The organism is Clostridium sp. 7_2_43FAA (assembly GCF_000158375.2).
In the GTDB taxonomy this organism is placed as follows: domain Bacteria; phylum Bacillota; class Clostridia; order Clostridiales; family Clostridiaceae; genus Clostridium; species Clostridium tertium.
Window position 1 is genome coordinate 1 of record NZ_JH815221.1, and the last position, 91,987, is coordinate 91,987.

Sequence of the window (91,987 nt, forward strand, 5' to 3'; positions counted from 1 at the left end):
AGCATAAGCTAGTAAGACCCCTTGAAGAACACAAGGTTGATAGGTCAGAGGTGTAAGTGTGGTAACATATTTAGCTGACTGATACTAATAGGTCGAGGGCTTGACCAATAAAAATAGGCTTGAAACTAATTCATGTGCAATTTTCAGAGAACACTCTGAAATCTGGTGATGATGGCGTAGAGGAAACACTCCTTTCCATTCCGAACAGGAAAGTTAAGCTCTACAGCGTCGATGGTACTGCATGGGCGACTGTGTGGGAGAGTAGAACGTTGCCAGGTTAATATGGCTCGATAGCTCAGTCGGTAGAGCAGAGGACTGAAAATCCTCGTGTCCCTGGTTCGATTCCTGGTCGAGCCACCAGATAAAAAGCACTAACATTTGTTAGTGCTTTTTTTATACCCTATAATTTTTTTACTTAAGTTCTTCTAAGACAGCATCAATATGTCCTTTAACTTTAACTTTTCTAAAATCTTTTATTAAATAACCTTCTTCATTAATGATAAATGTACTTCGTTCTATTCCTAAAACTTTTTTGCCATACATATTTTTTTCTTTGATAACATCATATAATTCACAAACAATCTTATCTTCATCACTTAATAAAATAAAAGGTAAATTAAATTTCTCAATAAATTTATTATGTGAATTTAAGTTATCTTTACTTATTCCAAGCACTATAGCATTTTGATTTGTGATTTTATCTATATTATCTCTAAAATCACATGCTTCTGTAGTACATCCTGGTGTATTATCTTTAGGATAAAAGTATAATATTACCTTATTTCCTATATAATCACTTAGTTTATGTTCTTTTCCATCAGACCCCATAAGAGTAAAATCTGGTGCTAAATTTCCTATTTCCATTATAACATCCTCCTTTTAGATCTTATATAATTATAATACTATTAATAATTATTATCAACAAATAATATAAATACTAATCGTAAAATTAGATTAATTAGATAAATATTATATATTTTATTATAAACTCTGTTATAATTAATAAGGATTAAAATTTAAAATAAAGGAGATATTTCAATGGAAGATAAAATTTTAGTTACCATAGCAGGCAAAGAAATTAAAGAATCAGATTTACAAAATATGATAATGAAGTACCCAGCTGATAAAAGAGCATATTTTGAAACAGTAGAGGCAAAGAAGCAATTATTAGAACAAATGGTTTCATTTGAGTTAATCAACATGTTAGGTAAAGAGTTAAATATACAAGACACAGAAGAGTATAAGGAAAATGTAAGACAGGCGGAAAATGATATATTAACTCAGCTAACATTAAATAAATTATTATTAGAAGTTACTGTTACAGATGAAGATGCATTAAATTATTATAACAATAATAAAGGGGAATTTACTCAACAACCTACAGTTTCTGCAAAGCATATATTAGTAGATTCAAAAGAACTTTGTGATAAAATTAAGAGTGAAATAGATTCAAAGGAATTAACTTTTGAAGAAGCAGCTATGAAATATTCAACTTGTCCTTCTAAAGAAGAAGGTGGAAATCTTGGTGCATTTGGAAGAGGAATGATGGTTCCAGAATTTGAAGATGAAGCTTTCAAATTAGATATAAATGTTGTGAGTGAACCAGTTAAAACACAATTTGGATATCATTTAATAAAAGTTGAAGATAAAAATGAAGGAAGAGAAATGCCATTTGAAGAAATAAAGGCACAAATAGTTAATAAGCTATTACAAGAAATGCAACAAAGAAAATATTTAGATGTTGTAAAAGAATTAGAAAAGAAGTACGGAGTTACTAGAGCTTAAGAGATATTAAAAAAGGAATTGATTCATCAATTCCTTTTTTGTTTTATAATAATTCATTAAAGCTAAATATGTATCTATCTGATAATTCTATCAAAGTATCTTTCTGGTTTTCTGATGCCTTATCATATACTGAGTAGACATGCATGCCTGCAAGTTTAGCTCCTTTAACGGCTTGTACAATATCTTCGAACACTAAGCAATTTTCAGGTGCTATACATAGTTTTTTTGCAGATAATAAATATATATCTGGATTATCCTTTGATTTCTTTACGTCTTCAGTTGTAGTTATTGCATCAAAATATTGATATATATTATTATTTTTTAATGTAGCCTCCAATAATTCAACTGAATTACTAGTTGCTAATGCTATTTTAATTCCTTCCTTCTTTAATGAATCCAAATATGGAATTACGCCTTCTTTTAATTTAATAGTATTAGAATAGTGATAAAAGGCCATATTATGCCATGTAGAAATTATTTTATCTATATCATCATTTATATTAAATTTGTTTTTAAAGTATATTGCTGTTTCTGTTAAAGTAAGATGAGTGATTTCCTCTTGAAGATTTTCAGGAACAGCATAACCAAAGTTACCTAGATACTCTTTATCTATTTGAGCCCATATTCCCATTGAATCTATTAATGTTCCATCTAGATCAAATATGACTGCTTTAATATTATTCATATATGTAAACCTCCTATTAGTTATTATTCAACATAATATTATAATAAGTTAAATATTTAGCTTAGTTATATAATTATTTTATTTATATAAAAAAATTTAAAAAAATTATAGCAATAGTGAAACCTTTTTCATATACTTATTTTAAGTAGAATTTTGAAAAGGGGATAAGATTTATGTGGATATTAATATTGTGTGTCTATATATCTATAATACCAATAGTATTAATTTCTTGTAAATCTATTGGATTTGATGATGAGCTTAAGGAAGTAAATGATTATATAGATTGTAACTAGCTATATAAATAAATCTGTGAATACTAAAATAAATCCAATTTTATTTTATAAATTATAAAAAATAAAAAATCCTCTCGAAAAGAGAGGATTTTTTGGTCGGGGTGACAGGGATTGAACCTGCGACCTCATGGTCCCAAACCACGCGCGCTCCCATCTGCGCCACACCCCGAAGTACATTATAATTATAGTAAGTATAATCTATTATGTCAACACTTTTAAAATAAAATATTAAAATTATTTCTATGGCAATTAATAAGTATAAGTTCATAATATTAGCATTAAATTATGTATAAAACAATATAGATTTTATGCATTTAAATAGAAATATAGTTATACTGATATTATCTTTACTTATAGCTATTAAATATGATATCTTTTAAGTAAATTATAAATTTTACTTATAGTATATTTATCTTTAAGTTGTTTAAGATATTCAAAAGTAAATATTAATAAATTTAATAAAGCAATACTAAATCTATATTTCTAATTTTAAATTTATATAATATATAATTTGCTTGGAGGTCAAAGTTATGAGAGGAAGTACTGTAGTTATTATTTTAGGAAGTATAGGATTTTTATTAATGGGACTTTTATCATTAAAAAGTAAAAAGATGAGGAATTTCTTGAAGGATAGTGGAGTCTATAATGATATTGAGAAGTTTATGAAGCTTAACGGAATATTTAATATATCTATAGGTCTTTTAGGGATTATTTTAGGTGTATTAGATTACACATTCATAGAAAAATCAAAATATATAGTAATAACATTTATAATTGTTATTGCTATAGCATCTTTTATACAAAGTAAGATGCTGAAAAAATACAGGAATATATAAAGTTATATATTCCTGTATTTTTATTTGAATAAGTCTTTTTTTTCTTACAGTACTATCAATTACAGCATCGATAAATTTATGTAGAAATTATTTGTAAAACTATTATATAAATGATAATATATAACATATAATTATAAAGAGATTTAGATTAATTTAGTTATGTTTACATAACTAGTAATTATCCAGATATGTACAGTATACATTTACATTGTCTAAACATCTCATTTTAAAAAAATTACCATTGTCCAAGCTTTCCATAAGTGTTATAATGGTAATATATCACGTAGGGAGAGGGGGATGGTCTAAGGACCAAACATTTATGAAAAAGAAGATTTTATCTATTGTTATGGCTGGTGCTTTAACAATAACTTCGGTAACGCCGGTTTTTGCTACTCCTAATCAGGAAGTAATAGAGAATCAACAGAAATATGATGACATAAGTAAGAAGATTGAGGATATTCAAGGGAAGATATATAGTTTAAATGAACAAATAGCACCATTAGCAGAAAAGGTTGACAATAATAAAAAGCAAATGGATTCTATTAAGGATGAAGTAGAAAATACTAAGAAAGAAATAGAAACTTCAAAGGTTGATATTTCAGAAAAAGAAGAAGTATTAGGAAAGAGATTAAGAGAGCTGTACAAATCAGGTGGACAAGGTAGTTACTTAACACTTTTATTTAGTGCGGATAGTTTTAGCGATCTTATATCTAAATTAGATTCTGCTACTAGACTTGTAAATATTGATAAGAAAATAGTAAAAGATTTAGTAGATAAGAAAGAAAAATTAGATGAAAAAGTTACTTCACTGGAAGAAAAAAGAAATGAAATAGCTAAGATAAATGAGGAAGTTAAGAAAGATTTAGATGAGTTTACTGGAAAGAAACAGGAGCAAGAAGCTCTTATTGCAGAAATAGAAGCAGAAAGGGCTAAATTTGATAAAGAGTTCTTATCTGTTGCAGAAAGAAGTTTAGTTGAACCACAACTAGCGATACTAGAATCATCTAGTTCTATCACTGATCTTCAAAGTGCTATAAGCCAATTAAGAAGTATCAGAGATAACCAATTAAAAAGCCCTACTGTAGTAGAAGAGATTAATAATTCAATAGAAGCTGCTAAGGTTAAATTAGAAGAGTTACAAGCTCAAGAAGAAGCAGCTAATAAACCAAGTATACCAAATAGAGGACCTGGATCATCAGCTTCAGGTAATGCAATAGTAGATTTTGCATATGGATATATTGGTGCACCTTACGTTTATGGGGCTACAGGTCCAAGTAGTTTTGACTGTTCAGGATTTACTAGCTTCGTATTTAGAAATGCAGCAGGAATAGATATAACAAGAACTACCTATACACAAATTGGGGTTGGAACTCCAGTTTCATATGGAGAATTACAACCAGGAGATTTAGTATTTACTTATGGTTTAGATCATGTAGGAATATATGTAGGTGGTGGTCAATATATACATGCTCCTCAGCCAGGAGATAGTGTTAAGGTTTCACCAGTTACATCATTCTACGCTGCTAGAAGAGTACTTTAATTAGAATTTAATTAATATTTATTATAAACTCCGTCAAAATTTGGCGGAGTTTATTTTCTTTAATATTATATTAGCAAATCTTTTGTTAATTGAAAGTTTATTAAATAGTTATAAAGCAAATGGTTTATATGATATAATTTAGAATGGATATAATATTAATAGCGTGTAAATAAGTGATAAAAATTTTATAATCAATAGTATTGGTTTATTATAATAGTTGATAATAAAAATATAGTTTTAGAAATAATTTGAGGTATTTAAAATGAATAGAGAAATTAGTTTATTAGAAGATGAATCTATTGATGATTTACAATTAGATAACTTGTATTTGATCCAAAAGAAGTCTGGATTTAGATTTGGTGTAGATGCAGTTTTATTATCAAACTTTGCAAATGTAAAGAAAAGACATAGAGCCATAGATTTATGTACAGGTACTGGAATAGTTCCTTTTTTATTATATGGAAAATATAAACCAGTAGAAGTTATAGGAATAGAAATTCAAAACGAAATGGTTGAAATGGCTAAAAGAAGTAGTAAGTATAATGAATTAGAAGATATTATTAAATTTGAAAATGCTGATTTAAAGGATATGAAATTTTTGAATCAATTAGGCAAGTTTGATGTTTTAACAGTCAATCCTCCATATAAGTTAAATAACTCAGGTATATTGAATCCTAATGATAAGTTAGCAATAGCTAGGCATGAAGTTTTATGCACATTAGAAGATGTAATAATAGCAGCTAGAAAGCTCTTAAAGGATAATGGAAGAATGTATATGGTACATAGACCTGAAAGGCTAATAGATATATTTGAGCTTATGAGAAAACATAAGATTGAACCTAAAAGAGTTCAAATGATTCAGCCTAATAGCAAAAAGGCTCCTAATATAGTATTAGTTGAAGGTCAACGAGATGGTGGAGCTTATTTGAAGTGGGAAGCACCACTATATGTATATAATGAAGATGGTAGTTATTCAGATGAATTAAATAAAATATATGGTAGGGAGGTCTAGATTTATGGAAAAAGGTAAGTTATATTTAGTACCAACTCCAATAGGAAACTTAAAAGATATAACATTGAGAGCTTTAGAAGTTTTAGAAAATGCAGATATAATAGCTGCAGAGGATACTAGGCAAAGTTTAAAGTTATTAAATCATTTTAACATAAAGAAAAGCTTATTTAGCTATCATAAACATAATGAGCAAGGTAAGAGTGAAGATATAATAAATAAACTAAAGGGTGGCATGAACATAGCACTAATTACTGATGCAGGTACTCCAGGAATATCTGATCCGGGAAGTGTTATAGTTGAGAAGTGCATAGAGCAAGAAATTGAATTTGAAGTATTACCAGGTGCAACAGCAATAACGACTGCTTTAGTTTACTCAGGGTTAGATACGACGAAGTTTATATTTAGAGGATTTTTACCAAGAGAAAATAAGGAAAGAAATCCTATAGTTGAAGAAATTAAAAATGTTAGAGATACTATAATCTTATATGAAGCTCCACATAGATTGTTAGATACCTTAGAATATTTATTAAATAATATAGGGGATAGAAAAATTGCAATATGTAGAGAGCTTACGAAGCTTCATGAAGAAATCTATAGGGGAAAAATATCGTCGACATTAAAATATTTTATAGAAAATAGACCGAGAGGTGAGTTCGTCTTAGTAATTGAAGGTAAATCTGAGGATGAAATAAAAGCTGAGAAAGAGGCTTTATGGAGAGATTTAACAATAAAAGAACATTTATTAAAGTTGATAGAAAGTGGAATAGAAAAAAAGGATGCTATAAAATTAGTTGCAAAAGAAAGAAATTTACCTAAAAAAGAAGTTTATAAATACTCAACAGAACTATAATTAAATCCCCTATGACTTCATATAGTCATAGGGGATTTAATTATAAATAATCTTTTAAGTATTAAAAATTATTTTTTTAATTCTGTTAAACAATTTTTACAGATGTTTTTACCTTTGTAATTTACAACATCTCTAGCATCTCCACAGAAGATACAAGCAGGTTCATATTTCTTTAAGATTATTTGTTCACCATCTACATAGATTTCTAAAGCATCTTTTTCAGCTATATCTAATGTTCTTCTTAATTCAATAGGAATAACTATTCTTCCTAGTTCATCTACTCTTCTTACTACACCAGTTGATTTCATTATATTTCCTCCTTAAAACAAGTTTCGACATCTTGCAAGTTAATATTACTAAAAATGTAATTAAAAGTCAACATAAAAGAGAAAAATTTTCAAAAATACATATTTAATTTGCCTTTCAAAGTCATAAATACAATATACTACCATAAATTAGAAAAGTCAATACTATTTAATCAAATTTCCAGATAAATAGTAAAAGAATGTAGAATGGCTTGTCCACTAGCTTATGAAGGGGAAAAAAGTATTTCAGCAAAATAAAATTAAAAAAAAGCTAATAAAAAAAGAAAAAATTGTAAAAAATAATAAGGATTATAAATTTTATTATAAGAATTAAATATTTTGAAAAAATTAAGAAACGATAGTTATTTTTGTTGAATTTTAAAGAAATAATAGAATAAAATTAAACAGGCAGAAGTAACTTGTAATAAGTTTATATATACTATATAATTAAAATAAGAATAAATATTTAGAGGTGAATATAATGGTAAAGAAAATAGATACTAATTATATAACAGAAATTGCAGAAGAAATGTCTAATAGCACTATGGTTGGTTATGAGGATTTACCTAAATATGATCTATTTTTATCTCAAGTTATAGATTTTTTAAATGATAAGTTTATAGAAGATAAATATACAAATAATATAGTGCAAAATTATATAAAGAGTGAAGTTATTAGCAAACCAGAGGATGGAAAAAAGAGGGGCTATACTAAAATACATCTTATACAATTAGTATTATTAAGCTATATGAGACCAGTATTAACAACGGAAGAAATTAAAAAGGTTTTCAGATTGGCATTTAATGAAATAAATGATAGATCAGATGATATAATATCTTGGGAAAAAGCATATAAGATATTTTCAGAAACTCAAAGTGAAAGCTTTAAGGATTTCCTAAGTAAGCCAGCTGTAGATGAAGAAAAGTTAGATAACATAATATCAGAATTAAAATTAAATGAAAAAGATGAAAATAGTATAAGAACATTTGTTATTGTAATGTCACTTATTGCACAAGCAAGTGCTATAAAAAAATTAGTTCAAAAGATAGTGAATGAATATCATTCAGAATAAATATTATAAAAATTATATTAATTTAATAAATAAAATTAAAAATCATCATCTAAGTGCATATGTAAATAGTGGGGTGATTTTATGGAAGAGATAGTTAACTTAGTAGCTAATCTAGGCTTTCCTATAGCAATTTCCTTATATTTATTAATAAGAATAGAAGGGAAGCTAGAAAGTCTTACTAATAGCATAAATAATCTATCACAAACTATAAATTCAATTAAATAAAAGCTTTCAAAATAAGGTATTGTTAATAATAAGTAGCAATACCTTATTGATTTTAGAGCCTATTAAATATTAGCTTTTAGGATTATAATATATATATGTTTTGCTTAATACAGTATTTATTAAGACTAGCAATATATTAAATAGTTAATATGCTTATTTAAATAAAATAGTAAAAATAGAAGCATATATTATTTAAAATATATAGATAGGAAAGAACTTTAATGAAGAATAAAATAATTATTAAGGAATCTGTTAGAGGAATAATAGAATATGTTTTAAAAACTGGTAGTTTAGATGATAGGTATATGGGAAAAAGTAGAGCTCTAGAAGGGACTTTAGCGCATCAAAAACTACAAAGCAGTAATGAGTCAATATATAGTCAGTATCAAAAAGAAGTAAGAATGGAGCATGTCTTTGAAATTGGAGATGTGACATTATTAGTGGAAGGAAGAGCTGATGGTATTATTATAGAGGATAATAATATTTGCATAGAAGAAATAAAATCTACAATGAAATCGCTTATATATATAGATGAGGATTATAATGAATTACATTGGGCTCAAGGAAAGTTTTATGCATATATATATTCTATTCAAAATAAATTAGAAGAAATAAATATAAGGTTGAGTTATTTTAATATAGAAACTGAAGAAGTAAAAAGCTTTGATAAAAGATTTAGGTTTAATGAATTAGAAGAGTATATTGATTTTATAATAAATGAATATAAAAAATGGATATTATTAAAGTCTAAGTTAAATATTATAAGAAACGAATCTATAAAAGCATTAAAATTTCCTTTTGATAATTATAGAAAAGGACAAAAGGAGTTAGCTGTTACTTGTTTTAATACAATAAAGGAAAAAGCAGTATTGTTTGCTCAAGCACCTACAGGAATAGGTAAAACAATATCAACTATATTTCCTGCTGTAAAATCTTTAGGAGAAGATAGAGGAGAAAGAATTGTATATTTAACAGCTAAAACAATAACTAGAACTGTAGCAGAAGAAGCAGTAAATAAGTTAAAGGATAATGGGCTTAAGTGTAGAAATATTACATTAACATCCAAGGAGAAAATTTGTTTTAAGGATAAAACTAATTGTAATCCAGAGCACTGTGAATATGCAGTAGATTATTATGATAAGGTAAATGATGTTATATTTGATATGCTTGGAAAAGAAGACAACTTTACAAGACAGAAGATTGAAGGATGTGCGAGAGATAATAAAGTATGTCCTTTTGAGCTATCATTAGATTTGAGTTTATGGTGTGACATAATAATATGTGATTATAATTATGCTTTTGATCCTAGGGCAAAATTGAAGCGCTTTTTTGAAGAAGATGTTGATAAAAATATATTACTTGTGGATGAAGGTCACAATCTTGTGGATAGAGCTAGGAATATGTTTAGTGCAGAAATCTATAAGAGTAAGGTAATGCAAGCGAGTAAACTTATAAAGGGGAAAGTGCCAAATCTATATAAGGCATTAAATTCTATTAATAAGGAATTAATAGAAATACGAAGAGAAGTTCAAGAAGCTGAAAGTATTAGTATCTATAAAAAGGATCAGTATAAGGACTTATATAAATTACTAAGAATATTTTTAAAGGAATGCGATGAGTATCTTATAAAGTCTGTAAACACAGAAGGTTATGATGAAATAAGGGATTTATATTTTGAAATAAGAAGCTTTATATCAATTTCAGAGCTTTATAGTGATGAATATGTAACTTTAGTAGAAGTTAATAAGAATGATGTTAAGGTTAAGTTGTTTTGTGTTAATCCATCTAAGAACTTATCTAAAGTAGTACAAGAAAGTTATTCTACTACAATATTTTCTGCAACACTAACCCCAATAAATTATTATATAGATTTACTTGGAGGGGATGATAAAAGCTATAGAATAAAATTGCCATCGCCATTTAAAAAGGAAAATCTAAGAATTTATGGACATCCGCTTAACATGAGATTTAAGCAAAGAGAAAATAATGTTGATAATCTATGTGAATTGATTTATAGATTTGCAAATGAGCAAATAGGCAACTATATGGTATTTTTACCATCCTATCAATATCTAAAGCAGATATATCAAAGATATATAGAGTTATATGGTGAGGAGAATACTATTTGTCAGAATGAAATTTTAACAGAATCTCAAAAGGAGAATTTTATAAATAAATTTCAAGATGGCGCTAATATACTAGCCTTTTGTGTTATAGGAGGAATATTTTCTGAGGGGATAGACCTACCAGGGAATAGGCTTATAGGAAGCATAATAGTAGGAGTAGGGTTTCCTAAAATATCTAATGAGGGAGACATAATAAAGGATTATTATGATGAAAAAGGGTTTGATTATGCATATATATATCCAGGAATAAATAAAGTAATGCAAGCAGCTGGAAGAGTCATAAGAACAGAAACAGATAAGGGGAGAATATTACTTATAGATGATAGATATTTTACTTTAAAGTATAAAAGCTTGCTTCCAAAAGAGTGGGATATAGTTAAATAAAATAATAAAGGGGGAGTATAAATGAGAGTGATTGACTTAAGTCATACTATAAATAAAAATATGACTACATATACAAAAGATGAGAAAATTGAAATATATAATATAGCTACAATTGAAAAGGATGGATTTAATGAGAAGCTATTAAGACTATGTACACATACAGGAACTCATATAGATGCGCCAAGTCATATGATTAACAAAGGAAAAACTATTGAAGAATTTAATATAAGTGAATTTATAGGAATAGCATTTATGATTGATATTTCTAATATTAAGGAAGTAACAATTAGTGATTTAACTCAATATGAAGAAGAGTTAAGGAACTGTGATTTCTTAATATTAAAAACAGGATGGGAAAGGCATTGGGGAACTAAAAGCTATTTTAATGATTTTCCAAGTCTAACTGAAGAGGCAGCAAAATGGATTTGTGATTTTAGTTTAAGAGGTATAGGCATAGATGCTATATCAATTGATAAGTTTGATAGTATAGATTTTGAAATACACAATATTGTATTATCTAGAGGCAAGCTTATAATCGAGAATTTAACAAATTTGAATGATATAAATAGTGACAAATTTACTTTAGTAGCTACTCCATTAAAGATAGAGGATGGAGATGCTTCACCTGTTAGAGCAATTGCACTAACGAATTAATGTTTAAAGTGTACAAATATAATTATGTTTTAATTATTAGGCAGGAATATAAGAAATATCGATATCATGTATAAACTTAATACTTAATATCGATATTTTGTGTTTAAAATAAGTTAATGTAATTTTAGTATTATAAATTAAAATATAGTGTATAAATTAAAATAGCTAAAATTAATCTATATATAAGTCGTAGCTGGCTTTAAATGATTCTCCAACGCTAAGTTTTTGAATTCCTTCTTTATCTTTAAATTCTCCATTAAAATTATAAAAATCTGCATGTCCATACCAAGGCTCGATACAAACAAAAGGTGCGCCTGTTGGTTTAGTCCATATAGCTAAATAAGGGAATCCTGAAAAATCCATGGATAAGCTCTTATTATGATTTTTAGATTTTAGGCTTATTATATTTGATTCTAAATCACCAAAAACTATAGCATCATCTTTAAATAAGTCTAAAGATAAGTTTATAATATTTTCATTATTGAAAAATGGCTTCTTAGTACCTGTAAAGTATCCTAAATTACTATTAAGTTCCATTAAATCAGAAGTTTCTTTTTTATTTAACTCAAAGTAATAATCTTCAAATTTTTCTCCATCCATTAATGGACACATAAATGCAGGATGGCCACCAATTGAGAAGTAGATATCTTTGTCATCAAGATTTGTTACATTATAACCAACTTTAACTCCATTATCTAAAAGTTCATATGAAAGTTTTAAAGAAAATTTATATGGATATACTTTTAATATATCTTCAGACCATAGAAGTTCAAAGACGATATGATTATCATCTTTTTCAATCATATTAAACTCTCTAGTTCTTGCTAGACCGTGTTGTGGTAATTCATATTCTTTATTATCAACAATATACTTTCCATCTTTAACTTTTCCAACTATAGGGAATAAGATTGGAGAATGATATTTCCAGTACGCTTCATTTCCATTCCATAAATACTCAATTGAGTTTTTTTTACTGAACAAGTTATTAAGTTCTCCACCAAAGGTATCAGTAGAGATTTTTATGTTTTCGTTTTCTAAAAAATACTTCATCATAAACACCCTTTCTGTTTTATATAGCTTACATAGAAATTATACTATATTGGAAGTTTTTTAGAAAGAAATAGATAGCTTTGCTTATATATTTTAAAGTATTGTAGTATTATATATAAAGTAACAGTAAAATAAGATAGAATATTATAAATTAATATATTTAATATAATTTATATGTTTGATATATAATATAAAAGATTAAATAATAAATAATGTGGTGATTTAATGAGTAAGGATAAGAAGGAGAATAAGAGATCTGTAATAGATAGTATAATATATTTTATTGTAAAAATTAATAATGATGATATATTTGCTTTAGGAGCTCAGCTTGCATATTATTTAATATTAGCCTTTTTCCCATTTTTAATATTTTTATTAACTTTAATAGGATTTAGTAGACTAAATTCAGCAGATATTTTAGATGGATTAAGGACTATATTACCAAATAATGTTTTTACTTTAGTAGATACTACAGTAGTTGAAATAGTAGATACTCAAAATGCAGGTTTATTAGGAGCATCTATTGTTCTTTCAATGTGGTCTGCATCTTCAGGATTCAGAGCTGTAATAAAGGGGGTTAACAAGGCTTATGATATTAGAGAACATAGATCTTTTATAAAAAGAGCATTTATAGCAATATTTTTTACATTAGCTTTAGCGTTAATAATAATGTTAACTTTAGCTATGTTAGTATTTGGAGAGATAATAGGTAAATATTTAATATCAGTATTTCCATTTCAGAATATATTAAGGAATATATGGAATATAAGCAGGTATATAGTAGTTATACTTGCGATGATTTGGATATTTGCATGTATATATAGATATACTCCAGCTAGAAAAATTCCTTGGAAAGAGGTCTTTCCAGGTGCCATTGTAAGTACTTTAGGATGGATAGTAGTTTCACTAGCATTTTCATATTATATAAATAATATAGCTAATTATTCTAGGTTATATGGAAGTGTGGGAGCTGTATTTATATTAATGACTTGGCTTTATATTACATCAATGATATTAATTTTAGGGGCTGAGATAAATTCAGTTTTATCAATAAGAAAATCAATGTAGATTCAAAGATTAAGAAGTTAAATAGTTTCTTAATCTTTGAGCATATAACAAAATGTTTATTAGAAATATATAATATTTTGTTTATTTTTGTATAGAAAAATACTAAGTGGATATACTCAAAGAAGAAATATTCAGGAGGTGCAAAAATGAATAAAATAGTATTATTAGGAAAATTAATAAGGGACCCTGAACTTAGAGCACTAGAGGGAAGTGATAAAGTATTCACTAGATTTATAATTGCAGTAGATAGAAATTTTAAAGCACAAGATGGAACAAGAAAAGCAGATTTAATCCCAGTTACAGTTTGGGGAAGAAAAGCTGAGGTAGTCTGCCAATATATGAGGAAAGGAAGTTATATAAGTTTAAGCGGAAGATTAAGAACTGGAAGCTATGAAGATAAGGACGGAAATAAAAAGTATATAGCAGAAGTTGTAGCAGAAGATTTTAAATTTGTAGGAAATAGAAGGACTGATAAAGAATTAGAACAAGCAGAGAATTTAGATGATTTTGCAAATTAAAGCTTAAAATATAAATTAAAATAAATAGTGTAAAAGGGTAAGCAATAACTTAGAGCTTACCCTTTTACATTTAATATAACATTTGAAATTAAGACTTAAATTGTACCTTTACTTAATACAGTTGCCTTATCTTCTTCATTTTGAATTCCATTAATTATCTTAACTGAAGAAGATATATCACCAATTAATATTCCACCTACAAGTTTATTGTTAGCAAAGAATAGTTTTGAATATTTATTATTTGTATTATCAACATAACCTATTTTTTCTAGATTAGGATCATCGAAGTTTATAGTTCCAGCAGAGAATATTTGAGTATTCATTGCTGCAAAGACTGTTGATGAAACAAATTTTTCGAATTTAATATTATCACCAGTAGAATTAGCACCAGCAACTTTTCCCATTTCTATTGCAGCTGGCCAGTTTCCATAATAAACTCCATCTAGTTCAGCTACATCACCACAAGCATAAATATCTTCTACATTTGTTTGCATATATTGGTTAACAACAATACCTCTATTACATTCAATTCCTAAAGGCTGAGCTAAGAAGATATTAGATCTAACTCCAACTGAGTATATAATAGTATCTACATCAATTAACTTTCCACTCTTCAATTGAATTGATTTAACTCCAGACTCATCTGCATTTATAAAATCAACAGCTTCTCCTAATAAGATATTTACAGGAGTTTTATTTACTAAGCTTTCAAATAATTTAGATCCTTCTGAGTCTAATTGACGAGGAAGCATTCTTTCTGCTAATTCAACTACTGTAACATTAATATTACGTTTTTGAATTTCCCAAGCAGCTTCTAATCCTAATAATCCACCACCAATAACAACAACATTTTTTGAGTTTGGTAATTCATTTTTAAGAGCCTCTACATCAGAAAGCTTTTTGATTGTATGAATGCCCTTAACAGTATTATAAGTCCAAGAATTTATTTCTACTTCTGAATCATTAAATTTAACTTTAGTTGGAGGAACAAAATTGTAGCTACCATTTGCTAAAACTAGTTTATCATAACGAATTCCTTGCTTATTATCTAACTTTATTGTTTTTGTTTCTTTATCTATGCTATTTACGTTAGCTCCAAGAATTTCAATTATATTATTTTCTTTATACCAATTTGTTTTTGCAAGGTAGAAAGTATCATAAATTTCTTCAGTTATTAAATCTGAAAGTTGAGTTCTAACATATGAATGTTCTGGCTCATTTGATATAAGCTTAATAATAGCACTTTCATTTCTTTCTTTTATAGCTTTTGCAGCATAGAATCCTGCAGCACCATTACCTATGATTACATAGGTTTCTTCCTTATCGATTGAGTAATTTGTATCTTCTCTCTTAATTTCAATAAATTGATCACTTCCAGCTCCACATACAGGACAAACTTCAGGAACAGTTTCAGATTCAAAAATTTCTCCACAAATTACGCATTTCCATAATTTTAAACCACCATTTGTAGGTATTTCTTCTATTGTTGTTTTAGCTTTTGTCATAGGTGTAAAAGCCTTTTTACCTACGATAATTTCTCCAAATCCTAAACCAAATTCATAAGCTTCTTTTAATTCATCATCAGATGGCTTGAAGTTTATTTTTAGGCTCGGGCCATAAAGTTTCATATTTAATTCTTTAAATCTTGCTTCCATTCTAGGAATAGCTTCACCACTCCAACCGTATGATCCAAATGCAGCTGCCAATTTTCCACCGTGAACAACTGGGTTTAACTTTGAAAGTATGTCACGAATTGGTTCAAGTAATTCACCAACTATAGTAGGTGAACCACATAATAATCCATCAGATTCTCCTATACTGTTAACTATATCACCTATCTCATGATGTATAACGTTAAATAATCTAACTTCAATGTTACCAGCAGCCTCTATGCCTTTGGCTATTTCTTTAGCTAGTGTTTCAGTGTATCCGTATGCTGAAACATAAGGAATTGTAACAATCTTCTTTCCATCTTTGGCTGGACTTTCAGGAGTACTCCACTTTCTATAAGTTTCAACTATTTTCATTGGTTCTTCCACTAGAACTGGACCATGTCCTGGTAAAATCATATCAATTTCTAAATTTTCAATCTTCTTAATGGCTTTTAATACATATGGCTTATATGGTCCAAAAATACAATCAAAGTAGTATTTTAGTGCTTCCATGTAATGATCTTTATTTTCAACTTTACTATTTATTATTGCTTCAGATGAATAGTGAGATCCAAATGAATCACAAGTTATTAAAACTTCATCTTCAGGGACATAAGTGTATATTGAATCTGGCCAATGTAAGAAAGGAGCTGAAATAAATTGTAATGTTTTATTTCCTAAGCTTAATGTATCTCCATCACCAACAGTTATAGATTCAAAATCTCTATTTGCAATTTTTTTCATAAATTTAATTGCGGGAGCTGAACCGACTACTTTAGCATTTGGTGAAATTTCTAACAACTTAGCAACTGATCCAGCGTGGTCAGGCTCCGTATGGTCAACAACGATATAGTCAATATTAGTAATATCTATATCTAAATCTTTTAATCTTTCTATATATTCATCAAAAAATTCAACCTTAACAGTTTCAAATACAGCGGTCTTTTCGCTACCTTTAACTACATATGAGTTATAGCTTGTTCCATAAGGTGTGTACATAATAATATCAAAAATTCTTAAATTTGGGTCAAGAGCTCCAACCCAATGTATATTTTTTTTTAACTCTAAAGATTTCATAAATCGACACCTGCCTTAAATTAATATTATATAATAATAATTATTATAAAAGTTACTATAAAAAATATTATATGTCTAATTATTAACAATATCAATAACTATTTAAAATATTTATTATAAATTTGCATTTTATATTCTTAATTCAAATAAAATATTTTTTTATATCAAAAAATTATAATTAAATGTAGTTTAACAATAATAAGCTAATATTATTACTAAATCAGCAATATAACTATAAATTAGATAAACCTAATAATAGGAAAATACTTAAATCGACAAATGAACTATAGGTTTTTTGAGTGAAAATTTAATTGAAATTAATTGATGTTATATATCTGAAATCTACAAAGAAAATATTGTAAAAATATAAAGGAATATTTTATATATGAAACAAACAATGTTTGACATTGTTTTAATATTATCTATGTTATGTTTTTAATGTAGTGGTTAATAAATTAATTAATAGCTGATAAAGGGGGGGAATAAAATGTATATTGTTGATAGCTTGTACAATGTTACAAAAAATGAAGAAAAAGAAAGCAGATATGCTTATAGGATTATAAGTGAGGACTTCTATGGTGGACAAGCATTTGGTATAGAGGCAGAGAGGCAAGATTTAATAGAAGGAAATGTAATAAATATAGAGAGGGATGAAATCAGAAAGATTTCAAATATAGAAGAAAAAGTTAAAGAACTTCTTAGTTTGATACATGATAATCAAGTATCTCCAATACACCTTGTTGACATATTAGGAGAGTATGTTGATGAATATGTATCAGATTTTAATTTGTAATTTTAAAGTATGGGTAAAAATCATATAAAATCTAATATTTATAGTAAAATATATTTAGAGGTGATTTTTATGATAATTGGAATAGGAACGGACATAATTGAAATAAATAGAATAAGAAAAGCTGTAGATAAAACAAATGGGTTTGTGGAAAAGGTATTTACAAATAAAGAAATAGAAATGTTTAAAGAGAAAAATATGAGATATGAAGTAATTGCAGGAAATTTCGCAGCTAAAGAAGCAATAAGCAAATCATTTGGTACTGGTATAAGGGGATTTTCATTAAGAGAAATAGAGGTTTTAAGAGATGAGTTAGGAAAGCCAATAGTATTTTTAAGTGATAATATAGATAGATTAATAGGAAAATCATATAAATTGAATTTGTCAATATCACATAATAATACATCAGCAATAGCCTTTGCTATTTTGGAGGAATCATAATGTATATAATGTCAACAAATAAATGTAAAAAGGTAGATAGATACACTATAGATGAGATTGGGATACCAAGCATAGTCCTCGTGGAAAATGCAGCAAATGAGATAGTAAATAAAGTAGTCAACTTAGGAGAAAAATTTATTGTTTTTTGTGGAAACGGAAATAATGGTGGGGACGGATTAGCTATTGCAAGAAAATTAATTTTAAAAAATAAAGATGTTTATGTAGTTATTATAAACAGAGCTGGTAAATGTTCTAGCGATTTTTCTATTAATCTAAATATATTAGAAAAGATTACAACTAATATTGCTTATATAAAAACTGATGAAGATATTAAAAGTTTAATACCTACATTTAACAATTATAATATTGCGATAGATTGTATTTTTGGAGTAGGATTAAATAGAAGTTTAGATTCTTTTTATATAAAATTAATTAATATCATAAATGAATGCGCTGGTATAAAAGTGAGTATTGATGTTCCATCAGGCCTAAATGCAGATAATGGGGAGATAATGGGGGCATCTATAGAAGCTGATATAACTTATACGTTTGAAGTTATAAAAAGGGGATTTATTGAGTATAAAGCATTAAGTTATTTAGGGGAACTTAATGTTTTGAATATAGGGATTCCAGAGGATGCTAAGAAAGTTAATTCGGAAAATATATTTATTTTAGATAGGGATCAATATGCACAAATATTAAAAAAGAGAAGTTTATATGGTCATAAAGGAAAGTACGGAAAAGTTGCAATTTTAGCAGGTAGCAAAGGATATACGGGAGCAGCATATATAGCTACTGAAGCATGTGTTAAATCAGGGGCCGGTTTAACGACTTTAGTGTCTTCGAAATATGTACAAGATAAATTAAGTTGTAAGTTAATTGAAGCAATGACTTTAGATATAGAGGAGAGTGATAAGGTAAAAAAACTATTGAATGATTCAGATGTAATTGCAATAGGACCTGGCATGACTGAAGAAAAAGTATATAAAGATATATTGAGTGATATAGGGAATCATGGAGATAAGTTTTTCGTAGTCGATGCAGGTGCACTTCAATTAATAGCAAGAGATAAGAGCATGATGAATGCTTTAAAAGGAAAAGCGATATTCACTCCACACCCAGGAGAAATGGCAAGGCTTATAGGTAAATCTATATCATTTGTTGAAGATAATAGACTAGAGGTAGCTAAGAGATATGCAAAGGAAAATGAGATTATAGTTGTATTGAAGGGATATAATACTGTAATCACAGATGGGAATAATGTTTACATAAATAATTCAGGTAATAGCAAAATGGCTTCAGGAGGCATGGGGGACTGCCTAACTGGAATTATTTCAGCGTTAATAGGACAGAGGCATTCACTTATAAATTCAGCCTTGCTTGGCACATATATACATGGAGTAGCAGGAGAATTTGCATCCAATGAAAAATATTGTACAGTAGCATCTGAAGTTATAGAAAATATATCTAAAGTTATGAATTATATAGTTGGTTAAAGATTAAAGTATGAATAAAATCTGATTAAGGCTAATATTAGTAATTATAAATAGTAAAGCTTTAGGAGGGTTTATGAAAAAGAAATTATTATTAATACTTATGGTGTGTATACCTTTTATATCAATTATTTTAGTAATATTATTTAGAGCTACAGCAGAGCCAACTAATGAGGAAATAATAAAATCTTTAAAAGAGATAAAGTGTTATAGTACAAGAGTAGAATATATAATAAAAAATACGAGAGGAGAAGAACGGGAAGAAACTACACAATATTATTCAAAGGATATTGGTGGTAGAATTGATTTTGGAGAAGATAGATCAAAAATATATAAAGATAATAAAGTGATAGTAAAGGATGGTATTTCGAATAAAGAATATACTATGGAAAATGATATGGATGAGATACATTCGTTAGCCTTTTTAAATAAATTATTATCATATCCTATAGACGAAAATGGAATTAAAGAAGGACAAGAAGAGTGGGGAGATACAGCTTATATAGAGTTTACATGTGAAGTGTTTTTAAAAAATGATCATCTAGATAAAGTCAAAATTTTTATTGATAAACAAGAAAAAACTCCAATAGGAGCTATTATTTATGATAAGGATGGAAAAGACAGAATAAGAATTGTATATAGGGATTTTGAAAAATTAAAGCAATTAGATAGCGAATTGCTAGAATAAGTAAAATAAAAATAACCAGTTCAATATTTAAGTTTGATATTAGTACACGTTAAGAAATTAGAGAAAATGGAGTACATAAGTATAAACAATAGTTTTAACATTAAGAAAAAAATAAAAAGCCAGGTAGATAAGAATCAAATAAATATGGAAAGTCAAAAATAATAATAAATATCATAAAGTGATGCTATTTTTATTCTAATAAGTTATAAAAAATACAAAAAAATATAAAAATAGTAAATTAATCAAGAAAAGTGAAACATAAGTTTTGACAAAGTGACATAATTTGCAATATAATTTATTCATACATAGATTTTTACTACCTGGAGGCAAATTATGTCTAAAAATGTTAAAAAACTAAATTTTATAAAAAATGCGGTTAAAATTAAAAAAAATAGTCAATTTATTGAGTGTGATTTAATAGAATATAATGAAAATCAATTTAATACGGAATTTTTTAAATTAATGAAAGCTGGCTATGAAGAGATGGCAAAAATTAATTTGGAGCTTTCACAACTTCCTTTCGAATGCGAATGTGCAGATATTAATGAATATGAGAACTGGCTTTGCGGAGTGTGATATTTCTAATGACGACTATGGTAGTAAAAAGAGGGGATATTTTTTATGCAGATTTAAGTCCTGTTATTGGTTCAGAGCAAGGTGGAATTAGACCAGTTATAATAATTCAAAATGATATAGGTAATAAATATAGTCCAACAGTTATAGTAGCAGCTATAACATCTCAGATTAATAAGGCAAAGTTACCTACTCATGTTGAAATTTCTTCAGAAGAATATGGATTAAATAGAGATTCTGTTGTTTTATTAGAACAGGTAAGGACTTTGGATAAAAAAAGACTAAAAGAAAAAATTGGGCATATGACAGATGCCGATATGAAAAAAGTTAATAAAGCTTTATTAATTAGTTTAAATCTTGCATAAAGTTTTATTTATATAAAAGAGTATATTAAATACTTAAGAAACCCATATTGGGTTTCTTTTATTTATATAGATTATATAGAAAATGACAAGACACAGAGAAAAGTGCTACACTATAAATAAATAGAGTAGCACTTTTGCCAAAAAATATTATGTTTTATGAAAAAAATAAACGATTAGTATATACAGAATAAAAATATTATGCTAAAATAATTTTAGAAAATTTAGCACAATATAGTTACAGGTAAATTAAAATCTTAGGAGGATAAAAAATGATTAAAAATATTGAAGAATTAAGGTCATTAGCTAAAACTGTACGTGGAGATATAGTTTCAATGTTGACAGAATCATGTTCAGGACATCCAGGTGGTTCATTATCAGCGGCAGATATATTAACTACATTATTTTTTGGAGAGATGAACATAGATCCGAAAAATCCTAAGGATGCAGATAGAGATAGATTTGTTTTATCTAAAGGTCATGCAGCTCCTGTTTTATATAGTGTATTGGCGAGAAGAGGATATTTCCCTGTTGAGGAGTTAAGTACTTTAAGAAAGATTGGATCAAGATTACAAGGACACCCAAGCATGAAATGCTTACCTGGAATAGACATGTCGACTGGATCATTAGGCCAAGGTATTTCAGTAGCGGTAGGAATGTCTTTAGCTGGTAAGATAGATAATAAAGATTATAGAGTTTATGCACTTTTAGGAGATGGAGAACTTGAAGAAGGTCAAGTTTGGGAAGCAGCTATGTCAGCAGCTCATTATAAATTAGATAATTTAACTGCATTTATTGATTTTAATGGTTTACAAATAGATGGAGATATAACAAAAGTTATGAATCCTTCACCAATAGATAAAAAGTTTGAAGCTTTTGGTTGGAACGTTTTGGTAATAGATGGCCATGATATAGATGAAATACTTAATGCAATAGAAAAAGCTAAAAATTGTAAAGGAAAACCAACAGTTGTTATATGTAATACAATAAAGGGTAAAGGTGTTTCATTCATGGAAAATCAAGCATCATGGCATGGAACAGCACCAAATAAAGAACAATGTAAGCAAGCATTAGCAGAAATTGGAGGTAACAATTAATGAGTAAGAAGATTGCCACAAGAGAAGCTTATGGAAAAGCATTAGCTTCATTAGCAAATGTAAATGAAAATATAGTAGTTTTAGATGCAGATCTTTCAAAATCTACCAAAACTGCAGATTTTAAAGCTGTTTGTGAAGAAAGATTTTTTAATATGGGAATAGCAGAAGGAAATATGATGGGTGTTGCAGCAGGTTTGTCTACTTGTGGTAAAGTACCATATGTAAGTACTTTTGCTATGTTTGCAGCAGGGAGAGCATTTGAGCAAATTAGAAACTCTATTTGTTATCCAAAGTTAAATGTTAAAATATGCGCAACTCATGCTGGTCTAACAGTAGGAGAAGATGGAGCATCTCATCAAGCTATAGAGGATTTAGCTTTAATGAGGAGTATCCCTAACATGACTGTAATATGTCCAGCAGATGCTGTGGAAACTGAAGCAGCTATAAAGGCTATTGCAGAATATGATGGTCCTTGTTATGTAAGACTTGGAAGAGCGGCAGTAAATGTTATAAATGATGAAAATACTTATGAATTTAAAATAGGAAAAGGTGTAACATTAACTGAAGGAAATGATGTAACAATAGTTGCTACAGGAATAATGGTAGATGTTGCATTAGAAGCAAAAGAAGAGTTGGGAAAGCAAGGAATTAATGCAAGAGTATTAAATATTCATACATTAAAGCCTATAGATAAGGAAATATTAGTTAAAGCTGCAAAAGAAACAGGAGCTATAGTTACTGTTGAAGAACATAATGTAATTGGTGGACTTGGTTCAGCTGTATCAGAAGTAATAACAGAAGAAATTCCAGTACCAGTATTAAAGGTTGGAGTAAATGATGTGTTTGGAGAAAGTGGATTGCCAAATCAACTATTAGAAAAGTATGGATTAACATCAGCTAATGTTGTAGAAAAGGCTAAAAAAGCAATTTCTCTAAAGAAATAACAAGCTTACTATAATAATTTAAAATAAATCACTAAAAATAGCTATATTTACCACTAAAGCTGTAGAAATTATCTACAGCTTTTTATTTTTAAATTTTAAATTACAATTAACAAAAATAGTAATATAATAGTAAATGAAGTTTATTTAATTATTATAAGAAAATATTAGTATAAGATTTGGATAAGAAACAATAAAATGAGGAAAAATAATAAAAATTCTCGAAGAAAGGGGGATATATATGAATAATAAAATAAAAGAATATCTATTAATATTGCTAGGGGTGTTTTTGGTTGCACTATCTTTAGAATATTTCTTTATACCTAATAATATTGCTGCAGGGGGGTTAACAGGACTTGCAATAGTAATAAATTATTATATACCGGCTATATCAACTGGACCTTTAGTATTTATTATGGACTTGGTGTTGTTTGTTGTTGGATTTATTTTTCTTGGGAAAAATTTTGGGGTTAAGACTATAGTTTCAAGTTTTAGCTTAGCTGGAATGATGACTATAATTGAAAATTTCTTTAATCCTCAGGCTATAACAAATGATTTAATGTTAGCTTCAATATTTGGAACCTTTATTACAGCTGTAGGTATGGCAATAGTATTTAATGCAAATGCATCGACTGGAGGTACAGATACAATAGCAAAAATACTAAATAAATTTTTTCATATTGATATAGGTAAGTCTTTATTAGCTGTAGATTTTATAGTAACCTTATTAGGGGCTATTACTTTTGGTATAAACATAGGGCTGTATGGACTGCTTTCAGTAATAATTAACGGAATTGCTATAGATAAGGTAATAGAAGGATTCCATGCATGTAAGGAAGTAACAATTATAAGTAGTAAACATGACGAAATAGCAAAATTTATAATGAATGACTTAGAAAGAGGATGCACATATTTAAAAGGTATTGGTGGTTTTACAGGAAAAGATACTTGTGTTTTATATGCAGTCTTAGGAAGAAGTGAATTTATAAAGTTAAAGCAATATATAGGAAAAGTAGATGAAAAAGCATTTATAACAGTTGGTGAAGTTCATGAGGTTATGGGAGAAGGTTTTAAAAATATACAATAATAGTTAAGGATGGGACTATTTATTAGAAGGAGAATAAAAGGACATATGAAAAAGTTAAAAGAATATATTTTATCTACAATAGGAGTAGCAATAGTTGCCTTCGGATTAGAGTATTTTTTCTTTCCACTTGATATAGCAGCAGGAGGAGTTTCAGGATTAGCTCTAGCTATAAATCAGTTAATAGATATTAATCCAAGTGTATTAGTTTTTATATTTAATTTTATCTTGTTTGCTCTTGCATTTTTTTTAATCGGTGGGTCTTTTGGAGCAAAGAGTATATATGCTACTATAATGATGTCAGTAATAATGTGGATTTTTGAATCGTTTTTTGAACCAAAGGCAATTACAGATAATTTATTTTTAGCATGTGTATTTGGTTCAGCGGTATTAGCTTTAGGTACAGCTATCACGTTTTATCAAGATGCTTCAACAGGTGGAACTAGTATAATTGCTAAAATTATTAATAAATATTTTCATTTGCCAATAGGTCAAGGATTACTATTAGCTGATTGTACAGTAACTTTATTAGCTATTTACTCATTTGGGATAGAAAAAGGGTTATTTGGACTTTTAAGTGCGACTTTAATAGGAATTTTAGTTGATAAATTTATTGCAGGATTAAATCCAGTTAAGCAAGTATTTATAATTACAAATAAGGAAAAATTAGTTGTAGACTTTATAAATAATGATATTGATAGAGGATGTACAATATTAACTGGAAAAGGTGGATATACAAAAGAAGATATGACAATAGTGTATACTGTATTAACATCAAAACAATTTATAACTCTAAAGCAATTTATAAAAAATAAAAATCCAGAAGCGTTCTTAACAGTAAGTGAATCGACAGAGGCTTTAGGTAAAGGCTTTGCAGATTATTAAGAAATAATGAAATTTTTGCAGAAAACTGAATAAATATAGATTTTCTTAGTTGTAAAAGCATAAAAAAAGTTTTTCCTTAGACTTTGTTATGCTATAATAACGCTATGGGTTTAACAACTTTAAAAAAAATACGCTTATGCGAGGTGTTGTGAAATGATAGAATTTAAGAATGTATCTAAGCTGTATGATAATAATGTTAAGGCTTTAGCAGATGTAAATATAAATATAGAGTCAGGTGAATTTGTATTTTTAGTTGGACCTTCAGGAGCTGGGAAATCAACTTTTATTAAGATGTTAATTAAAGAAACTGATCCAACAGTTGGGGATATAACAGTTGCAGGAAAAAAACTTTCAGCAATAACAAGAAGACAAATACCTTATTATAGAAGAAAAATAGGTATGGTTTTTCAGGACTTTAGACTAATACCTACATTAAATGTATATGAAAATGTTGCTTTTGCGATGAGAGTTGTAGAAGCTTCTCAGAAGGAAATTAGAAAAAGAGTTCCTATGGTATTATCTTTGGTTGGACTTTCTCATAAGTACAAGATGTTCCCAAATGAATTATCAGGAGGAGAGCAACAAAGAGTTGCATTAGCAAGGGCAATAGTTAATAATCCATCAGTTTTAATATGTGATGAACCAACGGGGAATTTAGATCCAGAAACAGCTAAGGAAATAATGGATTTATTAGAGGATATAAACAGAGCAGGTACAACTATATTAATGGCGACTCATGCTAAGGACATAGTTGATAATATGAAGAAGAGAGTTATTGCTATAGAGAAAGGATGTATAGCAAGAGATACTAAGAGGGGGATGTACGGAAATGAAGATTAATACATTAAAGTACTTTTTTATAGACGCCTTAAAAAGTCTTAAAAGAAATAGAACATTAAGTATAGCAGCAATGATTACTGTACTAATAACATTCTTTATATTTGGTACATTTACTTTATTGGGGTTAAACTTTAATAAGGCAATAGAAGATGTTGCGTCAAAAGTAGAGATTAAAGTTTTCTTAAAAGATGATATAAAGTTATTAGATCAAAGAGAAATAGAGATGAAATTAAATGAACAAGAAGGAGCTAAAGAAGTAATATACGAATCAAGGGAAGAAGCCTTTGTAAACTTCAAAGAAAGTTTAAAGGATAATCCAGGATTATTACAAGGATATGATTTACAAAACAATCCGCTTCCAAGTTCATTTATAGTAAAATTAGAAGATCCGGAATATGCAAATGCTATTAGTAATGCTGTTAAAGATATGAGCGGTGTAGAAAATATATCAAATCAGCAAGATATGATAAATACTATAAGTAAGTTTGTCGGTGGTGTTAGAATAGCTGGCTTAATATTATTTGCTGTATTTACAGGGGTATCTATATTCTTAATAACTAATACAACTAAAATAACAGTATATACAAGAAGAAAAGAAGTTGGAATAATGAAGTTTGTAGGAGCTACTGACTGGTTTATAAGATGGCCATTTATAATTGAAGGGATGATAATCGGTACAGTAGGTTCATTACTTGCAAGCTTATTACTATTTGGATTATATAAATGGGCTTATGGCTACATAGTATCAAATATGTTCCTAGTTACATTAGTTGTTCCAGGATTTGTACTTGGAACATTAACTTGGATATTCCTTTTGGGTGGAATAATAGTTGGAGCTATAGGAAGTATAGTTGCACTAAGAAAATTCTTAGATGTATAAAATATTAAATAAAAAGAGAGAATAATTGATATGTTTTAAGTGGAGTTTATCTCCACTTAAAACATATTTAAAGAAATCTAGTAGTATAGATAATGTATATATAATCTAGGAGAGTTTTATGAAAGGAAGTATTAAGATATGGAGGATAACAATAGTAAAAGTAGAAGAAGAAATAATAAGTTTAAAAAACCATTAATTATAGTGGGGATAGTTATAGTGTTTTTATTTTCAAATATAATGTTTTTCTACATGGGAAATATATTTGCATTTAATGGATTAAGTTTAAAGAATGTAAGCGAGGATGTTGCAAAAGATTTAAATGATATCAAAGATGTGAAGAAATACGATTTGTTATTTCAAGTAAGGGATGCATTGCTTGCAAAATATGATGGAGAAATAGATGATAATATCCTTTTAGAATCTGCAATTAAAGGAATGACGCAGTCACTAAAAGATCCATATACTGTATTTATGAATGCGAGTGAATACAAGTCATTTGTAGAGCAAAGTGAAGGGCATTTTGTAGGAATAGGGGCTCAGCTTGGAATTAAAGATGATAAAGTAACAGTTGTAGCGCCTATAGAGGGTTCACCAGCAGAAGAAGCAGGGTTAAAAAGCGGAGACGTTATATTAAAAGTTGATGGTACAGATATAACAGAGCCAAATGTAGAAAAAACAGTATCTATGATAAAAGGTGAGCAAGGAAAACCAGTAACATTAACTATTGCTAGAGCAAACTCAAAAGAAATTGATATAACAATAGTTAGAGACGTGATTAAGGTAGTTTCAGTTAGAGGCGAAATAATAGATGGAAATATAGGATATATACAAATATCTTCTTTTGATGAAGATGTAGCAAAGAACTTTAAAGAAAAGATAGTTGAATTAAAAAATAAAGGTATGAAGGGAATGATTCTGGATTTAAGAGGAAATCCAGGTGGTTTCTTAGGCGAAGCAGTTAATGTAGCTTCACAATTTATACCAAAAGGAGAGGTAGTAACTTATACTGTAGATAAATATGGCAATAAACAAGAATCAAAATCTATAGGTGGAGAAGCAGAAGGGATGCCTTTAGTAATATTAATAGATGGAGGAAGTGCATCAGCATCAGAAGTAGTTACTGGAGCACTAAGAGATTATGGTGCGGGAACTATAATTGGAACAACAAGTTTTGGTAAGGGTGTAGTTCAACAATTAATAGAATTTAAAGATGGAAATGGTGGATTAAAAGTAACAACTTCAAAGTATTATACGCCTAATGGAGAAAATATACACAAAATTGGAATAAAGCCTGATGTTGAAGTGACGATTCCTGAAGAAATTTTATCAAAAGAATATGATAGAAGTATAGATCCACAATTTAATAAAGCAGTAGAGGCGATGAAAGATAAGTTAAAATAGGAGGCTCACAGATGGAGTTAATACTATATACATTGAGAACAGTAGCATATGCCATAATTGAGCCAATGCACATATTGATGCTAGTAGTTTTAGGAATAATGTTCTACTTAAAGAATAAAAGAATAACAATAATGCAGAAGATGACTATTGGGGAGAGTATTAACTCCCCTTTAGAACTTACTTTATCACAGATTTCTTTAGGAATAATAGGTGGGGTTATAGTAAGTTTAATGATGAGTAGTTTAGGAATCATATTTAATGAGAATTCTGGAATAGAAATAATGTTTATGATATCAATTTTATTACTATTTATAAAAAAGAGATTTATATGTTTTTCTTATTCTGGGGCAGTTTTGGGAATGATAAGTATTTTGTCAGGTATTTTATCTAATATAACTAATACTGAATCATATATTAATGTAAACATATTATCACTTATGACGTTCGTTGGAATTATGCATGTAGTTGAAGGAGTTCTAGTGATTTTTGATGGTGGTAGAGGAGCTATACCCGTATTTTCTAATAGGAACGATAAAATAGTAGGTGGATTTGCATATAATAGATATTGGGCTTTACCAGTAGCTATATTTATAGCTTTTTCAGGAAGTATTTCAAGCGTTACGACATCAGTTGTTGATACCCCTAATTGGTGGCCAATAATAAATAGAGCAGAAACATTATTGATATTAAGTACTGCTATAATAGGTGCAATACCATTATATGGAGTTATAGGGTATAACTCTGTATCATTTACTAAAGATAAGATTAAAAAGCCTATTTATTCAGGAGTTGGAATATTAATTTATGGAGTTTTACTAACATTGATAGCACAAGTTTCACAGTTTGGTGTAGTTGGACAAATTGTTGTTATAGCTTTTGCACCATTAGGACATGAAATAATGATTAGAATTCAAAATAAAATTGAGGAAGATGGAAAATATATTTATGTAACTGATAATGATGGAGTTTCTGTATTAGAAGTTTCACCAACATCACCTGCATATGAAGCGGGGATAAGACGAGGAGATAAAATAATAGAAGTTAACAATGTAAAAACTGTTTCAGAAGTAGAAATATTTAAAATAGTTAGGGATAGTATTGAAGAAATTTCGGTTAAAATTAGAAGGATTTCCGGGGAAATGCTCGATTTAACTATAATACCAAAGAATAAAAGGTTAGGATTACTTCTTGTACCAAAAATGGTTAAAGTGGATGATGCATTAAGTGTAGATAATGATGACTTTAAAAAAGTATTAGAGCAAATGAAGAGAAAGCGATAAGCTTTCTTTTTATTTCTATAATTATTTTTAAATTAATGGAATATAGAATTTAAAATTTAAAAATGTAATTATTTAAGATGTTGAAATTCTAAGTTTTAGTGATAAATAAAGAGTTTAGGAACATCTATTTTTATTGTTAATACTTTATTTAATAAAAAGATTATTATTAATTGTATAAGGCAAGTATAAAGGATAAAATATAAACATAATAAATAAAATTTATGGGGGTGAAAAAATGCCACAATTTAAGATTGAATCAAAATTTAAGCCAACTGGAGATCAGCCACAAGCTATTGAGAGCTTAGTAAATTCAATAGAAAGAGGAGATAAAGGTCAAACTTTATTAGGAGTAACTGGATCTGGTAAAACATATACGATGGCTAATATAATAGAGAGAGTTCAAAAACCAACAATTATTTTAGCTCACAATAAAACATTAGCAGCTCAATTATGTTCTGAGTTTAAAGAGTTTTTTCCTAATAATATTGTAGAATACTTTGTTTCATACTACGATTACTATCAGCCTGAAGCGTATGTACCACAAACGGATACATTTATAGAAAAAGATGCATCTATAAATGATGAAATTGATAAACTTAGGCATTCTGCTACATCAGCTTTATTGGAAAGAAGAGATGTAATAATAGTTGCATCTGTATCTTGTATATACGGTTTAGGTAATCCGGAAGAATACAAAAAGTTAACTATTTCTTTAAGAACAGGAATGGAAAAAGAGAGAGATGAGATAATTAGAAAGCTTATAGAGATACAATATGAAAGAAATGACATAGATTTTGCAAGAGGAAGCTTTAGAGTTAGGGGAGATTCTTTAGATATAATTCCTGCATCTTCATCAAATAAAGGAATTAGAGTGGAGTTCTTTGGAGATGAAATTGAAAGAATTAGAGAGTTTGATGTTTTAACCGGAAATATACTAGGAGAAAGAAATCATGTATCTATTTCTCCAGCATCTCACTTTGCTACTTCTCCAGAAGTTTTAGAAAAAGCTATAAAAAGTATTGAAGATGAATTAGAAGATAGATTAAGAGAACTTAATAGTCAGGAGAAGTTATTAGAGGCTCAAAGATTGAGACAAAGAACTAATTATGATATAGAGATGATTAGAGAAATGGGATATTGTAGTGGAATAGAAAACTATTCTAGAATATTAGATGGTAGAGATCCAGGAACTCCACCTCAAACATTACTTGATTATTTTCCAGATGACTATTTAATGTTTATAGATGAAAGTCATGTTACTTTACCACAATGTAGAGCAATGTATGCAGGTGATAGATCAAGGAAAGATACGTTGGTGGAATATGGATTTAGATTACCGTGTGCATATGATAATAGACCATTAAAGTTTCCAGAATTTGAAGAAAAAATGAATCAAGTAGTTTTTGTAAGTGCGACTCCAAGTCAATATGAAATAGATCATTCAACAAATATAGCTGAACAAGTTATAAGACCAACAGGATTGATTGATCCGGTTATAGAAATAAGACCAGTGCAAGGTCAAATAGATGATTTATATGCAGAAATTAAGAAAACTACAGAGAAAGGCTTTAGGACTCTTATAACAACGCTAACTAAAAGAATGGCAGAAGATTTAACTAAATACTTGAAAGACCTAGGTATTAAAACTACATATATGCATTCAGATATAGAAACAATAGAAAGAATGAAAATTATAAGAGATTTGAGACTTGGAGAATTTGATGTATTAGTTGGAATTAACCTTTTAAGAGAGGGATTAGATATCCCAGAAGTTGCATTAGTAGCAATATTAGATGCTGATAAAGAAGGTTTCTTACGTTCAGAGACTTCATTAATTCAAACTATAGGAAGAGCAGCAAGAAACTCTGAAAGTAAAGTAATAATGTATGCGGATAATATTACTAAGTCAATGAATAAAGCTATAAAGGAAACTGAACGAAGAAGAGAAATTCAAATTAAGTATAATGAGGAGCATGGAATTACTCCTCAAACTATAATTAAAGAAGTAAGAGAAGTTATTGAAGCTACAAAAGTATCAGAAGAAAAAGTTGAATATAAGGTTGAAGGTGCTAAGAAAGTTTCGGAAAAGGATAAGAAGAAATTAATCAAGAAATATACTGAAGAGATGATGGAAGCAGCTAAAAACTTACAATTTGAAAGAGCTGCAGAATTACGTGACATAATTAATGATTTGAAAAGTAAGTAATTAGGTGATAATGTGATGAATTTATTAGAAAACTGTAAGTTATGTCCTAGAAATTGCGGTGTAAATAGGATAAACGGCAAAAGAGGGTTTTGTGGAGCTGGAGATAAAATAAGGGTAGCAAGAGCTGCCCTTCATTATTGGGAAGAACCATGTATATCTGGAGATATTGGTTCTGGAACAGTATTTTTCTCTCATTGCACATTAAAGTGTGTATTTTGTCAAAATTACAATATAAGCCAATGTGAATGGGGAAAAGAAATAACTGTAGAACGGTTAGCAGAAATATTTATAGAGTTGCAAAATAAAGGAGCCTTGAATATAAATTTAGTTACTCCAACTCATTATGTTCCTCAAATAATCGAAGCTATTGTTATATCTAGAAAAAACGGACTAAAACTCCCTATAATTTATAATAGTAGTGGATATGAAAAAGTAGAAACTATAAAGTTGTTAAAAGGATATATAGATGTATACTTACCAGATATGAAATACTTTGATACAAAATATTCAAGTAAATACTCTAAGGCTAAGGATTACTTTAATTATGCTAAGGATGCGATTAATGAAATGGTAAGTCAAGTTGGTGAAGTTGAGTTTGATGAAAAAGGAATAATACAAAAAGGAGTAATAATAAGACATCTTATGTTACCAGGATTATTATTCGATTCCAAAAAGATAATAGAGCACATTCATAATATATATGGAAATAAAGTTTATATTAGTATTATGAATCAGTATACACCACTTGAAAATGTAAAAACTTATCCAGAATTAAATAAACCATTAAATCAAAAGCACTATGATACAATGATAGATTATGCATTGAGTATTGGGGTGGAAAATGGATTTATACAAGAAGAAGGAACCGATAAGGAAAGTTTTATCCCATTATTTAATTTTGAAGGAGTTTAGAAAAGGGCATTAAGCCCTTTTTGATTTTATATTTTAAATTTTAATATTAAATTTTAATGAAAGAATGAAAAAGTTAACGATGTTTTGCTAAGAGAAACTTAAAATTAAATTGGTAAGGATATAAAAGTAGGCTATTTACAGTAATAAGTAAAGTTAGTCAAAGTATTTACAAATATTTATTATATAATTGACAATAATTATAATAAAATTTAGAATATAATAAAGAACGTTTGTTCGAGATTAATTTTAGAAAAGAAATGAAACACTAATGTTATAAAATAAGAAGGGGCAAATTAGTATGAAAGATAAAATTATTATAAGAGGTGCAAAAGTACATAATTTAAAAAATGTATCATTGGAAATTCCAAGAGATAAATTAGTTGTATTTACTGGTTTATCTGGATCAGGAAAGTCTTCTTTAGCATTTGATACTTTATATGCAGAGGGACAAAGAAGATATGTAGAATCATTATCATCATATGCAAGACAGTTTTTAGGACAGATGGATAAGCCTGATGTAGAGTATATAGAAGGTTTATCTCCTGCGATATCTATAGATCAAAAAACTACAAGCAAAAATCCACGATCAACGGTTGGAACTATAACTGAAATATATGATTATTTAAGATTATTATATTCAAGGATAGGAAAACCATATTGTCCAAAATGTAAAATTCCAATAGAACAGCAATCTGTTGATCAAATTGTGGATAGTGTAATGTCTATTGGGGATAAAACTAAAGTTCAAGTTTTAGCTCCTATGATAAGAGGAAAAAAGGGACTTCATGAAAAGGTGCTAGATAACATTAAGAGAAGTGGATTTGTTAGAGCAAGAATTGATGGGTCTATATATGAATTAGCCGAAGAAGAAGTTACATTAGATAAGAATAAAAAACATAATATAGAAGCAGTTGTTGATAGAGTTATTATTAAAGATGGTATAGAAGGAAGATTAACAGATTCCATCGAGACAGCATTAAAATTAGCAGATGGTTTAGTAATTATAAATGTAATAGATGGAGAGGATATATTATTTAGCGAAAATTTTGCATGTCCAGAATGCGGAATGAGTATAGATGAATTAGCACCTAGATTGTTTTCATTCAACTCACCTTTTGGAAAATGTGATTACTGTGATGGATTAGGAACTTTAATAGAATTAGATGAAGATTTAATAATTCCTAATAAGGACTTAAGTATATTAGAAGGTGCTATTGCTACATGGGGAGAAGGTAGATTGAAAGAAGATTCTTGGACTTATGCAATATTAAAAGCATTAAGTGAAGAGTATGATTTAGACTTAAGTAGACCGGTAAAGGAACTTAGTAGAAAAGAATTGGATTTATTACTCTACGGAACTAATGGGAAGAAAATGAAAGTCATTTATACTAAGGATGGTGTTAAGTCACAATATTCATATGCATATGATGGTGAAATAAATTCTTTAAAAAGGAGATATAGAGATACTAACTCTGATATTATAAAGACTGAAATTGAACAATATATGAGTAATAATAAATGCCCTAAGTGCAAAGGGGCAAGGTTAAAAAATGAAGCACTAGCAGTTAGAGTTGGTGATAAAAATATTTATGAATTCACAACATTATCGATAAAAGAAGAGTTTGAATATATTAATTCTTTGATTTTATCTGAAAAAGATCAAATAATAAGTGATCAAATAATTAAAGAAATTAAAAACAGACTTAAATTTTTAATTGATGTAGGGTTAGATTATTTAGACTTAGCAAGAAATTCTGGCACATTATCTGGTGGAGAAGCTCAAAGAATAAGACTTGCAACACAAATAGGTTCGGCTCTTATGGGAGTACTGTATATTTTAGATGAACCAAGTATAGGACTACATCAAAGAGATAATGATAGATTGATAAGTACACTGAAAAACTTAAGAGATATAGGTAATACTGTAATAGTAGTTGAACATGATGAAGATACTATAAGAGAAGCAGATTTTGTAGTAGACATAGGACCAAGGGCAGGAGAACATGGAGGAGAAATAATTGCAGTGGGTACTGTTGAAGATATAAAAAAGTGTAAAAATTCACTAACAGGTCAATACTTAATAGGGGAAAAGAAAATTGAAATTCCAAGAGAGAGAAGAGTAGGAAATGGAAATTTCATAACTATTAAGGGGGCTAAAGAAAATAATTTAAAAAATGTAAATGTAAAAATTCCTTTAGGAACATTAACTATGGTAACTGGAGTATCAGGTTCTGGAAAAAGTACATTAGTTAATGAAATATTATATAAGGGATTAAATAGATTAGTTAATAGAAGTAAAACTCCTGTAGGAAATCATAGAGAAATAATTGGATATGAAAATATTGATAAAATAATAGATATAGATCAAAGCCCAATAGGAAGAACTCCAAGGTCAAACCCTGCTACTTATACAGGTGTTTTCGATATAATAAGAGAACTATTTTCTACTACTCCAGAAGCTAAAATGAGAGGATATAAACCAGGAAGATTTAGCTTTAATGTAAAAGGTGGTAGATGTGAAGCGTGTGCAGGAGATGGAATAATAAGAATAGAAATGCAATTTTTATCTGATGTATATGTTCCTTGTGAAGTATGTAAGGGTAAAAGATATAATAGAGAAACTTTAGAGGTTAAGTATAAGGGAAAATCAATAGATGATGTACTTAATATGACTGTTGAGGAAGCTTTAAAATTCTTTGAAAATCTTCCAAGAATAAAGAATAAGTTAGAAACATTAAATGATGTTGGACTTGGATATATAAGACTAGGGCAGCCTTCAACTCAATTATCAGGAGGAGAAGCTCAAAGAATAAAGTTAGCATTTGAACTTTCAAAGAGAAGTACAGGTAAAACATTATATATTTTAGATGAACCAACAACAGGACTTCATATAGATGATGTAAGTAAACTTGTTGAAATACTTCAAAGGCTTGTTGAAGCAGGAAATACAGTAGTAGTTATAGAACATAATTTGGATTTAATAAAGTGCGCAGATCATATAATAGATTTAGGTCCAGAAGGCGGAGATAAAGGTGGAAGTATAGTTGCAACAGGAACTCCAGAACAAATAAGTGAAGTAAATAATTCATATACTGGGAAATATCTTAAAAACATGTTAAGATAAGTTAAGTATACTTGTTATTTTTAACTAGAAGTTTTAATATATAATGGTAATAAAATACTAATTTTGAGGTGAAGAGATGGGTTTTTCAAAGCTAATGACATTAGTTTTCGGTGTGGCATTTATGATAATACTTTATTTTATAATATATTATGCACTAAAAATAATGTACAAGGATGTAAAGGGAAGTGGAAGAAGAAAACAATCTTCTGCTAAAAAGAATTATGGAATAGAAGTGCTAAGTACAGGTGAGAACTCAAACTTAGAAGAGGGATCTATTTTATTGTTAAGAGGAACTATAACTATAGGCAGAAAAGAAGGAAATACAATAAAATTAGATGATCAATATGCTTCAGGAAATCATGCGAAAATTATAGTTAAAAATAATGAGATAGTAATAGAAGATTTAAATAGTACTAATGGTGTTTTTATAAATGATGAAAGAGTTAACGGATATTCAAAGATAAGAGCTAATGATCTTATAAGAATAGGCAGTGCTATATTTAAGGTTATAAGAGCAGATAAGAACTAGGGGTGAGTTTATGAATAGTACATTAAAGTTAGAAAAAAGAGTTCTGAAATTAATTTATCTACTATGTTTACTTCTGTTTACTAATTTAGCACTACTAAAAAAACCTTTTGATACTAAAGCGTTAATAATAGGTATAATTCTATGTATAATCATAGGATTTTCCCACTATCTAATAAGACGTTTTTATCCTGATGGGGATAAGTTTATGCTTATATTTTCAAGTATACTAGCTGTAGTTGGAATTGCGGTATTATATAGATTAGATCCTAATTTTGCTATAAAGCAATTAATATGGGCTGTACTTGGAATAATAGCATATATAGCTATAGTTGTAGCATTGCCAGATCTAAAAGGCTTTGCTAAGTATAAAAAAATATATATGATTATTACTTTAATATTTATGCCTATGGCATTAATATATGGTCTTATATTTAATGTGGAAACAAATGGGGCGATGAACTGGGTTTATATAGGACCTTTTGGGTTCCAGCCATCAGAATTCGGAAAGATAGCATTAGTTTTATACTTAGCTTCTTCCCTTATGACATATGAAAGTAAAAATGTAATTAAAGAGGACTTTAAGCAATTAATAGAGCCAGCTGTTATTGTTATGTTCTCATTAGTATGTATGGTTCTGCAAACAGATTTAGGATCAACTTTAATATTTTTTGGAATATCTGTAACTATGCTATATATTGCGACTTCAAAGAAAAAATATGTATTTACATGTTTAGGGCTTTCGGCAATAGGAGCAGTAGGGGCTTATGGCGTTTTTGGACACGTACAAAGAAGAGTGAAAATTTGGCTTGATCCATGGAAATATGCTAGTAATGAAGGGTACCAAATAGTTCAGGGCTTATATGCTATATCATCAGGTGGATTATTTGGTGTAGGTTTAGGTAATGGATATCCTGATTTAATTTTTGCAAGTGAAAGTGATTTTATTTTTGCTGTTATTTGCGAAGAATTTGGTATTATATTTGCAGTAGGATTAATTATAATATACTTCTTATTGTTTTACAGAGGAATAAGAATAGCATTTTTAACAAATGATAAGTTTAGTCAATTAGCTGCTGTTGGGTTTAGTACAATGATAGCTTGTCAGACTTTAGTTATTATAGGTGGAATATTTACTGTTATACCACTTACAGGTATAACTTTGCCACTGATAAGTTATGGCGGTAGTTCTATGTTAACAATGTTTTTTGCTCTTGGTATATTGCAAAAGATATCAGAAGAGTATTAAAATAAAAAAATATATAAAATTGGAATAAAATGTAGTATAATATAAGAAAAGGTAATGGTGAGAATCATTACTTTTTTTATTTTTATATAGTTTGGTTAATTTAATTTTTAGAGAGAAATATTTATAGCTTCGGGGGAGGTAGCATTTTGTCTAAAAAAAGCAAAAGGATAAAATTTGAAGAGAAAGTTAATAAAGATATCGAATTCAGAGACAGTAGAAAGTTGAAGTCTAGTAATAAAAGAAGATTAACTATAACTCAAAAAATATTAATATTTCTTATTACAATTACTTTAATATCAAGTTTATCGTTAGCTGCATATTCATCTTTAATATCGTATAGGAATGAGAAAGCTAGGGTAAATGAAGTTTTAGAGCAAACAAAGGGGTTTGGGAAAAGCTTAATCAGTAATATGATTGTTGATTTAGAAGATTTAATATATTCAGTAGAAAAGGGAATAAAAGATAAGGATAGAGCTAATAGTTTTATAGATTCATTTATGAAAAATAATTTAGATGTAACTTCGATAGCTGTTAAGAACGAGAAGAATGAATTTATAGCATATTCAGGGGGACTAAGTAGATCATATGTAGATGGACTAACTTTTGTTCAAGGGGGATCAATGGGAGTATCTTGGTCAAATGCTATAATATCAGGGGATAAGGGATTTATTGTTATAAAAGTTAACATAGATAATAAAGATTATTTTCTTCAGGTTTCAACATCTATGTTCCAAGAGCAAATTGATGCAATAAATATGGATGGAATAGAAGTTAATTTAACAGATAGTTTTGGAACAATAATGGCAAGTAATAATAAAGAAAAGATAAATACAAAGCTTAATGATGAATTAAGTAAAATAATTGAACAGAATAAAGAGGAAAATGAGGTGAAGATAGGTAATAATAGTAAAATATTTACTTATCATAAATTTACAAATGATTTTAAGATTACAAGTATTTATGATAAAAGTAGTTTAAATAAAAGTATTATTACAAGTATAGTATATACATTAATAATTACTATAATATTTTCTGTAGTAATAATATTAGTTGCTTCTATCATAATAAAAAAGTATTTAAATGCTATAATTGATATAAATAATATGAGTAAATCCATGGGAGAAAAAGACTTTACTAAAAGATCAAAAATAGATTTGGATGACGAAATTGGTGATGTTATAAGGGAGTTAAATAATTCTTTTGGTATTCTTACAACAGTAATGAAGGATAATCTTTCTTTATCAGAAGTTTTAAATGAGAATACTACAAAGATAGATGAGTCATCTAATGAGATGTATGAAGCTTCTAAGCAAGTGGCTACTTCTATTGAAAATATCTCAGTAGTAACACAACAGCAGGCTGATAGCATGGTCAATATATCTAATAATGTTAATGTTTTGGGGGATTCTATAAAGGAAGTTTCTAAAACCATTAATGTGCTAAATAATTTATATTCGGTATTAAGTACGAATGCGAAAAGTAATAATGAAGGAATGCAAGAACTATTAGTAGATAATTCAGATCTTCAAAAATCTATAAAAGATTTATCTAATGATATATTAGATATCTCAGCAAGTACAAATAAAATAAATGATTTTGTAAATATAATAGATGATATAGCAAATAGTATAAATTTAATATCTATCAATGCATCTATAGAAGCTGTACATGCAGGGGAGTTTGGAAAAGGTTTTGCTGTGGTTGCAAAGGAAATTAACAAGCTTGCAGAAAATTCTAAAGAGGCTACTGAGATAATAAAAATTACAACATCAGATATTCATAAAAAGATCAATAGAACAGTTGATATATTGGAGCAAACAAGAAATGTTTCTATAAAAGAAAGCAATAGTGTGAAAAATACTGCTGAGTCATTAAAAGTTATAAGTGATGAGATCATGGTTATGAGGAGTGCTATAGAATCTATAATAAACTCTAATAATGTTGTAACATCTAAGAAAGAAGAGATATTATATATAGTTGAAAGTAGTGCAGCTTCGATGGAAGAAATTGCTGCAGCAACTGAAGAAATTACAGCTATAACAGAAGAGCAATTTAGTTCTACAGAAGAAATAATGAATATGGCTGCAAATTTAAGAGAATTAGCAAAAAAGATGGAAGAGAGTATTGGTGAATTTAAGGTATAATTAAAGATTTTGATGTATAATATAAAAGGAGTATTGCAAAAAGTACAATACTCCTTTACCTATTACTTAATATGATGTGTATTTTTAATTTTACAGTTTAAATATATAGCTTTATAGTTATAATGATATTAATAGATTTTACAAAATAAGGAGGACTTTATGAACGATTTAGCAAAAAGTATAAGAAACGTTATGGTGATATTTCTTTTTTGCTTTATAGCATTAATATCATATATAGCCTATTTTCAAGTGTTTAAGGGCCCTGATATAGCAAATGATTCAGGAAATAAAAGACTTTGGGCTAGAAGAAATGAAATTTTAAGAGGAACTATATATGATAAAGATGGAAATCCACTAACCAATAGTATTAGAGTAGATAAGTTCAATCAAAGTAGAGAATATGTATATGGAGATTTATATGTTCATGCATTAGGATATATAGATGAGAGGTTTGGAATTACTGGCCTAGAGGAAGAATATGATAACGAGTTATCAAAGTACAGTAGTTTTTCTAATGGGATTAGAAGTTTATTAAAAAACTTTGATTTAAAGAAAGCATTTGAAAATAGAGATGAAGAAAAAATAGGAAATGGAATAGTAACTACGTTAGATTATAATCTTCAAAAAGTAGCTTATGATGCAATGGGAGATTTAAAAGGAGCTGTAGTTGCATTAAATCCAAAAACTGGTGAAGTATTAGCTATGGTTTCAAAACCTACATATGATCCAACTAATTTGGAGCAAACTATAGAAGATGCAAATACTGGTGTGGATACTGAAAGCAAACTGTTAAACAGAACAATAAATGGGCTATATCCTCCGGGGTCTGTATTTAAAACAATAACATTAGCAGCAGCTTTAGAAAATGATCCAAGTATAACAGGAAGAACATTTAATGATACTGGGAAAATAACTTTTGATGATGGGACAGAGCTTAATAATTATATGAAGCAAGCTCATGGAAATTTGGATCTTCAGATGGCATATAGAGTTTCAAGTAATGTAGTTTTTGGAACATTATCAATGGAAATGGGAAATGAAAAGTTGAAGGAAGTATCAGAAAGATTTGGATTTAACTCTAGGGTTCCAGGTATAGGAATGTCCATATCTGAAAGTAGATTTCCTTCTTTAAAAGATTATGAATTAGGAAACATAGCACAAAGTGGTATAGGTCAGGCAAGTGTATTATCAAGTCCAATGCAAATGGCAATAGTAGCTGCAACTGTAGCTAATGATGGAGTGCTTATGGAGCCTAAGCTAGTAAACAAGATAGTAGATAAAGACGGAAATACAATTAAGGAAATACAAAATAAAACTTTACAAAGTAATGTTATTTCGAAGGAAATAGCAAACACAATAAAAGATTACATGGGTTATTTAGTTTCTAATAATATATACAGATGGCCAGCTTTTGAAGGAACTAACGCTGGAGGTAAAACAGGTACAGCAGATTATATGCTAGATGATGGCTCAGAGGGAGTGCCACATGGATGGTTCATATCAGCAGCTCCTTTAGATGATCCTAAAATTGCAGTTGCAGTAATAGTAGAGCAAGGTGAAAATGGTGCAGGTTCAGCAGCTGATATAGCTTCAAAAGTTGTAAGGGCGGCTGTACTTGGAGAATAATAGAGTAAAAGGTCGAGAATTTATTTCTCGACCTATTTTTCTACAAAGTTTTAGTTTTTACTATTAGTTTTTCACTATTTATCTTTTACCTCATATATTAAAATAGAGACTTAATTCTTAGGCTTTCTTGTAGAAAGCTAAATAACTTCAGAGGTTAAAAGGAGATATTAGACTATGTTTAGAGTAAAACAATTAGATGTTGAAGGATGTTATTTAATAACACCAACTGTTTCAATGGAAAGCACTTGTGATTTAATTAAAATTTTTAATGATACTCAATTTAATATATATGGATTAAGCACGGAATTTAAGGAAGAATATTATGCAATAGCAAAGCCAGGAGTTGTAAGAGGAATGCATTTTCAGTTACCTCCAGAGGAACATGATAAACTTATAACATGCATAATAGGAGAAATACAAGATGTAGTAGTTGATTTAAGAAAGGAATCTAAAACTTATGGAAAATATACTATGGTTGAATTAAATGAAAGCAATAAGAACCTGATATATGTTCCAAGGGGGTGTGCACATGGATATTATATAAAAGGTAAAAAAGATGCCTTAATTTATTATAAAGTAACAAAACCATTCATTAGAGAGTTACGTGGGGGAATACATTGGGATTCTTTGAATATTCCTTGGGATTTTAGCAATGAAGTTGAGGTTGAAAGTGAAGATAAAGTTTGGCCTAAATTTGAGGGATTTAATTCACCTTTTTAATAATGAGCAGTTAAGAATAGATAATGAATAATTAAGAGAATAATTTAGAGAGGTTAAATTATGAAATCTAACTTTTTAAACATCTCTAGAAGTTTAATACTTAATTGTTCATTATCAACTATTAAGTATTAATTGTAAAGAAATTCCCTTTGTTTACTTTCTTATATAGTGATAAAATTTATATTACAAGAAATACAATTGAAGGGAGGATTTTGATGTTTGATTTTGATTATCATCTTAAGAACTTGCCAGAAAAACCAGGTGTCTATATAATGAAAAACTCTCTTGGTGAAATTATTTATGTTGGGAAGGCAAAAATTTTAAAAAATAGAGTAAGAAGTTATTTTCAACATTCAAAAAACCACTCAGAAAAAGTTAAAGTTATGGTTAAAAATATTTCTGAGTTTGAATACATAGTGACTGATTCTGAAATGGAAGCTTTAATTTTAGAATGTAATTTAATTAAAAAACATAGTCCGAGATATAATATAGCGTTAAAAGATGATAAATTTTATCCCTTCATCAAAATAACTACAAATGATGATTATCCAAGGGTATTTGTAACGCGAAAGTATGCTAAAGATGGAGCAAAATACTTTGGACCATATACAAATGGAACTGCAGTCTATGAGACAATAACTTTGATTAATAAGATTTTTCCTATAAGAACTTGTAAATTGTTAATAAATGAAGGTGGAGAAAAAGTTAGACCTTGCTTAAATTACCATATAAAAAAATGTATTGCGCCTTGTGCTGGATATGTAACTAAGGAACAATATAGTGAAATGATTAATGATATCATGGATATACTTAATGGTAAGGATAAAACAATAATAAAGACCTTAAAAAAAGATATGGAAGATGCATCAATGAATCTTGAGTTTGAAAAAGCTGCTAAGTATAGAGATAAAATACTTGCCATCGAAGCAATAGTAGAAAAACAAAAGATATTTAAAACTATGGAAGGCGATGAAGATTTTATAAACATATATCAAGATGAAAAGGACAGCTGTATACAAATATTCTTTTCGAGAGAAGGAAAAATTACTGGGCGTGAACATTTTATCTTTGAAAATACAGCAGATGATAAAATTGGGGAAGTATTAGAAGATTTCATAACATCTTTTTATGGTGGAACAGCTAAGATACCTAGAACTATATATGTGCCAGATATAGAAGATTCAGAGCTTATAGAAGATTTCTTAACAATAAAAAGAGGGGCTAAGGCTTGGATTAAGATACCTCAAAAAGGCCAAAAGAAAGATATGCTAGAGATGGTAAGGAATAATGCAAAAATAACTTTAGAGCAATTTAAGGATAAGTTCCTTAAAGAAAAGGAAGTAAATAGAATATCTTTAGAAGAATTGCAATATTTATTAGATTTAGATGAATCTCCTTTTAGAATAGAAGCATATGACATTTCTAATATACAAGGTGTAGATTCAGTTGGTACAATGGTTGTTTTTGAAGAAGGAAAGTCTAAGAATAGCGATTATAGAAGATTTAAAATTAAATCAGTAAAGGGTGCTAATGACTATGATAGTATGAGAGAAATATTAGAAAGAAGATTTTCTCATGGACTTGAAGAAATAAAGAAGATTCAAGAGAGAAATTTAAATTTCTCAAGTGGTAAATTTTCTAGTTTCCCAGATCTTATAATGATGGATGGGGGAAAGGGTCAAGTAAACGTGGCTTTAGAAGTTTTAGAAAAGTTAAATATAAGTATTCCGGTTTGTGGTTTGGTAAAAGACGATAAACATCAAACAAGAGGAATTATATATAATAATAAAGAACTTATAATAAATAGAAGCTCAAACTTAATGCAAATGATTAGAAGAATACAAGATGAAGTGCATAGGTTTGCTATCACTTATCATAGAACATTAAGAGATAAAAGAACATTACACTCTATTCTTGAAGATATTCCTAATGTAGGAGAAAAAAGAAGGAGAAATCTATTAATGAAGTTTGGAAGCGTTGAAAACATTAAGAATGCAACTTTAGAGGAATTGCTAGAAACGCCAAGTATAGATAAAAAAGCAGCTCAAAGCATAGTGGATTATTTTACCACTAAGGAAAAATAGTAACAAAAGGGTTACAATTTAAGTATTATATATAAATATGCATTTAATGGGTTGTTTATTCATGAGTTTTAATTTATACTATGAAAAGATATTACTACGTGTATTTTATAAGGAGTTAGGTATGAATAAATATAAAGTATTTGAAAACTTATTTAAAGAATTTTACAAAAGCGAAAATATTATTCTTGATGCAGAAATGAAAAATTATGTTCACTTTAGAGTAGGTGGACCAGCGGATATACTTTTGATTCCAGAAAATAAGGAACAAATTATAAGAACAATAGAAATTTGTAATGAAAAGAACATACCTTTCTACGTAGTTGGAAATGGATCTAACTTATTAGTAAAAGACGGTGGAATAGAGGGCGTTGTTATAAAGTTAAATGATGTAAAGAACATAAATGTTTACGGAGATATTGTTGAAGCTGAGTGTGGAGCTATGTTAAAAGATGTTTCTAATGCAGCTTTAAAAAGTTCTTTAACAGGATTTGAATTTGCTTGTGGAATTCCTGGAACTGTAGGCGGTGCTGTATTCATGAATGCAGGTGCCTATAATGGTGAAATAGCTAATGTGATAGATAGTGCAGAAGTTATTGACAATGAAGGCAAAATATTATCTTTATCAAAAGATGAGCTTGAATTAGGATATAGATCTTCTATAGTAATGAAGAAAAATTATATTGTTTTATCAGCAAAATTTAAATTGCAAAATGGTGATGAGAAGGAAATTAAAGAGGTAGTTGATGATTTGACTTGTAAAAGAGAATCAAAGCAACCGTTAGAATATCCTTCAGCCGGAAGTACATTTAAAAGACCTGAGGGATATTTTGCAGGAAAGTTAATACAGGATGCAGGACTAAAGGGATATAGTATAGGTGGAGCAGCTGTTTCTGAGAAGCATTCAGGGTTTGTTATAAATAAAAATGGTGCTACAGCTAAAGATATATTAGATTTAATAGCATATATACAAAGTGAAGTAAAAAGGCAATTTGATGTAGAATTACATCCAGAAGTTAGAATAATAGGCGAAGATAAAAGATAAATATAGAGTAATAAAAAGGTTCAAGAGGATTCTTGAACCTTTTTATTTTAGTAAATATAAATAGATAAATGCTAATTTATAAATATATAAAAAGTGATTAATAAAATATTGACAATAATAATATGGTATAATATACTATATTTAAAGTTAAATAGAATTATATTATAATTTAAGGAGTGCAAGATTTATGAGAAGGTTTTATATTAAAGAAAGGTTATTTTCAATAGGAGCTAAATTTGAAATCTTGGATGAAAGTGACAATATAGCATTTATTGCAGAGGCAGATAAGTTTGATATAGGGAAAAATATTAGTATATATGATGCTAATAAAAGAAAAGTTCTTTATATGAGACAACAAATAAGGTTGGGGGCACATAAATATATAGCTTATGATGAAAATATGAGAGAAATAGCAACTATAAAAAAAGAATTTATGGTACCAGAGTATAATATTACTGGAATTGTAGGAGTAATTAGTATGGAATCAAATAGCATGTTAGGAAGGCATTACATAATAAAAAAAGATGGAGTAAATATCGGAAAAATTGATAAGGAGCTAACATTCGGAAGAGATAGATATTCTTTAGAAGTATTAGATGAAAGATATAATATATTTTTTATAGGGTTGTTAGTAATGATAGATATGGTAAGATTCCATGATGATAATTAACCGTAAATAGTATCAATATGATTATAATAAAATAGTATGATTAATAAAATATTATAAAATTTAATAAAAAAGGGGAAGTAATAATGGCTCATGAAGTAGATTATGAAATTTTAGGCAATGAAATGCAGTATGTAGAAATAGAACTAGATCCAAGGGAAAGTGTAGTTGCAGAAGCTGGAGCAATGATGATGATGGATAATAGTATTACTATGGAAACGATTTTGGGTGATGGAAGTCAAAAGTCTCAGGGCGGCTTTTTAGGAAAACTTGGAGGTGCGGCAAAAAGAGTAATAACAGGTGAAAGCTTATTTATGACGGAATTTACAAACTCCGGAGTTTTGAAACAAAAAGTAGCATTTGCTGCTCCTTATCCAGGCAAAATAATTGCAATGGATTTAAGAAAACTTGGTGGTAGATTAATTTGTCAAAAAGATTCATTTCTATGTTGTGCAAAAGGAATTAGTGTAGGAATAGCATTTACAAAGAAGCTAGGAACAGGATTCTTTGGTGGAGAAGGATTTATATTGCAAAAACTAGAAGGTGATGGTTTAGCATTTATACATGCTGGTGGAACTATTGTAAAAAAGACATTAATGCCAGGAGATACTATAAAAATAGATACAGGTTGCTTAGTTGCTATGACTCAAAATGTAAATTATGATATACAATTTGTAGGTGGATTTAAAAATGCTGTATTTGGCGGAGAAGGATTATTTTTTGCAACATTAACTGGCCCAGGGGATGTATGGATTCAAAGTTTACCATTTAGTAAATTAGCATCAAGAGTATATTCAGCTGCACCGCAAAACATGGGGAAACAGGTTGATCAAGGAAGTGTTCTTGGTTCATTAGGTAATCTTTTTGAAAATTAATACTGGAATATTTATTATAACGTATGTATAATTATTTTAAGTTGTTAAATAAATTGAAATTATAGCAATAAATAACAAAGGGGGATAGTCCAGGAATTGGACAGAAAAATGAAATATAGGATTAGAGATGAAGTTAAAAGATTAGGTAAGTATGTAGCAGGAAAGCCAATAGATGAAGTGAAAAGGGAATTTGGAATAGATAAAGTTGTTAAGCTTGCATCTAATGAAAATCCTTTAGGAACTTCCAATAAAGTTAAAAGATTAATGGCTGAATTAGTAAATGAGATGAATATGTATCCGGATTCATCTTCATATGATTTTAAGCAAACTTTAAGTAGCAAGCTTGGGATAAGTAAAGATATGATATTCTGTGGGGCGGGATCAGATTCTTTAATAAATGTAATATGTGAAGTATTTCTGGATAAAGATGATGAAAGTATAATGGCGGAAATTACTTTTCCAAGATACGAGAGTAACACAATTCTTATGGGAGCAAAGCCAATAAAGGTTCCATTAAAAAATAATGGATTAGATTTAGAAGCTATGATAGATGCAATAACGGATAAAACAAAGTTATTGTGGCTATGCAATCCTAACAATCCTACCGGAGGTATTTTTACAAAAGAGGATTTAGATAAAGTATTATGCAAGATACCAGAGGATGTAATTATAATAATGGATGAAGCTTACAGTGAATACGTTGATTCAGAAGATTATCCTAATTCATTGGAATTATTAAAGTCATATCCTAATATGATAGTATTAAGGACTCTATCTAAGGCTTATGGATTAGCTTCATTAAGATTTGGATATGGAATTGCTAATGAAGAGATAGTAGATTATATTAATAGAGTTATAAATGCATTTGATGTAAATTTATTTGCTCAGAAAGCAGCAGTTGTAGCTATAGAAGATGAAGAATTTATAAATACTGTTAAAATCTTTAATAAAGAACAAAGAAGTTATTTAACAAAGAAGTTTAACGAAATGGGACTAGAATGTATAGAATCACAGGCTAATTTTATAATGGTTAATGTAAATGGTGATGATAGGCCAATACATGAATATCTATTAAGACATGGATATATAATAAGACCAGGATACTTATTAGATATGCCTGAATGGATAAGAGTAAGTATAGGAACTAAGGAGCAAAATGTAGAGTTTTGTGAGTTGTTATATAATGCTATAAAAGAAAGAGATAAAGAATAGTTTTGGTAGAGAAGAGTGATAACTTTTCTCTATTTTTATTTTAAAACAAAATTATTTTAAGTATCCATATAGATATTTATTCTGTATATAATATATGCATATTCAACTGTAAGTATAATATTTATTATAACTTATATAAATAAGCTTGATATGTTATAATTTAACTATACAATCTTCGAATTAAAAAGGAGGCATTATCATGAGATTTATAATAGTTACAGGACTATCAGGAGCAGGTAAAACAGAAGCAACAAGAAGCCTTGAAGATATGGGATACTTTTGTGTAGATAATCTTCCTCCAAAGTTAATACCAAAGTTTGCGGAAGCCTGTGTTCAAAGCCAAGGAAAAATAAATAAAGTTGCATTAGTAATAGATATAAGAGGCGGAATTTTCTTTGATGATTTATTTGAAAGTTTAAATTATTTAAAAAGACAAGATTTTAAATATGAGATACTATTCTTAGATGCAGCAGATGAAGTATTAGTAAAAAGATTTAAAGAATCAAGAAGAAGCCATCCATTAGCACCTGGAAGTAGAGTTATTACAGGAATTAATGAGGAAAGAAATAGATTAAGGGAAGTAAAGGATAGAGCAGATATAATTATAGATACATCAAAGTATGCAATTAGGGACTTAAGAGAAGAAATGAATAAGAATTATGGAGATGTAAAGCAGCCAGAACAGCAACTTTCCGTGACTATCTTAAGCTTTGGGTTTAAATATGGAATACCAGTTGATTCAGATTTAGTATTTGATGTTAGATTTATACCAAATCCATTTTATATTCCTGATCTTAAGCCATATTCAGGTAATGATGAGCCAGTAAAAAAATATGTTCTTGATCAAGAGGAAACTAAAGGTTTTATAAAAAGAGCAGATGATATGTTGGACTTTTTGATACCTAATTATAAGAAGGAAGGAAAGAGACAACTTATAATATCAGTTGGTTGCACAGGAGGAAGACATAGGTCTGTAGCTATAGCGAATGCTTTATATAAGAAGTTGCTAGAAAGAAATTACAATGCTTCTGTTGAACACAGAGATATAAGAGAAGATGTACATCAAGGAGCTAAAAAGCTATGAGTATAAAAGATTGGTTGAAACCAGGGGTTAGAATTAAAAGATGGCTTTTCTTTGGAATATTTGGAATTCTTTTAATAGCATTTGGATTTACAGAATTAGCAGTGCGAAGAGTTTATGATTTTTATTACAAAATATTTTATATATTTTTAAACATAACAGGAGTATTCGTTATATATATATCTGTTATAGAAAGTATGAAGTCAATAATAGCACTTACAAATAAGGGATACATTCAGTTATCATTAGATAGTAGGAAAATGGAAAATCTTATATATGAAAAAAGGTTATTAGTAAAGGGGCCTAAGATTGTAGTTGTTGGTGGTGGTACAGGATTGTCAACTATGCTAAGAGGCTTAAAATACTATACATCAAATATAACTGCAATAGTAACAGTTGCTGATGATGGAGGGGGCTCAGGTGCTCTAAGAGAGGACTTAGGGATGCTACCACCTGGAGATATAAGAAACTGTATATTAGCACTTGCAGATACAGAGCCACTAATGGAGGAGTTACTTCAATATAGATTCCCAGATGGAAGATTAAAAAATCAAAGCTTTGGTAACTTATTTTTAGCAGCTATGGATGGAGTAAGTGATAATTTTGAAGATGCTGTTCAAAAAATGAGTTCTGTATTAGCTGTAACAGGAAAGGTATTGCCAGTTACATTAGAGGATATGAAATTAATTGCAGAACTTGAAAATGGTAATAAAGTAGAGGGAGAGTCTCAAATCCCAGATGAAGTATTAAATCAAAATTCAAGAATAAAAAAACTTATGATAGAGCCTAATGATGCAAAGCCTCTGGAAGATGCTATAAAAGCAATAGAGGAAGCTGATGCAATAGTATTAGGACCAGGGAGTCTATATACAAGTATAATACCAAATTTATTAGTAAAAGATATTTCGGAAAGTATAAGAAAAAGTGATGCAATAAAGATATATATATCGAATATAATGACCCAACCAGGAGAAACACATGGGTTTAAAGCCTCTGATCATATAAAGATATTAAAAAAATATGGCGGAAGAGGAATTGTAGATTATGTAATTGCTAATAGAGGAGATATTCCTAGTGATATAAAGAAGAGATATTCATTAGATAACTCACAATTAGTAGAGTTAGACACAAAAGAAATAAAAGGCTTAGGGGTAGAGGTAGTTGAAGCTTCTTTAGCAAAAATAGAAAAAGGTTATGTTAAGCATGATTCAGAATATTTAGCAGAAGTTTTAGTAGATACAATAATGGAGAAGAAATTGTTATATGATAGAAAGAAAATAATAGAATATATGTATGTATCACAAAGAATTAAAGAGAGAGATAAAAAGAATAAGATTGATAAAGAAAATAACTAAGAGGAGTAAAACCCTCTTAGTTATTTTTTTGCTTTAAAGCAATATATTGTAATATTAATGTATAATATGGAAAAATATATAATAATTTGTTAGAATATAGTATATAGCTGGGAAAAACATACGAGGAGGTTAAAGTTAAAATTCAATTTACTCCAAGCAAATTTATTGGTATAGAGGATGTATTTTATGGACGTATTGATGATATTTATAGAAATGATGTTAGTGGTTTTATTGTATAATGCATTATTTAATAAAAATAAGAAAGAGAACTTATTAAAGTATGCTATTATAATAGCAATTTGTAGTGTATTATTTTATAATTTTAAAAATATAAATGTTTTGTTAGTGTATGTCATATTGTTATTATCAGAAATTATTGCAATAGCAATAGTTGATAAAAAAGACAAAAATTTAGTATTAACGGAAATAGTAATATGCGTTGTTATAACTTTTGCATTACAAAGTACATTAGTAACGGTATTGTATTTATTTACTAAAAAAACAAAGGAATTAGCTTTTGTTCAGCTACTATTTTTTGCTATTAGTATATTATTAATTATTATATCTTATAGAAGATATACAAAAAAGAAAAGTTTGGATTTTGAAGAATATATTGAAGATAATCTTTTAATATCAAATATATTTTTAAATATATTTATGTTTTTTATGATATATAAAATTATTTATGATAGCGGAGAATTTTCAAATTTAATTGTTATAGAAATAAACTTACTTATTCTTATAAATATATTTTTAAATGTAAATTTTTATAGGTCATTACATAAAACTGTACTAAAGAATAAAAGTATAGAAGTAAAAAATGCTTACAATCCATTATTAGATGACATAATAGAGAATATAAGAGCAAATGAGCATGAATATAAGAATCATATAAATATACTATATTCAATGATACAGGTATCAAAAGATATTCCGGAGTTAAAGAACAGAGCGAAAAAGTATATAGGTGAATTAGATAACACAAATATATTAATTTCTGTAATAGACATCGAGAGCACGATGATTAAAGCTATTTTATATAGTAAACTAGTTGAATGTGAACAGCATGGAATAAAGTTAAATTATTTTATTGATAGTAATATAGAAGAAAGTTGCTTAGATGAATCAGAGATAACAATAATACTAAGTAATTTATTAAATAATGCTATTGAAGCTACTAAGAATTCGCTAAAAAAAGAGATTACTATAAGAATTAATAAAAGTGAAAAAAACAAAATAGAAGTTATAAATAGTATTTGCGGATTAGATATATCAAATGAAGAAATAGATGGCTTTTTTAAAAAGGGATTTTCAAGTAAAGGAAAGGGCAGAGGGTACGGCTTATATAATGTAAAGAAAATAGTTAAAAAATATAAAGGTGATATAAAGGGAAGAATAATCGAAGAAAACTTAGTTATAGAAATATTAATCTAAATTAATAATTAAAGCTATAATTTACATATAAATTTTTATTATGATTTGTGATATAATTACATGATAACAATAGATAATAAGGAGAAATAGGCCATATGTCATTTTCATCAAAGGTAAAAGGAGAAATTTGCAGACATTCTGAATTAACAAAAGAAGAAGCATTAGCTGAGATTTCAGCAATAATGAAAGTAAGTGGAACAATATCCTTTAGTGGCTTAGGGTTAGCGTTTAGGATTACCACTGAAAACCCAGCATCTGCAAGACATATATTTAGTTTACTAAAAGAACATTTTAATATACATTCAAAACTTATGGTTAAGAAAAGTAATTCATTAAAGAAAAATAATATATATATGGTACTTATAGAGGAATCTATGGGAGTTAGAGATCTTTTAAGAGATACTGGAATACTAACAGAGGTAGAAGGAGTATTAACTTTAGACTACAGAATAGATGAAAATATGGTTAGGACAGAAGAATTAAAAAGAGCATATGTAAGAGGAGCTTTTATAGGTGGTGGAAGTATAAGTAACCCAGAAAAAACTTATCACCTAGAATTCGTTACTCATAGTGAAGATTATGCTAAGGATTTATCAGTTTTAATAAATACTTTTGGATTAAATTCAAAAGTAATACAAAGAAAAAATAGCCATATTATTTATCTAAAAGAGGGAGAGCAAATTTCAAATCTTTTAGGAATAATAGGTGCACATACATCATTATTAGAATTAGAAAATATAAGAATAATGAAAGAAATGAGAAATAACGTTAATAGGCTTGTAAACTGTGAAACAGCAAATTTAAGTAAAACAGTAAATGCTGCAGTAAGACAAGTTGAAAGCATAAAGCTTATTCAAAGAGAAATAGGGCTTCAAAGATTACCAAAAAACTTAAGAGAAATAGCAGAACTTAGATTAAGCTATCCAGATGAGTCACTTAAGGAACTTGGAGAAATGTTGGATCCTCCTGTAGGAAAATCAGGAGTTAATCATAGACTGAGAAAAATAGAAAAGATAGCTGAAGAAGTTAGGTCGGGAACATATTAAAAGAAAGGCGGTGTTTTTGTTGAGTAAAAAATTTACCCATCTACATCTCCATACTGAATATAGTTTGCTTGATGGTTCAGGAAAAATTAAAAAAATAATAAGTAGAGCTAAGGAATTAGGGATGGACAGTATAGCAATTACTGATCATGGTGTTATGTATGGTTGCGTATCTTTCTATAAAGAAGCTATAGAACAAGGAATAAAACCTATACTTGGATGTGAAATATATGTAGCTGCAAAGTCTATGGATATTAAAATAAATGATAAGGAAAATAGCACCCATCACTTAGTATTATTAGTTAAAAATGAAGAGGGATATAAAAATCTTATGGAAATTGTATCTCAAGCATCTATAAGAGGATTTTATTATAAGCCAAGAGTTGATCATGATTTTTTAAGAAGCCACAGTGATGGACTTATTGCTTTAAGTGCTTGCTTAGGGGGAGAGGTTCAGTCATGGCATCTTAAGGATAATTATGAAAAAGCTAAAGAAGTGGCTCTTTTGTATAAAGATATTTTTAAAGATGGATTTTACCTAGAGATACAAAATCATGGTATGGATGAACAAAGAAAAGTTATAGAAGGAAATATTAAGTTATCAAAAGAAACAGGAATTCCTCTAATAGCAACAAATGATGTACATTACATAAATCAAAGAGATTCAGAGTCACATGATGTACTTATGTGTATTCAAACAGGAAAGACGATTGATGATCCGAATAGAAGGAGGTATCCTTCAGATCAATTTTACTTAAAATCCCCAGAGCAAATGTGGGATATGTTTTCACATATTCCAGAGGCTTTAGAAAATACAATAAAAATTGCGGAAGAATGTAACTTTGATTATGAGTTCCATGTATCAAAACTTCCTAAATTTCCAGTTCCAGAAGGTATAGAACCGTATGAGTACTTAAAAAACGTATGTTATTCTGGATTGATAGAAAGATATGAGGTATTTAAGGAGTTCTTAAATAGACCACTAAATGTGGAAGAACTTGTGGATTATTATAAAACAAATGAAGAAGCCTGTGGATATATTGAAAGATTAGAATATGAATTATCAGTAATCAAACAAATGGGATATGTAGATTACTTTTTAATAACTTGGGATTTTATTAGATTTTCTAATGAAAATGGAATTCCAACTGGACCAGGGCGTGGATCGGCAGCAGGTTCAATAGTTGCTTATACTTTAGGTATAACAAAGATAGATCCAATAAAATATAGTTTGCTTTTTGAAAGATTTTTAAATCCAGAAAGAGTAAGCATGCCCGATATAGATTCGGATTTTTGCTATGAAAGAAGACAGGAAGTTATTGATTATGTTGTTGAGAAGTATGGAATAAATAATGTTTCACAAATAATAACCTTTGGAACAATGGCACCTAGAGCATGTATAAGAGATGTAGGAAGAGCTATGAATTATTCTTATGCAGAGGTAGATAGAATAGCTAAAATGATACCAACTATGCTAGGTATTACTATTGATAAGGCTTTAGAAATAAATCCAGAACTTAAAGCAGCATATAATAATGAAGAAAGAGTAAAAGCTTTAATAGATGTAAGTAAGGACTTAGAAGGATTGCCTAGGCATTCATCAACTCATGCTGCAGGAGTAGTTATAGCATCTAAGCCATTAGTTGAATATGTACCACTTCAAAGAAATGAAGATTCTATAGTAGCTCAATTTGATATGACTACATTAGAAGAGCTTGGACTACTTAAAATGGATTTCCTTGGATTAAGGACATTAACAGTTATGAATGATGCTGTTAAAATGATAAAAGAAAACCAAGGAATTGATATAAATCTAGATAAGATTAATTTTGAAGATAAAGATGTATATAATATGATTGGAGAAGGAAAAACAGCAGGTGTATTCCAATTAGAATCTCCAGGAATGACTTCGTTTATGAAGGAATTAAAGCCAGATTGCTTAGAAGATATAATTGCAGGAATATCATTATATAGACCAGGTCCTATGGGTGAAATTCCAAGATATGTTGAATGTAAGCAGAATCCAGATAAAGTTGAATATGAAGTTCCAGAGCTTGAAGATATTTTAAATGTTACTTATGGAGTAATGGTTTATCAAGAGCAAGTAATGGAGATAGTTAGAAAGTTAGCTGGATATTCTATGGGCAGAAGTGACCTTGTAAGAAGAGCCATGTCTAAAAAGAAGCATAAGGTCATGGAGGAAGAAAGAAAAAACTTTATATATGGAGTTGTAGATGATAATGGAAATATAGAAGTTCCAGGATGTAAAAGAAACGGTATATCAGAAGAAGCCGCAAACAAAATTTTTGATCAAATGATGGATTTTGCTTCCTATGCATTTAATAAATCCCATGCAGCTGCATATGCAGTTATAGGATATCAAACTGCATATTTGATGAAATACTATCCTGTTGAAACTATAGCAGCAATGCTTAATTCAGTTATGGGAACAAGTGAAAAAGTAGCCCATTACATAAATTTTGCAGAAAGTCTTGGTATACAAGTATTACCGCCAGATATAAATGAGAGTTATTCCAAGTTTACAGTTAAAGGCGATAAGATTATATTTGGTTTAGCTGCAATAAAAAATGTAGGATATAATGTTGTAGAAACTATTGTAGAGTCTAGAAATAATAAAGGAGAATTTGAGTCCTTGATGGATTTCATAAACAAAATAGATTTATCATCTGTAAATAAAAGAGCAATAGAAAGTCTTATAAAGGCTGGAGCACTTGATTGTTTTGATGTATTTAGATCAAAGCTTTTGGCAGTGTATGAAAAGCTGATGGATAGTGTATCCAGTGAAAGAAAAAGAAATATAGATGGACAAATAAGTTTATTTGGTATGGAAGAAGAAATTGAGCTACCTGAAATTAATTATCCCAATATAAAAGAGTTTGCAAAAAAAAATATTTTAGCAATGGAAAAGGAAATGACAGGATTATATTTATCAGGGCATCCTTTAGATGAATATGCTGATAGCTTAAAAGTTCAAACTACTACCAATATAGATAAGGTATATAAATCATATGAGATAATAAGTGATACATTCAATCAAACTGACTTGCCTGAGGACATAATACATGATGAAGAAAGAGTTATACTTGGAGGTATAATTGCTGAGTCAAATCAAAAAATAACAAGAAGTAATACAATGATGGCATTTTTAAAGCTTGAAGATTTAACAGGTATTATAGAGGTAATAGTATTTCCTAAGACATTAGATAAGGTTAGAGAATCGATTAAGGAAGATAGTTTAGTGGTTATTAAAGGTAGAGTAAGTATAAAGGAAGATGAATTACCAAAACTTATATGTGAAACAGTTGAACCTTTAGAAAAAATAAATACTTCTAAGGTATATATTAGAGCAAATAATTTAGACGAGGGAAGAAACTTAATGAAGGAATTAAGAGTAATGCCTTCAGAATATAAAGGAGATACTACTGTTTATATCTTTACTGCTAATGATAGAAAAAATTATAGAATGCCAAAAGATATATGGATAGATTTGGAATCTGAAGCTGTTAGTTATTTTAAAGAAATAGCTGGAGAAGAAAATGTTAAAATTATAGAATAATAATAAAGGAAGGATTAAAATCTTTCCTTTTTACTTAATTGTATTTTTTAATTAAATATAAAATAATATTATTATGAAAAGTTAAAAAAAATTTACAATATGAATTAAGAAAAAATTATTATTTAAGCTATAAATAATAATTAATTAGGTTATAATATAAGTAAGAAAGTATAAAAAAGTCGATAAAAATCATAATATTGTATTTATTTTAGTTGCATAAACTTTAAGTAGCAAGTAAAATAAATAAGGTGATAAAAATTAGTAAAAAACTTAAATTAATATAGTGCAATAAATAAAATTATTATAGTAAATAAAAAATGGATAATTCCACAGAAAGTGGGACAACCTTTGTCCCGGTGGTGTTAAGGAGGAAACAGCATGAAAAAAATAGCTATTTTAACTAGTGGTGGAGATGCTCCAGGAATGAACGCAGCGATAAGAGCCGTTGTAAGAACTGCTTTACATCATGGCATAGAAGTAATGGGCGTTCAAAGAGGATATAGTGGTTTAATTAATGGAGAATTATTTACTATGGATAGATCATCAGTATCAGATATTATCCATAGAGGAGGAACTATCCTAAGAACTGCTAGATGCGTTGAATTTAAAAAAGAAGAAGTAAGAGTTAAAGCTACTAAGATATTGAAAGCATATGGAGTAGATGCATTAGTAGTAATTGGTGGTGATGGATCATTTACAGGAGCTAAACTTTTATCAAAGTTAGGTGTAAAAACTGTAGGATTACCAGGAACAATAGATAATGATTTAACTTATACTGATTTTACAATAGGATTTGATACTGCATTAAATACAGTAATTGATGCAATAGATAAAATTAGAGATACATCAACTTCTCATGAAAGAGTTTCAATAGTAGAAGTAATGGGAAGAGATTGTGGTGATTTAGCTTTATATGCTGGTATAGCAGGTGGAGCAGAATATATAATAACTCCAGAAAAAGGATTCTCAAAAGAAGAACTTTGCAAAGTAATATTAGAAGGTAAACAAAAAGGTAAAATTCACAACTTAGTTTTACTAGCAGAAGGAGTAGGTGGGGCACAAGAGTTAGCTAAATATGTTGAAAGTGTGACAGGTATTGAAACAAGAGCAACAGTTTTAGGTCATATTCAAAGAGGTGGAAGCCCAACAGCAACTGATAGAGTTTTAGCATCTAGAATGGGTTCTAAAGCAGTAGAAGTTCTATTAGAAGGAAAAACATCAAGAGTTATAGGAATAAAAAATAATGAGATAATCGATCAAGATATAGATGAAGCCTTATCATTAGATAGAAAATTTGACGAAAAGTTATTTGAAATAGCAAATGAAATTTCATCTTAGAATTAAATCTTTGATTTATTACTCAACTATATAAATATATTAATAATATTTTACTAAGCTAAAATAAAATATATACTTAAATTAAAGGAGTGTTATTATATGAGAAAAACTAAGATGATTTGTACTATTGGTCCAGCTAGTGAAAATCCAGAAATATTATCAAAAATAATTGAAGCAGGAATGAATGCATCAAGACACAATTTCTCACATGGAGATCATGCAGAACATGCAGAAAGAATAAATTTAGTTAAGGATTTAGCTAAAAAATACAATAAAGAAATAGCAATAATGCTAGATACTAAAGGACCAGAAATAAGAACTGGAAAATTTGAGCCAAAAAAAGTAGAATTAAAATCAGGTGATGATTTTGTAATATATGCAGGCGGAGATGTAATTGGAGATACAACTCAATGTACAGTTACATACGAAGGATTAGCAAATGACGTTAAACCAGGTAATGTTATATTAATAGATGATGGTTTAGTTGGTTTAGAAGTTCAATCTATTGAAGGAAATAAGATTAGCTGTAAAGTTATGAATACAGGTTTTGTAGGAACTCATAAAGGAGTTAATGTTCCAGGAGTTTCAATAAAATTACCAGCATTAACTGAAAAAGATATAGCTGATTTAAAATTCGGTTGTGAAATTGGAGTTAATTTAGTTGCTGCATCATTTATAAGAAAAGCATCAGATGTAGAAGCTATAAGAAAAGTATTAGTTGAAAATGGTGGAGAACACATTCAAATATTCTCAAAGATAGAAAATCAAGAGGGTGTAGATAATATAGATGCTATATTAGAAGCTTCTGATGGAATAATGGTTGCTAGAGGAGATCTAGGAGTAGAAATTCCTATGGAAAATTTACCAGCAGTTCAAAAAATGATAATAGAAAAATGTAACAATGCAGGTAAACCAGTTATAACTGCTACACAAATGCTAGATTCTATGATAAGAAATCCAAGACCAACAAGAGCAGAAGTATCTGATGTTGCTAATGCTATATATGATGGAACAGATGCTATAATGTTATCAGGAGAATCAGCAAATGGAGATTGGCCAGTAGAAGCTGTTCAAACTATGGCTAAGATAGCAATAGAAGCAGAAAAACAATTAGATTATGAAATAGCTACTTCAAGAGCTAAGAAACATATACCTGCTATAGCAGGAGTTATTTCAAGAGCTGCTGCAAATGCTGCTTATGAATTAAAGGCCTCAGCTATAATAACATCTACTCAAAGTGGAGCAACTGCAGGAAGATTATCTCAATGCAGACCAGATTGCCCAATAGTTGCTGTAACTCCAGATGAAAAAGTGGCTAAGAAATTAGCGTTATGCTTTGGCGTTTATCCAGTTGTTTCAGGACAAATGCAATCAACTGATCATATGATGGAAGAATCAGTTAAAGTTGCGGAAGCTAATGGATTTGTTAAAACAGGTGATACAGTTGTAATCGCTGCTGGAGTCCCTGTAGATAAGATAGGAGCTACTAACTTATTAAAGATAAGCGTAGTAGAATAATAAAAAAAGAAGCCTCTTGGCTTCTTTTTTAGTTTTTAAACAAAAATTAAATTAAACGATAATCAATATCAATTATTTTAACTAAAGTTATATATTGGTTAATATTTAGTATTAAAATGGTATAAATATAGTTAAAAAATAGATAATTAACAAAATGTTAATAATTATATTGATAATATTTAAGTTATAATGTATATTATTATATAAATATTGTAATAATATTAAATGGAATTAAATGGCAACTAATTCTGACTTAGGCATCTTGTGATGCCATTTTTTTTTGCCATAAAATAAATATATGATTTATCAAATATTATGCATATAATTTATTTAAAAGTCTAGGTGTATATTAGCTTAAAGAATATATTAGAAATATGCACCTTTTGTATTTTACATATTTTTATGCTATTATAAGGTGAAACTTTAGAGAATAGTTAAAATTTTATATATAAGATTTTAAGAGGTGATTATTTTGATTGAAAAAAATAATGAATATATATTAGATATAATAGGTGTAGGATATGAAGGAGAAGGAATAGCTAAAATAGATGGATATCCTATATTTATAGAAGGAGCTATACTTGGAGAAAAGGTAAGAGTTCTAATAGTTAAAGCAAAAAAAAGTTTTGCATATGGTAAACTTTTAGAAGTTATAGAACCTTCTAAAGAGAGAGTAGAGCCAAAATGTAAAAATTATAAAAGATGTGGCGGATGTTCTATTCAGCATATGAATTATAAAAAGCAATTAGATTATAAATATGAAAGAGTTAAAGATTGCATATATAAAATAGGTGGATTATCACAAGATATTGTTAATTACCCTATAGGTATGGATACACCAGAAAGATATAGAAATAAAGTTCAATTACCTGTCGGAATGGTTAAGGGAAAGCTTTCAATTGGTTTTTATGCACCAAGAAGTCATGATATAATAGATTTAGATACATGCTTAATTCAAGATAATATAGCTGATGAAGTGACTAGAATAGCTAGAGAATGGATGGAAAAGTATAATATATCTCCTGCGAGTATAGATGGAAAATTTAATCCTCAAGGATTAGTAAGACATATAATGATACGTAGGGGGTTTAAAACAAATGAAGTTATGGTTGTATTAGTAACAACGAAAAATAATGTAAGACACATAAATGATTTTGTAGAACTTATAAAAGAAAATGTTAATGGTATAAAAAGCATTATACAAAATGTTAATGAAGCAGATACAAATGTAATTTTGGGAGAAAAGTGCATAACCTTATGGGGAGAAGATACAATAACAGATTATATAGATGAATTTAAATTTAATATATCACCTCTTTCATTTTTTCAAGTTAATCCAAAGCAAACAGAAGTATTATACTCAAAAGCATTAGAGTATGCAGGCTTAACAGGAGAGGAAGTTGTTTTTGATGCATATTGTGGTACAGGAACAATAACGTTATTTCTTTCTCAAAAAGCAAAAAAAGTTTATGGAGTAGAAATAATAAAAGCAGCTATAGATAATGCTAATGAAAATGCAAAGATTAATAATGTTAAAAATGCAGAATTTTTTGTGGGAAAATCAGAAGAGATAATCCCAGATTTAATTGATAAAGGAATTATACCAGAAGTTATAGTTGTTGACCCACCACGAAAAGGATGCGATATAAAATTATTAGAAGCGATAGGTGATGCTAAACCTAATAGAGTTGTCTATGTTTCCTGTGATCCTAGTACCTTGGCTAGGGATTTGAAAATATTAGAGGAAAAAGGATATAAAACAGCAAAAGTGCAGCCTGTTGATATGTTTCCACATACGTCACATGTTGAATGTGTAGCTTTGTTGAAAAATAAATAATTAATTTTTAATAAATAAGGTCGTCAATTTATAAGATATATTCTTAAATTGATGACCTTTTAAAATTTATATAATAGGTATTAAGGATATACTTAAAGTTATATTTAGTTAATATGAGGGGAAAACTTAGTACGTTGTTTAAAAGTGGGGATTTTTAGGAAAATCTGATTATTATTGAAAGTATGGTAGTTATGGAATATAGTAATGATAAGATTAAAAGTAGAATTTGACATATATTTATTAACCAAGATTTTATCATTGCTATTGTTCAGGAAAGGAATAGAAAAGGAAAAAAGCAGAAAAAAATAGAGGGGCAGGCAAAGACTTTATATTGAAGGTAATATTTATAAGATAGGCTCAATAGTTTGTTTTATTGCTACACCAGAATATAGAGGGAAAGGGATAGCCACAAAATGCTATAAATGATTTTAAAGAAAATTATTATAATATAATTAAGGCTTATCCTAAGTCAATAGGTAAAGCTAACGCTGAAAATAATCATGATCCATTAAAAATGTATTTAGATAATGATTTTGTATAAGTCGGTGGTAATGGAATTTTTGCTATTGTAAAAGAGGAAATATAGTAAAAGGACTTGCTTAGACTTTTGTATTGTGAAGAATATTAGAGAATTAGTTATAGCCATCAATTTAGGGGACTACTCCTAGACTGGTGGCTTTATAAATATTAACTAAAAACAGGGAGCGAAAAAACAATTTGCTACGTCTAATAGGTGTAAGTGCGCCATAAGAGAGGAGGTAACTTATGGATTTCCTTTTGGTACAAGATGAGAAGAAATCGGTTAAAGAACAGAATATAGAAAAAGAAATGAAAAGATTAATGGATACTTATGGCAATGATGTGCTAAGGACGTCATATATGTATCTGAGAAATCTACAGAATGCTGAGGACGCTTTCCAAGAAGTGTTTATTAAGGTTTTTAATAAGCTTGAAAGTTTTAAAGGGGAAAGCAGTGAAAAAACATGGATTATTAGAATAACAATTAATGTATGTAAAGATATGCTGCGCGGTTCATGGTTTAAGAGAGTGTTGCTTACGGATAAGTTAAAAGATAAAAAAATAATTATAGGAATTGAAAATAGAATTATTAAAATAGAAGAGAATAAAATTTTATTTGAAGAGGTAATATCCTTATCACAGCGGTTTAAAGAGGTTATTATACTTTATTACTATCAGGATTGTAATACAACAGAAATAAGTAAAATTTTGAATGTTGCTGAAGGAACTGTAAGAAGTAGACTACACAGAGCGAGAGAGATACTTAAAACCAGGTTAGGAGGGAGGATTGACTTAAGTGAATAAGATGAAAGACTTTAAAAATATAGCAGATGATATTATGAGAGATATAAAAGTTAATGAAGAACTTAAGCAAAAGACTTTGATAAAATATGCAAATAAAAAGAATATTTCAATCAGTAAATTACTAATACCAGCTGCGTGCTTTATCTTAATTCTTGGAATCATAGATATATATCATATTCTAAAGTTAGAAAATAAAGAAAATCAAGATGAAGGTTTAACGAATAATATTATGATGAACGGTGAGCATAGTGAGTCAATTCCGGAGAGTTTTGGTAATAATATACTAAGTACTAAGGAGGAGAAAAAGTGGGCTATAGGTACACTTGATGATGCAAAAATAGATTTTGGAAGCTCTTTTATTATACCCACTTATATTCCACAAGACTATAAGCTTGAACAAATTAACGCTTCAGGTTTTGAGGAAGAAAAGGCATCTAAAATTGTTATTAGTTATTTTTCTGGGGATCAGTCATTTATTATTATTCAAGAAAAGGCTCAAATAGAAAGTGAATTTGATAATTATGAGAAAGTTGATATTAATGGAACTATAGGATTGTTAAAGTCAAATGCATCAATAGATATGGAAAATGAGGATAGCATTAATACTGAGTTACATTGGTCTAAAAATGAAATCCAATATTCAATTATAGGATTAATAACACAAGAAGAAGCAATTAAGATTGCAATATCTATGAAATAATAAATTGGAGGCGGGATTTTTATGAAAAAGTTTAAAAGTATAAGGGCTATTATTTTGGGAATAGTTATAACAGTATTATCATCAAATGTGGCTTTCGCTGAAACAGCTGAAGATAATAAATCTGGAAATCAAATTATGCAAATCACTGTTGTAGATGAAAACTTAGTTAAAAAGCAAGAAGAAATTGATGAGATTATTTTTAATAACAATAGTAAGGAAATTATTGATAAAGGCTTTAATGTCATAAGTACTAGCATAGTTGGTAGCTTTGTTGAGGTTAGAATAGAGCCTTACAATGAAGAAAATGCTGAGCATCTCTATAATATTCTTGGTAGAGATATGATTAATGTTGTTGAAGGGGAACAAGCAATACCAATAGCAAATGAAGATAGTAATACTGATGCTGAGTTTAAAATAACAAGTAGCGAAGATAGTGCTCAAGATGCCGAACTTTATACCTCAAATGATATTAAGGTAAACGATGATAAATATAATGGATTTATTATGCTAGGGTTAGTATTGGCGGTTAGTGCACTTGGTGGAGTTGCTATTTTATCTAGAAAGAGAAAAGTTAGCTTTAGAAGATGATTTTAAAGGGATGGCGGTAGTAATTTTTTATTGTCAATATTTATAATGATCAAAAAGATTTAAAGATAAAAAGCATCTCATAAGAGGTGCTTTTTATAAATTATAATTTTTGTACATTTACGGCCATAGGGCCTTTTTCATTTTCTTGTATATCAAAAGTTATGTTCTCTCCCTCGTGAAGATCTTTTTCAGGGCCTTTCTCTTTAATTTGAGAATGATGAACGAAAACATCATTTCCTTCATTACATGAAATGAAACCATATCCTTTTTCCATGCTATACCACTTTACTGTTCCAGTATATTTAGACATAAAAAACCTCCATTAATTTAATTATCATTACATAGTATCTATAAAAAAATATATTTTAAACTTTAAAATGAAATATTTTTTGTAAATTTGCAAAAACATCTAATATTTCATGCCTATATCAATAATAAGGGGAAGTTAGCCAATTTATGGGTAAATATAGATAATCAATAAAATGAAGAATTAAAAATAAAGGACTATAATATAAGGAGATTTATAAAAAAGATATTGAGAATTTATTAGGGGAGATGTTAAAAGTGTTAGATATCTTAATAAAAAATGGATTAATAGTAGATGGAACAGGAAATCCCGCTTATATTATGGACTTAGGAATTAGAGACGGAAAAATAGTTAAAATTCAAAGCAATATAAATGATGATTCCAAGAAGATTATAGATGCAGATGGACTTGTAGTTTCACCAGGATTTATAGATGTTCATAGTCATAATGATTTAATTCCTTTTATGGATAAAGATATGCAAAGTCTTAAAATAAGACAAGGTGTTACTACGGAATTAGTAGGACAATGTGGATTAGGTGTTATACCTTGTATAGAAGATGAAAGTAAGCTTTGGAAAAATTATATAAAAGGAGTTGTAGGATATCCTAATATAAAATTTGATTTTAGGGATGTTAATGATTATTTTAAAAAGATAAGTGGAAAAGGGATAAAAAATAATTATGCAGTACTTATCTCGCATGGAGCAATTAGGGCTAAAGTAAAAGGATTTAATCCTTCAGAAGCTTCAAATTATGAAATTAAAGAAATGTGTGTCTTAATTGAAGATGCAATGAAGCAAGGGGTTATAGGCATGTCTTTGGGCCTTCAATATATGCCTGGAATTTATAGTGGGAAAGAGGAATTAATAGAGTTATGTAAGGTTATTGAAAAATATAATGGTATAGTTATGGTTCATGTAAGAAATCATGATAGAAACATAATAAAAGCTATAAATGAAGTAATTGATGTATCTAGGGTTTCAGGGGTAAAGATTCATATATCTCATATGAGGTCTTATGATTCAAAGGAGCTTGGATGTATTGCAGATAAATTAATTAATTTAGTTGATAATGCCATAAAAGATGGAATTAATATTACTTTTGATGAGCATCTTTATACTTCAGGAAGTACCTTAATGACTCAGCTTCTACCACCATGGATAACTGAAAAAGGAAATGAAGCCATGTTAGATATGCTTAAGGACAATGAAGTTATAGAAAATATAAAGAAGGAACTTGAAGATTTAGATACTAATTATGAGGGATGGGATAATTATAGTGCTATTGCTACTTGGGATGGAATACTAATAACATCATTAAATAAAGAAGAAAACTTGAAGTATATGGGTAGAACAGTTGAAGAGTTAGCAAGAGAACAAAATATTCATCCAGTTAATTTTATTGCTAAGTTACTTATATCTGAAGAAGGTGGAGTTGGAATAGTAACATTAAATATTTTTTCAGAAGAGGATACCATAAAGCTTATAAAACATCCTCTTGGAATGATTGGTTCAGATAGTATTCCTGCTGGAGACCCACATCCTAGATTATATGGAAACTATCCATTATTTATAAGTAAATATGTTAGAGGTAAAAAAGCGTTAACTTTAGAAGAAGGAATTTATAAGTGCAGCTTATTACCAGCAAAAACCTTAGGATTAAAACAGATAGGAGTGTTAAGAGAAGGGAAAAATGCAGATATAACTATATTTGATTTTAATAATATAGTTGGGTATGAAGACTATATTATTAAATCTAAGAGTCCTAAAGGAATAAAATATGTGATAATTAATGGAAAGTTATCTATGGATAATGAGTTAATACTAGACAATAAAAATGGGAATATAATCAAAAAATAAAACTATTTTATAGTAGATGATTATATATATTCAAATACTATAGAGCATTTTGTATCCTGTTTATTTGTATTAGTTTTTATAATATTTTGAAATGTAATTTAATATATGTATTGACAGATATATGAAAAGGGTATAAACTATATTTAAAATTTAATAAATGCCTCACTTTTATATGTGGGGTAGAGGCGCAAAATTTAACAGTCTTTAGTGGAGCTTGAGAAGGTGATGAAACTATGGAGAAGGAAATTTTGCCGAAGCTTGTAATATTTCTCAGTGTTACTTGCTGGGTCTGCAATTAAGAGTTGCAGGACTGTCTTAATAAACTTCCCGGTTTATTAAGTTGTGCTATCTCAAATGGGAAAGATGAGGATTAGGTTATCTGTAAGATTGGACCTGAGCTTTGCTCAGGTATTTTTTTATAGAATCTTATCTGAATATTTAAGATAGCACCAACCCAAGAATTAAGGGTTGGTTTTTTTATTATAAAAAAGGAGAGGATTCAATATGAAGAAAAAATTATCACTATTAATTTCACTATCATTAGTAGCAATACTAATACTAACAGGTTGTGGCTCAGGAAAGTCAGCAAAAAATGAAAATGTATTTAGGGTAGGAATGGAAGCTGGGTATCCGCCATTTAATTGGACACAAATGGATGATTCAAATGGAGCAGTAAAAATAGAAGGAAGTTCAGAGTACGCAGGTGGATATGATGTTGAAATTGCAAAGAAAATAGCAGAAGGGCTAGGCAAAGAATTAGTAATTGTTAAAACTGAGTGGGACGGACTGGTGCCTGCATTAACTTCAGGAAAAATAGATGCAATTATTGCAGGGATGTCTCCTACAGAAGATCGTAAGGAAACAATTGATTTTTCAAATAACTATTATCAATCACAATTAGTTATGGTAGTTAAAAACAATGGGAAATATACAAATGCTAAAAGTCTAGCAGATTTTAATGGAGCGAAAGTTACTGCTCAATTAAATACATTCCATTATTCAGTAATAGATCAAATTGAAGGCGTAAAGAAACAAGAAGCTATGGATAACTTCCCAGCAATGAGAGTTGCACTTGAATCAGGAGTAATTGATGCATATGTATCAGAAAAGCCAGATGCTACAAGTGCTCAAGCTGCAAATTCAAACTTCAAAATGATTGAACTTGAAAATGGATTTGTTACAAATCCAGAGGAAACGCAAACAGCAGTGGGGATTAATAAAAACAGTGATTTAACTGAAAAAATAAATGAAATTTTATCAGGAATATCAGAAGAAGAGCAAGTGAATATAATGGCAGAAGCTGTTAAGAATCAACCAGCAGCTCAATAAATTTTATAGAATGGGTTATAAAATATAATAACCCATTCTAAACTTACAACTTGCTTTTATTTTAGGAGGATTGAAATGAGTATTGAATGGATAATAAAAATACTTCAAGATAATTTACCTATGTTCTTACGAGGAGCAGGTATGACACTTTTAATTTCCATAATAGGAACCTTGATAGGAACTTTAATAGGTTTATTAGTTGGTGTTATAAGAACAATTCCTGTTCCAGAGAGAGGTATAAAGAAAGTATTTCTTAAAATAATAAATATAATTCTTTCTATTTATATAGAATTCTTTAGAGGAACGCCTATGATTGTACAAGCTATGGTGATTTATTATGGGTCTGCACAATTTTTAGGAATAGATATAAATAAAATAGTAGCAGCATTATTTATAGTATCTATTAATACAGGTGCATATATGTCAGAAATAGTAAGAGGTGGTATAGTATCAGTAGATAAGGGACAATTTGAAGCAGCTCAAGCTATTGGAATGACTCATTCTCAAACGATGATTAATGTAGTATTACCACAAGTAATTCGTAACATTTTACCAGCAACAGGCAATGAATTTGTAATTAATATTAAAGATACATCAGTTCTTAACGTAATTTCTGTTTCTGAGTTATTTTTCCAAACTAAATCAATTGCGGGAAATAACTTCAGATATTTTGAATCTTTCTTTGTTGCATGTTTTATTTATTTCATAATGACTTATACAGTAACTAGAATATTAAGAGCAATAGAAAGAAAGCTAGATGGGCCAGATAATTATATTATGGCAGGAAATCAAATGCAAGTAGAAAGACCTGAAGATATGTTACGTAAATCAAAAGACAATGTAGTGGCGTAATGGAGGAAAAGTTATGAAAAAAGTAATTGATATAAAGCATTTAAATAAATCTTTTGGATCTCACGAAGTATTAAAGGATATTAACTTTTCAGTAGATAAAGGAGAAGTTGTTTGTATAATAGGTTCTTCTGGATCAGGAAAATCAACATTATTACGTTGTATTAATATTTTGGAAAAACCAACTGGTGGTGAAATAATATATAATGGAGAAAATATTTTAGATGATAATCACAATATATATAAATATAGAACTAAGCTAGGAATGGTTTTTCAGCAGTTTAATTTATTTAATAATCATAATGTATTAAGTAACTGTGTAGTTGGACAAATGAAAGTCCTAAATAGATCAAAAGAAGAAGCTGAAAAAGTTGCTATGAAATATTTAGAGGTTGTCGGAATGGGAAATTTTATTAATGCTAAACCTAAACAATTATCAGGTGGTCAAAAACAACGTGTTGCTATAGCAAGGGCTTTATCGATGGAACCGGATGTTATTCTTTTTGATGAGCCAACATCAGCTCTTGATCCAGAAATGGTAGGAGAAGTTCTTAAAGTTATGAAAGAGCTTGCTGAAACTGGTCTTACAATGTTAGTTGTAACACATGAGATGGGATTTGCAAAAGAAGTATCTGATCGTGTAGTGTTTATGAATAATGGTATTATTGAAGAAGAAGGAACTCCAGAGCAAATATTTAATAATCCAGTAAAAGAACGTACACGTGAATTCTTAAAACGTACGTTAAATAATATCTAAAGAAAACTACTATCAAAAATTTGATAGTAGTTTTTTTATTTTTAAAATAGATTTAAAAAATGCAAATAAAATACATATATTAAATGATAAAATTTATCATCTTTTATCTAAATTTAGAATAAAAAAATACGATAACTTAATTATATAGAATAAAATAAAGTTTGTGTATAAGGGGGATAAAAGGAATATGAAAAAGACAATAAAAAAGGAAATAATTCAACTTTTAATTTTCACATCAATAATACCAATAATAGTAATTTTTATAGCAAATTTTTATTCACTTAATAAAAATATTAATGAATTTACAGATTCAGCAATTAAAAGTAGTATTAATTTATTAAATGAGGAATTAGTAAATATTCATTTAAATAGTGATAGAGATGTTTATTATTTAGCATTAGATGCTAATGCTAAAGGAATAAAAGAAAATAAAAATAATGAAGCATTATGGTTTGAAAAAACTTTACAAAATTATACTAAAGTAAATGATGATGTTGTTTCAGCATATATTGGAAGTGAGGATGGAAAGTTTTTATTATCCCCTTATGAAGATATGGGAAGTGATTATGATCCGAGAAATAGAGAATGGTACAAAAAAGCTGTAAATAACCCATCAGAAGTTATAATGTCAGAGCCTTACGAAGATGCACTTAATGAGAGGATTGTAGTTACTTATTCTAGGGCTGTATTTAATGATATAGGAGAACTCCAAGGAGTAATAGCAATAGATAAAAATTTAGAAAAATTATCTGAGATAGTTAGAAATATCGATTTAGGAGAAGGAGCATTTACGACTATATTTAGTAAGGATGGAACTATTATTGCAAATAATGATTCTAGCTTAATTGGAAAAAATGCCAAGGATATTCCTTGGATAGAAAAAGTACTTAATATTGAAAATAACACTAGTAAATATTTGAAATTGGATGGAATAACTTATCTAAGCTATAGATCTATAGAAAGTGAGAGCGGATTAAATATAGCTGCTTTTATTCCAGTTAGTGAGCTTATAAAATCATATGTGGAGGATCTTATATTATCAATAATAGTATTTATATCTATTGTAATACTTGTAATTATATCTTCAAAAATATATACAGGTAAATTAACTAAACCAATAAGACAAGTTGTAGATGTATTAAATAAGATAAAAAATGGAGATTTTACAGAAAAAGTAGAAAGCAAGATCTATTATAATAAGGAAATAGATTCAATGATTAATGGATTAAATACTCTAATAGAGGATATGGGAGTATTATTATCTGGAGTGAAGGAAGCGTCAGAAAAAGTAAATTGTGGCTCTGAAACTTTATTTGGTATTATTTCAGAATCAAGTAATGTAGGAGAAGAAGTAGCAAAATCTGTTCAACAAATAGCAGAGGGGGCTACAAATCAAGCAGCTCAATTAGATGAAGGTGTAAGGGTAGTTGGAGAATTAGAGGATGAAGTAAATAAGTCAATAGAAAGCTCAGATAGGATGCTAAATACTTCAAAGGAAGTTAAAATATCTTCTACTGAAGGAATAGTTGCAATAGAAAATTTAAGTGAGATATATGAAAAAAATAAAGAAGCAAGTGAAAATATGGCTTTAAAGGTTGATATGCTATCAACTAAATCTGAAGAAATTGGAATTATAATTGATGCAATTAAGTCAATTACTGAACAAACAAACCTTTTGGCATTAAATGCAAGCATAGAGGCTGCAAGGGCTGGTGAAGTTGGGAGAGGATTTGCTGTTGTAGCTGAAGAAGTAAGAAAGCTTGCAGAAGAATCAGCAAAGTCAGCTACAGAAATAAATAGTGTTATAGGAGAAATAAAAGGAAATATAAAAGAGATTTATGAAGACACAGTAACAACTAGAAAATTAAACAATGATACTCAAGCGAGTTTATTAAAAACAAAAGAGAAATTTGGAGTAATAGATAATAATATAAATGAATTAGAAGAAAATATAAAAGAGGTTACTTATTCTTTAGATAAGATAACACAAAGTAAGGATACTGTGGTTTATAAAATTTCAGAGGTAGCTGCTGTGTCACAGGAAACAGCAGCAATTACAGAAGAAGTGAGTGCTGCTTCAGAAGAGCAGTCATCTGGGTTGCAGGAGATGGCTGGAGAAGCAGAAACATTAAAAGATTACTCAGAAATATTAAATAATTTAATCAAGAAATTTAAAATGTAATTTAAAAAGTGGCTCACGAAATGAACCGCCCCCTGTCAAGTAGACAGGGTAAATAATATAAAATTATGCTGCTAAGGTGTGGCTTCTATATTCAATAGGAGCCATACCTTTTAGTTTCTTTTGTAATCTTTTTGTATTATAAAATTTTATATATTCATCAATAGCTTGTTCAAGTTCTTCAAAGATTGAAAACTTTCTTAGATAGTACATTTCTGATTTTAAAGTACCCCAAAAAGCCTCCATAGGCCCATTATCAATACATCTACCTACCCTAGACATACTTTGCACTGCATTAATTTTATTTAGTTTCATCTTGAATGTTTTACATGTATATTGGAATCCGCGATCACTATGGAATAGTGGCGTTGCGGTCGGATTCGCTTCAATAGCTTTGTCTAAGGTATCAAAAACTAATTTATTATTGTTAGACTTACCTAATACATACGAAATAATACTATTATCTCCGAGATCTAGTATTGCACTTAAATAAGCTTTGCTTCCGTTAGTCATCTTAAATTCAGTAACATCTGTTAGCCATTTTTCATTTGGATTATCAGCTACAAACTTTCTATTTAATATATTTTCAGCTGTAATTTGTGGAGTACTTTGAATATATCTTTTCTTTCTTCTCCTAATAACAGCAGTAAGTTTTACAGATTTCATAAGCCTGTATATACGCTTATGATTATAGGTTGAATTTAGTATTCTATTTATATTTAACGTTATACGGCGATAGCCATAAATCCCTTTAACTTCTGAGTATAATTTAATAATTTCATCTAAAATAACTTTATTTTCTTTATCTCTTTCAGTTGCGGAACGATTTAACCACTTATAATAGGAAGCACGCCCAACTTTAGCACATTTACATAGTTCAGATATTGAATACCCTAATTCATGTAATTCTTTAATTGCAATATACTTATTTGTGGATGAAATAGTGTATTTATCTACCTCCTTTCTATCTCTTCTAATTTTTTTAAGAAATCATTCTCCATTTTTAAACGTCTATTTTCTGCTTCTAAAAGCTTTAATTGTGCAGAGAATTTTTCTGATTCACTTAATTCTTCAAAGGATTTATTTTTACCGCGTCTGTCGACTAGCGCGTTATATCCATCCTTATTGTATTTTTTTACCCAAGTATAAACTTGTTGATATGAAACATTAAATTTATTAGCAGTTAAATTATAATCGTGAGCGTTAGCAATACAAAATGACACTATTTCAATTCTTTCTTCATAAGTTGTTTTTCTTCCATTAGTCATAAGTTTATCTCCTTTTGTTGAATGAGATTTAAATATCTTATGACCATTATACTTCTTAATCCATTGCTGGAGAATACCAATAGCACTTATCTTATACTTAATACAAATATCATCTAATGATCCTTTACCATCAAGATAATCAATAACGGCTTGAGTTTTAAGTTGAGCAGAATAGGATGTATTATATCCTTTGTTTAATAAACCTTCTTTCCCAAAGGTTTTATATTTACGGACCCAAGCTGAAATAGCACTTTTGTAGATATTTAGTTCATTACTTATTTCAGATAAACTTTTTATACCTCTTAAATAATCTTCAACAGCTTGGACTTTTATCTCGGTTGATACTTTTGATTTTCTTGACATAAAAAAATCCTCCCATTATAGAACAGTTTTATTATTTTAACTGTCTACTATAATGGGAGCATATCAAAACGTGAGCCACTTTTTAAAAATAAGAGATTAACTTTTTAAGGCAATAAAGCTTACTTGAAATTCAATAAATTTTATATTAAATAGATTTCTGAGACTGCGCCTTTTTTATTTCAAAATATAGAGTAAAGACAATAATACACAATATTTACAAGAAATTTGTACATGGAACCATATTTTAAATAATTCATAGTATAAATATTGTAATAAATAAATCTGGAGGATTGCATGAATTCATTTTATATAAGTAACATGAGAAATGATAGTGAAGTTAGAAGTTTTCCACCACAACATCAAGATGTTCAACCAGGAATAGAGTCAATAATGAATCCAAGACCTATATTTGATAATCCTAATTATATGGGTTGTGGAAAGTTGAAGGATAAGGTTGCGATAATAACAGGTGGTGATAGTGGAATTGGAAGAGCTACAGCAGTTGCTTTTGCAAAAGAAGGGGCAAAAATAGTAATAGTATATTTATATGAAAAAGAAGATGCAGAAGAAACTAAAGAATATATAGAGAAATATGGTAGTGAGTGTTTGAATTTAGAAGGAGATATTAGTGAGGAGAGTTTTTGCAAGGAAATTGTAGAAAGAACAATTGAGAGATTTGGTAAAGTGGACATATTAGTGAATAATGCTGGCGTTCAATTTCCGCAAAAAAGTATAGAGGATATAACAGCTGAGCAGTTAGAGCTAACTTTTAAAGTTAATGTTTTTTCTATGTTTTATTTAACTAAAGCGGCATTACCGTATTTAAAAAGAGGAGGCTCTATTATAAATACTACATCTGTTACAGCATATCAAGGACATAAAGAGCTCATAGATTATTCAGCTACAAAAGGAGCAATAACAGCTTTTACTAGGTCATTATCTCAATCTCTAGTGGATAAAGGAATAAGAGTTAATGGGGTAGCTCCAGGACCAATTTGGACTCCGTTAATAGTGTCGAGTTTTTCATCAGAAGAAGTAGCTACATTTGGTTCAGATACTCCAATGAAAAGAGCTGGTGAGCCATATGAATTAGCTCCAGCGTATGTATATTTAGCATCTGACGATTCAAGTTATGTGACTGGACAAGTTATTCATGTAAATGGAGGAACGATGGTGGAAAGTTAAATTACAGCTTTACTAATAAAGTTGAAGTAGTATATAAGTGATGTTATAATTTATGATATATTACATTAAAAGGCTTCGAATTATGTCGAAGCTTTTTTAATATAAATAAAGATGCATCTAGGAGGAAATGAAAAAGTGTCGAGTTCTTTACAAACTAAAAAATCATTGGCAAAATCTTTGAAAAAATTAATGAGATCAACTCCATTACATAAAATATCAGTTAAAGATGTAGTTAAAGATTGCAATTTAAATAGACAAACGTTCTATTATCATTTTCATGATATATATGAGCTTGTAGAGTGGATATATAAAACAGAAGCTATTGAAAGTATAGCTGAATATAAAAGTTATAATACATGGGTTGATGGTTTTTATAAAATATTTTTATATATAGAAGGCAATAAGGAATTTTGTTATAACACATTGAATTCATTAAGTAGAACTCATCTAGATATGTATCTTTTTTCAGTAATAAATGATTTACTTATGGGAGTTATTAATGAAATATCTAGTGATATGAGCATAAAAATAGAAGACAAAAAATTCATGGCAGATTTCTATACTCATGCATTTGCAGGATTGGTTATACAGTGGATGAAAGATGGAATGAAGGAAGACCCTAAGGTATTAATAGAGAAACTAAAAGAGCTAATAGAGGGAAATTTTGTAATAGCACTAAAGCGATACCAACAAATGATTTAAGAATTTATAAATTATTTTGCAATAATAGTTATAGATGTATTATTTATAACGATCTATTCATAATGGATAGATCGCTTTTTTATATTTTTAAATACTTCAAATTAGTTAATTTCTAAGTATATATTATATAGAATAATCAAAGTATAGAAACAATGAATAAAGTATTACATATTATAGAAAAAACTATTATATAGAGGAAGAGAATGTTTATAAAATTTGATGATATTAATAATAGAAAGCTTATAGACGTTAGGACAAAATCAGAATTTTTAGATATGAATATGACAAAATATAATATTCCAGTAATAAACGAAGAACAGCATCTAAGAATAAAAAGATTCTATCCATTAGCTATTTTCATTATAGTTAAAAGTATAATAAAAAATAGAGAAGGAATAAAAGAACTATTAATAGAAGTATCTAATAATAAAAGTGAAGAAGTTATAATTGCATGCTCAAGAGGAAGACTAAGAAGCCCTATTACTTATATATATGCAAGGCTTATTGGAATAAAATGTAGGATTTTATGGGGTGGGTTAAAGAAAAGATATTTATTAAAGAAGGGTATTAGATAAAGTTATTTTTATAATTATTTCTAATATCTTTCTAATATCCTTTTATATTATAATGTGTTATAAAAATAACTATTATAGACAAGGTGTATTAAAAGGTTTACAATTTATTTGGGGAATATTATATAAAAAATATAAATATTATTTACTAAAAGTAAAATAAATAGTATTTATATTTCAATATACAAAAATATGTATATTGAAATTAGAAAATAGATTTTTCTTAATTTATATAGAAGAATTTAAAACATAATAAATCATGGGAGATGAATATATGAATACTATAGTTTGTATCAAGCAGGTACCAGGAACATCAAAAGTTGAAGTTGATGAAAAAACAGGAGTCTTAAAAAGAGATGGAATAGATACAAAGATGAATCCATATGATCTTTATGCATTAGAAACTGCCTTTAATATTAAAGAAAAAAAGGGTGGAAGTATAAGTGTAATAAGTATGGGACCACCTCAAGCTATGGAGGTAATAAGAGAAGCTTTTTCAATGGGAGCTGATAATGGGGTATTAATATCAGATAGAAAATTTGCAGGTGCAGATGTTTTAGCAACATCATATACAATATCACAAGGAATAAGAAAAACAGGGGATTTTGATTTGATTATTTGTGGTAAGCAAACAACTGATGGAGATACAGCTCAAGTTGGACCAGAGATAGCTGAGTATTTAGGGATTCCACATGTAGCTAATGTTAGAAAAATATTAGAAATAGAAAATGATTATATAACAGTTGAGATGGACATGCCAAATACAGTAGAAATTGTTGAGGTTAAATATCCTTGTTTATTAACAGTAGAAAAGGATATATTTGAGCCAAGATTGCCTTCATATAGAAAAAAAATAGAATCAAAGGATAGAGAAATTAAAGTAATATCATTAAGTGATTTTGAAGATAAAGATGAAAATAAATATGGATTGAATGGTTCGCCAACTCAAGTTGAAAGAATTTTTCCTCCTGAATCTAATTCATATCATGAAAAATGGAATGGGAATTCAGATGAAATAAGTAAAAATATATTTAATAAGCTAAAAGAATTAAAGTTTATTTAGGAGGAATATATATGTCTAAGTTAGTTGTAAATCAAGATAAAGTAATAAATATAGATGAGATTATTAAAATTTGTCCATTTGGAGCTTTAGAAAATATTAATGGAAAATTAGATATTAATTCTAATTGTAAGATGTGTAAGTTGTGTGTGAAGAAGGGACCGAAAGGTGCTGTAGAATATATAGAAGAAGAAAAAGTATTGATAGACAAGAGTAAGTGGAATGGAATAGCAGTATATGTGGATCATGTTGATGGAGATATACATCCTGTTACATTTGAACTTATAGGAAAGGCTAGGGAGTTAGCAAGTAAAGTAAAACAAGAAGTATATTGCATATTTATAGGTCATAATATATCTGGAAAAGCAAAAGAATTATTGCACTATGGGGTAGATAAGGTATATGTATATGACGATGAAAGTCTAAACAATTTTAGAATAGAACCATATACGGCAATGTTTGAGAGTTTTATAGATGAAGTTAAACCATCTGTTATATTAGTTGGAGCAACTACTGTGGGAAGGTCATTAGCACCAAGAGTAGCAGCAAGATATAGAACTGGTTTGACAGCAGATTGTACAGTTTTAGATATAAAGGAAAATACAGATTTAATACAAATAAGACCAGCTTTTGGTGGAAATATTATGGCTCAAATAATTACACCTAATTCAAGGCCACAATTAGCTACAGTTAGGTATAAGGTTATGTCTGCGCCTATTAGAAGTGAAGAATCTACAGGAAAATTAATAATTTGTGATGTTAATAAAAATAAAATATCTTCAAATATTAATGTAAAAAGTATAGTTGATAAAAAGAAAGAGCATAGCATATCAGAAGCTGATGTTTTAGTTGTAGCTGGAAGAGGAATAAAGTCAGAAAAAGATATGAGTATGATAAGGGAGTTAGCAGATTTGCTTGGGGGAGAAGTTGCTGTTACAAGGCCATTAATTGAATCTGGATGGGAAGATGCTAGTAAGCAAGTTGGATTAAGTGGAAGAACTGTTAGAGCTAAACTAATAATAACATGCGGAGTGTCTGGAGCAGTTCAATTTACTGCAGGTATGAATAACTCTGATTATATATTTGCTATAAATAACGATGAAAAGGCATCAATATTTAAGGTTGCACACTATGGAATAGTAGGAGATATATATGAAATAATTCCTAAATTAATTCAAAAGATTAAGGGAGATGGAGGGGAAGAGCATGCAATATAATAAAGTATTAGAAAAAAATATAGAGGAAATAAAAGGCTTAATAAATGATAATGATAGAATTTTTTATGGAGAAAATATAAATGAAGATTATAGTCATGATGAATTAGGATTTGTTAGAAAGTTTCCAGAGATAGTAGTTAAGGTTTCTACTACTGAAGAAGTGTCAAATATCATGAAGTATGCTTATGAAAATAATATACCAGTTACAGCAAGAGGATCTGGAACTGGGTTAGTTGGAGCGTGTGTACCTCTTAATGGCGGAATAATAATAGATTTAAGCGGAATGAATAACATATTAGAGTTAGATGAGGAAAATTTAACTTTAACAGTAGAGCCAGGAGTTTTACTAATGGAAATAGGAAAGTTTGTTCAAGAGCATGATTTATTTTATCCACCAGATCCAGGGGAAAAGACAGCCACAATAGGTGGAAATATAAGTACTAATGCAGGCGGGATGAGAGCAGTAAAGTATGGAGTAACGAGAGATTACGTTAGGGGATTAGAAGTTGTAACTCCAAAAGGAGATATTCTAAATCTAGGAGGAAAGGTTGTTAAAAATAGCTCCGGATATAGTATTAAAGATTTAATAATTGGATCAGAGGGAACATTAGGAATAATAACTAAAGCAACATTAAAGTTATTACCACTACCTAAGAAGTCCATAAGCTTGCTAGTACCATTTAAAGAATTGGAAAATGCAATTGAAACTGTACCTAAAATAATTAAATCAAAATCAGTACCAACAGCTATTGAATTTATGCAAGGAGAAGTAATACTTGCAGCGGAAGAATATCTAGGCAAGAAATTCCCAGATCATAGTTCAGATGCTTATTTATTATTAACTTTTGATGGTAACTCAAAAGAGGAAATAGAGAAGAATTATGAAAAGGTTGCAGATATATGTTTAAATGAAGGAGCTATAGATGTATTTATATCAGATACAGAAGAAAGACAAGAGGCTATTTGGTCTGCAAGAGGAGCCTTTTTAGAAGCTATAAAGTCATCTACAACTGAAATGGATGAAGTAGATGTAGTAGTTCCAAGAAATAAGGTTGCTGGTTTTGTAAAATTTACTCATAAGCTTCAAAAAGAGCATGAAATAAGAATAAAGAGTTTTGGACATGCGGGAGATGGAAACTTACACATTTATATATTAAGAGATGATTTAAGTGAAGATGAATGGCAATCAAAACTTAACAATGTAATGAAGAGAATGTATGATAAAGCTAAAGAATTATCAGGGCAAGTATCTGGAGAGCATGGTATAGGATATGCGAAAAAGAAATATTTGAGTGACTCTTTAAGTGAGGAAAATATAGAAATTATGAGAGGAATAAAATTAGTATTTGATCCTAAGAATATATTAAATCCAGGAAAAGTATGCTATTAAAATCAAATTGTCTAGTAACACTATTGTTACTAGACAATTTGATTTTAATTAGAAAATAATCCTAATTAATTTGCTATTTTATAATTATAAGGCTTTAGCCTTAGGGGGATCAACTTAAATAACATTAGTTGCTCTATATATTTTTTCTAGTTCAATACTATATCTATTATAATCATTTAAAACTTTTTTATAGTATGTTTTTCTGTAATTTTTACTTAATATAATTTTTAGAAAATTTATCATTAGATTTCCTCCTTAAAAAGCTCATACTACTTAAATTTAATTAAGTTAATAAGCTGCTATTAAGTTGATGTGAGAATTATATTATATAAATATGAAGAAATTATGGAGATTAAATAAATATTATTAATAAACGAATTTTATAAATATGAAGTAAATTCATAAAATCTTCATTTAAAATGATTAATATTATTATAGGAAAAAATTTTATTGATTTTTAATAAGGAGGATTAAAAATGAATCATAATAATAAAGACAGATATGATTATAAACGTAGTTATTTTAGACATGTGTTTCATATGAGTTTATGTTGTGCCTTGCCAATAGTTATAATATTATTATCACCAATAGTTTATAAATTTTCTCCTAAAGTTAGTGGGGTATTAGGATTAATAGCACCTTTTATATGTCCTTTAATTATGATAATAATGTTACTTATGATGTTCTTAAAAAGAAAAGAAGGAGGATGTTGTGGAAAGGTGGAGAGTAGGGAAAAGAAGAAAATGTAATAGCTTAAAATAAAGATACAGCTGTGATATTTAGTTAAAAGCCAAGCATTATAATAACTATAAATAGCTTAATGGTATTTTATCATTAAGCTATTTATAGTTATTGGATAAAAATATTTATACAACTAATCTATATACTGATGCCGTTAAAAAGCATACCAAAAAGGCTATTGCAGTAGGAATTATAAACGATAGTATTGTCCATTTAATGCTACCAGTTTCTTTCTTTATTGTCCAAAGAGTGGTTGAACAAGGCCAATGAAGTAAACTAAATAGCATAGTATTTAGAGCAGTAAGTAAAGTCCAATTATTATTTATTAAAATTTCTCTTAGAGATTCTATGCTTGAAAAGTCAGTTAATGTTCCTGTAGCTAGGTATGCCATTAATAATACAGGAAGAACTATTTCGTTTGCTGGAAGGCCGACTAAAAAAGCAAGAAGTATAAATCCATCTAGACCAATGGCGTTGCCTAAAGGTTGCAAGAAGTTGGCTATATGGCTTATTATACTTAAATCTCCTATATAGATATTGGCTAATATCCATGTAATTGCACCAGCGGGAGCGGCAACTAGAACAGCTCTGCTTAAAACGAATATTGTTCTATCTATAATTGAAGTGTATAATACTCTGCCTATTTGAGGCTTCCTATATGGTGGTAGCTCAAGTGTAAATGTTGAAGGTATACCTTTTAAAAGAGTCTTAGATAAAATAAATGAAACAAATAAAGTCATAGCTATACCTAATATAACCATAAATGTAATAGATAATGATGGAATTATATTATTTATTGTGTTGTTAGATGTAACAGCAAAGAATACTGTAGCTATTGCAATCAACGTAGGGAAGCGACCATTACAAGGAACAAAGTTGTTAGTTATTATTGCTATAAGTCGTTCTCTTGGGGATTCTATTATTCTACATCCTATTACTCCAGCAGCATTACATCCGAATCCCATACACATAGTTAGGCATTGTTTACCATGCGCACAACATTTTTTAAACATATGATCTAAGTTAAAGGCTATTCTAGGCAAATATCCTGAATCTTCTAGTAAAGTGAAGAGAGGGAAAAATATAGCCATAGGGGGAAGCATTACAGCTATAACCCAAGCTAAAGTTCTATATAAGCCTAAGACTAAAATTCCATGTAACCAATCTGGAGCTCCTAGAAAATTAAATAATTCAGTTAATTTATCTTGAAATGAAAACAGGATGTCAGATAAAAGCTGTGAAGGATAGTTTGCGCCTTCTATAGTTAACCAAAATACGATTCCAAGTAAAAGTAGCATTAATGGGATTCCAAATACCTTTGAAGTTATTATATCGTCTATTTTTTTGTCTCTATTTATTTTTTTTACATCCTCTTTTACAAATTTATCTTTTATTGTCTTTGCTTGCTTATAATTCATTTCTGAAATATACTCTCTTAGGTTATCTTTATTTATATTTAAATTAAGTTCTTCTTGAAGTTTCTTTGCTATCATAGTGTTAAATTTATCATCAAATTCATCGAGTTTTTTAAATATATCATAGTTACTATCTATTAGCCTTAAGGCTATCCATCTTTTATTTATAATATCATAGGGTTCTAATTTTTTTTCTACTTGTTCAACGAGATTCTCAATAACATCACTATATATAGTTTTATTTGGGGTTGGAGTTTTCTTTTTTACAGCTAAATTTTCGATTTCGGTTTTAAGATTATCCATACCTATACCCTTATTTGCAGCGGTAAGCACTACGGGTATTCCTAAGGAATTTTCAAGTCCATCTTTATCAATTTGTATGTTTTTCTTTTTGGCTTCATCTATCAAGTTAACGCAAGTAATAACGTTATTAGTTAGTTCAGAAATTTGGTAAACAAGATTTAGATTTCTTTCTAAGCAAGTTGCATCAGTAACTACAACTACAGCATCATAATTGCCGTAACATATAAAATCCTTTGCGACTTCTTCATCAATAGATGAGGAAAATAGTGAATAGGTTCCAGGTAAGTCCACAAGAATATATTCATTATCGTTGTAGCTAAATTCGCCACGAGTATTTACAACTGTCTTACCAGGCCAGTTTCCAGTATGCTGATGAAGTCCAGTTAAATAATTGAAAACAGTACTTTTACCGGTATTGGGATTGCCTGCCAAAGCAATTACATATTGGTTGTTTTTTTTACCAATATTAAAAATGTCCTTCATAGAATTAATTTTACTAGTTTGAGCTGTTAAACCCATTTGAAAATCACCTCTTTAAATTTATAGTTCGGAAACTTCAATAAGTTCTCCTTCTTCTTTTCTTAAAGCAATCATAGCTCCTCTGATTCTATAGACTGTTAGATTATTTTTAGGGCCTTTTCTAAGCACCTCTATTATTGCACCTTGAGTTAATCCTAATGCTAATAGTCTTTCTTTAAGTGATGATTTGGAATTATTTCTTTTTACAATTACGCTACTTCCAACTTTGATTTCTGATAAGTTTTTCATAAATTACCTCCATAGTTTCGTTTATCTAATTTTTTTAGCTTAGGCTAAATTTATTTATAGTTCAATTTATGAAGTAATAATAAATATTGATACAAAAATATAAAATTTTATAAGAATTTTATATTAGGTAGTTAAATATAATATAAAGATAGGTATGGTATGGAGGGGGATATATGAAGGAGCGTGAAGAATTTTATACTTTCAATAACTATTTAAAAAACGATAGTGGATTAATTACAGCTTCAATGGAAGATTACATAGAAATGATATATAGATTATCAAAAAATAAGGGGTTTACTAGGGTTGGAGATTTATCAAAGGCATTAAATGTAAAACCAGCTTCAATAACAAAGATGATAAAAAAGTTAGGTGAATTAAATTTAGCTAACTATGAGAAATATGGTTATGTAAAGTTGACTGAAAATGGAAGTAGTTATGGTGAATATTTGTTAAATAGACATAATACTATAGAAAAGTTTCTAAAGATATTGGGTGTATCAAAGTATTTATTACAAGAAACTGAAAAAATAGAGCATGTTTTAAATAAAGAAACTTTTGAGAGAATAATAAATTTCATAGAAGTGGTAGAAAAATACCCGGATATAAAAGAAAAATTAGATGATAATTTTATAAAAAGTAAAAATTCATAATAAAAAGTTGAATTTATTAATCACATTATTCTTAATTTGTTTAATTACTAAAATTAATGGAATAATAAAGGATGAGGTGATATTTTTATGAAATCCGTTTGGAGTGAAAGTTATAATATTAAGGAAAGAAATCATTTAAAGGAAGATATAGAAGTAGAAGCAGTTGTTATTGGAGCTGGTATAACAGGGCTGCTAACAGCATATATGCTAAAAAAAAGAGGTATAGATGTTGCTGTTATAGATAGAGGAAAAATATTAAACGGAAATACTAAAAACACGACAGCTAAAATAACAATACAACATAATATAATATATGATAAGCTTATAAAAGAATTTGGTGAAGAAAATGCAAAAAAATATGCAAAAGCAAATGAATTAGCTATGAAATCATATAAAGAAATAATTGATAGTAATAATATAGAGTGTGATTTTGAAGTAGAAGATGCGTATGTATATAGTTTAGATAATCCTAAAAAGATAGAAAATGAATATGAAGCAGCAATAAAGATTGGAATAGATGCTGAATTAGTAGATGAAATTGAATTACCGTTTAAAATAGCAAAGGCTTTAAAATTCAAAAATCAAGCGCAATTCAATCCTATAAAATTTTTGAATTATATAGCTAAAGATTTAGTTATTTATGAGGATACCAAAGCTATAGACATAAAAGAAGATACTGTTATAACTAATCATGCAAATATAAAAGCTAAAAGTATTGTTGTAGCAACTCATTTTCCAATAATAAATACTCCAGGGTATTATTTTATGAGAATGCACCAAGAAAGAGAGCATTTAATTGCACTTAAAGATGCTCAGATTCTTCATGGAATGTATTTAGATGAAAAAGATGGTGGCTATACATTTAGACGATATAAGGATTTGTTAATTTTGGGGGGAATCTCTAAGAGAACTGGAGATAATGAATTAGGTGGATCTTATGATAAACTTAGAGACCTAGCCAAAAAACTATATCCTGAATCTGTAGAAAAATATAGTTGGTCAGCTCAAGATTGTATGACTTCTGATGGAATTCCTTATATAGGCATTTATTCTAAGGAAATGCCAAATGTTTATGTAGCCACTGGATTTAATAAATGGGGAATGACATCATCTATGGTTTCATCAATAATTATTAGTGATATGATAGTTGGTGTTGAGCATGATTTTAACGATATATTTTCTCCGAGTAGATTTGATATGACTGCATCTATAAAAAATCTGGCGAAAGATGGAGTAGAAACAGCATATAACTTTATTGCGCAGAAAATACATATACCAATGCAAACAATAGAACATGTAAACAATGGCGAAGGTGAAATTGTTATTTATAATGGAGAAAAGGTTGGAGTTTATAAGAATAAAGAGGGAAAAGTTTATACTGTTTCAACTAAGTGCCCGCATTTAGGATGTGAGCTAAAGTGGAATGCAGATGATTTATCTTGGGATTGCCCTTGTCATGGATCAAGATTTGATTTTAAGGGGAACTTATTAGATTCACCTTCTATAAAGGATTTAAGGTATGAAGAATAAAAATTCATATAGTAATAAGAAAAGCTTTTTTGAAGGGTGGTATTTTAAACAACAATTTGGAGATGATAGTATAGCTTTTATTCCAGGTATAAATATTGATAAAAATGGATTAAGATATGCATTTATTCAAGTGATAACTAATAAGGAATCCTATAATATAAAGTACGATTTTAAAGACTTTTCAATAAGTTATGATAAGCTAACTATTAAGATAAGAGATAATATATTTTCTAAAAAGGGATTGATATTAAATATAGTTAGCAGTGATATAAAAATAAAAGGTAAGTTAAGTTATGATAATATTATTACAATTAAAAGCGATATAATGGGGCCATTTGCTTTATTTCCCTTTATGGAATGTAGTCATGGAATAATAAGTTTACATCATATAGTTAATGGGAAATTGAATATAAATAATGAAGAGATAATAATAAAAGACGGTATAGGGTATATTGAGAAGGACTCAGGAAAGTCATTTCCTAAATCATATTTATGGATTCAATGTAATAGTTTTAAAAATACAAAGGCAAACATTATGGTTTCTATTGCAGATATTCCATTCTTAGGGTTTGAATTTAAAGGGTGTATTGCATCTATTTTATATAAAGAAAAGGAATATAGACTAGCAACTTATAATGGTGTTAAAATAATTAATTACAATGAAAATGGATTGATTATAAAAAGAGGAAAATATAAGTTGGAAATAGAAATAAATGAAAATTATCCTCAAAAACTATTAGCACCAGATGGCGGAAAAATGATAAGAACAATTTATGAAAATATATCATGTAAAGCAAGATTTAAATTCTATAAGAAAGATAAATTAATTTTTAACTTAGAAAGTGAAAAAGCAAGCTTCGAGTATGTTAAGTAAAGAAGGGACTTAGTAAATACTAAGTCCCTAATAAATTACATTGATTTATGGAATGTTCTGTTTATAACATCTAATTGTTGTTCTCTTGTTAACTTAATGAAGTTTACAGCATATCCTGAAACTCTTATAGTTAATTGAGGATATAACTCTGGATGCTCCATAGCATCTAATAGAGTTTCTCTATCAAATACATTTACGTTTAAGTGGTGAGCATTTTGACCAAAATATCCATCCATTAGTGAGCTTAAGTTCTTAATTCTATCTTCAGAATTTTTTCCTAAAGCATCTGGAATTATTGAGAAGGTATTTGATATACCATCTTGTGAATGCTCATATGGTAGTTTAGCAACTGAGTTTAATGATGCTAATGAACCACTGTTATCTCTTCCATGCATTGGATTAGCTCCTGGAGCAAATGGTTCTCCAGCTTTTCTTCCATCAGGAGTAGTACCAGTCTTCTTACCATAAACAACATTTGAAGTTATTGTTAATACTGATTGAGTATGGTAAGCATTTCTGTAAGTCTTGTTTTTTCTTATTTTGTTCATCATATTTTCAACAAGATATACAGCTATATCATCAACTCTATCATCATCATTTCCGTATTTAGGGAAATCACCTTCGATTTCAAAATCAACAGCAATTCCTTCTTCATTTCTTATTGGTTTAACTTTAGCATATTTAATAGCTGAAAGTGAATCAGCACAAACAGATAATCCAGCGATACCACAAGCCATTGTTCTAAATACGTCTCTGTCATGTAAAGCCATTTGTAATTTTTCATAAGAATACTTATCATGCATGTAGTGAATAACATTTAAAGTGTTAACATATAGGTTAGCTAACCAGTCTGTCATTATTTCAAATTTATCCATTACTTCTTCATAATTTAAATATTCACTAGTTATTGGAGCTAGTTTTGGACCAACTTGCATTCCATACTTTTCATCTCTTCCACCATTTATAGCGTAAAGTAAAGTTTTAGCTAAGTTAACTCTAGCACCGAAGAATTGCATTTGCTTACCAACTCTCATAGCAGATACACAACAAGCAATTGCATAATCATCACCCCAGTAAGGAGCCATTAAATCATCATTTTCATATTGAACAGAACTTGTATCAATAGAAACTTTTGAACAGAAGTCCTTAAATCCTTGAGGTAATCTTGTTGACCAAAGTACAGTTAAGTTAGGTTCTGGTGATGGGCCTAAAGTATATAGTGTATTAAGGATTCTGAAAGAGTTTTTAGTAACTAATGTTCTTCCATCTAGTCCCATACCACCAATTGATTCAGTAACCCAAGTTGGATCTCCAGAGAATAAGTCATTATATTCTGGAGTTCTTAAGAATTTTACAAGTCTTAATTTCATAACGAAATGATCAACTAATTCTTGAGCTTCTTCCTCAGTAATTAATCCTGCTTTTAAATCTCTTTCAATATATATATCTAAGAATGTTGAAGTTCTTCCAAGAGACATAGCAGCACCATTTTGGTCTTTTATTGCACCTAAGAATCCAAAGTATAACCATTGAATAGCTTCTTTAGCGTTTTTAGCTGGTCCAGATATATCAAGACCGTAAGTTTCAGCTAATCCTTTCAATTCTTTTAAAGCAACTATTTGATCAGAAAGTTCTTCTCTTAATCTAATAACATCTTCATCGATACATCTAACTTCTAAGCTCTTCTTTTGAGCAATTTTATCTTCTATTAATCTGTCAACTCCATATAGAGCAACTCTTCTATAGTCACCTATTATTCTTCCTCTACCATAGGCATCAGGAAGACCTGTGATAACACCAGATTTTCTTGCTAATCTCATTTCGTCAGTATAAGCATCGAAAACACCTTGATTATGAGTTTTTCTATATTTAGTAAATATTTCTGAAATTTTTGGACTTACTTCATAGCCATAAGATTTTGCAGCATTTTCAGCCATTCTGATACCGCCGAAAGGCATTACAGCTCTTTTTAATGGAGCATCAGTTTGAACACCGACTATTTTTTCGAAAGCTTTATCTATATATCCAGCGTTATATTCATTAATACCAGAAACAGTTTCAGTATCAACGTCTAAAACTCCACCGTTTTCTCTTTCCTTTTTAAATAATTCACTAACCTCATCCCATAACTTCTTTGTGGCTTCTGTAGCACCAGATAAAAAGCTATCATCCCCATTGTATGGAGTATAGTTTAATTGTATAAAGTTTCTTACATCAACAGATTTAGTCCATTGACCTTCTTTAAAATTGATCCATTCTTGCTTCATATAATGCACCCCTTTTTCTAACATTTATAAATACTGACTTATATTGGAAATAGTTCTCAGTAAATAATATTTATCAAGTAAATTTTAACATTAATGTGCTCTTATTGCAATAAATTAATACTTAAATAATGTAATAATAATATAAAAAATTAATTAATAAAATATATTGAATAATAAGTACTATCGATATATAATATTAAAGAAATAAATATAATCTTGGAGGATCTTATGGCTGGAGATAGAGTGATTTGTAGATGTAGGAACGTAAGTTATTTAGATATAAGAAAAGCAATGAAAGGTGGAGCTAGAACTTTAGATGAAATAATGGATCAAACTGGCGCTGCAACTTGTTGTGGGGGATGTACAAGCCAAGTTCAAGCAATTTTAGATTCTGTATGTGGCTGTAATAATGTGTCTTTAAAAGATGTGGTGAATGCAGTTAATAATGGGGCAGATACAGTTGAAAAAGTTGGAGAGCTAACTAAAGCAGGAAGTACTTGCGGAAGATGTAAGGGGTTAATCGAAAATATTATTGAATTAAAGAGATAAAGTATATTTTGCTATTAATTACACGAAAATAAACCTTAAGGAATAAAACCTTGAGGTTTTTATTTTTATAAAAAGAAAATAATAATATTTATGGGTTAAATGGTAATAAGTATTAATAAAATTGATTGATATGAATGTAAATGGATGAAGGTGATTGAAAATGAATGAAAATGATTGAAGATGGTTGAATTTGATTTTGAAAAGTTGTATTATTTAGTTGGGAGTGATTTTAGTGTTAACTGAAGAAAGACATAAGCTTATATTAGAAGAACTTAGAAATAATTCTGTAGTATATGTAAATGAACTTGTAAAGATGTTAGATACTTCAGAATCTACAATAAGAAGAGATTTGAATTATTTAGATGAAGTAGGAAAGCTTAAAAAAGTTCATGGGGGAGCGACTCTATTAGAAAAAGAATTTCATACTAAAGATGACTTAGTATCAATAAGAGAAACATTAAATATTAATGATAAATCTATTATTGCAAAACATGCAGCAAGTCTTATAAAAAAAGATGATTTTGTATATATAGATTCAGGAACAACAACAAATTTAATGATTGATTTTTTAGAAGAAAAAGAAGCTATATATGTTACTAATGGAATAAATCAAGCAAAAAAGCTAATAAGTAATGGATTTAGAACTTATATACTTGGCGGAGAGATAAAAGACTCAACAGAAGCTATAGTTGGAGTGGAAGCTATAAATAGTTTGAAAAGATATAATTTCACTAAAGGTTTCTTTGGAACAAATGGGATATCTGACTACAGAGGATATACTACTCCTGATATGAAGGAAGCATTAGTTAAGGAAGAAGCACTAAAAAGGACAAGGAACTCATATATTTTAGCAGATAAAACTAAATTTAATGAAATTAGTTGTATAACTTTTGGAGAAATAGACGAAGCAGTGATAATAACAACAATATTAGAGAATACTAGTTATTGTAATAAAGCAGAAATAGTGGAGGTTTTAAAGCTATGATTTATACTATAACTTTTAATCCGGCATTAGATTATATAGTAAGAGTTCAAGACTTTAAATTAGGTCAAGTAAATAGAACGTCTTATGAAGAAGTTTATGCTGGAGGCAAGGGGATAAACGTTTCTATAGTGTTAAAGAACTTAGATGTAGAAAATGTAGCACTTGGATATATAGCAGGTTTTACTGGAGAGGAAATAGAGAATAAAATAAAAGCTTTTGGATGTAATACCGATTTTATAAAGCTTAATAATGGGATGTCTAGAATAAATGTTAAGTTAAAATCTAATGAAGAATCGGAAATAAATGGTCAAGGCCCTAGTATTTCAGATCAAGATCTAGAAGAATTATATAGAAAGCTAGAATTATTAAGAGAAGGCGATATTTTAGTTTTAGCGGGTAGTATTCCAGCAACTCTTCCTAAAAATATATATGAAATAATAATGGAAAGGTTATCTGGTAAAGGGATTAGATTCATTGTTGATGCAACAGGGGAACTTTTATTAAATGTATTAAAATACAAACCATTTTTAATTAAGCCTAATCATCATGAATTAGCAGAATTATTTAATGCCACTATAGAAAATGAAGATGATATAGTGATTTATGCAAAAAAGCTTAGAGAAATGGGAGCACAAAATGTTTTAATTTCAAGAGCTGGTGATGGGGCTATATTTGTAACAGAAAAGGATGAAATAATTAAATCGGATGTACCTAAAGGAACTTTAATTAATTCAGTTGGAGCTGGTGATTCAATGGTAGGAGGCTTTATAGCTGGATATTTAAAAAATAAAAGTTTAGAAGAAGCTTTTAAGATGGGTGTTGCTACTGGAAGTGCAAGTGCATTTTCTGAAGGATTAGCAACAAAAGAAAAAGTTTATGAGTTATTGAATCAAATATTATAATTTGGAGGATTAAAATGAAAATTACAGATTTATTAAACAAAAAATCTATAGCAATAAATCCTAAAGTTACTTCTAAGGAAGGGGCTATTGATAAATTAGTTGATTTAATGAATTTATCAGGAAACTTAAACAATAAAGAGGAATATAAGAAAGCTGTTTTAGCGAGAGAAGAACTTAGTACAACTGGTATAGGTGATGGAATTGCTATACCACATGCTAAAACAAGTGCTGTTAAGGATGCGGGTTTAGCAGCAATGGTAGTTAATGATGGAGTTGATTATGATTCTTTAGATGGTCAACCAGCAAAATTATTTTTTATGATTGCAGCTCCAGATGGAGAAAATAATCTTCATTTAGAGGTTTTAGCAAGGCTATCTACTATGTTAATGGATGAAAATTTTAGAAGTGGATTATTAAATGCAAAGTCAGCAGATCAATTTATAAAATTAATAGATGATTTTGAAAATGAAAAGTTGAATAAAGATAAAGCAGAAAGTAAAGATGGATATAAAATTTTAGCTGTAACAGCATGCCCTACTGGAATAGCTCATACTTACATGGCAGCGGAAAGCTTAGAGGGAAAAGCTAAAGAAATGGGAGTTTCAATAAAAGTAGAGACTGACGGTTCAGGTGGTGCTAAAAATGTATTAACAGCAAAAGAAATAGAAGAAGCAGAATGTATTATAATTGCAGCTGATAAAAAAGTGGAAATGGCAAGATTTGATGGAAAGAAAGTAATTCAAACTAAAGTTGCAAATGGGATACATAAAGCAGAAGAATTGATAAATAGAGCTACTTCAGGAGAGGCACCAGTTTATCACCACAATGGAGCAAAAACTTCAGAAGAAGAATCATCAGGAGAAAAAGATAGTATAGGACACCAAATATACAAACACCTTATGAATGGTGTATCTCATATGTTACCATTCGTTATAGGTGGAGGGATTTTAATAGCTTTAGCATTCTTATTTGATGATTATAGCATTGATCCTGCAAACTTTGGTATGAATACTCCATTTGCTGCCTTCTTAAAAACTGTAGGTGGAACAGCATTCGATTTCATGTTACCTATACTAGCTGGATATATAGCAATGAGCATAGGCGATAGGCCAGCACTAGCAGTAGGATTTGTTGGGGGTATGCTTGCAAATAAAGGTGGTTCAGGTTTCCTAGGGGCTTTAATTGCAGGTTTTGTAGCAGGATATTTAATAGTTGGATTAAAGAAGTTATTTGAAAAATTACCAAATAGCTTAGAAGGATTAAAGCCAGTTTTACTATATCCGTTCTTAGGAATTTTATTAATAGGTGCAATAATAATGTTTGTAATTAATCCACCAGTAGCAGCATTAAATACTGGTATTACAAATGTTCTAAACAATATGGGGGAAAGTAGCAAAATATTACTTGGCGCAGTTCTAGGTGGAATGATGGCATTTGATATGGGAGGTCCTTTAAATAAGGCAGCATATGTATTTGGAACAGCATCATTAGCTAGTGGACAATTTGAATTTATGGCAGCAGTAATGATTGGTGGTATGGTACCTCCACTTGCAATAGCATTATGTACAACTTTCTTTAAAAAGAAATTTACAGCTAAAGAAAGACAATCAGCAGTAACAAACTATATTATGGGATTATCATTTATAACAGAAGGCGCAATACCTTTTGCTGCAGCTGATCCATTAAGAGTAATACCAGCATGTGTAGTTGGTTCTGCAACTGCAGGAGCTTTATCAATGGCATTTGGTTGTGCTTTAAGAGCACCACATGGTGGAATATTTGTTCTTCCAGTTATAACCAATCCACTAGGTTATTTTGGAGCTCTAGTTATTGGATCTTTAGTAGGGATGATAGTATTAGCAATATTAAAGAAAAATAAAAAATAATTATAAAAAATA

Annotated in this window: 80 protein-coding genes, 2 tRNA genes, 2 rRNA genes and 1 riboswitch; of the genes, 71 read left to right on the forward strand and 13 right to left on the reverse strand. The window is 28.8% G+C overall.

Translation table 11 applies throughout. The features are described 5' to 3' along the window. The 3 genes from CSBG_RS00745 to CSBG_RS00755 form a co-directional block, all read left to right on the forward strand. A 23S ribosomal RNA gene (locus CSBG_RS00745) occupies positions 1-108 on the forward strand; the annotation flags it as partial. A 53-nt stretch (positions 109-161) separates the two neighbouring features. Then, positions 162-278 (forward strand): 5S ribosomal RNA (rrf, locus tag CSBG_RS00750). A 6-nt stretch (positions 279-284) separates the two neighbouring features. Continuing rightward, positions 285-360, forward strand: a tRNA-Phe gene (locus CSBG_RS00755). A gap of 51 nt (positions 361-411) precedes the next feature. Here CSBG_RS00755 and bcp read toward each other — a convergent pair. Next, positions 412-864: a thioredoxin-dependent thiol peroxidase gene (bcp, locus tag CSBG_RS00760; RefSeq protein ID WP_008676212.1), complete on the reverse strand. Its 453-nt coding sequence runs from the start codon at positions 862-864 to the stop codon at positions 412-414. A 174-nt stretch (positions 865-1,038) separates the two neighbouring features. Here bcp and CSBG_RS00765 point away from each other — a divergent pair, with 174 nt between their 5' ends. Continuing rightward, complete coding sequence (locus tag CSBG_RS00765; RefSeq protein WP_008676214.1) at positions 1,039-1,785, forward strand: peptidylprolyl isomerase; 747 nt, start codon at positions 1,039-1,041, stop codon at positions 1,783-1,785. Positions 1,786-1,828: 43 nt separating this feature from the next. Here the strand turns inward: CSBG_RS00765 and CSBG_RS00770 are convergent, their stop codons facing one another. Both CSBG_RS00770 and CSBG_RS00775 read right to left on the reverse strand, forming a co-directional pair. Further along, a complete protein-coding gene (locus CSBG_RS00770; protein ID WP_008676215.1) occupies positions 1,829-2,470 on the reverse strand; it encodes an HAD family phosphatase in 642 nt (213 codons plus the stop codon). A gap of 386 nt (positions 2,471-2,856) precedes the next feature. Beyond that, positions 2,857-2,932: transfer RNA gene (locus CSBG_RS00775), tRNA-Pro, on the reverse strand. A 361-nt stretch (positions 2,933-3,293) separates the two neighbouring features. Here CSBG_RS00775 and CSBG_RS00780 point away from each other — a divergent pair. The 4 genes from CSBG_RS00780 (at position 3,294) to rsmI (ending at position 7,001) form a co-directional block, all read left to right on the forward strand. Further along, positions 3,294-3,599, forward strand: a complete 306-nt coding sequence (locus CSBG_RS00780; RefSeq protein WP_008676219.1) for a hypothetical protein — start codon at positions 3,294-3,296, stop codon at positions 3,597-3,599. Between the two features lie 319 nt (positions 3,600-3,918). Then, entirely contained in the window at positions 3,919-5,139 is a 1,221-nt protein-coding gene (locus CSBG_RS00785) for a C40 family peptidase (protein ID WP_008676220.1), read from the forward strand. Positions 5,140-5,401: 262 nt separating this feature from the next. Further along, positions 5,402-6,151: a tRNA1(Val) (adenine(37)-N6)-methyltransferase gene (locus CSBG_RS00790; RefSeq protein WP_008676222.1), complete on the forward strand. Its 750-nt coding sequence runs from the start codon at positions 5,402-5,404 to the stop codon at positions 6,149-6,151. A 4-nt stretch (positions 6,152-6,155) separates the two neighbouring features. Beyond that, complete coding sequence (gene rsmI / locus CSBG_RS00795; RefSeq protein WP_008676223.1) at positions 6,156-7,001, forward strand: 16S rRNA (cytidine(1402)-2'-O)-methyltransferase; 846 nt, start codon at positions 6,156-6,158, stop codon at positions 6,999-7,001. Between the two features lie 68 nt (positions 7,002-7,069). On the opposite strand, the gene CSBG_RS00800 is transcribed toward rsmI, so the two are convergent. Next, positions 7,070-7,309 (reverse strand): AbrB/MazE/SpoVT family DNA-binding domain-containing protein, encoded by a 240-nt coding sequence (locus CSBG_RS00800; protein WP_008676225.1) that lies wholly within the window; start codon positions 7,307-7,309, stop codon positions 7,070-7,072. Between the two features lie 478 nt (positions 7,310-7,787). On the opposite strand from CSBG_RS00800, the gene CSBG_RS00805 reads away from it, so the two are divergent. From CSBG_RS00805 to CSBG_RS00815, 4 genes are all read left to right on the forward strand, one after another. Next, positions 7,788-8,378, forward strand: coding sequence for a DUF1836 domain-containing protein (locus CSBG_RS00805; protein WP_008676226.1), 591 nt, complete (start codon positions 7,788-7,790; stop codon positions 8,376-8,378). A gap of 81 nt (positions 8,379-8,459) precedes the next feature. After that, a complete protein-coding gene (locus CSBG_RS17875; protein ID WP_083854743.1) occupies positions 8,460-8,603 on the forward strand; it encodes a YvrJ family protein in 144 nt (47 codons plus the stop codon). 221 nt (positions 8,604-8,824) lie between these two features. Next, entirely contained in the window at positions 8,825-11,113 is a 2,289-nt protein-coding gene (locus CSBG_RS00810; protein ID WP_008676227.1) for an ATP-dependent DNA helicase, read from the forward strand. Positions 11,114-11,134: 21 nt separating this feature from the next. Then, entirely contained in the window at positions 11,135-11,767 is a 633-nt protein-coding gene (locus CSBG_RS00815) for a cyclase family protein (protein ID WP_008676228.1), read from the forward strand. Between the two features lie 171 nt (positions 11,768-11,938). Here CSBG_RS00815 and CSBG_RS00820 read toward each other — a convergent pair whose 3' ends face one another. Further along, positions 11,939-12,817: an aldose 1-epimerase family protein gene (locus CSBG_RS00820; RefSeq protein ID WP_035284809.1), complete on the reverse strand. Its 879-nt coding sequence runs from the start codon at positions 12,815-12,817 to the stop codon at positions 11,939-11,941. Positions 12,818-13,042: 225 nt separating this feature from the next. Between CSBG_RS00820 and CSBG_RS00825 the strand changes: the two genes are divergently transcribed. Then, positions 13,043-13,885, forward strand: a complete 843-nt coding sequence (locus CSBG_RS00825) for a YihY/virulence factor BrkB family protein (RefSeq protein ID WP_008676230.1) — start codon at positions 13,043-13,045, stop codon at positions 13,883-13,885. Between the two features lie 146 nt (positions 13,886-14,031). After that, positions 14,032-14,403, forward strand: coding sequence for a single-stranded DNA-binding protein (locus tag CSBG_RS00830; RefSeq protein ID WP_008676231.1), 372 nt, complete (start codon positions 14,032-14,034; stop codon positions 14,401-14,403). Positions 14,404-14,498: 95 nt separating this feature from the next. Here the strand turns inward: CSBG_RS00830 and CSBG_RS00835 are convergent, their stop codons facing one another. Beyond that, on the reverse strand, positions 14,499-17,132 hold the full coding sequence (locus tag CSBG_RS00835) for an FprA family A-type flavoprotein (protein ID WP_008676232.1): 2,634 nt from the start codon (positions 17,130-17,132) through the stop codon (positions 14,499-14,501). A gap of 487 nt (positions 17,133-17,619) precedes the next feature. On the opposite strand from CSBG_RS00835, the gene CSBG_RS00840 reads away from it, so the two are divergent. The 38 genes from CSBG_RS00840 to CSBG_RS01025 all read left to right on the forward strand — a co-directional run bounded on the left by CSBG_RS00840 (position 17,620) and on the right by CSBG_RS01025 (position 64,068). Then, positions 17,620-17,925 (forward strand): DUF6514 family protein, encoded by a 306-nt coding sequence (locus tag CSBG_RS00840; protein WP_008676233.1) that lies wholly within the window; start codon positions 17,620-17,622, stop codon positions 17,923-17,925. Between the two features lie 69 nt (positions 17,926-17,994). Beyond that, positions 17,995-18,363 carry a holo-ACP synthase gene (acpS, locus tag CSBG_RS00845; RefSeq protein ID WP_008676234.1) on the forward strand — a complete coding sequence of 123 codons (369 nt, stop codon included), beginning with the start codon at positions 17,995-17,997 and terminating at the stop codon, positions 18,361-18,363. Next, positions 18,363-19,859, forward strand: a complete 1,497-nt coding sequence (locus CSBG_RS00850; protein WP_008676235.1) for a bifunctional ADP-dependent NAD(P)H-hydrate dehydratase/NAD(P)H-hydrate epimerase — start codon at positions 18,363-18,365, stop codon at positions 19,857-19,859. Before acpS ends, CSBG_RS00850 begins: the two co-directional genes overlap by 1 nt. 73 nt (positions 19,860-19,932) lie before the next feature. Next, a complete protein-coding gene (locus tag CSBG_RS00855) occupies positions 19,933-20,544 on the forward strand; it encodes a germination lipoprotein GerS-related protein (protein WP_008676238.1) in 612 nt (203 codons plus the stop codon). Positions 20,545-20,877: 333 nt separating this feature from the next. Further along, positions 20,878-21,120, forward strand: a complete 243-nt coding sequence (locus tag CSBG_RS00860) for a hypothetical protein (protein WP_008676240.1) — start codon at positions 20,878-20,880, stop codon at positions 21,118-21,120. 8 nt (positions 21,121-21,128) lie between these two features. Continuing rightward, complete coding sequence (locus tag CSBG_RS00865) at positions 21,129-21,482, forward strand: type II toxin-antitoxin system PemK/MazF family toxin (protein WP_035284811.1); 354 nt, start codon at positions 21,129-21,131, stop codon at positions 21,480-21,482. 269 nt (positions 21,483-21,751) lie between these two features. Beyond that, positions 21,752-22,576 (forward strand): transketolase, encoded by an 825-nt coding sequence (locus tag CSBG_RS00870; RefSeq protein WP_008676244.1) that lies wholly within the window; start codon positions 21,752-21,754, stop codon positions 22,574-22,576. Further along, complete coding sequence (locus tag CSBG_RS00875; protein ID WP_008676248.1) at positions 22,576-23,520, forward strand: transketolase family protein; 945 nt, start codon at positions 22,576-22,578, stop codon at positions 23,518-23,520. The genes CSBG_RS00870 and CSBG_RS00875 overlap by 1 nt, the downstream gene beginning before the upstream one ends. 238 nt (positions 23,521-23,758) lie before the next feature. Continuing rightward, positions 23,759-24,604 carry a YitT family protein gene (locus tag CSBG_RS00880; protein ID WP_008676250.1) on the forward strand — a complete coding sequence of 282 codons (846 nt, stop codon included), beginning with the start codon at positions 23,759-23,761 and terminating at the stop codon, positions 24,602-24,604. A 45-nt stretch (positions 24,605-24,649) separates the two neighbouring features. Then, positions 24,650-25,486: a YitT family protein gene (locus CSBG_RS00885; protein ID WP_008676253.1), complete on the forward strand. Its 837-nt coding sequence runs from the start codon at positions 24,650-24,652 to the stop codon at positions 25,484-25,486. Between the two features lie 153 nt (positions 25,487-25,639). After that, positions 25,640-26,326: a cell division ATP-binding protein FtsE gene (gene ftsE / locus CSBG_RS00890; RefSeq protein WP_008676254.1), complete on the forward strand. Its 687-nt coding sequence runs from the start codon at positions 25,640-25,642 to the stop codon at positions 26,324-26,326. Then, on the forward strand, positions 26,316-27,206 hold the full coding sequence (gene ftsX, locus CSBG_RS00895) for a permease-like cell division protein FtsX (protein WP_008676256.1): 891 nt from the start codon (positions 26,316-26,318) through the stop codon (positions 27,204-27,206). The genes ftsE and ftsX overlap by 11 nt, the downstream gene beginning before the upstream one ends. Positions 27,207-27,344: 138 nt before the next feature. Next, the gene (locus CSBG_RS00900; protein ID WP_008676257.1) at positions 27,345-28,607 is read left to right on the forward strand and encodes a S41 family peptidase; all 1,263 of its coding nucleotides are present in this window, start codon (positions 27,345-27,347) and stop codon (positions 28,605-28,607) included. A gap of 11 nt (positions 28,608-28,618) precedes the next feature. Beyond that, the gene (locus CSBG_RS00905; RefSeq protein ID WP_008676259.1) at positions 28,619-29,887 is read left to right on the forward strand and encodes a PDZ domain-containing protein; all 1,269 of its coding nucleotides are present in this window, start codon (positions 28,619-28,621) and stop codon (positions 29,885-29,887) included. 235 nt (positions 29,888-30,122) lie between these two features. Continuing rightward, positions 30,123-32,093, forward strand: coding sequence for an excinuclease ABC subunit UvrB (uvrB, locus tag CSBG_RS00910; protein WP_008676261.1), 1,971 nt, complete (start codon positions 30,123-30,125; stop codon positions 32,091-32,093). 15 nt (positions 32,094-32,108) lie between these two features. Then, a complete protein-coding gene (locus tag CSBG_RS00915; protein ID WP_008676263.1) occupies positions 32,109-33,005 on the forward strand; it encodes a radical SAM protein in 897 nt (298 codons plus the stop codon). A gap of 298 nt (positions 33,006-33,303) precedes the next feature. Further along, complete coding sequence (uvrA, locus tag CSBG_RS00920) at positions 33,304-36,129, forward strand: excinuclease ABC subunit UvrA (protein WP_008676265.1); 2,826 nt, start codon at positions 33,304-33,306, stop codon at positions 36,127-36,129. A gap of 76 nt (positions 36,130-36,205) precedes the next feature. Beyond that, on the forward strand, positions 36,206-36,658 hold the full coding sequence (locus CSBG_RS00925) for an FHA domain-containing protein (protein WP_008676267.1): 453 nt from the start codon (positions 36,206-36,208) through the stop codon (positions 36,656-36,658). Positions 36,659-36,668: 10 nt separating this feature from the next. Beyond that, positions 36,669-37,904 (forward strand): FtsW/RodA/SpoVE family cell cycle protein, encoded by a 1,236-nt coding sequence (locus CSBG_RS00930; RefSeq protein WP_008676270.1) that lies wholly within the window; start codon positions 36,669-36,671, stop codon positions 37,902-37,904. A gap of 146 nt (positions 37,905-38,050) precedes the next feature. After that, positions 38,051-40,048: a methyl-accepting chemotaxis protein gene (locus CSBG_RS00935; RefSeq protein WP_008676272.1), complete on the forward strand. Its 1,998-nt coding sequence runs from the start codon at positions 38,051-38,053 to the stop codon at positions 40,046-40,048. Between the two features lie 159 nt (positions 40,049-40,207). Continuing rightward, the gene (locus CSBG_RS00940; protein ID WP_008676274.1) at positions 40,208-41,674 is read left to right on the forward strand and encodes a penicillin-binding protein 2; all 1,467 of its coding nucleotides are present in this window, start codon (positions 40,208-40,210) and stop codon (positions 41,672-41,674) included. 174 nt (positions 41,675-41,848) lie between these two features. Next, positions 41,849-42,394 (forward strand): dTDP-4-dehydrorhamnose 3,5-epimerase, encoded by a 546-nt coding sequence (gene rfbC, locus CSBG_RS00945; protein WP_008676276.1) that lies wholly within the window; start codon positions 41,849-41,851, stop codon positions 42,392-42,394. Between the two features lie 215 nt (positions 42,395-42,609). Continuing rightward, positions 42,610-44,478, forward strand: coding sequence for an excinuclease ABC subunit UvrC (uvrC, locus tag CSBG_RS00950; protein ID WP_008676279.1), 1,869 nt, complete (start codon positions 42,610-42,612; stop codon positions 44,476-44,478). 121 nt (positions 44,479-44,599) lie between these two features. After that, positions 44,600-45,520, forward strand: a complete 921-nt coding sequence (murB, locus tag CSBG_RS00955) for a UDP-N-acetylmuramate dehydrogenase (RefSeq protein ID WP_008676281.1) — start codon at positions 44,600-44,602, stop codon at positions 45,518-45,520. A 187-nt stretch (positions 45,521-45,707) separates the two neighbouring features. Then, complete coding sequence (locus tag CSBG_RS00960) at positions 45,708-46,190, forward strand: LURP-one-related family protein (protein ID WP_008676283.1); 483 nt, start codon at positions 45,708-45,710, stop codon at positions 46,188-46,190. Positions 46,191-46,273: 83 nt separating this feature from the next. Then, positions 46,274-47,062, forward strand: coding sequence for a TIGR00266 family protein (locus tag CSBG_RS00965; RefSeq protein ID WP_008676284.1), 789 nt, complete (start codon positions 46,274-46,276; stop codon positions 47,060-47,062). A gap of 96 nt (positions 47,063-47,158) precedes the next feature. Continuing rightward, complete coding sequence (gene hisC / locus CSBG_RS00970; RefSeq protein ID WP_008676285.1) at positions 47,159-48,274, forward strand: histidinol-phosphate transaminase; 1,116 nt, start codon at positions 47,159-47,161, stop codon at positions 48,272-48,274. A 199-nt stretch (positions 48,275-48,473) separates the two neighbouring features. Beyond that, positions 48,474-49,358 (forward strand): RNase adapter RapZ, encoded by an 885-nt coding sequence (rapZ, locus tag CSBG_RS00975; protein ID WP_008676286.1) that lies wholly within the window; start codon positions 48,474-48,476, stop codon positions 49,356-49,358. Further along, on the forward strand, positions 49,355-50,710 hold the full coding sequence (locus CSBG_RS00980; protein WP_008676287.1) for a gluconeogenesis factor YvcK family protein: 1,356 nt from the start codon (positions 49,355-49,357) through the stop codon (positions 50,708-50,710). Before rapZ ends, CSBG_RS00980 begins: the two co-directional genes overlap by 4 nt. A gap of 186 nt (positions 50,711-50,896) precedes the next feature. Next, positions 50,897-52,144: a GHKL domain-containing protein gene (locus CSBG_RS00985; RefSeq protein ID WP_008676288.1), complete on the forward strand. Its 1,248-nt coding sequence runs from the start codon at positions 50,897-50,899 to the stop codon at positions 52,142-52,144. Between the two features lie 95 nt (positions 52,145-52,239). After that, positions 52,240-53,190 carry a DNA-binding protein WhiA gene (gene whiA, locus CSBG_RS00990; protein ID WP_008676289.1) on the forward strand — a complete coding sequence of 317 codons (951 nt, stop codon included), beginning with the start codon at positions 52,240-52,242 and terminating at the stop codon, positions 53,188-53,190. A 16-nt stretch (positions 53,191-53,206) separates the two neighbouring features. Continuing rightward, on the forward strand, positions 53,207-56,764 hold the full coding sequence (locus tag CSBG_RS00995) for a DNA polymerase III subunit alpha (protein WP_099346685.1): 3,558 nt from the start codon (positions 53,207-53,209) through the stop codon (positions 56,762-56,764). A 378-nt stretch (positions 56,765-57,142) separates the two neighbouring features. Continuing rightward, positions 57,143-58,102 carry a 6-phosphofructokinase gene (gene pfkA / locus CSBG_RS01000; protein ID WP_008676294.1) on the forward strand — a complete coding sequence of 320 codons (960 nt, stop codon included), beginning with the start codon at positions 57,143-57,145 and terminating at the stop codon, positions 58,100-58,102. Positions 58,103-58,201: 99 nt separating this feature from the next. Further along, positions 58,202-59,620, forward strand: coding sequence for a pyruvate kinase (pyk, locus tag CSBG_RS01005; protein WP_008676296.1), 1,419 nt, complete (start codon positions 58,202-58,204; stop codon positions 59,618-59,620). A gap of 472 nt (positions 59,621-60,092) precedes the next feature. Further along, a complete protein-coding gene (rlmD, locus tag CSBG_RS01010) occupies positions 60,093-61,457 on the forward strand; it encodes a 23S rRNA (uracil(1939)-C(5))-methyltransferase RlmD (RefSeq protein WP_008676297.1) in 1,365 nt (454 codons plus the stop codon). A 765-nt stretch (positions 61,458-62,222) separates the two neighbouring features. Further along, entirely contained in the window at positions 62,223-62,780 is a 558-nt protein-coding gene (locus CSBG_RS01015; RefSeq protein ID WP_008676299.1) for a sigma-70 family RNA polymerase sigma factor, read from the forward strand. A 1-nt stretch (position 62,781) separates the two neighbouring features. Further along, on the forward strand, positions 62,782-63,480 hold the full coding sequence (locus CSBG_RS01020; RefSeq protein WP_242825259.1) for a DUF4367 domain-containing protein: 699 nt from the start codon (positions 62,782-62,784) through the stop codon (positions 63,478-63,480). Between the two features lie 21 nt (positions 63,481-63,501). Beyond that, the gene (locus CSBG_RS01025) at positions 63,502-64,068 is read left to right on the forward strand and encodes a hypothetical protein (protein WP_008676301.1); all 567 of its coding nucleotides are present in this window, start codon (positions 63,502-63,504) and stop codon (positions 64,066-64,068) included. Positions 64,069-64,168: 100 nt separating this feature from the next. Here the strand turns inward: CSBG_RS01025 and CSBG_RS01030 are convergent, their stop codons facing one another. Next, the gene (locus CSBG_RS01030) at positions 64,169-64,378 is read right to left on the reverse strand and encodes a cold shock domain-containing protein (protein ID WP_008676302.1); all 210 of its coding nucleotides are present in this window, start codon (positions 64,376-64,378) and stop codon (positions 64,169-64,171) included. Positions 64,379-64,632: 254 nt separating this feature from the next. On the opposite strand from CSBG_RS01030, the gene CSBG_RS01035 reads away from it, so the two are divergent. The 5 genes from CSBG_RS01035 to CSBG_RS01055 all read left to right on the forward strand — a co-directional run bounded on the left by CSBG_RS01035 (position 64,633) and on the right by CSBG_RS01055 (position 71,351). Next, positions 64,633-66,234, forward strand: a complete 1,602-nt coding sequence (locus CSBG_RS01035) for a D-aminoacylase (RefSeq protein WP_008676303.1) — start codon at positions 64,633-64,635, stop codon at positions 66,232-66,234. A 172-nt stretch (positions 66,235-66,406) separates the two neighbouring features. Then, positions 66,407-66,590, forward strand: a riboswitch (Lysine riboswitch). A 148-nt stretch (positions 66,591-66,738) separates the two neighbouring features. Next, positions 66,739-67,563 carry a transporter substrate-binding domain-containing protein gene (locus CSBG_RS01040; protein WP_035284825.1) on the forward strand — a complete coding sequence of 275 codons (825 nt, stop codon included), beginning with the start codon at positions 66,739-66,741 and terminating at the stop codon, positions 67,561-67,563. A 75-nt stretch (positions 67,564-67,638) separates the two neighbouring features. Continuing rightward, positions 67,639-68,415, forward strand: coding sequence for an amino acid ABC transporter permease (locus CSBG_RS01045; protein WP_035284828.1), 777 nt, complete (start codon positions 67,639-67,641; stop codon positions 68,413-68,415). A gap of 13 nt (positions 68,416-68,428) precedes the next feature. Further along, positions 68,429-69,169 (forward strand): amino acid ABC transporter ATP-binding protein, encoded by a 741-nt coding sequence (locus CSBG_RS01050; RefSeq protein WP_008676304.1) that lies wholly within the window; start codon positions 68,429-68,431, stop codon positions 69,167-69,169. 187 nt (positions 69,170-69,356) lie between these two features. Then, positions 69,357-71,351 (forward strand): methyl-accepting chemotaxis protein, encoded by a 1,995-nt coding sequence (locus CSBG_RS01055; RefSeq protein WP_008676305.1) that lies wholly within the window; start codon positions 69,357-69,359, stop codon positions 71,349-71,351. Between the two features lie 63 nt (positions 71,352-71,414). Here the strand turns inward: CSBG_RS01055 and CSBG_RS01060 are convergent, their stop codons facing one another. Continuing rightward, on the reverse strand, positions 71,415-72,326 hold the full coding sequence (locus CSBG_RS01060; RefSeq protein WP_147567992.1) for an IS3 family transposase: 912 nt from the start codon (positions 72,324-72,326) through the stop codon (positions 71,415-71,417). Next, the gene (locus tag CSBG_RS01065; protein WP_008676308.1) at positions 72,302-72,979 is read right to left on the reverse strand and encodes a helix-turn-helix domain-containing protein; all 678 of its coding nucleotides are present in this window, start codon (positions 72,977-72,979) and stop codon (positions 72,302-72,304) included. The genes CSBG_RS01060 and CSBG_RS01065 overlap by 25 nt, the downstream gene beginning before the upstream one ends. Positions 72,980-73,273: 294 nt before the next feature. Here CSBG_RS01065 and CSBG_RS01070 point away from each other — a divergent pair, with 294 nt between their 5' ends. From CSBG_RS01070 to CSBG_RS01095, 6 genes are all read left to right on the forward strand, one after another. Further along, entirely contained in the window at positions 73,274-74,164 is an 891-nt protein-coding gene (locus CSBG_RS01070) for an SDR family oxidoreductase (protein WP_008676310.1), read from the forward strand. A gap of 135 nt (positions 74,165-74,299) precedes the next feature. After that, positions 74,300-74,866, forward strand: a complete 567-nt coding sequence (gene dhaS / locus CSBG_RS01075; RefSeq protein ID WP_008676311.1) for a dihydroxyacetone kinase transcriptional activator DhaS — start codon at positions 74,300-74,302, stop codon at positions 74,864-74,866. A gap of 203 nt (positions 74,867-75,069) precedes the next feature. Continuing rightward, positions 75,070-75,441 (forward strand): hypothetical protein, encoded by a 372-nt coding sequence (locus CSBG_RS01080; protein WP_008676314.1) that lies wholly within the window; start codon positions 75,070-75,072, stop codon positions 75,439-75,441. 271 nt (positions 75,442-75,712) lie between these two features. Then, complete coding sequence (locus CSBG_RS01085) at positions 75,713-76,501, forward strand: electron transfer flavoprotein subunit beta/FixA family protein (protein ID WP_008676316.1); 789 nt, start codon at positions 75,713-75,715, stop codon at positions 76,499-76,501. 11 nt (positions 76,502-76,512) lie between these two features. Beyond that, a complete protein-coding gene (locus tag CSBG_RS01090) occupies positions 76,513-77,715 on the forward strand; it encodes an electron transfer flavoprotein subunit alpha (protein WP_008676317.1) in 1,203 nt (400 codons plus the stop codon). Further along, on the forward strand, positions 77,705-79,105 hold the full coding sequence (locus tag CSBG_RS01095; RefSeq protein WP_008676319.1) for an FAD-binding oxidoreductase: 1,401 nt from the start codon (positions 77,705-77,707) through the stop codon (positions 79,103-79,105). The genes CSBG_RS01090 and CSBG_RS01095 overlap by 11 nt, the downstream gene beginning before the upstream one ends. 114 nt (positions 79,106-79,219) lie before the next feature. On the opposite strand, the gene CSBG_RS18890 is transcribed toward CSBG_RS01095, so the two are convergent. After that, on the reverse strand, positions 79,220-79,348 hold the full coding sequence (locus CSBG_RS18890) for a hypothetical protein (RefSeq protein WP_008676321.1): 129 nt from the start codon (positions 79,346-79,348) through the stop codon (positions 79,220-79,222). A 233-nt stretch (positions 79,349-79,581) separates the two neighbouring features. Between CSBG_RS18890 and CSBG_RS01100 the strand changes: the two genes are divergently transcribed. After that, entirely contained in the window at positions 79,582-79,854 is a 273-nt protein-coding gene (locus tag CSBG_RS01100; protein WP_008676324.1) for a hypothetical protein, read from the forward strand. A gap of 117 nt (positions 79,855-79,971) precedes the next feature. Here CSBG_RS01100 and feoB read toward each other — a convergent pair whose 3' ends face one another. Together feoB and CSBG_RS01110 are read right to left on the reverse strand one after the other, a co-directional pair. Then, positions 79,972-82,083, reverse strand: coding sequence for a ferrous iron transport protein B (gene feoB / locus CSBG_RS01105; RefSeq protein WP_008676325.1), 2,112 nt, complete (start codon positions 82,081-82,083; stop codon positions 79,972-79,974). Between the two features lie 21 nt (positions 82,084-82,104). Beyond that, positions 82,105-82,332, reverse strand: a complete 228-nt coding sequence (locus tag CSBG_RS01110) for a FeoA family protein (RefSeq protein ID WP_008676327.1) — start codon at positions 82,330-82,332, stop codon at positions 82,105-82,107. Positions 82,333-82,505: 173 nt separating this feature from the next. On the opposite strand from CSBG_RS01110, the gene CSBG_RS01115 reads away from it, so the two are divergent. From CSBG_RS01115 to CSBG_RS01125, 3 genes are all read left to right on the forward strand, one after another. After that, a complete protein-coding gene (locus CSBG_RS01115) occupies positions 82,506-82,982 on the forward strand; it encodes an iron dependent repressor, metal binding and dimerization domain protein (RefSeq protein ID WP_008676329.1) in 477 nt (158 codons plus the stop codon). An 87-nt stretch (positions 82,983-83,069) separates the two neighbouring features. Continuing rightward, entirely contained in the window at positions 83,070-84,512 is a 1,443-nt protein-coding gene (locus CSBG_RS01120) for an FAD-dependent oxidoreductase (protein WP_008676331.1), read from the forward strand. Further along, entirely contained in the window at positions 84,502-85,386 is an 885-nt protein-coding gene (locus CSBG_RS01125; RefSeq protein ID WP_008676333.1) for a tocopherol cyclase family protein, read from the forward strand. The genes CSBG_RS01120 and CSBG_RS01125 overlap by 11 nt, the downstream gene beginning before the upstream one ends. A gap of 35 nt (positions 85,387-85,421) precedes the next feature. On the opposite strand, the gene pflB is transcribed toward CSBG_RS01125, so the two are convergent. Further along, a complete protein-coding gene (pflB, locus tag CSBG_RS01130; protein ID WP_008676336.1) occupies positions 85,422-87,653 on the reverse strand; it encodes a formate C-acetyltransferase in 2,232 nt (743 codons plus the stop codon). A 228-nt stretch (positions 87,654-87,881) separates the two neighbouring features. Here pflB and CSBG_RS01135 point away from each other — a divergent pair, with 228 nt between their 5' ends. The 4 genes from CSBG_RS01135 (at position 87,882) to CSBG_RS01150 (ending at position 91,975) form a co-directional block, all read left to right on the forward strand. Then, positions 87,882-88,202 (forward strand): (2Fe-2S)-binding protein, encoded by a 321-nt coding sequence (locus CSBG_RS01135; RefSeq protein WP_008676339.1) that lies wholly within the window; start codon positions 87,882-87,884, stop codon positions 88,200-88,202. A gap of 232 nt (positions 88,203-88,434) precedes the next feature. Then, positions 88,435-89,187 carry a DeoR/GlpR family DNA-binding transcription regulator gene (locus tag CSBG_RS01140; RefSeq protein ID WP_008676342.1) on the forward strand — a complete coding sequence of 251 codons (753 nt, stop codon included), beginning with the start codon at positions 88,435-88,437 and terminating at the stop codon, positions 89,185-89,187. After that, complete coding sequence (pfkB, locus tag CSBG_RS01145) at positions 89,184-90,089, forward strand: 1-phosphofructokinase (protein ID WP_008676345.1); 906 nt, start codon at positions 89,184-89,186, stop codon at positions 90,087-90,089. Before CSBG_RS01140 ends, pfkB begins: the two co-directional genes overlap by 4 nt. A 14-nt stretch (positions 90,090-90,103) precedes the next feature. Beyond that, complete coding sequence (locus CSBG_RS01150; RefSeq protein WP_008676347.1) at positions 90,104-91,975, forward strand: fructose-specific PTS transporter subunit EIIC; 1,872 nt, start codon at positions 90,104-90,106, stop codon at positions 91,973-91,975. Positions 91,976-91,987 lie beyond the last annotated feature (12 nt).

Bases quoted from the DNA above. Each gene is read 5' to 3' on its own strand.
- bcp (WP_008676212.1), bottom strand. From the start codon at position 864: ATGGAAATAGGAAATTTAGCACCAGATTTTACTCTTATGGGGTCTGAT.
- CSBG_RS00765 (WP_008676214.1), top strand. From the start codon at position 1,039: ATGGAAGATAAAATTTTAGTTACCATAGCAGGCAAAGAAATTAAAGAA.
- CSBG_RS00770 (WP_008676215.1), bottom strand. From the start codon at position 2,470: ATGAATAATATTAAAGCAGTCATATTTGATCTAGATGGAACATTAATA.
- CSBG_RS00780 (WP_008676219.1), top strand. From the start codon at position 3,294: ATGAGAGGAAGTACTGTAGTTATTATTTTAGGAAGTATAGGATTTTTA.
- CSBG_RS00785 (WP_008676220.1), top strand. From the start codon at position 3,919: ATGAAAAAGAAGATTTTATCTATTGTTATGGCTGGTGCTTTAACAATA.
- CSBG_RS00790 (WP_008676222.1), top strand. From the start codon at position 5,402: ATGAATAGAGAAATTAGTTTATTAGAAGATGAATCTATTGATGATTTA.
- rsmI (WP_008676223.1), top strand. From the start codon at position 6,156: ATGGAAAAAGGTAAGTTATATTTAGTACCAACTCCAATAGGAAACTTA.
- CSBG_RS00800 (WP_008676225.1), bottom strand. From the start codon at position 7,309: ATGAAATCAACTGGTGTAGTAAGAAGAGTAGATGAACTAGGAAGAATA.
- CSBG_RS00805 (WP_008676226.1), top strand. From the start codon at position 7,788: ATGGTAAAGAAAATAGATACTAATTATATAACAGAAATTGCAGAAGAA.
- CSBG_RS17875 (WP_083854743.1), top strand. From the start codon at position 8,460: ATGGAAGAGATAGTTAACTTAGTAGCTAATCTAGGCTTTCCTATAGCA.
- CSBG_RS00810 (WP_008676227.1), top strand. From the start codon at position 8,825: ATGAAGAATAAAATAATTATTAAGGAATCTGTTAGAGGAATAATAGAA.
- CSBG_RS00815 (WP_008676228.1), top strand. From the start codon at position 11,135: ATGAGAGTGATTGACTTAAGTCATACTATAAATAAAAATATGACTACA.
- CSBG_RS00820 (WP_035284809.1), bottom strand. From the start codon at position 12,817: ATGAAGTATTTTTTAGAAAACGAAAACATAAAAATCTCTACTGATACC.
- CSBG_RS00825 (WP_008676230.1), top strand. From the start codon at position 13,043: ATGAGTAAGGATAAGAAGGAGAATAAGAGATCTGTAATAGATAGTATA.
- CSBG_RS00830 (WP_008676231.1), top strand. From the start codon at position 14,032: ATGAATAAAATAGTATTATTAGGAAAATTAATAAGGGACCCTGAACTT.
- CSBG_RS00835 (WP_008676232.1), bottom strand. From the start codon at position 17,132: ATGAAATCTTTAGAGTTAAAAAAAAATATACATTGGGTTGGAGCTCTT.
- CSBG_RS00840 (WP_008676233.1), top strand. From the start codon at position 17,620: ATGTATATTGTTGATAGCTTGTACAATGTTACAAAAAATGAAGAAAAA.
- acpS (WP_008676234.1), top strand. From the start codon at position 17,995: ATGATAATTGGAATAGGAACGGACATAATTGAAATAAATAGAATAAGA.
- CSBG_RS00850 (WP_008676235.1), top strand. From the start codon at position 18,363: ATGTATATAATGTCAACAAATAAATGTAAAAAGGTAGATAGATACACT.
- CSBG_RS00855 (WP_008676238.1), top strand. From the start codon at position 19,933: ATGAAAAAGAAATTATTATTAATACTTATGGTGTGTATACCTTTTATA.
- CSBG_RS00860 (WP_008676240.1), top strand. From the start codon at position 20,878: ATGTCTAAAAATGTTAAAAAACTAAATTTTATAAAAAATGCGGTTAAA.
- CSBG_RS00865 (WP_035284811.1), top strand. From the start codon at position 21,129: ATGACGACTATGGTAGTAAAAAGAGGGGATATTTTTTATGCAGATTTA.
- CSBG_RS00870 (WP_008676244.1), top strand. From the start codon at position 21,752: ATGATTAAAAATATTGAAGAATTAAGGTCATTAGCTAAAACTGTACGT.
- CSBG_RS00875 (WP_008676248.1), top strand. From the start codon at position 22,576: ATGAGTAAGAAGATTGCCACAAGAGAAGCTTATGGAAAAGCATTAGCT.
- CSBG_RS00880 (WP_008676250.1), top strand. From the start codon at position 23,759: ATGAATAATAAAATAAAAGAATATCTATTAATATTGCTAGGGGTGTTT.
- CSBG_RS00885 (WP_008676253.1), top strand. From the start codon at position 24,650: ATGAAAAAGTTAAAAGAATATATTTTATCTACAATAGGAGTAGCAATA.
- ftsE (WP_008676254.1), top strand. From the start codon at position 25,640: ATGATAGAATTTAAGAATGTATCTAAGCTGTATGATAATAATGTTAAG.
- ftsX (WP_008676256.1), top strand. From the start codon at position 26,316: ATGAAGATTAATACATTAAAGTACTTTTTTATAGACGCCTTAAAAAGT.
- CSBG_RS00900 (WP_008676257.1), top strand. From the start codon at position 27,345: ATGGAGGATAACAATAGTAAAAGTAGAAGAAGAAATAATAAGTTTAAA.
- CSBG_RS00905 (WP_008676259.1), top strand. From the start codon at position 28,619: ATGGAGTTAATACTATATACATTGAGAACAGTAGCATATGCCATAATT.
- uvrB (WP_008676261.1), top strand. From the start codon at position 30,123: ATGCCACAATTTAAGATTGAATCAAAATTTAAGCCAACTGGAGATCAG.
- CSBG_RS00915 (WP_008676263.1), top strand. From the start codon at position 32,109: ATGAATTTATTAGAAAACTGTAAGTTATGTCCTAGAAATTGCGGTGTA.
- uvrA (WP_008676265.1), top strand. From the start codon at position 33,304: ATGAAAGATAAAATTATTATAAGAGGTGCAAAAGTACATAATTTAAAA.
- CSBG_RS00925 (WP_008676267.1), top strand. From the start codon at position 36,206: ATGGGTTTTTCAAAGCTAATGACATTAGTTTTCGGTGTGGCATTTATG.
- CSBG_RS00930 (WP_008676270.1), top strand. From the start codon at position 36,669: ATGAATAGTACATTAAAGTTAGAAAAAAGAGTTCTGAAATTAATTTAT.
- CSBG_RS00940 (WP_008676274.1), top strand. From the start codon at position 40,208: ATGAACGATTTAGCAAAAAGTATAAGAAACGTTATGGTGATATTTCTT.
- rfbC (WP_008676276.1), top strand. From the start codon at position 41,849: ATGTTTAGAGTAAAACAATTAGATGTTGAAGGATGTTATTTAATAACA.
- uvrC (WP_008676279.1), top strand. From the start codon at position 42,610: ATGTTTGATTTTGATTATCATCTTAAGAACTTGCCAGAAAAACCAGGT.
- murB (WP_008676281.1), top strand. From the start codon at position 44,600: ATGAATAAATATAAAGTATTTGAAAACTTATTTAAAGAATTTTACAAA.
- CSBG_RS00960 (WP_008676283.1), top strand. From the start codon at position 45,708: ATGAGAAGGTTTTATATTAAAGAAAGGTTATTTTCAATAGGAGCTAAA.
- CSBG_RS00965 (WP_008676284.1), top strand. From the start codon at position 46,274: ATGGCTCATGAAGTAGATTATGAAATTTTAGGCAATGAAATGCAGTAT.
- rapZ (WP_008676286.1), top strand. From the start codon at position 48,474: ATGAGATTTATAATAGTTACAGGACTATCAGGAGCAGGTAAAACAGAA.
- CSBG_RS00980 (WP_008676287.1), top strand. From the start codon at position 49,355: ATGAGTATAAAAGATTGGTTGAAACCAGGGGTTAGAATTAAAAGATGG.
- CSBG_RS00985 (WP_008676288.1), top strand. From the start codon at position 50,897: ATGGACGTATTGATGATATTTATAGAAATGATGTTAGTGGTTTTATTG.
- whiA (WP_008676289.1), top strand. From the start codon at position 52,240: ATGTCATTTTCATCAAAGGTAAAAGGAGAAATTTGCAGACATTCTGAA.
- pfkA (WP_008676294.1), top strand. From the start codon at position 57,143: ATGAAAAAAATAGCTATTTTAACTAGTGGTGGAGATGCTCCAGGAATG.
- pyk (WP_008676296.1), top strand. From the start codon at position 58,202: ATGAGAAAAACTAAGATGATTTGTACTATTGGTCCAGCTAGTGAAAAT.
- CSBG_RS01015 (WP_008676299.1), top strand. From the start codon at position 62,223: ATGGATTTCCTTTTGGTACAAGATGAGAAGAAATCGGTTAAAGAACAG.
- CSBG_RS01020 (WP_242825259.1), top strand. From the start codon at position 62,782: ATGAAAGACTTTAAAAATATAGCAGATGATATTATGAGAGATATAAAA.
- CSBG_RS01025 (WP_008676301.1), top strand. From the start codon at position 63,502: ATGAAAAAGTTTAAAAGTATAAGGGCTATTATTTTGGGAATAGTTATA.
- CSBG_RS01030 (WP_008676302.1), bottom strand. From the start codon at position 64,378: ATGTCTAAATATACTGGAACAGTAAAGTGGTATAGCATGGAAAAAGGA.
- CSBG_RS01040 (WP_035284825.1), top strand. From the start codon at position 66,739: ATGAAGAAAAAATTATCACTATTAATTTCACTATCATTAGTAGCAATA.
- CSBG_RS01045 (WP_035284828.1), top strand. From the start codon at position 67,639: ATGAGTATTGAATGGATAATAAAAATACTTCAAGATAATTTACCTATG.
- CSBG_RS01050 (WP_008676304.1), top strand. From the start codon at position 68,429: ATGAAAAAAGTAATTGATATAAAGCATTTAAATAAATCTTTTGGATCT.
- CSBG_RS01055 (WP_008676305.1), top strand. From the start codon at position 69,357: ATGAAAAAGACAATAAAAAAGGAAATAATTCAACTTTTAATTTTCACA.
- CSBG_RS01065 (WP_008676308.1), bottom strand. From the start codon at position 72,979: ATGTCAAGAAAATCAAAAGTATCAACCGAGATAAAAGTCCAAGCTGTT.
- CSBG_RS01070 (WP_008676310.1), top strand. From the start codon at position 73,274: ATGAATTCATTTTATATAAGTAACATGAGAAATGATAGTGAAGTTAGA.
- CSBG_RS01080 (WP_008676314.1), top strand. From the start codon at position 75,070: ATGTTTATAAAATTTGATGATATTAATAATAGAAAGCTTATAGACGTT.
- CSBG_RS01085 (WP_008676316.1), top strand. From the start codon at position 75,713: ATGAATACTATAGTTTGTATCAAGCAGGTACCAGGAACATCAAAAGTT.
- CSBG_RS01090 (WP_008676317.1), top strand. From the start codon at position 76,513: ATGTCTAAGTTAGTTGTAAATCAAGATAAAGTAATAAATATAGATGAG.
- CSBG_RS01095 (WP_008676319.1), top strand. From the start codon at position 77,705: ATGCAATATAATAAAGTATTAGAAAAAAATATAGAGGAAATAAAAGGC.
- CSBG_RS18890 (WP_008676321.1), bottom strand. From the start codon at position 79,348: ATGATAAATTTTCTAAAAATTATATTAAGTAAAAATTACAGAAAAACA.
- CSBG_RS01100 (WP_008676324.1), top strand. From the start codon at position 79,582: ATGAATCATAATAATAAAGACAGATATGATTATAAACGTAGTTATTTT.
- feoB (WP_008676325.1), bottom strand. From the start codon at position 82,083: ATGGGTTTAACAGCTCAAACTAGTAAAATTAATTCTATGAAGGACATT.
- CSBG_RS01110 (WP_008676327.1), bottom strand. From the start codon at position 82,332: ATGAAAAACTTATCAGAAATCAAAGTTGGAAGTAGCGTAATTGTAAAA.
- CSBG_RS01115 (WP_008676329.1), top strand. From the start codon at position 82,506: ATGAAGGAGCGTGAAGAATTTTATACTTTCAATAACTATTTAAAAAAC.
- CSBG_RS01120 (WP_008676331.1), top strand. From the start codon at position 83,070: ATGAAATCCGTTTGGAGTGAAAGTTATAATATTAAGGAAAGAAATCAT.
- CSBG_RS01125 (WP_008676333.1), top strand. From the start codon at position 84,502: ATGAAGAATAAAAATTCATATAGTAATAAGAAAAGCTTTTTTGAAGGG.
- pflB (WP_008676336.1), bottom strand. From the start codon at position 87,653: ATGAAGCAAGAATGGATCAATTTTAAAGAAGGTCAATGGACTAAATCT.
- CSBG_RS01135 (WP_008676339.1), top strand. From the start codon at position 87,882: ATGGCTGGAGATAGAGTGATTTGTAGATGTAGGAACGTAAGTTATTTA.
- pfkB (WP_008676345.1), top strand. From the start codon at position 89,184: ATGATTTATACTATAACTTTTAATCCGGCATTAGATTATATAGTAAGA.
- CSBG_RS01150 (WP_008676347.1), top strand. From the start codon at position 90,104: ATGAAAATTACAGATTTATTAAACAAAAAATCTATAGCAATAAATCCT.